The 115,343-nt window shown below is 31.3% G+C and carries 85 protein-coding genes and 6 tRNA genes (2 of these 91 running past the window's edge); 61 read left to right on the top strand and 30 right to left on the bottom strand.

Features of this window, described 5'->3' with window-relative positions:
• From CW731_RS06785 to CW731_RS06770, 4 genes are all read right to left on the bottom strand, one after another.
• Positions 1-167, bottom strand: partial view of a DUF4159 domain-containing protein gene (locus CW731_RS06785; protein WP_100946006.1) — the 5' end (the start) only. 475 nt of this gene lie to the left of the window's left edge; only the first 167 of its 642 coding nucleotides appear in the window; its start codon is at positions 165-167; its stop codon lies off the left edge, out of view.
• 96 nt (positions 168-263) lie between these two features.
• On the bottom strand, positions 264-971 hold the full coding sequence (locus CW731_RS06780; protein ID WP_100946005.1) for a 16S rRNA (uracil(1498)-N(3))-methyltransferase: 708 nt from the start codon (positions 969-971) through the stop codon (positions 264-266).
• Positions 972-1,028: 57 nt separating this feature from the next.
• Positions 1,029-2,150: a GTP cyclohydrolase gene (locus tag CW731_RS06775; protein ID WP_100946004.1), complete on the bottom strand. Its 1,122-nt coding sequence runs from the start codon at positions 2,148-2,150 to the stop codon at positions 1,029-1,031.
• A gap of 15 nt (positions 2,151-2,165) precedes the next feature.
• Positions 2,166-3,335, bottom strand: a complete 1,170-nt coding sequence (locus CW731_RS06770; RefSeq protein ID WP_100946003.1) for a transporter — start codon at positions 3,333-3,335, stop codon at positions 2,166-2,168.
• A gap of 178 nt (positions 3,336-3,513) precedes the next feature.
• Here CW731_RS06770 and CW731_RS06765 point away from each other — a divergent pair, with 178 nt between their 5' ends.
• From CW731_RS06765 to CW731_RS06745, 5 genes are read left to right on the top strand one after another with little or no spacing between them, the layout of a single operon-like run.
• Complete coding sequence (locus CW731_RS06765) at positions 3,514-3,783, top strand: DUF4834 family protein (RefSeq protein WP_100946002.1); 270 nt, start codon at positions 3,514-3,516, stop codon at positions 3,781-3,783.
• A 44-nt stretch (positions 3,784-3,827) separates the two neighbouring features.
• Positions 3,828-6,254, top strand: a complete 2,427-nt coding sequence (locus CW731_RS06760; RefSeq protein WP_232734741.1) for a YfhO family protein — start codon at positions 3,828-3,830, stop codon at positions 6,252-6,254.
• A complete protein-coding gene (locus tag CW731_RS06755; RefSeq protein WP_100946000.1) occupies positions 6,251-7,441 on the top strand; it encodes a glycosyltransferase family 4 protein in 1,191 nt (396 codons plus the stop codon). Before CW731_RS06760 ends, CW731_RS06755 begins: the two co-directional genes overlap by 4 nt.
• Positions 7,438-8,703, top strand: coding sequence for a glycosyltransferase family 4 protein (locus CW731_RS06750; protein WP_100945999.1), 1,266 nt, complete (start codon positions 7,438-7,440; stop codon positions 8,701-8,703). The genes CW731_RS06755 and CW731_RS06750 overlap by 4 nt, the downstream gene beginning before the upstream one ends.
• A 1-nt stretch (position 8,704) precedes the next feature.
• Positions 8,705-10,192: a lipopolysaccharide biosynthesis protein gene (locus CW731_RS06745; protein WP_100945998.1), complete on the top strand. Its 1,488-nt coding sequence runs from the start codon at positions 8,705-8,707 to the stop codon at positions 10,190-10,192.
• On the opposite strand, the gene CW731_RS15795 is transcribed toward CW731_RS06745, so the two are convergent.
• From CW731_RS15795 to CW731_RS06695, 10 genes are all read right to left on the bottom strand, one after another.
• On the bottom strand, positions 10,183-10,491 hold the full coding sequence (locus CW731_RS15795) for a DUF6122 family protein (protein WP_100945997.1): 309 nt from the start codon (positions 10,489-10,491) through the stop codon (positions 10,183-10,185). The two genes, CW731_RS06745 and CW731_RS15795, sit on opposite strands and share 10 nt — an antisense overlap.
• Before the next feature lie 74 nt (positions 10,492-10,565).
• Positions 10,566-11,141, bottom strand: a complete 576-nt coding sequence (locus CW731_RS06735) for a Crp/Fnr family transcriptional regulator (protein WP_100945996.1) — start codon at positions 11,139-11,141, stop codon at positions 10,566-10,568.
• A gap of 156 nt (positions 11,142-11,297) precedes the next feature.
• Positions 11,298-11,900, bottom strand: coding sequence for a WbqC family protein (locus CW731_RS06730; RefSeq protein WP_100945995.1), 603 nt, complete (start codon positions 11,898-11,900; stop codon positions 11,298-11,300).
• Positions 11,901-11,902: 2 nt separating this feature from the next.
• Positions 11,903-13,606, bottom strand: coding sequence for a signal peptidase I (gene lepB / locus CW731_RS06725; protein ID WP_100945994.1), 1,704 nt, complete (start codon positions 13,604-13,606; stop codon positions 11,903-11,905).
• A 131-nt stretch (positions 13,607-13,737) separates the two neighbouring features.
• Entirely contained in the window at positions 13,738-14,439 is a 702-nt protein-coding gene (gene dapB / locus CW731_RS06720; RefSeq protein WP_100945993.1) for a 4-hydroxy-tetrahydrodipicolinate reductase, read from the bottom strand.
• A gap of 1 nt (position 14,440) precedes the next feature.
• Positions 14,441-15,031: a DUF5683 domain-containing protein gene (locus tag CW731_RS06715; protein ID WP_100945992.1), complete on the bottom strand. Its 591-nt coding sequence runs from the start codon at positions 15,029-15,031 to the stop codon at positions 14,441-14,443.
• Positions 15,032-15,916 carry a ParB/RepB/Spo0J family partition protein gene (locus CW731_RS06710; RefSeq protein WP_100945991.1) on the bottom strand — a complete coding sequence of 295 codons (885 nt, stop codon included), beginning with the start codon at positions 15,914-15,916 and terminating at the stop codon, positions 15,032-15,034.
• Between the two features lie 2 nt (positions 15,917-15,918).
• The gene (locus CW731_RS06705; RefSeq protein WP_100945990.1) at positions 15,919-16,683 is read right to left on the bottom strand and encodes a ParA family protein; all 765 of its coding nucleotides are present in this window, start codon (positions 16,681-16,683) and stop codon (positions 15,919-15,921) included.
• A gap of 189 nt (positions 16,684-16,872) precedes the next feature.
• Positions 16,873-18,336: an aminoacyl-histidine dipeptidase gene (locus CW731_RS06700; RefSeq protein ID WP_100945989.1), complete on the bottom strand. Its 1,464-nt coding sequence runs from the start codon at positions 18,334-18,336 to the stop codon at positions 16,873-16,875.
• Between the two features lie 149 nt (positions 18,337-18,485).
• A complete protein-coding gene (locus tag CW731_RS06695; RefSeq protein ID WP_100945988.1) occupies positions 18,486-19,118 on the bottom strand; it encodes an NAD(P)H-dependent oxidoreductase in 633 nt (210 codons plus the stop codon).
• 111 nt (positions 19,119-19,229) lie between these two features.
• On the opposite strand from CW731_RS06695, the gene CW731_RS06690 reads away from it, so the two are divergent.
• Positions 19,230-20,501, top strand: a complete 1,272-nt coding sequence (locus CW731_RS06690) for a DUF2851 family protein (protein ID WP_100945987.1) — start codon at positions 19,230-19,232, stop codon at positions 20,499-20,501.
• Positions 20,502-20,538: 37 nt separating this feature from the next.
• On the opposite strand, the gene CW731_RS06685 is transcribed toward CW731_RS06690, so the two are convergent.
• The 8 genes from CW731_RS06685 to uvrA form a co-directional block, all read right to left on the bottom strand.
• Complete coding sequence (locus CW731_RS06685) at positions 20,539-22,977, bottom strand: zinc-dependent metalloprotease (RefSeq protein ID WP_100945986.1); 2,439 nt, start codon at positions 22,975-22,977, stop codon at positions 20,539-20,541.
• Between the two features lie 132 nt (positions 22,978-23,109).
• Positions 23,110-25,563, bottom strand: a complete 2,454-nt coding sequence (locus tag CW731_RS06680) for a thiamine pyrophosphate-dependent enzyme (RefSeq protein WP_100945985.1) — start codon at positions 25,561-25,563, stop codon at positions 23,110-23,112.
• A 323-nt stretch (positions 25,564-25,886) separates the two neighbouring features.
• On the bottom strand, positions 25,887-27,533 hold the full coding sequence (locus CW731_RS06675; RefSeq protein ID WP_100945984.1) for a hypothetical protein: 1,647 nt from the start codon (positions 27,531-27,533) through the stop codon (positions 25,887-25,889).
• 307 nt (positions 27,534-27,840) lie between these two features.
• On the bottom strand, positions 27,841-29,625 hold the full coding sequence (locus CW731_RS06670; protein WP_100945983.1) for a hypothetical protein: 1,785 nt from the start codon (positions 29,623-29,625) through the stop codon (positions 27,841-27,843).
• A gap of 11 nt (positions 29,626-29,636) precedes the next feature.
• Positions 29,637-30,377 carry a hypothetical protein gene (locus CW731_RS06665; protein WP_157812201.1) on the bottom strand — a complete coding sequence of 247 codons (741 nt, stop codon included), beginning with the start codon at positions 30,375-30,377 and terminating at the stop codon, positions 29,637-29,639.
• A 128-nt stretch (positions 30,378-30,505) separates the two neighbouring features.
• A complete protein-coding gene (locus CW731_RS06660; protein WP_100945981.1) occupies positions 30,506-33,316 on the bottom strand; it encodes an aminopeptidase in 2,811 nt (936 codons plus the stop codon).
• 63 nt (positions 33,317-33,379) lie between these two features.
• Positions 33,380-34,087, bottom strand: coding sequence for a TIGR00730 family Rossman fold protein (locus tag CW731_RS06655; protein ID WP_100945980.1), 708 nt, complete (start codon positions 34,085-34,087; stop codon positions 33,380-33,382).
• A 53-nt stretch (positions 34,088-34,140) separates the two neighbouring features.
• A complete protein-coding gene (uvrA, locus tag CW731_RS06650; RefSeq protein WP_100945979.1) occupies positions 34,141-36,963 on the bottom strand; it encodes an excinuclease ABC subunit UvrA in 2,823 nt (940 codons plus the stop codon).
• Positions 36,964-37,131: 168 nt separating this feature from the next.
• Between uvrA and CW731_RS06645 the strand changes: the two genes are divergently transcribed.
• The 27 genes from CW731_RS06645 to CW731_RS06515 all read left to right on the top strand — a co-directional run bounded on the left by CW731_RS06645 (position 37,132) and on the right by CW731_RS06515 (position 64,346).
• Positions 37,132-37,353: a PspC family transcriptional regulator gene (locus CW731_RS06645; RefSeq protein WP_100947646.1), complete on the top strand. Its 222-nt coding sequence runs from the start codon at positions 37,132-37,134 to the stop codon at positions 37,351-37,353.
• 3 nt (positions 37,354-37,356) lie between these two features.
• Complete coding sequence (locus tag CW731_RS06640; RefSeq protein ID WP_100945978.1) at positions 37,357-38,355, top strand: TrkA family potassium uptake protein; 999 nt, start codon at positions 37,357-37,359, stop codon at positions 38,353-38,355.
• A gap of 1 nt (position 38,356) precedes the next feature.
• Positions 38,357-39,256: an SDR family oxidoreductase gene (locus CW731_RS06635; protein ID WP_100945977.1), complete on the top strand. Its 900-nt coding sequence runs from the start codon at positions 38,357-38,359 to the stop codon at positions 39,254-39,256.
• A 120-nt stretch (positions 39,257-39,376) separates the two neighbouring features.
• The gene (locus CW731_RS06630) at positions 39,377-40,987 is read left to right on the top strand and encodes a sodium:alanine symporter family protein (protein ID WP_100945976.1); all 1,611 of its coding nucleotides are present in this window, start codon (positions 39,377-39,379) and stop codon (positions 40,985-40,987) included.
• 145 nt (positions 40,988-41,132) lie between these two features.
• Positions 41,133-42,725 (top strand): sodium:alanine symporter family protein, encoded by a 1,593-nt coding sequence (locus CW731_RS06625; protein ID WP_100945975.1) that lies wholly within the window; start codon positions 41,133-41,135, stop codon positions 42,723-42,725.
• A gap of 9 nt (positions 42,726-42,734) precedes the next feature.
• Positions 42,735-43,628 carry a helix-hairpin-helix domain-containing protein gene (locus CW731_RS06620; protein WP_100945974.1) on the top strand — a complete coding sequence of 298 codons (894 nt, stop codon included), beginning with the start codon at positions 42,735-42,737 and terminating at the stop codon, positions 43,626-43,628.
• A gap of 21 nt (positions 43,629-43,649) precedes the next feature.
• The gene (locus CW731_RS06615) at positions 43,650-44,816 is read left to right on the top strand and encodes an acyl-CoA dehydrogenase family protein (protein ID WP_100945973.1); all 1,167 of its coding nucleotides are present in this window, start codon (positions 43,650-43,652) and stop codon (positions 44,814-44,816) included.
• 290 nt (positions 44,817-45,106) lie between these two features.
• Positions 45,107-45,304: a 30S ribosomal protein S21 gene (rpsU, locus tag CW731_RS06610; protein ID WP_036822200.1), complete on the top strand. Its 198-nt coding sequence runs from the start codon at positions 45,107-45,109 to the stop codon at positions 45,302-45,304.
• 100 nt (positions 45,305-45,404) lie between these two features.
• Complete coding sequence (locus tag CW731_RS06605; RefSeq protein WP_100945972.1) at positions 45,405-46,313, top strand: tyrosine-type recombinase/integrase; 909 nt, start codon at positions 45,405-45,407, stop codon at positions 46,311-46,313.
• Positions 46,314-46,622: a ribosome-associated translation inhibitor RaiA gene (gene raiA / locus CW731_RS06600; RefSeq protein ID WP_100945971.1), complete on the top strand. Its 309-nt coding sequence runs from the start codon at positions 46,314-46,316 to the stop codon at positions 46,620-46,622.
• 105 nt (positions 46,623-46,727) lie between these two features.
• Positions 46,728-46,801: transfer RNA gene (locus CW731_RS06595), tRNA-Thr, on the top strand.
• Between the two features lie 54 nt (positions 46,802-46,855).
• Positions 46,856-46,937: transfer RNA gene (locus CW731_RS06590), tRNA-Tyr, on the top strand.
• A gap of 13 nt (positions 46,938-46,950) precedes the next feature.
• Positions 46,951-47,023, top strand: a tRNA-Gly gene (locus CW731_RS06585).
• Between the two features lie 14 nt (positions 47,024-47,037).
• Positions 47,038-47,110: transfer RNA gene (locus tag CW731_RS06580), tRNA-Thr, on the top strand.
• A gap of 57 nt (positions 47,111-47,167) precedes the next feature.
• Positions 47,168-48,355 carry an elongation factor Tu gene (gene tuf, locus CW731_RS06575; protein WP_100945970.1) on the top strand — a complete coding sequence of 396 codons (1,188 nt, stop codon included), beginning with the start codon at positions 47,168-47,170 and terminating at the stop codon, positions 48,353-48,355.
• A gap of 78 nt (positions 48,356-48,433) precedes the next feature.
• Positions 48,434-48,505, top strand: a tRNA-Trp gene (locus tag CW731_RS06570).
• Positions 48,506-48,523: 18 nt separating this feature from the next.
• Complete coding sequence (secE, locus tag CW731_RS06565; protein ID WP_100945969.1) at positions 48,524-48,721, top strand: preprotein translocase subunit SecE; 198 nt, start codon at positions 48,524-48,526, stop codon at positions 48,719-48,721.
• Positions 48,722-48,723: 2 nt separating this feature from the next.
• Entirely contained in the window at positions 48,724-49,275 is a 552-nt protein-coding gene (nusG, locus tag CW731_RS06560) for a transcription termination/antitermination protein NusG (RefSeq protein ID WP_100945968.1), read from the top strand.
• 75 nt (positions 49,276-49,350) lie between these two features.
• Positions 49,351-49,788, top strand: a complete 438-nt coding sequence (rplK, locus tag CW731_RS06555; protein ID WP_100945967.1) for a 50S ribosomal protein L11 — start codon at positions 49,351-49,353, stop codon at positions 49,786-49,788.
• 20 nt (positions 49,789-49,808) lie between these two features.
• A complete protein-coding gene (gene rplA, locus CW731_RS06550) occupies positions 49,809-50,498 on the top strand; it encodes a 50S ribosomal protein L1 (protein ID WP_100945966.1) in 690 nt (229 codons plus the stop codon).
• A gap of 19 nt (positions 50,499-50,517) precedes the next feature.
• Positions 50,518-51,036 (top strand): 50S ribosomal protein L10, encoded by a 519-nt coding sequence (gene rplJ / locus CW731_RS06545; protein WP_100945965.1) that lies wholly within the window; start codon positions 50,518-50,520, stop codon positions 51,034-51,036.
• A 49-nt stretch (positions 51,037-51,085) separates the two neighbouring features.
• Entirely contained in the window at positions 51,086-51,460 is a 375-nt protein-coding gene (gene rplL / locus CW731_RS06540; protein WP_100945964.1) for a 50S ribosomal protein L7/L12, read from the top strand.
• A gap of 143 nt (positions 51,461-51,603) precedes the next feature.
• On the top strand, positions 51,604-55,413 hold the full coding sequence (gene rpoB / locus CW731_RS06535) for a DNA-directed RNA polymerase subunit beta (RefSeq protein ID WP_100945963.1): 3,810 nt from the start codon (positions 51,604-51,606) through the stop codon (positions 55,411-55,413).
• A 79-nt stretch (positions 55,414-55,492) separates the two neighbouring features.
• Positions 55,493-59,767 (top strand): DNA-directed RNA polymerase subunit beta', encoded by a 4,275-nt coding sequence (gene rpoC / locus CW731_RS06530; protein WP_100945962.1) that lies wholly within the window; start codon positions 55,493-55,495, stop codon positions 59,765-59,767.
• A gap of 138 nt (positions 59,768-59,905) precedes the next feature.
• Positions 59,906-60,217, top strand: coding sequence for a DUF3467 domain-containing protein (locus CW731_RS06525; protein ID WP_100945961.1), 312 nt, complete (start codon positions 59,906-59,908; stop codon positions 60,215-60,217).
• 303 nt (positions 60,218-60,520) lie between these two features.
• The gene (locus tag CW731_RS06520) at positions 60,521-63,319 is read left to right on the top strand and encodes a TonB-dependent receptor (protein WP_232734740.1); all 2,799 of its coding nucleotides are present in this window, start codon (positions 60,521-60,523) and stop codon (positions 63,317-63,319) included.
• A gap of 7 nt (positions 63,320-63,326) precedes the next feature.
• Positions 63,327-64,346: a phytase gene (locus CW731_RS06515; RefSeq protein WP_232734739.1), complete on the top strand. Its 1,020-nt coding sequence runs from the start codon at positions 63,327-63,329 to the stop codon at positions 64,344-64,346.
• Between the two features lie 56 nt (positions 64,347-64,402).
• On the opposite strand, the gene aroC is transcribed toward CW731_RS06515, so the two are convergent.
• On the bottom strand, positions 64,403-65,467 hold the full coding sequence (aroC, locus tag CW731_RS06510) for a chorismate synthase (protein WP_100945958.1): 1,065 nt from the start codon (positions 65,465-65,467) through the stop codon (positions 64,403-64,405).
• A 242-nt stretch (positions 65,468-65,709) separates the two neighbouring features.
• Here aroC and CW731_RS06505 point away from each other — a divergent pair.
• The 15 genes from CW731_RS06505 (at position 65,710) to CW731_RS06435 (ending at position 88,801) form a co-directional block, all read left to right on the top strand.
• Positions 65,710-65,794: transfer RNA gene (locus CW731_RS06505), tRNA-Ser, on the top strand.
• Between the two features lie 348 nt (positions 65,795-66,142).
• Positions 66,143-66,913, top strand: a complete 771-nt coding sequence (locus tag CW731_RS06500) for a LytTR family DNA-binding domain-containing protein (protein WP_100945957.1) — start codon at positions 66,143-66,145, stop codon at positions 66,911-66,913.
• A gap of 61 nt (positions 66,914-66,974) precedes the next feature.
• Entirely contained in the window at positions 66,975-68,552 is a 1,578-nt protein-coding gene (locus tag CW731_RS06495) for a sensor histidine kinase (RefSeq protein ID WP_157812200.1), read from the top strand.
• A 96-nt stretch (positions 68,553-68,648) separates the two neighbouring features.
• Positions 68,649-71,204, top strand: a complete 2,556-nt coding sequence (locus CW731_RS06490) for a zinc-dependent metalloprotease (RefSeq protein WP_100945955.1) — start codon at positions 68,649-68,651, stop codon at positions 71,202-71,204.
• Between the two features lie 3 nt (positions 71,205-71,207).
• Positions 71,208-74,501, top strand: a complete 3,294-nt coding sequence (locus CW731_RS06485; protein ID WP_100945954.1) for a SusC/RagA family TonB-linked outer membrane protein — start codon at positions 71,208-71,210, stop codon at positions 74,499-74,501.
• Positions 74,502-74,512: 11 nt separating this feature from the next.
• The gene (locus CW731_RS06480) at positions 74,513-75,829 is read left to right on the top strand and encodes a RagB/SusD family nutrient uptake outer membrane protein (RefSeq protein WP_100945953.1); all 1,317 of its coding nucleotides are present in this window, start codon (positions 74,513-74,515) and stop codon (positions 75,827-75,829) included.
• A gap of 84 nt (positions 75,830-75,913) precedes the next feature.
• A complete protein-coding gene (locus CW731_RS06475) occupies positions 75,914-76,963 on the top strand; it encodes a hypothetical protein (protein ID WP_100945952.1) in 1,050 nt (349 codons plus the stop codon).
• 91 nt (positions 76,964-77,054) lie between these two features.
• Positions 77,055-77,696, top strand: coding sequence for a hypothetical protein (locus tag CW731_RS06470; protein ID WP_100945951.1), 642 nt, complete (start codon positions 77,055-77,057; stop codon positions 77,694-77,696).
• Positions 77,697-77,967: 271 nt separating this feature from the next.
• Entirely contained in the window at positions 77,968-78,381 is a 414-nt protein-coding gene (locus CW731_RS06465) for a hypothetical protein (protein WP_100945950.1), read from the top strand.
• 110 nt (positions 78,382-78,491) lie between these two features.
• A complete protein-coding gene (locus tag CW731_RS06460) occupies positions 78,492-82,229 on the top strand; it encodes an efflux RND transporter permease subunit (protein ID WP_100945949.1) in 3,738 nt (1,245 codons plus the stop codon).
• Positions 82,229-83,464, top strand: coding sequence for a TolC family protein (locus CW731_RS06455; RefSeq protein ID WP_100945948.1), 1,236 nt, complete (start codon positions 82,229-82,231; stop codon positions 83,462-83,464). Before CW731_RS06460 ends, CW731_RS06455 begins: the two co-directional genes overlap by 1 nt.
• A 1-nt stretch (position 83,465) precedes the next feature.
• Positions 83,466-84,023 (top strand): AraC family transcriptional regulator, encoded by a 558-nt coding sequence (locus CW731_RS06450; protein WP_100945947.1) that lies wholly within the window; start codon positions 83,466-83,468, stop codon positions 84,021-84,023.
• A 73-nt stretch (positions 84,024-84,096) separates the two neighbouring features.
• Positions 84,097-86,595, top strand: coding sequence for a heavy metal translocating P-type ATPase (locus CW731_RS06445; protein WP_100945946.1), 2,499 nt, complete (start codon positions 84,097-84,099; stop codon positions 86,593-86,595).
• Between the two features lie 4 nt (positions 86,596-86,599).
• Positions 86,600-88,366 carry an efflux RND transporter periplasmic adaptor subunit gene (locus tag CW731_RS06440; RefSeq protein WP_100945945.1) on the top strand — a complete coding sequence of 589 codons (1,767 nt, stop codon included), beginning with the start codon at positions 86,600-86,602 and terminating at the stop codon, positions 88,364-88,366.
• A 21-nt stretch (positions 88,367-88,387) separates the two neighbouring features.
• Positions 88,388-88,801: a heavy-metal-associated domain-containing protein gene (locus tag CW731_RS06435; RefSeq protein WP_100945944.1), complete on the top strand. Its 414-nt coding sequence runs from the start codon at positions 88,388-88,390 to the stop codon at positions 88,799-88,801.
• Between the two features lie 166 nt (positions 88,802-88,967).
• On the opposite strand, the gene CW731_RS06430 is transcribed toward CW731_RS06435, so the two are convergent.
• Positions 88,968-89,813: an AraC family transcriptional regulator gene (locus CW731_RS06430; protein ID WP_100945943.1), complete on the bottom strand. Its 846-nt coding sequence runs from the start codon at positions 89,811-89,813 to the stop codon at positions 88,968-88,970.
• A gap of 142 nt (positions 89,814-89,955) precedes the next feature.
• Between CW731_RS06430 and CW731_RS06425 the strand changes: the two genes are divergently transcribed.
• The 11 genes from CW731_RS06425 to CW731_RS06375 all read left to right on the top strand — a co-directional run bounded on the left by CW731_RS06425 (position 89,956) and on the right by CW731_RS06375 (position 102,194).
• Positions 89,956-90,873 carry a dihydrodipicolinate synthase family protein gene (locus CW731_RS06425; protein ID WP_100945942.1) on the top strand — a complete coding sequence of 306 codons (918 nt, stop codon included), beginning with the start codon at positions 89,956-89,958 and terminating at the stop codon, positions 90,871-90,873.
• A gap of 184 nt (positions 90,874-91,057) precedes the next feature.
• On the top strand, positions 91,058-92,644 hold the full coding sequence (locus CW731_RS06420; protein ID WP_100945941.1) for an aldehyde dehydrogenase (NADP(+)): 1,587 nt from the start codon (positions 91,058-91,060) through the stop codon (positions 92,642-92,644).
• A 37-nt stretch (positions 92,645-92,681) separates the two neighbouring features.
• On the top strand, positions 92,682-93,689 hold the full coding sequence (locus CW731_RS06415; protein ID WP_100945940.1) for a 4-hydroxyproline epimerase: 1,008 nt from the start codon (positions 92,682-92,684) through the stop codon (positions 93,687-93,689).
• Positions 93,690-93,756: 67 nt separating this feature from the next.
• The gene (locus tag CW731_RS06410; RefSeq protein ID WP_100945939.1) at positions 93,757-95,004 is read left to right on the top strand and encodes an FAD-binding oxidoreductase; all 1,248 of its coding nucleotides are present in this window, start codon (positions 93,757-93,759) and stop codon (positions 95,002-95,004) included.
• A gap of 4 nt (positions 95,005-95,008) precedes the next feature.
• Positions 95,009-96,223, top strand: a complete 1,215-nt coding sequence (locus CW731_RS06405) for a Xaa-Pro peptidase family protein (RefSeq protein ID WP_100945938.1) — start codon at positions 95,009-95,011, stop codon at positions 96,221-96,223.
• A 40-nt stretch (positions 96,224-96,263) separates the two neighbouring features.
• Positions 96,264-96,866, top strand: a complete 603-nt coding sequence (locus CW731_RS06400) for an alpha-ketoglutarate-dependent dioxygenase AlkB (RefSeq protein WP_100945937.1) — start codon at positions 96,264-96,266, stop codon at positions 96,864-96,866.
• 33 nt (positions 96,867-96,899) lie between these two features.
• A complete protein-coding gene (rluF, locus tag CW731_RS06395; protein ID WP_100945936.1) occupies positions 96,900-97,790 on the top strand; it encodes a 23S rRNA pseudouridine(2604) synthase RluF in 891 nt (296 codons plus the stop codon).
• A 185-nt stretch (positions 97,791-97,975) separates the two neighbouring features.
• Positions 97,976-99,106 carry a tRNA guanosine(34) transglycosylase Tgt gene (gene tgt, locus CW731_RS06390; RefSeq protein ID WP_100945935.1) on the top strand — a complete coding sequence of 377 codons (1,131 nt, stop codon included), beginning with the start codon at positions 97,976-97,978 and terminating at the stop codon, positions 99,104-99,106.
• A gap of 67 nt (positions 99,107-99,173) precedes the next feature.
• On the top strand, positions 99,174-100,265 hold the full coding sequence (locus tag CW731_RS06385; RefSeq protein WP_198519860.1) for an LptF/LptG family permease: 1,092 nt from the start codon (positions 99,174-99,176) through the stop codon (positions 100,263-100,265).
• Entirely contained in the window at positions 100,252-101,166 is a 915-nt protein-coding gene (locus CW731_RS06380; RefSeq protein ID WP_100945934.1) for a DMT family transporter, read from the top strand. The genes CW731_RS06385 and CW731_RS06380 overlap by 14 nt, the downstream gene beginning before the upstream one ends.
• Before the next feature lie 74 nt (positions 101,167-101,240).
• Complete coding sequence (locus CW731_RS06375) at positions 101,241-102,194, top strand: acetyl-CoA carboxylase carboxyltransferase subunit alpha (protein WP_100945933.1); 954 nt, start codon at positions 101,241-101,243, stop codon at positions 102,192-102,194.
• Positions 102,195-102,353: 159 nt separating this feature from the next.
• Here the strand turns inward: CW731_RS06375 and CW731_RS06370 are convergent, their stop codons facing one another.
• The 4 genes from CW731_RS06370 to CW731_RS06355 all read right to left on the bottom strand — a co-directional run bounded on the left by CW731_RS06370 (position 102,354) and on the right by CW731_RS06355 (position 109,693).
• Positions 102,354-103,382 (bottom strand): TlpA disulfide reductase family protein, encoded by a 1,029-nt coding sequence (locus CW731_RS06370; RefSeq protein ID WP_100945932.1) that lies wholly within the window; start codon positions 103,380-103,382, stop codon positions 102,354-102,356.
• A 185-nt stretch (positions 103,383-103,567) separates the two neighbouring features.
• Positions 103,568-104,728 (bottom strand): DUF3095 family protein, encoded by a 1,161-nt coding sequence (locus CW731_RS06365; protein ID WP_100945931.1) that lies wholly within the window; start codon positions 104,726-104,728, stop codon positions 103,568-103,570.
• Positions 104,729-104,786: 58 nt separating this feature from the next.
• Positions 104,787-106,955 carry a hypothetical protein gene (locus CW731_RS06360; protein ID WP_100945930.1) on the bottom strand — a complete coding sequence of 723 codons (2,169 nt, stop codon included), beginning with the start codon at positions 106,953-106,955 and terminating at the stop codon, positions 104,787-104,789.
• Positions 106,956-107,122: 167 nt separating this feature from the next.
• Positions 107,123-109,693: an ATP-dependent Clp protease ATP-binding subunit gene (locus CW731_RS06355; protein WP_100945929.1), complete on the bottom strand. Its 2,571-nt coding sequence runs from the start codon at positions 109,691-109,693 to the stop codon at positions 107,123-107,125.
• Between the two features lie 264 nt (positions 109,694-109,957).
• Here CW731_RS06355 and gyrA point away from each other — a divergent pair, with 264 nt between their 5' ends.
• A complete protein-coding gene (gene gyrA, locus CW731_RS06350) occupies positions 109,958-112,477 on the top strand; it encodes a DNA gyrase subunit A (RefSeq protein ID WP_100945928.1) in 2,520 nt (839 codons plus the stop codon).
• The gene (locus CW731_RS06345) at positions 112,461-113,744 is read left to right on the top strand and encodes a tetratricopeptide repeat protein (protein WP_232734738.1); all 1,284 of its coding nucleotides are present in this window, start codon (positions 112,461-112,463) and stop codon (positions 113,742-113,744) included. The genes gyrA and CW731_RS06345 overlap by 17 nt, the downstream gene beginning before the upstream one ends.
• 53 nt (positions 113,745-113,797) lie before the next feature.
• On the opposite strand, the gene CW731_RS06340 is transcribed toward CW731_RS06345, so the two are convergent.
• Both CW731_RS06340 and CW731_RS06335 read right to left on the bottom strand, forming a co-directional pair.
• Positions 113,798-114,568, bottom strand: coding sequence for a C40 family peptidase (locus CW731_RS06340; RefSeq protein ID WP_100945927.1), 771 nt, complete (start codon positions 114,566-114,568; stop codon positions 113,798-113,800).
• A 24-nt stretch (positions 114,569-114,592) separates the two neighbouring features.
• Positions 114,593-115,343 carry the 3' portion of an acetyl-CoA C-acyltransferase gene (locus CW731_RS06335; RefSeq protein ID WP_100945926.1) on the bottom strand. Its footprint extends 425 nt past the window's final position, so only the last 751 of its 1,176 coding nucleotides appear in the window; the start codon falls outside the window, past its right edge — the gene reads right to left on this strand; it ends in the stop codon at positions 114,593-114,595.

Raw genomic sequence — 115,343 nt, 5'->3', positions numbered from 1 at the left:
TTAGAAATATTTGTTTTGATATTTGTATTTGCAAAGTCCACCAGATTAGGAATTGCAGTTGGGTTCGAATACCAGTCTCCACCACCATTGTATTTTAAAATGGCAACATCTTGTGCGTTGGTTGTTATAGAAATAGAAATAAAAAGAAAAAAAAGAAGTTGCTTCATAAGTTAAATAATTCTCTTTAAAGAGTTCGAAAACAGTTGTTTTAAAAGTAGAAATTACTCGAACTGAAATGTTATAATAGAAAGCAAGATACTAAATTACTGATTGATAAAAGAAACAATATTCACTGCAACCAAAGCAGCAGTTTCTGTACGCAATCTGCTTTCGCCTAAAGAAATAGGAGCAAATTTTTTAGCCAATGCTTTTTTAATTTCTTCCACAGAAAAATCACCTTCAGGGCCAATTAAAATGGTTGTTTTTTCTGAAGGATTTACTACGGATTGTAATAATGTCTTTTCTTGTTCTTCACAATGTGCAATACAAATTTTTCCTTCAAAATCTTGATTTATAAAGTCATTCAACTTTACTGGTTCATTCAGTTTTGGCAATGTGAATTTTAAAGATTGTTTCATTGCAGATTGAATAATTTTCTCAAATCGTTCTAGTTTTACAATTCTACGTTCTGAATTAGAACAAATAATTGGCGTAATTTCATCGATACCAATTTCTGTTGCTTTTTCTAAAAACCATTCTATTCTGTCGTTATTCTTTGTGGGTGCAATTGCAATGTGCAAATAATAATTCCAAGGTTTTGGTTTTTCTTCAGCTTTAATAATTAATGCAGAACATCTTTTATCGTTTGCGAAATTAATTTCAGCATCAAATAAAAAACCTTTTCCGTTGGTGATTTTTAGAATATCACCTTCTTTTTTTCTTAAAACACGCACAATGTGTTTGCTTTCAATTTTATCGAAAGTTATTTGTTGTGTTTCTGTAGAAATTTCTGAATTATAGAATAGTTGCATTTTTTAGATTTTATCAGCGTTTTAAACTTGAGTAGTTTTTGTTTACTTCAAACTTAATTACAAGATACTTTTTTTATACGTTCTTCGCCTTTTGTGCGTTACAGGATTAAAGTTTTCCCATAATTTCTTAATAGCTTCATTGTCTTCTAACTCTGGTGTTCGTATGCAATTATCGATACCTAAAGGCGTAAACGTTTTTGTGTATTGATCGAAAATAATTGCATGTACACCTTTATTTTGATAATCTGGATGCACACCAATTAAATAGAACGTAACATCTTTAGAGTGTTTTCTGGCTTTTAATAAATGAAACAAGCCGAATGGAAATAATTTCCCTTTAGCCTTCTGTAAAGCTTCTGAAAAAGAAGGCATTACAATTGCAAAAGCAACTACTTTATTATGTTCATCAACCACAAATTTTATGTATTCAGGATTGATGAAACTTATATATTTCTTCTTAAAAAATGCAATCTGAGCGTCAGAAATAGGAACAAAAGTAGATAGTTTAGAGTACGATTTATCAAAAACTTCAAACATTTCATCTACATAAGGCATAATATCTTTTGTCTTTGTAAAATCTAATGCTTTTAGCTTAAAACGTCTTTTTATAATGCTACTAACTCGATCAAAATAAACAGCATCTACATTTTTAAATTTGAATTTATTTTCTAAATATTCTTTTTCTTTTACGAAACCTAATTCTTCTAAATGATCTTTGTAATAAGGGTGATTGTACCAAGTAATCATAGTTCCAATATGATCGAAACCCTCCACTAAAACTCCCGTTTTGTCCAAATTATTAAAACCAACAGGTCCTTCTAAGTATTCTAAATTGTTCTCTAGACCTATTTCTCTTACTTTGTCTAATAACGTTTTAGATACTTCAATGTCATCAATAAAATCGAACCAACCGAAACGCATTTTCTTAATCTGTTGTTTTTCAACCTCAAACCAATTGATAATTGCTACAATTCTACCAACAATTTCTCCGTTTCTAATGGCAACAAAAAATTGTGCATCTGCATTATCGAAAACAGGATTTTTCTTTGGATCAAAATTATCAACTTCATCCTTAATAATAGGAGGAACCCAATATTTATGGTCTTTATATAATGAAAAAGGGAATGTAACAAATTGCTTCATTTCCTTTTTATTCGTTATTTTTTTAAGTGTAATCATTTTAAAAAATCAGTGCTAATTATTACCGTTTTTTTTCTTTCCTTCTTTTTTCATATCCTCTTCCAGCTCCTTAATTTCTCTTTCTAGTTTTTCAATATCGGTTTCTTCCTTTTTTACTTTTGATTTTTTCTTTCCAAATAAACCTAGAAAACCACCGTTTTTCTTTTTAGATTCCGATTTTCTACTTCTTGTAGGTCTTGTTCTGCTGCTTTTATCTTTCTTTTTGAAAATACTAAAAAGTCGGTTAAAGAAATTATCTTGTTTTTTATTGTATTTAGAAATTGGAGTGTCTTTTAACTTTAAACCATTATCATCTAGTTCTATGTAGGAATCTGCATGTCTATTAATTCTGTAAGAAACTCCTAAACCTGCATAAAAACCTTGTGATTTTCCTTCAAAAAGTAATCTTCCAGAGGTGTTAAATTGCAAATCTCTACTATATAAATACGCCAACCCTAAACCTACATTTGTGTTGTTTTGATGTTCTTGAAAAATAGTTTGATTTTCCAAAAAAGCAGACCATTGGTCGCTAAAATTCTGTGTAGCAGTAATAATATAAGAATATTCAGCAAAATCTGAACCAATATTATCATAATAAAAATTGGTGATTACATTAAAATATTTGGTAAGATTGTGTTGTAACAAAATACCTGCTTTTGGGGTAATGCTTCCTGTTTTATGTATTTCATTTACAAAATCTGTATTCATCCCTAGATATACTGCAACAGAAGGAATTAATCGTTTTGTATCAAACGCACGACGCCTTTTCCAGCTTCTAATTTCTTTAGATTTGTCTTCGTATTCTTGTTGATAAACCAAATATTTAGCACCAATTGTCATTCTACTAAAACCAGAAGTAAAATAATGAGAGGTGAAAACATTTTTAAAAGCAACTTTATCTTGTTGATACGTTAATTGTGCATTTAATTCTAATTTTTCTAAGAAAAGGCTAGTTCTAAATAGTAAATCTAAACCTAAAGATTGTGGTATAGAAAAAGTAGGTTCTATACTCGTGTTCCTTAAAAAAATATTACTTTCAAATTGATAAACACCAGTACCAACGCTATACGGGCTTTCAGAAAAACCAGGTTTGTTCGAGTTAATTACGTCTGTATATTGCGCTAAAACAGTACTATAGCCAATAAAAAAGAATACAATAAAAAGGTTTAATCTACTCACATTCATAGGTAAAGAGAGGGTTTACATTTTAAGTCTAACATGCTTCACAAACATAGGATAAAAAAGCTATTTTATAAAGGCAAACGCTTCTTTTTTAGCTTTAAGAAACTTTTATAGATTCATAACGCTTCAATTGTACTCAAATTGTTATTTTTGGTATATTATTTAATAATTTTATTTACAAATGGGTTTACTTAAAACAATTTTTTTTCTCGTTTTATCTTATTATGCTTTTAAGTTTTTAGCAAGACTTTTTGCACCTTTTCTAATGAGAAAAGCTGCAGAAACAATTAAGAAAAAAGCAGCGCAGCAATATGGCGGACAACAAAGAGAACAGCAACAAAAAAAATCTTCTGTAAAAGAAGGGGAAACGATTATAGATAAAAAACCAGGAAGCCAACAAGAAAGTAAAAAATCTGTTGGTGAATATGTAGATTTTGAAGAAATAGATTAAATTTCTCTAATTGAATACATCAACAACAATAAAACAACATCAAATTGAAATTCACTAAAATATTTCCTTATCTAGTTGCTATTCTTATTTTTACATTGGCTTCTATAATTTATTTTCATCCTGTTTTAAAAGGGCAAAAATTAAATCAATCAGACATTACTCAGTTTAGAGGAATGGTGAAAGATATTAATGATTATAGAGCAGATAATAATGCAGAACCTTATTGGACAGGAGCTTCTTTTAGCGGAATGCCTGCATACCAAGTAAGTGCTTATTACCCTAATGATATTGTTCGAACCTTAGATAAATTACTTCGTTTTTTACCTAGACCTGCAGATTATACATTCTTATATTTTTTAAGTTTTTTTGTATTGATGATGGCTTTAAAAGTAAATTGGAGATTGGCTATTTTAGGTTCTTTAGCCTTTGGTTTTTCTACTTATTTAATTATTATTTTTGGTGCAGGCCACAATGCAAAAGCACATGCAATTGCATATATGCCTCTGGTTATTGCTGGAGTTTTATGGGTTTTTCAAAGAAAATTTGTACTTGGTTTTATCGTTACAGGTCTGGCAATGGCTTTAGAAATTTATACAAATCACATTCAAATGACCTATTATCTTGGTTTTTGTTTGCTTATTTTAGGAATTGTAGAATTTATAAACGCTTTTAAAGAAAATAAAATTCAAGTTTTTATAAAGCAAGCAGCAGTAATTATTGCCGCTGTTCTTTTAGGTATCGGAGCAAATGCGCCACGTTTAATGGCGATGAAAGAATATGCAGATCATAGTACAAGAGGGAAATCTGAGTTGACAATAAATTTAGATGGTTCTACTAAAGAGGTTACAAAAGGATTAGATAAAGCATATATTACACAATACAGTTACGCGAAATTAGAAACATTTAATTTATTCATTCCGCGTTTTATGGGCGGAGGAACAGTAGAGAAATTAGGAGAAAATTCTAATTTTTATGAATTCATAGAAGAAAAAGCAGGCAAAAAAGCAGCAGCAGATTACTCTGAACAAGTCTTAACCTATTGGGGAGATCAACCAATTGTAGAAGCGCCAGCATATATTGGTGCTGTAATTTTCTTTCTATTTTTCTTAGGAATGTTTTTAGTAAAAGGAAGATTAAAACAATGGTTGGTTGCAGCAACTGTTTTCTCAATTATTCTAAGTTGGGGAAGAAATTTTGATTTTGTTACCAACTTTTTTATCGATTTCGTTCCTTTATATAATAAATTTAGGGCAGTTTCATCCATACAAGTTATTGCAGAATTGTGTGTCCCAATTTTAGGCGTTTTAGGGTTGAAGCAATTCTTTTCTTCTAAAATTGAAGTAAAAGAAAAGCAAGAGGCTTTAAAAAAAGCGGTAATTGTTTTTGGCGGATTGATTATTGTTGGTTTTGGACTAGCACACATGTTTGGTACTTTTGAAGGTTTAAGAGATGCACAACAATACAGCGAAATACCTGGTTTTTTAGATGCCGTTATTGCAGATAGAAAGGCAATGTTACTTTCAGATACCATTCGTTCTTTAGTTTTAGTGTTACTTTCTGGAGGCGTTTTGTGGTTTTTCTTAAAAGACAAATTAAAATCAGTTTTTGCAATTGTTACATTAACCGTTTTTATACTTTTCGATTTAATTTCTGTAGACAAAAGATATGTAAATGCAGATGATTTTAAATCAGCAAGAAAGATAGAGAAACCTTTTACAGCTTCTGCAGCAGATCAAATGATTTTAGAAGATAAAACACATTATAGAGTTGCTAATTTTGTTGTAGACCCTATGAACGATGGAAGTACGTCTTATTTTCATAACTCAATTGGTGGTTATCACGCAGCTAAATTAGGACGATATCAAGAATTATTCGATTTTCAAATAGCGAAGAACAACATGCAAGTTCTAAACATGTTGAATACAAAATATTTTATTGTACCAGATGATAAAGGAAATCCGCAAGCACAACAAAACCCGGAAGCAAATGGAAATGTTTGGTTTGTAAATAAACTAATTTCTGCAAAAAATGCAAACGAAGAAATACTTGCTTTAGATTCTTTGAATACAAAAACAGCAGCAGTTATTTTAGAAAGTGATTATAAGAAATTAGCTGTAAAATTTCCAATGAAACAAGATTCAACTGCAATAATAACTTTGATAGATTACGATGTAACCTCATTAAGTTATGATTCTAAAACAGCAATAGATCAGTTTGCAGTATTTTCTGAAATATTTTATGAGGATGGTTGGAATGCATATGTAGATGATGAGTTAACTCCGCATTTTCGGGTGAATTATGTTTTACGTGGAATGGAAATTCCTGCAGGAGAACATAAAATTGAATTCAAGTTTGAGCCAGAAGTAATTCAAAAAGGAAAAATAGTTTCATTAACTTCTTATGCCTTATTATTGTTTGTTTCTATTGGTTGGTTTTTTTATGATGAGAAAAAGAAGAAGCGAAAATCATGAAAATAGGAATGATTTTAGACGCTTCGTTTCCACCAGATCCGAGAGTGGAAAATGAAGCAGTATCTTTAGTAAATAACGGACATGAAGTTTTTCTTTTTTGTCTGAAATATAACGATGAAAAAGCGTCTGAAACCATAAACGGAATTCAAGTTAAAAGATATACTTCTAATAAATTAGAGTACAAACTTTCTGCATTGGCGTATACAATTCCTTTGTATTCTTTTTTAATGCAACAAAAAATTGCTAAATTTATTGAAGAAACAAAAATAGAAGTATTACATATTCATGACATTCGAATAGCAGAAGCAGTCTACAATGCTAATAAAAAGCAAAACCTTCCTGTAGTTTTAGATTTGCATGATAATATGCCAGAAGTGATGAAACTCTATCCGCATTTGCAGAAATTCCCTGGAAAATATATTATTTCTCCACAAAAGTGGAAACAAAAAGAAGAGGAGTTTATACGAAAAGCAGATAAAGTAATTGCTGTTTCTCCAGAATTTTTAGAAACATTGGCAATAAGATTACCTTCAGAAAAAGACAAACTAGTTTTAGTACCAAATACCATTAGAAAATCATTTTTTGAAGAATATACCGTTGATAAAACAATTATAGAAAAGTATAAAAATAACTTTGTAATTCTCTATTTAGGTGACACGCATTTAAGAAGAGGCATTCAAACAGCTATTGCTGCATTAACTAAATTGAAAGACAAAATTCCTGAAGTAAAATTAGTAATTGTTGGAAAAAACACCACAGATACAATACTTAAACAACAAGTAAAAGAATTACAATTAGAAGCATTTGTAGATTTTGAAGGTTGGCAAAATGTTTCGCTTTTTCAGTCTTATATTTTAGCAAGTGAAGTTTGTATCTCTCCGTTACATCGAAATTTACAACACGATGTTGCGTATGCAAACAAGATTTTTCAATACATGAGTTTTGCAAAACCATTATTGGTAAGTGATGCAATTGCGCAGAAAAGACTTGTTGAAAAAGTGGATGCTGGTTTGGTACATAAAGAAAAAGATGTAGAAGATTTTTCGAACAAAGTTTTAGCTTTATATAAAAGTAAACCGCTAAGAACTGAATTAGGAAATAACGGAAAAGAATTTGTGCAGAATGAGTTTTGTTGGGAGGAAACTTCTAAAAAACTGATTAACTTATATAATAATCTACACGTTTGAAAGTCTTAATAATTACATATTATTGGCCGCCAGCCGGAGGTTCTGGTGTACAACGTTGGTTAAAGTTTGCAAAGTATTTACAAGGTTTTGGCATAGAACCTGTTGTGTATACGGTTGATGATGGTAGTTATCCTAAAGAAGATTTTTCATTATTAAAAGAGGTTCCTGAAAACATAGAAATTTTAAAACAACCCATTTGGGAACCTACAGCTGTTTTATTTTGGAAGAAAAAGAAGGAACAGAAAAAAGGAGTTTCTAATGTTGGTAAAAACGGACTGCTATCTTTTGTTCGTGGAAATTTTTTTATTCCAGATCCTAAAGTGTTTTGGGTAAAACCTTCTGTAAAATATCTTCAAAAATATTTAGATAAAAATAAAATTGATGTAATTATTTCTACAGGTCCGCCGCATAGTATGCATCTAATTGCGCAAAAATTACATCAAAAAAACAATATAAAATGGTTGGCAGATTTTAGAGATCCTTGGTCTAATTTATATTATAATAAAGAGTTTAATCAACTTTCGTTTGCCAAAAATAAGAATCTAAAATTAGAAGAAGCAGTTTTAGAGAATGCAGATTGTGTTTTAACAGTCAGTACTTCTTTAAAAGAAGAATTTGCTAAAAAAGCAAAAAGAGTAGAAGTAATTACAAATGGTTTTGATGATGAAGTTTTAGCGTCTAAAAATGTAATCTTAGATCTTAAATTTTCTATATCTTATATTGGCTTGTTGCCAAAACAGAGCAATCCGAAGCTTTTATTTAAAGTTTTAAAAGAACTTTGTATAGATAATTTAGAATTTAAAAAGAATCTGCAACTCAATTTTATTGGTGATATTTCAGATGAAGTAAAAGAAGTTATTAAATTTAATGGTTTAGAAGAAAACACAAAATTTATAGGGTATGTTTCACATAATAAAGCAATAGAATATCAGAAAAAAACGCAAGTATTATTATTGTTAATTCCTAATGTAGAAAATAACAAAGGTATCTTAACAGGAAAGTTATTTGAATATTTAACAGCAAAAAGACCCATTTTAGCAATTGGACCAGAAGAAGGAGATTTGGCTACAATTTTAGAAGAAACAAATGCTGGTGTTGTTGTAAATTTTGATAATGGAGAGAAGTTAAAATCTGAGATATTAGAGATATATCAAAAATATAAAAAAAATAAATTGACTGTAAATTCTAATAATATTCAAAAATACCATAGAAAAGAGCTTACAAAAAACTTAGCCTCTATATTAAAAAGTTTAAATTCGTAGCATGGGAATTGTATTAAAGCAGTCGTTAAAAAACACTTTTTTTATTTATTTAGGTTTTGCTTTTGGCGGAATAAACACCTTATTTTTATACACTCGTTTTTTACAGGATGAATATTATGGTTTGGTAACCTTCCTCTTATCAACCTCTAACTTACTAATGCCATTAATAGCATTAGGAATTCATCATACAATTGTAAAGTTTTTCTCTAGTTATTTTACAAAATTAGAAAAAGATCGTTTTCTTTCATCAGTGTTATTTTTACCATTGTTAATAGCGATTCCTATTGCTTATTTTGGAAACCTTTTCTATGAACAAATAGGAGATTACTTATCAGAAGAAAATCCTATTATTAAAAATTATACGTTTGTTATATACTTAATAGCTGTTGCTTGTGCTTATTTCGAGATTTTTTACTCTTGGGCAAAAGTGCATTTTCAAACTGTTTTTGGTAATGTTTTAAAAGAATTATGGAATAGAGTAGTAGTAATGATTTTACTATTCGCAGTTTATTTAGAGCTTATTACAAAGGTAGAATTTATCTATTACTTAACTGGTGCATACTTCTTAAGAATGTTTATAATGATGTTTTATGCACTTAAAATATACGTTCCTAAATTTACGTTTTCTAAACCCGAAAACTATAAAGAAGTTTTACGTTTTTCTGGCTATATTATTTTAGCAGGAAGTGCAGGCGCAATTATTTTAGATATCGATAAATTTATGATTCCTGGTAAAGAAACTCTAGCAACAGCAGCCTATTACTCGGTTGCCGTATTTATAGGTTCTTTTATTGAAGCACCAAGTAGGGCAATGCTAAATATTTTACAACCTTTAACCTCTAAAACCTTAAATGAAGAAAACCATAAAGAAGTAGCTTCTTTATATAAAAAGAGTTCTATAAATTTATTACTAATTAGTGGTCTTTTCTTTGTTTTGATAAATGCAAATGTTGGTCAGTTATTTAACATGTTGCCAAAACAATATGCTGGTGGTGCATTGGTTGTATTTATGATTTCATTATTAAAACTGTACAATGGCTTTATGGGGAATAATGGTGCGATTATAAACAACTCTAAATTCTATAAAATAACACTGCCTATAAGTCTTATTATGGCAATTTCTGTATACCTCTTAAATAAACTTTTTTATTATGAATTAGATATGGGAACAGATGGTTTGGCGTTAGCAACGCTTATTGTAATATTCTGTGCAAACACATTTAAATTATATTTTGTAAAAAGGAAGTTTTCTATTACCCCTTTTACTAATAAGTCATTTAAAATGATTGTTATTATTGCAATTTTATACCTAGCTTTTAATTTTTGGGACTTCCCAATTGACAATCTTTACCTCTGGAAATTTCCTATTCACCCTATTTTAAATATCGCTCTAAAAAGTATTTTAATAGTGGTTGCATATATCTTTTTAATATTTAAGTTGAATATTTCTGCAGAGTTAGACAACCTTCTTAAAAAGTATTACAAATAGCAGTCTATATAATCTGTTAGCATATGAAACAGTAATGCAAAACAAAGTATTCTTGTTTTTTTGAAAAATAAACCAATTACATAGATACCTATTGCTATATATGAATGTAGTGGATGAAAATTAATACTACATCTATTTTTCGCGAAAATTGGGTTTGCTAATAAATGATCTAGATCTACGAGCATCGAAAGTAGAAATAGTAGATATACAGTTTTCCATTTTTCTCTAAAAAAAAGAATTGAAATTAAAAAAGGAACAAAAAAATGTAGCCCGTAGTGAATAATAAATTTGAAGCTCATGTATACATAAAATAAAAAACAAAAGTAAACTATTTTATTGCTGTTAAAAAAGCTAAAGTAATAGTTAGTTTTACTTAATTAGAATAGATTTCTTTTCTTATTCTACTCAATTGTACTGGAGTTATGTTTAAGTAGGAAGCAATATGGTACTGAGGGATAAGATTTTCTATTTCTGGTATTTCTTTTTTCAACTTTAAATACCTTTCTGTAGCATTCAATACAGATAAATCATAAACTTTAGATTCAAACAATAAAACAATTTTAGTTAACATCGTATTATAAAACTTCGAAAAGCCATGATTGTTTTTAGCGATATCTTTAAATTTCTCAAAATTTATAACATAGATTTCACAATCTGTAAGACAATCATAATGTAACTTTGTACGGTTACCAGTTATTAAAGCACCTATATCTCCAGTGGTCTTCATTCTTGAAAAAAGATTTCTTATGTGTGTTTTTCCAGATTCATCTATATAATAAGATCTTACCATTCCAGACCTTATAATGTAGAAGTTAGTTGCTATTTCACCAACTTTACTTAGGAAATCATTTTTTTTGAAATTTTTTAAAGTTGCCAAAGAGATAAATTTATTCTCAGATTCTTCATCAATATCAATTTGAGTACTGATAAATTTTTTGAGAATGTCCATTTATTTTTAATTTTTAAGAATTGTAGATACTAAAGATAGCATAAAAAAAATAGACTTTTTTAAATTTTTTAGAAGAAAAAGAAAATCGCTGTTTATGGTTGCTAGAAGAATTGAAAAATATTTTATACTTTTTTAATTTTAAATAAAGTATTTTATTTATTCTTCTAAGAAACTAATTGCATTAGGGCCTTCCATAAAAAGAAGATCTAAAATGGATAAATTGGGGATGAAACCATGTTTGTCATCAAACATTTGAATGTATTTATCTACTAATTTTTTAGGTTGGCTTTTTACTTCTGCGAGGTGTCTAAAGTCGTTATTTTCTATTTCTGTAGAGTACGCAATTGTTTTATCGAAATGAGTGTTTATTTGTAAGGCTTCAGAAACAAATAAGAAAGTATCAATATTTACGTCTTGTAAATAACGATACTCTTTTTCGAAAATTGGGGCCATATCATCAACATAAAATTCAAAGAAAGGTGAATTTCTATAAGCTGTTTTTAAAGATTTAAAATGTTGGTCTTGCCAAGGTGTAGCATTTTCTACAAGTGTGTCTTTCGTTTTTTTTCTACCAGAAGAAATAGGATGTTTTACAGGAATATTTAATAACTGTTTTCCATTGGTATTAAAAATGTAACATCTATTTCTAAAGCTTTGTTTTTGAAAATTATCATCCATTTCAAAACTTAACTCTTCAGCATTTGTTATTTCTGAATATTGTGAAATAGGTGAGAAATAAGTAGGTATAAATAACGCCATTGTTATTTTTTAGTAGCCTTTTTCTTTCCCTTAAATACACTATAAGCTATATACATTGCTATTAAACCTAAAACAAAATATCTGTAAGAAACAGGTTTTCCACTTCCTCCAACGGTAGTAAAAATTCTGTCCCAACGAATCGATTTTAATTTTTCGCCAAAACTTGCCGCATTTGCATCCCAACTCCACCATACCATTACAGGTTTTCCTAAAACATGATCAAAAGGAGTGTACCCAAAGTAACGTGCATCTAAAGAATTGTGTCTATTATCTCCCATCATCCAATAATAATCTTGCTTAAAAGTATAAGACTCTACTTTTTCTCCGTTGATAAAAATAGCATCTCCTACAATTGCCAAATCATTGTTTTCATAATTTTTGATAATCTGTTCGTAGTAAGGTAATGACGTTGCATCTAACTTTACTGTTGCTCCAGCTTTAGGTATGTAAATAGGCCCAAAATTATCTTGACTCCATTGATTATTTTCTATATGTGGAAAAATAGCATTGTCTGCATTAAAATTTAATTTCTTAACAGAAACTGTTTGAGGCAGTTTTTTTAATTGAATAGCTTCGTCTTCCGTTAAATTAATATTAATTTTATTTGCAACAGACTCCATTTTTAAACGTCTAGCAAACTCAGGGTTTATACCTCCAGCAACTTCTGTATATAAAGAGTCTGAGCTAATTTTAGACAAGTTTCCGTTATGCTTTATAGCTTCCTGTACTTTAGAATTGTTCCAATATTCAGACAATATTCTGTAAACTCCTGTTCTTTCTTTTTTAATTAAAAATTTAGGATATGTATTGTTGTCTATTGCAGATTTTGCTTCATACGTATAATAAAACTGAATTTTAGCCCTATCTGGAAGCTCATTTTTCTTTCCATTAATGTATACATAACCATTCCTTAATTCTAAAGAATCTCCAGCAATACCAACGGCACGCTTAACGTAGTTTGTTTTTTTGTCTACGGGCTTGTAGGTGAATTTACCGGAAGTATCTCCCCACATTGTTGCTAGTGTATCTGCAGGCCAATTAAAACAAACAATATCATTATTTTTTATATTCTGTAAACCTGGTAACCTTGTGTAAGGTAATTGAGGCTTTTTTAAATAAGAAGGCGATTTTGTTAGTGGAATAGAATCATGCACCATTGGCAATGCAATTACTGTAGATGGAACTCTAGCACCATAATGAAACTTACTTACAAATAAATAATCTCCTACTAATAAAGATTTTTCTAAAGAAGATGTTGGTATTGTAAAAGGTTGCATAAAATACGTATGCACTAAAGTTGCAGCAATAATAGCAAAGGTTATAGAGCTTACCCATTCACCAAATTCAGAACGAGGTTTTAAACTTCTGTTTGTATTATATTTTACATCAGTTGCATAGTTAATATAGAAGATATACAAACCTAAAGTAACGATTACTAAAAGTGAATCTAATTTTTTATAAAAGCCAAAAGTTCTAATGGTTTCAATCCAAATTACAGGAAACATTAATAGATTTACAATCGGAATGAATAGTAAGATAATCCACCATTTTGGTCTATTAATTATTTGCATTAAAACAACGCCATTATAAATAGGAATTGCAGCTTCCCATGCTTTTCTACCAGCTTTTACATATAGTTTCCAAGTACCTAAAAAGTGAAGTATTTGAATTACAAGAAAAAAGATAAACCATTCAGTAAAATTCATAATTTTTATTTTGATGTCTGTTCGAGCGCAGTAGAGATCTTTATTTTGTAATTGAGACTAAAACCCTCTATTGCACTCGAGGAGATAAGTTATAACTTAGTTAGTAGTCTTTTTATTAAAATGTTACTGTTTTAACGGATGTTTAACACGTCTTTCATATTAAAAACTCCTGTTTTACCAAGAATCCATTCTGCAGCAACAACAGCACCTAAAGCAAACCCTTTTCTGCTGTGCGCTGTGTGTTTAATTTCTATAGAGTCAACTTCAGAATCATACCAAACCGTATGTGTACCTGGAACTTCAGGAATTCTTTTTGCAACAATAGCTATATTTTTTTCGGATGAATTTTCGCCTAACTCCCAGTTTTCTTTAGAAGAATTTTCTATAATTCCTTCAGCTAAAGTAATTGCTGTTCCGCTTGGCGCATCTAATTTTTTAGTATGATGAATTTCTTCCATAGAAATGTTATAATCTTCTAAAGTATTCATCATTTTAGCGAGTTGTTTGTTCAGTTCAAAAAAGATATTTACCCCTAAACTAAAGTTAGAAGCATAAATAAAAGCCCCTTTTTCTTTTTCACAAAGTTTTACTGCATCTTGGTATTTATCTAACCAACCAGTGGTTCCAGAAATTACAGGAACTTTATTTTTAATACAATTAGAAATATTATTAAAAGCAGAAGTTGGTACGCTAAAATCGATAGCAACATCAGCTAAATTAATGTCAATATTGGCATCAATATCTTTTTTTATAACGATTTCATGACCTCTAGAAATTGCAATTTTTTCAATTTCTTTTCCCATTCTACCATAACCTAACAATGCAATTTTCATTTTAAAATGTATATTTTAGTGTAAAACCAACTTTCGGAGCGTCAAAGAGTATCGGATCCTGAACAAATGTAGGACCAAAAGACAAATTATCATCTGTATTAAATTGTAATAAATGTGCGTTAACACTTGCTTCCACAATTTGTAAAACGTATAAAATTACACCCCACATTAAAGACAAATCTCTATTTTCTCTTAATTGTTCTTGTGCTCTTTCTAGGGTTTCTAATGAAACAGAAACAACACCTAAGTGGTCTGTAAACTCATCCTGAAACCCAGTTTTTCTTAGCTTATATGCTCTTCTATAACGCTTATAATCGCTGTTGTTTGTCAAATAAAAATAAGTTGGTGCAGCTAATGCTCCCCATACAATTGGTGCTTTCCAATATTTCTTATTGTAAATTTGCCCCATTCCAGGAAAAATAGCAGAGTAAAACGCAGCTTTAGAAGGTGCTAGAGGTTTGTAGACGCCTTCTTGCACAAATATTTTTTCTTTTGTTTTTACTTTTTTTACATTCGTAGAGTCTTTCTGACTAAAAATGCCAAGAGAGATAAATAAAATCGAAAACGTAAATATGATTCTTTTTAAAATCACTTATTTTAATAAGTTTTTAATACGGTTAAAATCTTCTTCCGAATCAAAAGGTATTGATATTTTTCCTTTTCCATTCGTACTTATAGAAACGTCTACTTTGTTACCAAAGTATGCACTTATATCTCTTAAGCTATTTTTAACAAAAGGTGGTATTGTTTTTTTCTTTGGTTTTGCAATTGCCCCTGTTTTTAAGCTTTTTACTAGATCTTCTGTTTGTCTAACAGAAAGTTTATCACGTAAAATTTTCTCATAAATAGCCAATTGGTCTTCTGTATTATCTACATTAATCATTGCGCGACCATGTCCCATAGAGATAAAACCGTCTCTCATTCCTGTTTGTAAAATAGGATCTAATTTTAACAAACGCAAATAGTTGGTTACTGTAGAACGTTTTTTTCCAACTCTTGTACTTAATTCTTCTTGTGTTAGCTGAATTTCATCAATTAAACGTTGGTAAGAAAGCGCCACTTCTATTGGGTCTAAATTTTTACGCTGAATGTTTTCTACCAAGGCCATTTCTAGCATTTCTTGGTCATTCGCTAATCTAATATATGCGGGTACTGTTTTATTTCCTATTAATTTTGAAGCTCTAAATCGACGTTCTCCAGAAACTAATTGAAATTTATTTCCTTCTAATTTACGAACTGTAATTGGTTGAATTACACCTAATTCTCTAATAGAGCTAGCCAATTCTCTTAATGCTTCTTCATCGAAGTAAGTTCTAGGTTGAAAAGGGTTTACATCAATTGAGTCTAATTCAAGTTCTATAATACTACCAACTAGTTTGTCTGCGTTTTTATCTGTTGCAGAGTTAATGTTTGGTGTATCTTGTAATAAAGCAGATAATCCCCTTCCTAAAGCTTGCTTTTTAGTTGCTTTTGCCATTTTTACGAATTCTTTTTTAATAATTCTTGGGCTAAATTTAAGTAATTTACAGCCCCTTTACTAGTTGCGTCATACGCAATAATACTTTCGCCATAACTTGGTGCTTCTCCTAAACGTGTGTTTCTTCTAATAATAGTATCAAAAACCATAGAAGAGAAATGTTTTCTAACTTCATCTACAACTTGGTTAGAAAGACGTAAACGAGAATCGAACATTGTTAATAAAAGCCCTTCAATATTTAATTCTGCATTATGAATATTTTGAATACTTTTAATAGTATTCAAAAGTTTTCCTAAACCTTCCAAAGCAAAATATTCACATTGAATAGGTATGATAACTGAATCTGCTGCAACTAAAGAATTTAAGGTGATTAAACCTAAAGAGGGTGCACAATCGATTAGAATATAATCATAATCGTCTTTAATATCTACCAATGCTTTTTTAAGCATGTATTCTCTATCCTGTTTATCTACCAGTTCTATCTCAATGGCTACTAAATCGATATGTGCCGGAATAATATCTACATTCGGAGAATCTGTTTTTATAACTGCTTCTTTTGCAGAAAGTGTATGTTCTAAAACATGATACGTTCCACCTTCAACCGTATCAACATCGATTCCTAAACCAGAAGACGCGTTTGCTTGTGGATCTGCATCTATTAACAATACCCTTTTTTCTAAAACACCTAAAGAAGCTGCTAAATTTATGCTTGTGGTTGTTTTACCAACTCCACCTTTTTGATTTGCTATTGCAATGATTTTGCCCATGAAAATAAGTCGATTTTTCTAAATGTAAAATTACATTTTTTTATGACTTTTAGAAGTGAAAGATGTTAACAAAAGGATAAAGTTTTAATAATTTGATTTACAGTACATTAAAAGAGATTGTTGTTTCTTTTTTCACAAAAGGAGCATAAAAAAACCGAAGAAAATCTTCGGTTTTAAATTTTTATTATTTTATTTTATTTTTGGAATATTCTTTAAAATTTCAATTAAAAATTTCCAGAATTTCTGTGTAGACACAATACCTGCTCGTTCATCAGGAGAATGCGCTCCTCTAATTGTTGGTCCAAAGGAAACCATGTCCATTTCTGGGTAATTTTGTCCTAAAATACCACATTCTAAACCTGCATGACAAGCAGCAACCTGTGCTTTTTCACCATGTAAGTTTTCATATAAGTTAGAAACTACATCTAAAATTTCTGAATTTACATTAGGTTGCCAACCAGGATATTCTCCAGATAACTCAACATCAAAACCAGACAATTCGAAAGCAGCTTTTAATGAATTTGCTAAATCTATTTTGTTAGTTTCAGAAGAAGAGCGTGTTAAGCATCCAATTTTAATTGCGCCATCTTTTACTATGATTCTGGCAATGTTATTAGAGGTTTCTACTAAGTCTTCAATATCCGGACTCATTCTATAAACACCATTTAATGCAGCGTAAACAGATTTTACAAGACCTTCTTGCACTCCTAATTCCATTACTTTTTCTGGAAGTGAAGTTTCTTTAATTTCAATAGTTAAATTATTTTCTATTGTAGCAAATTCTTCTTTAATAGTTTTAATAAGTAGGTTTGTTTCAAACAAAAAAGCTTCTTTAGAAACAGTATCTATAGAAACTAAAGCAAAACTTTCTCTTGGAATTGCGTTACGAAGACTACCACCGTTAATTTCAGAAATTCTTAAACCAAAATTTGTGAAACCATCAAATAACAAACGATTCATTATTTTATTGGCATTTCCTAGACCTTTAATAATGTCCATTCCAGAATGCCCACCATTTAAACCTTGTACAGAGATAGAATACCCAAGTGAGTTTTCTGAAACAGCTTCTTCTTTGTAGTTTCTTGTTGCAGTTACATCAACGCCACCAGCACAACCCATACCAATTTCGTCATCTTCTTCTGTGTCTAAATTAAGAAGAATATCACCTTTTAAAACGCCAGCTTCTAAACCCATTGCACCAGTCATACCTGTTTCTTCATCAATAGTAAACAGCGCTTCTAAGCTTGGGTGTTCAATTTCTGTAGAAGCTAAAATAGCCATAATTGCTGCCACTCCTAAGCCATTATCTGCACCTAAAGTAGTGCCATCTGCAGTTACCCAATCTCCATCAATCAACATTTTAATTCCTTCTGTATCAAAGTCAAAATCTGTCTCTGCATTTTTTTGATGAACCATGTCTAAATGACTCTGTAAAACCACTGTTTTTCTGTCTTCGAAACCTTTTGTAGCTTGTTTTTTTATGATAACATTGCCAACGCTGTCTACAAAAGTTTCTAAATTTAGGTTTTTACCAAAATTGACCATAAATTCAATAACGCGTTCTTCTTTTTTTGAAGGACGAGGAACTGCATTTAAATCTGCAAACATATTCCAAACTTCTTTCGGTGCTAAATTTCTTATTGCTGAACTCATTTTTATATCTTTTAATTTCACTTCAAAAATACAGCTTTCTATTTGTTTTGGAAAGATTATAGTATAGTTTTAAAAGTTTCGACTTCATTAAAAAAGAAGGTATTTATCTTTTTTAATGAAGTCGAGATATAAAATTTTAAAATTGAAGTTTAATTGATTTCAATAATACTTTCAGAAAGCTCTTTTCTAACTTTTATTAAAGCCTTCATATAATCGTCTTCTGCTCTAAAACCTACAGGCATAACTAAAACCGATTTTAAATTGTGCTTTTTTAAATCTAAAATTTCATCATATTTTTCTGGAATAAAACCTTCCATTGGGCACGCATCTATTTCTTGAGAAGCACAAACAGTCATTAGATTACCAAGTGCAATGTATGCTTGGTTTTTATTTGAAATAAATAATTCTTCTTGTGTCTTTTTTGCTATTTCTGCCGTTAAAAATTTTTTAAACGGATTGATGATTTCATCGGGTGTTTTTCTAACTTTTTGCACTAAATTAAAATAACTTGCTACTTCTTTAGTGGTATAATTATCTTGTATGCAGATAACCAATAGGTGAGAAGCTTGCAGAATTTGTGGCTGGTTCCAAGAAACCGAAACTAATTTTTCTTGAATTGCTTTGTTTTTAATAACTACTAATTTTAAAGGTTGTAAACCATAAGAAGTAGCCGTTAAATTAAAAGCTTCTTTTAAAACTTGAATTTGTGCTTCTGAAAGTTCTTTATTTGTGTCGAATTTTTTAACAGCATAGCGCCATTTTAAATTATCTATAATATTCATTTATGCTTTTTTAAAGTGCAAAAATAAGGCAATATTGTTGTTTTTTAATATGTTGTCAATTATATAAACTGATAGAAGTATCATTTTTTTTGTACTTTTAAAAGAAAAAGCATGAATGAGGATTTTCTACAATATGTATGGAAGTATAAAATGTTCTCTAAGGTTAATTTTAAAACTTCGGATAATGAGCGTTTAACAATTCTAAAACCAGGTTTGCATAATAAAAATGCTGGTCCAGATTTTCTAAGTGCTCACCTGAAAATTGAAGATCAAATTTGGATAGGCAATGTAGAAATTCATTTAAAAGCCTCCGATTGGTATGTGCATCATCACGAAGCTGACGTGAATTATGATGCAGTAATTTTACATGTTGTTTGGGAAAACGATGCAACTGTTTTTATGAAAAATAGCAAACCAATACCAACCTTGGTTTTAAAAGATTTAGTAGCTGAAAGTGTTTTAAATAATTATAGAAAATTATTTTTTACACCAACAAGTTGGATTCCTTGCAACAATGGTATTGCTACGATAGATATTTTTACGTTTTCGAATTGGAAAGAACGCTTGTTTTTTGAACGCTTAGAAAGAAAATCTGGCGAAATAGGTGTTTTGTTACAACAAGAAAATAATAATTTTGAAGCTATTCTGTTTCAATTATTAGCAAAGAATTTCGGTTTGAAAATAAATGGAGATCCTTTTTTAAGATTGGCACAATCCATAGATTTTTCTGTTGTTCAGAAAATGAGTTTTAATGAAAATGAGTTTGCTGCATTATTATTCGGGCAAGCAGGATTTTTAGAAGAGGAGGTTGAAAACGAATATCATCAACAATTAAAAAAAGAATACACTTATTTAAGACATAAACATAATTTGGAACCTATTGCAAAAGAACAGTTTTCATTTTTTAGAATGCGTCCCAATAATTTTCCCACAATTAGAATTGCTCAATTAGTTTCTTTGTTTCATAAACATCAAAATTTGTTTTCTAAACTAATAACACTACATCGCTTAAAAGATTTTTATGAATTATTTGCTGTTGAAGTTGATCCGTTTTGGAAAACACATTATAATTTTGAATCAGTATCAAAAACATCACCAAAAAAACTCACCAATTCGTTTGTAGACTTATTGATTATAAACACTATAATTCCGTTGAAATTTCTATATCAAAAAAGTAAGGGAGAAGTTGATGAGGAATCATTTTTAGAAATTCTAAAAAAGATGAAACCAGAAAAAAATAATATTATTTCTAAGTTTTCTGAAATTAAAATTAAAGCAAAAAATGCTTTTGATTCGCAAGCTTTGTTAGAGCTTAAAAACAACTATTGCGCACCAAAACGTTGTTTAGAATGCGCAATAGGAGTTCAGCTTTTAAGAAAATAATTACTAATTTTCTGCCTTTACAGCATTTGTTATGTAATTATTTCGGGTCTAAAATAGCATTAATCATTACAATTGCATCTTTATAGTGGTACTTTGTAATTTTATTTACAGCCCTTTTACTTGCTGAATTCAGTTGGTATTTTAGAGTTGTTAGTTCACCACGAACTATAGAAGAAATATCTGTGTTTTTTATAGAAGGATCTTTCATTAAACGGTTTAAAGTATTAATGAATGATTTTTGAAGGTTTCTTCTGTAAACAGCTACGTTTTTAGTGGTAGTAATTTCAGAAAAAAGACCTCTTCTTAAATCACTTATCATATCAACTGCAGCATAGTTATTTTCTTGAATAACTTCTGCGTCCATCATTCTCTTTAGAGTTCTAGTATTTAGTAATGTACTTAATAACCTGTTCTGATACTTCGCCATGTTTTCTGTGTAACCAGCTTCATCAATCTTATTTAAAATATTTTTATCTAGCAGCCAATCTTGTGTTTTAAAAACGTTTTTCTGTAACCAGTTTAAAGATTCTTTTTGTTTCGATTTTGTAACCGGAACATAAATATTTCCTGTTTGAGATGGTTTTTTATTGAACTCATAAACACCACCAATATTACCAGCAACATGACCAACATATCGGTTCCAAACGCTTAATAATTCACCATACAATTCACTTAAATCTTCATAATTATTGGTTTGATTCGAAGTCCAGTTTGGTAAGTTTTTAGCAACAATTTTTAAATTTTTAACGCCATAGCTACTCGCTTTTACTTGGTCGTTTCCAATTCCTTCAGTTTGTGCAGAAGGATCAAAGCGTTCGCCACCAAATCTATAAATAGGATTGTCTGCTTTCTCTTCAATCCATTTATCTAACGTTTTCACTTCGTCTTCTGGTGTGTTTATATTCGGAATTTTACGATACCCCCAATTAATCGAATAATGATCGTAAGGCCCTAATTGTCTAATAAAACGAATGTTTTTGTCTCCAGGTTGTGCTACATAATTATACCTCGCATAATCCATAATGGTTGCTGCAATTCCGTTTTTCTGAGTAAAATCTCCAGAACGTAAAGAATCTGTAGGGTATGCAAAACTTGCTGCCATATTATGAGGCAAACCTAAAGCGTGCCCAACTTCATGTGCAATTACCATTCGCATCATATCTCCAATTTCTTCATCGGAAGTATTTAGGGTTCTTGCAGAAGGATTTGCTGCACCAGTTTCTAGTAAATACCTGTTTCTGTAAGAGCGCAAATGGTTGTGATACCAAATAATATCGCTCTCTAAAATTTCACCAGATCTTGGATCAGAAACACTTGGCCCAACAGCATTTCTTGTGGTACTCGCTACATATCTAATAGAAGAATACCGAACATCTTCCATACTAAATTCTGGATCTTCTTTTTTAGTTGGTGGCATTTTTGCCATTATTGCATTTTTAAAACCAGCAGTTTCAAAAACTTTTTGCCAATCATCTACACCTTGTTTGATGTACTTTCTTAATTTTTCTGGTGTTGCAGGGTCTAAATAATAAACAATTGGTTTCTTTGGTTCTACCAATTCACCACGATTATAGGCCGCTTCATCTTTTGGTTCTAGTCTCCAACGTTTAATATATCTCTTGCTATCTGCTTTTAAAGCTTCTGAATTATAATCTACATTTCCTAAAGAAAAATACCCAACACGTTTGTCGTAAACTCTAGACATCATTGGTTCTTCTGGTAGCAAAATCATAGATTGATTGATGCGTATTGTAATGGTATTTGTACTTTGATTACTTGGTGGTGCATCTGCATCAAACGTAAAATCTTGTACAACTTCTATGTTTTCTGGGTAACTTTTAATGCTTTTAATAAAACTTCTTGCAGCATCTAACTTCCTTACCTTGTATGTTTTTCTGAAATAAGCAGGTAAACCTGTAATTGCTTTTACGTCTGTAGAAAAGAATTTTGTAACATCTACCAAAACTGCAGTAGAATCTATATTTTGAGACTTCACATCAAATGCATAAATAATAGGTTCTAAATTATTTGCTCTTACAGATTTGTAAATAGGTAAAGAATCATTAGCAATTGCGTTATAGGATTTTACCTTTAAAAGTACTTTGTTTTTATAGTGCTCCCAAACGATAACTTGTGTATTAATTTTAGAACCAGCATTTACATAACCACCACCTAAACCAGCAGGAATTTCTTTAATTCTTGTTACTAATAACATTTCCTTACCTAGGTAAGACTTCGGGATTTCATACAAAAAAGTGTCTTCGTTGTCATGGACTTTAAATAGGCCTTCATCTGTTTTTGTATCTTTTTTTACAAAATCAGAATATTTTGAAGTTTTACTTTTCTTTTGAGGGTCTTTTGCAGTAGTTTTTTCTGTCTTTCTATTTTTCTTCTTTTTTATTTTTCCACTCTGACTGTTAGTGTTTAAAGGATAAAGGAATGTAATTAATAATGAAAATAATAGTAGTTTTTTCATGCGGTAGTTTCTTGATAGTTTAATCTACTAATTTATCAAAAACCATCGAATGTAATTCTTACAATTATGTTAAAAAAAAAGCCCAAAAATCTAATATTTTTGGGCTTTTGAGTATTTATGTAAAATGAATTTTTAATATAAGCTCTTAAATTTATTTGGATTTGATTCATTCATAATATCATATATTTTTTCGAAAATATCTTCTGCAGAAGGTTTAGAGAAATAATCGCCATCTGTACCATAAGCAGTTCTGTGCGCTTTTGCTGTAAGTGTAGCAGGTTTACTGTCTAAATGTTGGTAACCATTTTGTTTTTCTAAAATTTCTTGTAAAAGATACGCAGAGGCTCCTCCAGGAACATCTTCATCAATAACTAATAATTTATTTGTTTTTGCTAAACTTTTTACACAATCACTATTCAAATCAAAAGGTAATAAACTTTGAGCGTCAATAATTTCTATATCAATACCAACTTGTTGTAACTCCTTCGCGGTTTCTTCAACAATTCTTAAAGTAGAGCCATAAGAAACAATAGTAATATCTGTACCTTCTCTAACAGTTTCTACAAAACCAATTGGTGTTTTAAATTCTGCTAAATTTGTAGGTAATTCTTCTTTTAAACGGTATCCATTTAAGCACTCTATAACTAAGGCTGGTTCATCACCATCTAATAAAGTGTTGTAAAAACCAGCAGCTTTAGTCATGTTTCTAGGTACTAAAACATGCATTCCACGAACATTATTTATAATTCCTCCCATCGGAGAACCTGCATGCCAAATTCCTTCTAGTCTGTGACCACGTGTTCTAATAATCAAAGGTGCTTTTTGTTTACCAAAACTTCTGTAATGAAGTGTTGCTAAATCATCACTCATAATTTGAAGTGCATATAGCAAATAATCTAAATATTGAATTTCTGCAATCGGTCTTAAACCACGCATTGCCAAACCAATACCTTGTCCAATAATTGTTGCTTCTCTAATTCCTGTATCAGAGATTCTAATATCACCGTATTTTTCTTGAAGCCCTTCTAAGCCTTGATTTACATCTCCAATAAAACCTGCATCCTCACCAAAAATAACTACTTCTGGATGCTTTTTTAAGATAGCATCAAAATTATCTCTCATTACAACTCTTGCGTCTACCAAGTTTTGATCTTGAGCGTATGTAGGTTTCTTTTCAGTAATATTTAAAGCGCTGTAATTGCTTTCACTTAATAAATAAGAAGAATATTTATTTGCCGAATCTTTTATCGTTGCTTTTATAAAGTTTTGTAATTCAGTTTTCTCTGCAAATTCCTCTTCTTTTAAGTGACGAAGCGATTTTCTTGCAGCAATTAAAATATCTTTTCTAATTGGTTCGGCTATTTTCTCTAAATCGTTATTGTATTTAGTTATAAATGCGCCATTGTTACTTTTTTCTGCAACTCTTTTTAAGAGTTTAGTCGCAATTACTGCTTCTTCAATTAGTTCGTTGTTATAAGCGTTCCAAGCATTTCTTCTTGCTGTGGTTACTAATTTTTTAGCTTCTTTTTCTAAAATAATTATTTCTTCTTCAGAATCTACAAAACGCAAAGTTTTACCAGAATTTGTTTCTAGTTCAAAATCTAAAATCCATTTTCGCATTTTTTCAAGACAATCATGGTCTTTTTCCCATTGAAGTCTATCTTTATCTTTATATCTTTCATGAGAGCCAGAAGTAGAGTGTCCTTGAGGTTGTGTTAATTCTTTTACATGAATTAAAACAGGTACATGTTCTTCTCTAGCTATTTTTGCAGCTTTGTTGTAAATGTCAATTAACTGTACATAATCCCAACCATTTACTACAAAAATTTCATAACCATTAGTACCTTTTTCTCTTTGGAACCCTTTTAATATTTCAGAGATACTTTCTTTTGTAGTTTGATGTTTTGCGTGTACAGAAATTCCATATTCATCATCCCAAACACTCATTACCATTGGTACTTGTAGAACACCAGCAGCGTTTATGGTTTCAAAAAACAATCCTTCACTTGTACTTGCATTTCCTATCGTTCCCCACGCAACTTCATTCCCTTTTTTAGAGAAGTTAGTTTTATGTTGAACACTTTTTTCGTTTCTATAAATTTTAGAAGCTTGAGCCAAACCTAGTAAACGTGGCATTTGCCCCGCTGTAGGAGAAATATCTGCACTAGAATTGTATTGTTCTGTAAGATTTTTCCAGCTACCGTCTTCATTTAAACTATGAGTTGCAAAATGCCCTCCCATTTGTCTACCGGCAGACATTGGTTCTATTTCTATATTTGTGTGTGCATACAAACCAGCAAAAAATTGCTGTGGTGTAAGCTCTCCAATGGCCATCATAAAAGTTTGGTCTCTGTAATAGCCAGATCTAAAATCTCCTTTTTTAAAGGCTTTTGCCAACGCTAATTGTGGTACTTCTTTACCATCTCCAAAAATACCAAATTTAGCTTTTCCTGTTAAAACTTCTCTTCTACCAAGTAAACTACATTCTCTACTAATCTTAGCAATTTTATAGTCATTTAAAACTTCTTCTTTAAAATCTATAAATGAAAGTTCTTTTTTATCTTGAATAAGCGTTTTTTGTGACATTTTCTCTGAATTTAAGCTTTTGCAAAGGTAGTTTTTTTAGTTGATATTTAAAAATGTTTTGTTTCATTGTTAATATCGTAATTTTGTATTGAATAATATTGTTTTTATTATGGATAATGTAAAATAGTTAATTATTAAAACTCATTATGCATTTTTGATGGGTTAACGACTTCAAATAACTGCTATAATTAAGCTAAAAAGAAATGCTTTAAGTACAGGTTTTTAGATTTTGTAACCAATTTTGATGGACTTCAATTACTTTAAAAATGTACGAATAGGAATTTATTTTAATTGTAGGCGTTTTTATTTGCGTGGTGAATTTGTTATTTATTTGTTCTAAAATTTTGAACAAACTTTCCTAAATCATCTTGACTTTGAAGGTTTAATTTTTTTCGAATTCGATGTTTCGTTACTCTTATTGTATTTGTTGAAACACCTAAAAGTAAGCCCATTTCATTATTGTTTAATGATAATTTTTCTAAACACAAACAACGTATTTCTGCTTGACTTAAATCTGAGTAATATGCTCTGAGGTACTTAATGTAGTTAGGGTACCCTTCTTTAAATAATTTTTGAAATCGCTCCCAATCACTTAAGGTTAAAATATTTTGAGACTTCAGGTTTAATAGAAATTCTGGGTTATTTGTAGCGTTTTTTTCTTTTTGAAACTCAGCAATAAGGTTGTTGTCTTGACGTACTTTTAGTGTTAGGCTTTTTAGCTGACTCTTCGCGCTTTCTAATGCCTTTTGAGTGTTTTCGAGTGCTAATTCTTTAACTTGTTTTTCTTTTAAGAGGTATTTATTTCGAAACCAAAAATAAACGAAACTTGTTGCGAGCAATACTGTAATTAGTAGAATAATAAAATTACGCTGTGTAAGTTTTTGTTTACTTTCTGCTTTTACTTTCTCTAATGCTAATGCTCTTTCTTTTGCTTCAACTTTTTGGCTAGCTCTTAATAGTTTTAAACTACTATATTTTTTACTGTAAGCATGAACAGCTATTAATGTAGAGTCTAAATAAGCAGCACTAAGAATTGCTTGTTTGTTAGCAGCATACCAATTACTCATTATTGGGTATAATTTTAAAAGCCGATCTGTTTGACCGGATTGTTGAATGTACAATCTCGCTTGGTCAATTTTTAATTTTGAATCCGCAAATTTGTTTTGCTTTAAATAAATATCAGCTAAAGGTATAATAGAGCCTGCAGCAAGACCAGGTTCATTTATTTTTAGTGCATTTTTAATATCAATTTTAAAAAAAGGAATGGCTTTTTCATACTTACTATCTAAATAATAATTATAGCCTAAATTTCCAGAAGCAATTCCTTTCCAAACAATGTTTTTATATTCAGAAGTGTCTTCAATTACTTTTAAAAAATAAGGTTTTGCAAGTTTTAATTCGCCTAATTTTTGATAACACAAGCCCACTGTATTTTGTGCTTCAAGCACGGCTTTAGAGTTAAACGCCGTTTTTTCTAAGCTACCAGATTTTTGATAATAAATAAGCGCAGTTGTGTAGTCTTGAAAATTGTAATAACACCGTCCTATAAAATTTAAATGAGCTGCCATATTAGGAAAATCTACAGAATTAACTTCTTCTAAAATTTTTGCCAATTGCAACAACCACTCAAAGGCACTTTCATAATTTTTAATAGACCAATAATGGGTAGCAATAACATTAACAGCGCGTGCTTCTATATGAAAAACTTTTTGTTTTTTTCCTTTATAGGCTAGATAAATTAAATCTTGAATTATTTCAAGGTTTTTACGTCCATAAATATACCAATTTGTATATCCTCTTAATAATTCTGCTTCTAAAGCAAGTTCATTATCATCATTTGCTAAAGCCCATTGTTCCATTTTTTTGGTATAGCTAGTAATGTATAAAGAGTCGTTAGTAGATATGTCAATTGTATTTCGATACAACACATCAATATCTTTAATTTTATCTTTGTATGCTTTTTTAAGCATCTGTTTGTACTGGGAAAATGACGTTGCACAACCCAATAAAAAGAAAAATACTATTAATTTTACCTTCATTTATTTATCTAAAGAAAACGAAGATAATTATTATTTAATAAAATTAGAATGGTGCATGCTGATAGAAGTAGCAGTTTAAATATTATTATGAGTAACTCTTTGTGTATTAAATTTTTTAAAAATTATTTTTTTTTAGAAAGAACATGCTTTTAAAGTAGTCTATATTTTTTACTTCATTAATTATTTTAGAAACAAAAAAAGCATCCTAGATATTAGAATGCTTTTAAAAAATTATTTATTATAAACTAATTTGATCACAAACGCCATCTGGTAGTTTAAACTCAAAGTCGAAAAAAGTAGTACTATTAAAAGTCCATTTATGAAAATAACTTTTGCCTTGGTAAAATATTTTAAAATTATATTCTTTACCAAGCTCAAAACCTTTTAAAAAGACAAAACCTTTATTAAAAGTACCTTCGTAACTAAAAGCACCATTAGATCTTTCTACATATATATGAAAACCATCTGGAATAAAGTTTTTATCGCCACAATTAGCAGCAACACCAACGGCAATCGTTTTTTGACTTGGTAAACTTGATCCTTTAGTTAAATTAATAGCTAAATTACAATCTGTAAAAGTTGAAATAGAAGATATATTATTTCTAATAATTTCTCCATTTAACTTTACAGCAACTTTGTATTCTATTCCCCCAGAAAGTGGACCTTCACTTTCTCCAAAAGTATATATCTCTTTATCCTTGCCAGAATTTATTATTTCCTTTAAAGCTTCTAAAATCGCAGAGTTAACGGCGTTGTTAAGAGCATTTGCGAAACTTTGTAATCCTGCGAAACCATAAATTGAGCCTTGCAGATTAGTGTCTAGTCTTTCAAGTTTCTTTATGATTGAGGTTATTTTACCATTTTCTATTTCAACTTCAAACAAATTAATAGCACCTTCCTTGGAGTCTTGCTTATTTCCTATGTTTATCAAAACATCAATTGTCAATGACCCAGAAAAATCTTCTGGTAAATTTTCTGCAGTTATATCATAATTATAATCTATTATACTATCACAACCAAGGTCTACAAATTCTATAACTGAATAGCTAGATAAATGAGTAGTTTGAAATGAAATGCTAAAAGATTCTGTATTTGCACCAGCAACCAAAGTACCTAAACCATGGTACGTCCATTCTGTTGAGTCTTCTTCTATGGTATATACAGGTAAAGTGTCTCCAAGTTTAACAGTCTTATTAGTGAATGGGTTATTTGCAGTAGCAGATATCTGTATAGTTACATCAATAGGTTTTGTAAATTCTTTTACATCAGCACCATCAATATCCATTGTTATTTCTGTGTTTCCTGTGTAAAACTTTGCACCACTGTTTTTAGTAACTCCATTGGCATCCTTAAAAGTATAATCAGATAAATATTGAGTAATTCCATTGGCATCGGTATTTTCTAAATAAACATTTAAATTGTTACCGTTTAGTGTGTTTCCAGCCGCATTTTTAAAAATTGTACCTGTTTTTATGTTTACAGTACTTTTACTTAAAGAATTGGTATTAGAGGTTTCTATATCTAATTCTGCAACTGTAGCATTATTTGTTAAAACTGCGGATTTACTTGCTGTATCTATACCGTTTAATTTTATTCTATTATTATTTAATAATATTAGCGGTACATAATTTGTAGTGTCTGTTAATTTTACAGGATACGTATGTGTTACGTAATTGCCACCACTTACAGTAATATCAAAATTTAATTCCTTTACACCTGTACTTTTGTTTGGATTTGCATTTAATTGAATAAAACCATCTGTTTCTGTAAGTGTAAACTCACCAGCTTCGTTTACTAATTTATCTGCGTCTGCACCAGTAAAGGTAACTGTAAAATCCGTTGCTACTATATTTGCTTGGTCTCCAAAATAATCTTTTAATTCAATTACGGCAGATTGCTCAAAAATAGCGTTAGTAACACCTACGTTAAAGTTGTTTATTTTTTCTGTAAACTCACTACAACTTACTAAAAAAGCAAGTGATATTGTAATGGTAAAAGCTAAATATTTTATTGTGTTTTTCATGGTTTTCTTTATTAAAAATTATAAGTTACTCTAAATTGTATTCTAGGTATAAAAGTTAAAGATTCAAAAGCAGCTTGTAAATTTTCTTGTTCGTCTTGCGTAGGTGCTAGTAATTTATCTGCTTCTAAACTTACTTTTGGCGATTTTGCAAAATAAGTACCTATATCTATTCCAAAACCAAATCTATTTTTTGGGATTGCCCTACCAAAACCGAAGCCTATAAAAGGAGCTGCACCAGACCATTTAGAGTTTATAATTATTTTACCAACATCTTGTTTGGCAATAATAACATCTCCATACTGTATGCCTTCTTTGTAGGTAATCAATCCATCAATTTGTACATTATTTAAAAAACCAAGTCCAAAAGCTAGTTTAAATGAAGAGTTTTTAAAGGGCACATATTCTGCACCTACATCTAAAATAGTGCTACTTGCACCACCTAAAAAATCTACATCATCATTGTCTAAAAATTTAGAAACATCAACTTCTTTGTCTTTAATGTTAATGCTACTATAAGCAATCATAGCATTAAACTTCTGGCTCAATTTTCTCGCATACCCAAAACCGAAACCTGAAGTTCCGAAAGAGAGATTTAGTCCGTTTTTTCTAATTTTTGCAGTCTCATTTAGATCTTTGTTAGAAGAACCTAAAGAAGTACTGTTTTTTTCTTTTAAAGTGTTTGGTAATTGCTGTGCAAAACTTTGCATGCCGTAGCAAAACACAATTGATGCGAGTAATAGGTTGATTTTCATGTAGTTTTTAATTTGTTATAGTTTTAGTTATAAGCTGCAAATAAACTGAATAATGAGAAAAAACGACTATAGAAAGCGTTACAAAAGCGTTACAAAAGTGATAAAGTGGAGAAAAAAGTGTTAAATTACTAAAAGAAGCCTCTTCTAAAAAAGTTGTAAATAGAACCAAGATCTCCTGTAAAGGTAAATCTAATTTTTTGAGGATATGCCTCTTGTGAAACTTCCCAACCATTATTGGAGTATAATGGAAAATATAATTCAAAAATATTATGAATAAAGTTAAAACGAATTCCGTTTTCGAAACCAAAGAAAATGCGTTCATCTTTGTTCTTTAAAAAAGCAACACCATTGTAGAATTCCATCCAACGCCATAAACCAATACTCGAATTTAAAGACAACATATATTGGTTGGCAAATCTTGTGGGTAAAACAGATTTAAAACCACCTTCTGTAATAATGTATTGTTGACTAAAAATACCAGAATCTTCTGATCGACCATAATAATTAAGTTGAAATAAATAATCATTTGCTCTATCTAAACCGAAACTAAAATAATCTCCTTTAGAATTATTGTGAATAAACGCTCCTGCAAAAACTCTAAAATCTAACTGTGTGTCTGTAGAGGTTAGTTTTCTATATCTAAAATCTGCAGAAACCTTAGAGAACTTTTTAGCAAATTCGGTATTAAAGGTATAGCGAGTCTCTTCTATAATATCAGGATTAATGTAATTATAACTCAAGCTAAAAACGCTGTAATTATCTTGTGGCGTTTTTATTTCTAGTGGTGAAATTTCTTTGTCTATATGAACAATTTTAGCTTTAATAAATTTACTAGTAGCATCTCTTAGAGATTTTCTCTTAAATTGAATGTCTACATAAGGTATTAAGGAACTATAAGATAACTCTGGTGCATATTGTGATGTATTTCCTGTGATACCGTAAGCGATTTTGTAGATACTTGTGTCTTCAAAAAAATGATTATACAAGACTGAAAAAGAACCATTTATCATATTACTCTTAGTTGCGTAGCCCGGAGATATTCTAAACTCTAAATTTCTTTTAATTAAGGGTTTGTTATGAAGTTTAACTCCTAAAGTTAAACCGTCATAATAATTATAACTAAAACTAGGTTGATAAAATAATTGATTATAATTAGGTGCTTTTACGTCTTTAATTAACGTAAATTTAAAAGGTTTATTAAAGATTTTTTTGTCTGTATGGTAATAATTATCTAGAGTATTGTATTCAGGGTATATGTTTTCATAATTTAAAACCAACTGATCAAATTTTCCTTTAGGAACACTCGTTGTTAAGGTGTCACTTATATTAGAAAACCATTTTTTGTATTCAATTTTATTGTTCTTTATTCCGTAGAAAGCAATTGGCGCAGTAATATTTCGTTTATTTTTTATTGTAACTTTTAAACTATCTTTTGTTTCTTTTACTTTACCAATGGTGTAATCTATTTTTTTATTTGTCTTAATAAAATCATTAAAAAACCATTCAATATCTTTCGTTGTATTTAGTAATAAAACATTTTTAAAATCGGAACTTTTTGTAACAAGAAGTTTATTTTTTTGATAAAATTCTTTGATACTTTTGTTTAAAACGGCTTCACCTAAATATCCTTTTAAATAATTAAAACCTAAGCCCGCTTTATATTTGCTAACAATTTTTCTATTGAAGTTAGAAAGAGAGTCCGCAGACGTATTTAAGGGTTGATCTAAATACTTTCTTGCTGTAAATTGATATACAAATGGGTATTTTTGATTGAATTTTAACTTAGAAATATTAAACCTTTTTAAAAACCAACTGTCTGAAGCTTTTCCTAATAATTTAATTTCTGGATAAAATTTATTCACATATTCTATCATTAAATAGTTCTGTAATCCATCTATTAACCAGTAATCTTCTCTTTCGTTTACTAATAATGTTTGCTTTAAATATTTTTTTGATAGCGCTTTAAATAAAGTTAAATCATATTTAAAAACATCTGAGAAAGGTCTTATAAAACTTGGTAACTGGTTCAGACCATAAACAGGGTTTTTCTTACGCATTACTTCATCTATAAGAATTTTATCTGTTGGTAAAACACCTAAGTAATCTGTTAAAAACTGTAGTTCTCTATTTAAAATATCTTTTGTTAAGCTGGCGTTTAATTCTTTGTCTAAAATATCTGTTTGTATTTCATGAGCATCTGTACTAAAATTCTGAAAGGTATTTTTTTTCTGAATATCTATAATTACATCTTTCTCATTTTTTCCGTATAATTTATAAGAATTAAAGACTTTATCACTTTTAACGGTTTGTTTTAAACTACTTACTAAAGAAAGTTCTTTTGGTATTTTAAGGTTAATATTAAAAGTGGTGTAATCTTCAAATAAGTCATCTAAATTTAAGTTACTCATTATTTGCCAACCATCTTTGTAAATAGCAGGCGTTATATACCAATACCTTAAACGATAGCCATTATCATAGGCACCATAACCAGTAAACTTAGCGTTGGGTATTTTTATGAAATAGGTAATACTTATCGTGGTACTTTCTTTAGGTTCTATAGGTGTCTCTAAAAAAAGTTGAATTATGTCTTGTTTGTTTTCTAGTTCTTTATAAACAATACTATTATAATCTATAGAAATGTTTTTAATGTCTGAAAAACCAATGTCATCTTTACTGGAAAAGTATAAATCTTTTCTAAAATCTTCAATAAACCTTTTCGAAAGTGGCGTTTTTCGATCTTTAAAACTATTTGCCCAATTGTGAAGGAAAATGTGATTTAATGCATCGTCTGAATTGTTGTAGTACACAATTTCTTGCTGAATCATTAACTTATCTTCATCAGAATTTAAAGTAGCTTTTATGTTTATTGCATTTTGTTGTGCAAAAATAAAACTACTAAACAGCAGTACTATAACAAATGTGTAATAACGATTTTTCAATAAAAATAAATAAATTATAAATAGCTGTTTTGTAGTTTTTTTTTAGAAAATTTACGGATGAAATTAAAAATTAGGCTTTAATTGATGTTTCGCGTAGAAGTTATTTAAGTGTTCAATAGCTTCATCTGCAGTATCTACAACTCTAAATAATTTTAAATCCTTCTCACTAATATTACCTTCTTCTAAAAGCGTGTTCTTTATCCAGTCTAATAGACCTCCCCAGAATTTTGTACCTACTAAAACAATAGGAAAACGACCAATTTTATTTGTTTGAATTAAAGTAATTGCTTCAAAAAGTTCATCCATTGTACCAAAACCACCAGGCATAACAATAAAACCCTGAGAATATTTTACGAACATTACTTTTCTAACAAAAAAGTAATCGAAGTCTAAACTTTTCCCTTGATCAATCCACGGATTGTCATGTTGTTCAAAAGGCAATTCTATATTTAAACCTACAGAAGTTCCTTTTCCTCTGTGTGCTCCTTTATTACCAGCTTCCATAATTCCTGGTCCACCACCAGTAATTACACCATAACCGTTTTGAGTTAATTTAAAAGCAACTTCTTCTGCTAATTTATAATAAGGATGGTCTGGTTTTGTTCTCGCAGAACCAAAAATAGAAACACAAGGGCCTATTTTACTTAATTTTTCGTACCCATCTACAAACTCTGCCATTATTTTAAAAATAGCCCAAGAATCGTTTGTTTTAATCTCGTTCCAAGTTTTCGTTTGTAGTTTTTCTTTTATTTTTCTATCATCATTCGTCATAATCTATAATTTTAAAATTTCTTAATACTTTACTTTAAAAAAAGAAAAGCTTGCTAAAATAGTAATTTTTTCAAAAACTTAGCAGTATAACTTTTTTTATGTTTCGCAACTTCTTCTGGGGTTCCTGTAACTAATATTTTTCCACCTTTTTTTCCGCCTTCCATACCAACATCAATTACATAATCGGCCAATTTTACAACATCTAAATTGTGTTCTATAATAAGAACTGTATTTCCTTTGTCTGCTAATTTATTTAAAACGTCCATTAAAACTCGTATATCTTCAAAATGCAAACCAGTAGTAGGCTCATCTAAAATATAAAAAGTATTACCTGTATCTCTTTTAGATAATTCGGCAGCTAATTTAATTCTTTGTGCTTCACCACCAGAAAGAGTAGTCGATTGTTGCCCTAGCGTAATATAGCCTAAACCAACATCTTTAATAGTCTTTAATTTTCGATGTATTTTAGGAATCTTTATAAAGAAATCTGTAGCATCTTCAATGGTCATATTCAAAACATCAGAAATCGACTTTCCTTTATACCGAATCTCTAAGGTTTCTCTGTTGAAACGTTTTCCCTGGCAAGTTTCACACTCTACTTGCACATCTGGTAAAAAGTTCATTTCTATTACTCTAACGCCACCGCCTTGACAAGTTTCACAGCGTCCTCCTTTTACATTAAAAGAAAAACGTCCTGGTTTATAGCCGCGAATTGCAGCTTCTGCAGTTTTTGCAAACAAGCTTCTAATTTCATCAAACGTTTTGGTGTACGTTGCAGGGTTAGAGCGAGGTGTTCTTCCAATTGGCGATTGATCGATATCTATTACTTTATCTACATGTTCTAGGCCTTCAATTTTCTTGTAAGGCATCGGCTTTTTAACACCTCTATAAATGTGTGCGTTTAAAATAGGATATAAAGTTTCATTAATTAAAGTAGATTTTCCACTTCCAGAAACTCCTGTAACACAAATCATTTTTCCTAAAGGAAATTCTACGGTAACATTTTTTAAATTATTTCCGCTAGCACCAAAAAGTTTAATGGTTTTTCCATTTCCTTCACGCCTTTTTTCTGGGACTTCAATTTTTTTTCTGCCAGTAATGTAATCTGCAGTTAATGTATTTTGCTTTTTAAGTTCTGCAAAAGTTCCTGCAGAAACAATTTCTCCACCATGTTTTCCGGCACCCGGACCAATATCAAAAACAAAATCTGCTTTTTCAATCATGTCTTGGTCATGTTCTACAACCAAAACAGAATTACCAATATCTCTTAGTTTTACTAAAGAATCTATTAGTTTCTCATTGTCTCGTTGGTGCAACCCAATACTTGGTTCATCTAAAATATATAAAACACCTACTAGCTGAGAACCAATTTGTGTTGCCAAACGAATTCTTTGTGCTTCACCACCAGAAAGGGATTTAGAGGTTCTGTCTAATGTTAAATAATCTAAGCCAACATCTACTAAAAACTGTATTCTAGTGCGTATTTCTTTTAATATTTCTGAAGCAATGATTAGCTGTTTTTTTGATAAATCTTTCTCAACGTTTTTAAACCATTTTGCCAATTCAGTTACATCCATTTGTACCAAATCGCTGATGCTTTTATCTGTAATTTTAAAATGAAGTGCTTCTTTTTTTAATCTTTTTCCGTGGCAAGATGAGCAAGTAACTTCATCCATAAAACCTTTTGCCCAACGTTTTATAGTTGTGCTTTCTGCATTGTTGTATTGGCTATTAATAAAAGCAACAATTCCTTCGAAGTCTATTTTGTAATTTCTAGTAACACCAACAGTTTTCGATTCGATTTCAAAAGACTCATTTCCACCATGTAAAATGATTTCTAATGCTTCTTTTGGAATGTCTTTAATGGCATCTGTTAATTTGAATTTATAACGTTCTGCAATATTCTGAATTTGTTTAAAAATCCAACTGCTTTTTTGTTCACCTAAAGGAATAATTCCACCATTTTTAATAGAAATACTATCATCTGGAATTACTTTTTTTAAGTTAATTTCATTCGTAATTCCTAATCCGTTACAAGAATCACAAGCTCCTTTTGGTGAGTTGAAAGAAAACGTATTTGGCTCAGGGTTCGGATATGCAATACCTGTTGTTGGACACATTAATTCTCTACTAAAATATCTAGGATTGTTGTCATCAATAGCAATCACCATTAAAATATTATTTCCAGAATATAGTGCTGTTTTTATCGTTTCTTCTAAACGTTTTTCGACTGTTTTATTTACAGCCAATCGATCGATTACAACCTCAATATCATGGTTTTTGTAACGATCTAGTTTCATGCCTTTTTCAATCTCTTGAATCTTGCCATCCACTCGAACCCTTAAAAACCCTTGTTTAGAAATTTGTTCAAAAAGCTCTCTGTAATGTCCTTTTCTAGATTTAATTAAAGGTGCTAAAACGGCTATCTTCTTACCATCAAAATCCTTTAGAATCAAATCTTTAATTTGTTCATCAGAATAACTCACCATTTTTTGATCGGTGTTGTAAGAGTATGCGTCTGCAGCTCTTGCAAAAAGTAATCTTAAAAAATCGTAAATTTCTGTGATGGTTCCTACAGTAGAACGCGGACTTTTATTTGTTGTTTTTTGTTCAATGGAGATTACTGGAGAAAGCCCATCAATTTTATCTACATCTGGTCTTTCTAACCCTCCTAAAAACTGTCTTGCATAGGCCGAAAATGTTTCTATATAACGTCTTTGTCCTTCTGCATAAATGGTATCAAAAGCTAAGGAAGATTTTCCGCTTCCGCTTAAACCTGTTATTACAACTAGCTTTTCGCGAGGAATTTTAACATCAATGTTTTTTAAATTATGAGCTCTTGCCCCGTAAACTTCTATATATTCTTGGTCTTTCAAACGTGCCTATTTTATCGGAAAATGCAAAGTTAATCATTACTAATTTAATGTAAGTAGGTTTTTAAGAGCCTTTAATATTAGTTTTAAACTACCTTTCCTTTAAAAACGAAGCTTAGATTTTGTATAAAAAACAGATAAAATAGTATCTTGCAGTATATTTTAGTAAAAATGATAGATAATATACGCCATTTTTTTGAAAGAAATGGTTTTGGGGTTTTCTCTAGGTTTGCAGATAGGTTAGGAATGAGAGCAGTAAATGTGCGCTTATTCTTTATTTATGTAACTTTTTTTACCGTTGGCTTGTCATTTGGTTTGTATTTAACCATGGCTTTTTTATTAAAATTAAAAGATATGATTTACACCAAAAGAAGTTCGGTTTTCGATTTATAAAATATGATTATTATAAAATCGAAAATAGAGAAAATTGCTTTTTTGGTAATTTCCATTTTAGCTATTGGAATTATTGGTTACATGTGGCTTTCTAACTACAATTTTGTAGATGCGCTTTATATGACTGTAATTACAGTTACAACCGTTGGTTTTGGAGAGCTTCAGCCTTTTTCTCCAGAAGAAAAAGTATTTACAATATTTCTAATTCTAACAAGTATAACAATATTTGGGTACGCAGTTTCGGCGTTTTCAGAATACTTGGTAAGTGGTAAGTTATTTGAACATTTTAAACACAGAAAAGTGGAGAAACAAATAAGACATTTAAAAGGACATACCATTGTTTGTGGTTATGGTAGAAATGGTAAACAAGCAATTTTAAAACTTGGTAACTACAATAAAAAGTTTGTAGTAGTTGAACAAAAAAAAGAAATGACTGATGTTTTAGATACTCAGGGAATTTTAAATATTTATGGAGATGCAACATTAGATGAAACGTTGCAAAAAGCAGGAATTGAAAAGGCAGCATTCTTAATTACAGCTTTACCTTCAGATGCAGATAATCTTTTTGTGGTTTTAACAGCAAGTCAATTAAATAAAGATTGTGTTATAATAAGTAGAGCGGCAAATGAATCTTCTTATAAAAAATTAAAGTTTGCAGGCGCAAGCAATGTCATTATGCCAGATAAATTAGGGGGAGATCATATGGCGTCTTTAGTAACAACGCCAGATGTTATCGAATTTGTAGATCGATTAACAATAGAAGGTGAAACTACAGCAAATTTAGAGGAAGTATCGGTAAATGATTTACCTAAAAAATATATTAATAAAACTATCTTAGATTTAGATTTAAGAAGACAGACAGGTTGTACAGTCATTGGTTTTCGAAATCCAGATAAAGATTATATTATTAACCCAGAAGCAGATATAAAATTGGTTGCAGATTCTCAATTAATTATTTTAGGAAGACCGGAACAAATTATAAAGCTAAGAGAAATATTTTAGTATGAGCAAAATAATTATTACAGGAAGTAACGGTTTGTTAGGGCAGTCTTTATTAAACTTATTACTTCAAGAAAAAGAAAAGTATAAGGTTTATGGTTTTTCTAGAGGAATTAATAGAAGCGGAAGAGAAGATTTTGAGTACACTTCTATTGATGTTACGGATGAAGTTTTGTTGAAAGAAGAAATTTTAAAGATTAAACCAGACTTTATTGTAAATACAGCAGCAATGACAAATGTTGATGCTTGTGAGAATAATAAACAAGAATGTGACTCTTTAAATGTAGATGTTGTAAAAACACTGGTAACAATTTCCGAAGAGATTAATTCACACATAATTCATCTTTCTACAGATTTTATTTTTGATGGAGAAAAAGGCTATTATAAAGAAACAGATACACCAAACCCTTTAAGCTATTATGGCTTGTCAAAATTGAAATCTGAAACTATTTTAACAAGCTCGAAAATTGATTTTACAATTCTAAGAACAATTTTAGTTTTTGGTAAAGTTTTTGACAAGAGTAGAAGTAATATTGTTTTTTGGGTGAAGCAAATGCTAGAGCAAAATAAAGAGATTACAATTGTAGATGACCAATTTAGAATGCCAACGTATGTTGAAGATTTGGCGCTTTCTTGTAAAATTTCTATAGACAAAAAAGCAACAGGAACCTTTAATATCTCCTCTAATAAACTACTAAGTATTTATGAAATTGCAGTACAAATTGCAGAGGTTTTTCAGTTAGATAAAAGCCATATAAAACCAATTTCGACAGCAACTTTAAATCAAACTGCACCAAGACCAGCAAAAACTGGTTTCGACTTAACAAAAACGAATAAAGAGTTAGAATTTTATCCAAAATCATTTAAAGAAGATTTACTAAGGTTTAAAGAAACGTTACCTTAATATTACTTTAGAGTTATGTTTAAGGGTGTAAATTGGATATTTAACGCTAAAAATTTGCTAAAAGAGCCTTTTTACATCATCTTGCATTTTACTTAATAGCAACTAACTCAAAAATTTATTATGTATAAAAAAATTATTACAGTGCTTTTGTTAGCATTTCCAATGCTATCTTTTGCACAAGAATTAACAATAGATCAAGAAATAGAAGAGAAATTTAAGCCTTTTGCCGATGCTGTAAGTGAAGTCGTTTTTTATCCAATTTCTATTGCTGGTATAGACGTTCCAATTGTAGTTATTCTTCTGTTATCTGGGGCTTTCTTTTTCACATTATATTTCAAGTTTTCTAATATAACTTTATTAGGTGTTGCGATTAGAGCTACAAATGGTAAATATGACGCTATTGATCATCATTCAGTTGATGAAGCTGCAGGAGATCCTACACCAGGAGGAGATGTTTTTGAAAGCCCTCAAGCTGAAGGGGTTGTAGGAGAAGTTACGCATTTTCAAGCTTTAACTGCTGCACTATCAGCAACAGTAGGGTTAGGAAACATTGCAGGGGTTGCAGTTGCAATTGCAATTGGAGGTCCAGGAGCTACTGTATGGATGATTTTAGCTGGGTTTTTAGGGATGTCTACAAAATTAGTAGAAGCTACTTTAGGTGTTAAGTATAGAGAAGTTGGTGAGGATGGTAAGATATACGGAGGCCCAATGTATTACTTGAAAAAAGGATTAAAAGAAAAGAATTTAGCAGGACTAGGGAAAGTTTTAGCTGGTTTATATGCGGTCTTTGTAATTGGAGGTTCTTTTGGAGGGGGAAACATGTTCCAGGCAAACCAAGCTGCTGCACAATTTAAACAACTATTTGAAATTGAATCTGGGTTTATATTCGGAATTGTAATGGCTGTACTAGTTGGGATAGTAATTATTGGAGGAATTAAAAGAATTGGGCAAGTAACGGAAAAGATAGTACCATTTATGGCAATTATGTTTGTAGGTGCTTCTTTAATTATACTTGCCATGAATTTTTCAATAATCCCTGAAGCTATGGGACAGATATGGGATGGCGCCTTTAACGAAACCTCAATAGTAGGAGGTTTAATAGGAGTGATGATTGTTGGTTTTCAAAGAGCCGCTTTTTCAAATGAGGCAGGTGTTGGGTCAGCATCTATTGCACATGCAGCTGTTAAAACGAAGTTTCCAGCAAGTGAAGGAATTGTAGCTTCAATAGGGCCGTTTGTAGATACTGTAATCATTTGCTCAATGACTGCTTTGGTAATTGTAGTAACCAATTTAAAGAGTAATTTATTTACCTATGGTAATTTAGATTCAAAGAGTAATGTACTACTAAACGCAACGAACCAACCTATAAATGGTGTAGACCTAACGTCAGTTGCTTTTGATTCTGCAATTCCAAATTTTTCTATTTTACTAACCATAGCAGTAATTTTATTTGCTTTTTCATCAATGCTTTCTTGGTCTTATTATGGAATACAGGGTTGGACTTATTTATTTGGAAAAGGTAGAATAGCAGACATTACTTATAAAGTATTATTTTTAATTTTTGTTGTAATTGGAGCATCTTCTACTTTAGGTTCTGTAATCGAGTTTTCCGATGCTATGATATTCGCTATGGTGTTTCCTAATATTATAGGTTTACTCCTATTAGCTCCAAAGGTTAAAGTTGAACTGGCGCGCTATCTAAAAGCAATTGATCATAAAATAAAAAAGTAGATTTAATAAAAAATAATTTTCAAAAAACCTATTTTTAGCCAACTAAAAGGCAAAAAAAATAGGTTTTTTTTTGACGTAATTTGTAATTTTTAATTTTTTTTTATGATATTGCGCATTACTAATTTTAAATTAATCAAAATATATTATGAATAAAAAACTTCTTTCGTTGTTATTTTTAGCAATGCCCTTTTTTACATTTGCACAAGAAAAAGGTCTAGATAAGCAAATTGACGAAGCATTTGGAAATGCAACAGGTTGGTTTGTAGATATCATTTTTTATCAGATTCCTTTCTCAGATACAGTTAGTATTTATTGGGTTTTATTCCCTTTAATTTTAGGTGCATTGTACTTTACGTTTTATTTTAATTTTATAAACTTTAGGGGGTTTTTTACTTCAATAAATATTGTTAGAGGTAAGTATGATGAGTTAGAAAATAGGGTAGATCATAATGTCGTAATAGAAAAATCTAAATTTACAGATGAAGAAGATAATCCAGACACAATAAGAATAGAGGGGCATGATGGGGAAGTTACACATTTTCAGGCTCTAACAGCAGCTTTGTCTGCAACAGTAGGTTTGGGTAATATTGCAGGTGTTGCAATTGCTGTTTCAATTGGTGGTGCGGGTGCTACTTTCTGGATGATTGTTGCTGGTTTCTTAGGAATGGCATCAAAATTTGTAGAATGTACATTAGGAGTAAAGTATAGAGATATTGAATCTGACGGAACGGTTTATGGAGGTCCGATGTATTATCTTACAAAAGGGTTAAAAAATAAGAAACTAGGAAAAATATTAGCAGCATTATTTGCAATTTTTGTAATTGGAGGTTCTTTTGGTGGTGGAAACATGTTTCAAGTAAACCAAGCATTTCAGTTAGTAGAAAATATTACGACACCAGTAGGTGGAGTTTCTGTTTTACATGGTAAAGGATGGTTATTTGGTTTGATAATGGCTGTTTTAGTTGGTATTGTAATTATCGGTGGAATTAAAAAAATAGCAAAAGTAACTGATAAAATTGTTCCATTTATGGTAGCTATCTATGTAGCAGCTTCTTTATTTGTTATTTTTTCAAACTATGCTATGATTGGTGATGCATTCATGCAAATATTTAATGGTGCATTTAGCCCAGAAGGAGTAGCCGGTGGAGCAGTAGGAGTTTTAGTACAAGGATTTAGAAGGGCAGCTTTTTCAAATGAAGCAGGTATTGGTTCTGCATCTATTGCGCACTCTGCAGTAAAAACAAAATATGCAGCAAGTGAAGGTATGGTTGCTTTATTAGAACCATTTATAGATACAGTTGTGGTTTGTACAATGACCGCTTTGGTCTTAATTATTACTGGAAATGTTGCCGCAGAAAATGGGTCTTTAAATGAAGCTCAAGCTATCTTATTAACCTCAGGTGCATTTGAATCTGCAATTTCTTGGTTTCCTTACGTCTTAACTGTTGCTGTTGTTTTATTTGCCTTTAGTTCTATGATATCTTGGTCTTACTACGGTTTTCAAGGTTGGGCTTATTTATTTGGTAGATCTAAAAAAATGGAGTATGTATACAAAGTAATTTTCTGTGTATTTGTAGTCATTGGTGCAGCAGCAAGTTTAGGTTCTGTTATTGGCTTCTCAGATGCCATGGTTTTTGCAATGATGGTTCCGAACATGATTGGTCTTATATTGTTAGCGCCAAAAGTGAAAGAAGAATTAAAAAAATATATGAGTGCTATTAAGGCAGACAAAGCTTAAAACTTCTATATGAACATATTTAAACCCCATTTCTGGTACAATAAAAGCCAAAGAAATGGGGTTTTTCTTTTAGCAATAAGCATTACTATATTTCAAGTTGTTATAGTGTTTGTAAATTTCTCTCCTGAAGAAAATGTAAATTTAGAATCCCCAAGAAATTTAGCGTTTCACAAACAAATCGATTGTTTAAAAGTTCTAAGTATAAAAAATAAGAGGTCTAAAATTTACCCTTTCAATCCTAATTACATTACAGATTATAAAGGAGCGCAATTAGGTATGTCTTTAGATGAAATAGATAGACTTTTAATATTTAGAAAAGCAGGGAAGTTTGTCAATTCAAAAAAAGAATTTCAGAAAGTGACTACTATTTCAGATTCACTTTTAAACAAAATTTCTCCCTATTTTAAATTTCCAGATTGGATTACAAAAAGAAATCAGAACACCAATTCACCAACATCTATTAATAATAGCTTTTATTCTAAAAAACCAAAGCATAAATTATCAACTACAGATATTAATAAAGCAACTTTAGAAGATTTAAAGACAATATCTGGAATTGGAGAAAAACTTTCTGAAAGAATTATTAAGTATCGTTCTAAATTACAAGGTTTTTCCATTGAAAATCAACTGTATGAAGTTTGGGGTTTAGAGAAGGAAATAGCAGACAGAGTGGGCGCTATTTTTAAGATAACTAAATTGCCAAATATTCAAAAAAAGAATGTAAATACGGTTACTTTCAGAGAATTACTTAAAAACCCTTACATAGATTACGAATTATGTAAAATGATTTTTGAATATAGAGATGAAGTGGCTGAACTACAAGAAATTTCAGAATTAAAAAAGATCAGTGGTTTTCCTTTGAATTTGTATGATAGAATAGTCTTATATTTGGTCGCTGAATAAATAACTCAAATTCCGTACCAGATGAACAGTATGTACTTTACTGAAGAGCACGAGGCTTTTCGTGCTAGTTTCAAAGATTTTTTACAAAAAGAAGTAGTTCCTTATATAGATAAATGGGAAAAAACAGGAACCATTGAAAGATTTATTTGGAGTAAATTTGGCGAAATGGGTTATTTCGGACTTTGTACACCAGAAGAGTACGGAGGTTTAGATTTAGATTTATTTTACACGGTAATCTTTTTAGAAGAATTACAGAAAATAAATTCTGGCGGATTTGCGGCAGCAATGTGGGCGCACGAATTTCTAGCTATGACGCATTTAAATAAAGAAGGGACAGAGTTTATCAAACAAAAATACTTGGTGCCAAGTGTAGCAGGAGAAAAAATAGGGTGTCTTTGTATTACAGAACCTTTCGGGGGAAGTGATGTTGCAGGAATGCGTTCTACAGCAATAAAAGATGGAGATAAATACATTTTAAATGGCTCTAAAACGTTTATTACAAATGGGGTTTATTCAGATTATTTAATCGTTGCAGCAAAAACAGATCCTTCAGACAAGTATAAAGGAATCAGTATTTTTGTTGTAGACAGAGAGACTCCAGGAATCTCAGCAACCAAATTAGATAAATTAGGTTGGCGTGCTTCAGATACTGCAGAATTAGCTTTCGATAATGTAGAAATTCCATTAGAAAGTTTAATGGGAGAAGAAGGAAAAGGTTTTCCTTATATTATGCAGCACTTTGCCTTAGAGCGCTTAATTATGGGTGTTAATGCACACGCAAGAGCAGAATTTGCAGTAGAGTATGCTATAGGTTACATGCAAGAAAGAGTTGCTTTTGGTAAATCTTTAGACAAGTTTCAAGTTTTAAGACATAAAATTGCAGAAATGGCTAGTAAAGTAGATATGTGTAAAGAGTATAATTACTCAATCACGAAGAGGTTAGACCAAGGTTCTTATGTAGTTAAAGAAGCAAGTATGTCTAAGTTATTATCTACAAAAATGGCAGACGAAGTTATTTATGACGCACTTCAACTATTAGGCGGTTATGGTTATATGGAAGAGTATCCGATGGCGCGTTTATTAAGAGATAGTAGATTAGGACCAATTGGTGGTGGAACTTCAGAGATTTTAAAGGAAATTATTGCAAAAATGATAATTGATAATAAAGAATACAAGCCAGCAACGTAGTTTTAGGTTAGAAAAGTTTTAAAGTAGTAGCGTTTATTTATTTTTGAGAATTAAATATTTTTAGAGCGTTACCTAAAGGTCGTGCTTTCACTACTCGCTTTTTGTTTTTATCAAAACAAAAGAGCTTAAACAAACCGTTCAATCACTAACGCAAACCTATATCTGAAAAATAATTCAATTTAGGTAATTGTCATTTCAGAATTTGTAATTACATTTGCAGTCCAAAAAATAAACCAATAGTTTAGTTACTATTCAAAATATAAAGATACTATGAAGGGAGGTGCCAACTTATGTTAATTATACCAATTAAAGAAGGAGAGAATATCGATAGAGCTTTAAAGCGTTACAAGAGAAAATTCGATCGTACAAAAACGATGAAGAACTTGCGTGCTAGAAAGAACTTTACAAAACCTTCTGTAGCTAATAGAGCTCAGAGAATTAAAGCTTCTTACGTTCAGAGATTAAGAACACAAGAAGAAGTAGGTTAGAAATAACTTATTTTTTAGAGTATAAATCTCGTAACACAATTTTGTGTTACGAGATTTTTTTTGCATTTAATTTTAGTAACTTTGATACAAAGAAGACGAATTGTTAAAAGAGAACAGCTACATAACATCATTTTTAGAATATCTTTTTTTAGAGAAAAGTTATTCTAAACATACAATTACAGCGTATAAAACAGATTTAGTTGCTTTTAAAGATTTTTGTGAGGTTACATATGATCAAGAGAATTTAATTGAAGTAAATTATGCACAAGTAAGAAGTTGGGTTGTTAGCTTGGTTGACACTCATATTTCAAACAATAGCATCAATAGAAAAGTTAGTTCATTAAAATCGTTTTACAAATATCTTCAGAAGTCAGAACAGATAGAGAACAATCCGCTTTCTAAGCATAAAGCATTAAAAGTAGCTAAGAAAGTGCAAGTCCCTTTTACTTCTAGAGAAATTAATACTGTAATACAAAACATAGATGAAGAAGAAAATTTTGATGCTATTAGAAATAAGTTAATAGTAGAACTTTTGTATTCAACTGGCATCCGAAGAACAGAATTAATAAATATAAAAGAAGCGGAGGTAAATATTTCGGAAAAGACCATTAAAGTTTTAGGGAAAAGAAATAAGGAGCGCTTTGTACCAATACTTACTTCTGTATTAGAAACTTTAAATAAGTATGTAGAGTTAAAATCGAAAAATAGATTTAATTCAGAATTTCTTTTAATTACTTCAAAAGGAAATAAACTATATGAAACACTTGTGTACAGAATTATAAATTCTTACTTTAGTCAGGTCTCTTCAAAGGTAAAAAAGAGTCCTCATATTTTAAGGCACTCTTTTGCAACACACCTTTTAAATGAAGGAGCAGATTTAAATTCAGTTAAAGAGTTGCTAGGGCATTCTTCTTTAGCTTCCACACAAGTCTATACGCATAATAGTCTTGATGCAATAAAAAAAGTGTATAATCAGGCTCACCCTAGAAGCAATAAAAAAAACGACTAAATGAAAGTATTCACGCAATCAGTAAATTTTAACGCAGATAACGAATTAATTGAATTTGTAGAAACTAAAGTTTCGACATTAACAAAGTTCCATGATAAGATCGTAAATGCAGAGATTTTTTTAAAAGTTCAAAATACAAGTGATAAAGAAAATAAAATCACAGAAATAAAAATAAATATCCCTGGAAGTGAATTGATCGTAAAAAGAGAAACAAAAACCTTCGAAGAAGGCGTAAACGCTGCTGTTGATAATTTAAAAAGACAATTAAAGAGATCTAAAGAGAAGCAAAGAGATGCTCAAATTTCATAAAACAAGAAAAAAACAAAAAAATATTATAAATAAGTTTTGAAATACGAGAAAACTTTATATATTTGCAATCCGTTAGAAATAGCGGGTTGTTTTTTAACATCAAAAGCCGATGTAGCTCAGCTGGCTAGAGCAGCTGATTTGTAATCAGCAGGTCGTGGGTTCGAGTCCCTCCATCGGCTCAAAAAAAATAAGTTACGAAGGTAGCTTTAAGTTCATTAAAATAGTAAATTAAAGGGGAGATACTCAAGCGGCCAACGAGGACGGACTGTAACTCCGTTGACTACGTCTTCGCAGGTTCGAATCCTGCTCTCCCCACAATTTACATAACGCGAAAGTAGCTCAGTTGGTAGAGCGTCAGCCTTCCAAGCTGAATGTCGCCGGTTCGAACCCGGTCTTTCGCTCAAAATATCAACAAGCCGGTGTAGCTCAGTTGGTAGAGCGCATCCTTGGTAGGGATGAGGTCGTGGGTTCAAGTCCCATCGCTGGCTCATTTATGTATTATTACACATTAAATATATTTAAACTAAGAATTAAAATTAATAATCATGGCAAAAGCAAATTTTGACCGTTCGAAACCACACTTAAACATTGGTACAATCGGACACGTAGATCACGGTAAGACTACATTAACTGCGGCTATTACTAAAGTATTAGCTGATGCTGGTTTTTCTGAAGCAAGATCATTTGATCAGATTGATAATGCACCAGAAGAAAAAGAAAGAGGTATTACAATTAATACTTCACATGTAGAATATCAAACAGCAAATCGTCACTATGCTCACGTTGATTGTCCAGGTCACGCGGATTACGTGAAAAATATGGTAACAGGTGCTGCTCAAATGGATGGTGCTATATTAGTAGTTGCTGCTACAGATGGTCCAATGCCTCAAACTAGAGAGCATATTTTATTAGGTCGTCAGGTAGGTATTCCTCGTATGGTTGTTTTCTTGAATAAAGTTGACATGGTAGATGATGAGGAGTTACTTGAGTTAGTTGATATGGAAGTAAGAGAATTGTTGTCTTTCTATGATTATGATGGAGATAATGGTCCTGTTGTTTCAGGTTCTGCTTTAGGAGCGTTAAATGGTGAACAAAAATGGGTTGATACTGTGTTGGAATTGATGGCACAAGTTGATGTTTGGATTGAAGAGCCTTTAAGAGAAGTTGATAAAGATTTCTTAATGCCTGTTGAAGATGTGTTTTCAATTACCGGTCGTGGAACTGTTGCTACAGGTCGTATCGAAACTGGTATTGCAAATACAGGTGATGTTGTTGATATTATTGGTATGGGAGCTGTGAAAATGACTTCTACTGTTACTGGTATTGAAATGTTCCGTCAAATCTTAGATAGAGGTGAAGCAGGAGATAATGCAGGTATCTTGTTAAGAGGTATTGCTAAAGAAGATATAAAAAGAGGTATGGTAATCTGTAAGCCAGGTTCTGTAACACCACACGCTAAATTTAAAGCAGAAGTATATGTTTTAAAGAAAGAAGAAGGTGGTCGTCATACTCCATTTCATAACAACTATCGTCCACAGTTCTATGTTAGAACTACAGATGTAACAGGTACAATTAACTTGCCTGATGGTGTAGAAATGGTAATGCCAGGAGATAACTTAACAATTACTGTAGACTTAATTCAACCAATTGCATTAAATATTGGTTTACGTTTCGCAATCCGTGAGGGTGGTAGAACAGTTGGAGCTGGTCAGGTAACTGAATTATTAGATTAATATTATTATTAATTTATTAGTAAATAAATTTTAAGGGTGTTCCGTTTTTAACGGAACGCCTTTATCAATGAATAAGAAACGGGCGTAGTTCAGCGGTAGAGCACTGGTCTCCAAAACCAGCTGTCGGGAGTTCGAATCTCTCCGCCCGTGCAAAAACATACAAGTAGAATGAAGTTTATACAATATATTAAAGATTCTTTTGATGAGTTAAGTAATCATATGACTTGGATCTCAAAAGAAGATGCTCAAAAAACAACAGTAACTGTAGCTGTATTTACTATCTTGTTCGCATTAGCAGTAGCTGGTATAGACTATGTTTTTCAAACAGGTTTAGATAATTTTTTCTCAATGTTTAAATCTAACTAATAATGGCAGCTGATTCAGTAATGAAATGGTATGTAGTTAGAGCCATTGGTGGACAAGAAAATAAAGTTAAAGCTTATATAGAAACTGAAATATCACGTGTTGGTTTATCAGATTATGTAAGTCAAGTTATTGTACCTACAGAAAAAGTTATTCAGATAAGAAACGGAAAGAAGGTAAACAGAGAAAGAGTTTATTTTCCTGGTTATATTATGGTGGAAGCTAATCTTTCAGGAGAAGTACCTCACGTAATTAAAGGGATTACGGGAGTTATTGGCTTTTTAGGTGAAGTCAAAGGTGGTGAGCCTGTTCCTATGCGTAAATCGGAAGTGAATAGAATGTTAGGTAAGGTTGATGAACTTTCTGTTCAAGATGAAAATATTGCAATTCCTTTTAATATTGGGGAAACTGTAAAAGTTGTTGATGGTCCTTTTAATGGATTTGACGGAACAATAGAAAAAGTAAATGAAGAAAAGCGTAAACTTGAAGTAATGGTGAAGATATTCGGAAGAAAGACACCTTTAGAATTAAGTTATATGCAAGTAGAAAAGATATAATTGTTACACAAATATATATAGATATCGATTTGTTTTTAGCTTCCAAATTAAAACAAATCATTAAACATTTTTAAAATGGCAAAAGAAGTTAGTAAAGTAGTTAAGTTACAAGTAAGGGGAGGCGCAGCGAATCCATCGCCGCCGGTTGGACCCGCTTTAGGAGCTGCTGGTGTTAACATTATGGAGTTCTGTAAACAGTTTAATGCAAGAACGCAAGATAAACAAGGTAAAGTTTTGCCTGTTGCGATTACTGTTTATAAAGACAAATCGTTTGATTTTGTTGTAAAAACTCCTCCTGCAGCAGTTCAGTTACTAGAAGCGGCCAAAATTAAAAAAGGTTCTGGAGAACCAAACAGAAAGAAAGTAGCATCAGTTACTTGGGATCAAATTAAAGCGATTGCAGAAGATAAAATGGTAGATTTAAATGCCTTTGAAATTTCTTCAGCAATGCGTATGATTGCAGGTACAGCACGTTCTATGGGATTAACAGTAAAAGGTGATGCACCAGCATAAACTTTATAAAAAGTAGTAAAATGGCAAAATTAACAAAAAAGCAAAAAGAAGCTTACGCAAAGGTAGATAGCTCTAAATCTTATGATTTAGCAGCAGCTTCAGCGCTAGTCAAAGACATTACTAATGTAAAGTTTGATGCATCAGTAGATTTAGCAATACGTTTAGGAGTAGATCCTCGTAAAGCAAATCAAATGGTTCGTGGAGTTGTAACATTACCTCACGGAACTGGAAAAGATGTAAAAGTATTAGCATTAGTAACTCCAGATAAAGAAGCAGAAGCTACAGCAGCAGGTGCAGATTATGTTGGATTAGATGAATACCTTCAAAAGATTAAAGGAGGATGGACAGATGTAGATGTTATTATTACAATGCCGAGTGTAATGGGTAAGTTAGGACCATTAGGAAGAATTTTAGGTCCTAGAGGTTTAATGCCAAATCCAAAAACTGGTACTGTAACAATGGATGTTGCAAAAGCTGTACAAGATGTAAAAGCTGGTAAAATTGACTTTAAAGTTGACAAAACTGGTATCGTTCATGCTGCAATTGGTAAAGTATCTTTTGATGCTAAGAAAATTGAAGAAAATGCAAACGAGTTAATACAAACAATTATTAAATTGAAACCAACAACTGCAAAAGGAACGTATGTGAAAAGCGTTTTTATGTCTAGTACTATGAGTCCTAGTATTGAGGTTGAGGTGAAAGCTGTTTAATACGTTAAAACTTATAATCATGACTAGAGAAGAGAAATCACAAGTAATACAAGATTTAACAGCAGTATTAGCAGACACAAATACGTTATATTTAGCAGATATTTCTGGATTAAACGCACAAACGACCTCTAATTTACGTAGAGCTTGTTTTAAGGCTAATGTTCAGTTATCAGTTGTTAAGAATACATTACTTGCAAAAGCAATGGAAGCTTCAGATAAAGATTTTGGAGACTTACCAACAGTATTAAAAGGAAATACTTCAATGATGATTTCTGAGGCTGCGAATGCACCTGCGAAATTAATCAAAGAATTTAGAAAGAAATCTAAGAATAAGCCTTTATTAAAAGGTGCATTTGCAGAAGAATCTATCTATATCGGTGATGATCAATTAGATGCTTTAGTAGATATTAAATCTAGAGAAGAACTTATTGGAGAAATCATTGGATTATTACAGTCTCCTGCTAAGAATGTTATTTCAGCATTACAATCAGGTGGACAAATACTTTCAGGTATCGTTAAAACATTATCTGAGAAATAATTACGCGCACAAATAAACTATAATAAACAACATTTTAAAAACAATTACAATGGCAGAATTAAAAGATTTCGCAGAGCAATTAGTTAACTTAACAGTAAAAGAAGTTAATGAATTAGCTACTATATTAAAAGATGAGTATGGTATTGAGCCAGCAGCAGCAGCAGTAGCGGTAGCAGGACCAGCAGCAGGAGGAGAAGATGAAGCAGAAGAGCAAACTGAATTTGACGTAATTTTAACTGCAGCAGGTGGTTCTAAACTTGCAGTTGTAAAATTAGTTAAAGAATTAACTGGTTTAGGTTTGAAAGAAGCTAAAGGTATCGTTGATAGCGCACCAGCAGCAGTTAAAGAAGGTGTAACTAAGGATGAAGCAGCAGCGCTTAAAGCATCATTAGAAGAAGCTGGAGCTGAGGTAGAGCTTAAATAAGCTATTACTCCCAGCGTTAAGGCGTATTGGGAAAACAAATTTAGGTTTAGGTACTAGAAACTTTCGTTTCTAGACCTAAACCATTTTGTGTATATATTCGTTTTTTATTTTATTTCAGATTTTAATCAAAAAAATATTCTCTTTTGGCAACGAAAAACACTACTGAAAGAATCAACTTCGCTACTTCTCAAATGATTAAAGAGTATCCAGACTTTTTGGATATTCAGGTAAAATCTTTTCAAGATTTTTTCCAACTTCAGACTAAGGCAGAAGAAAGAGGTGAAGAAGGTTTATACAAAACCTTCATGGATAACTTTCCAATTACTGATACAAGAAATCAATTTGTATTAGAGTTTTTAGATTACTTTGTAGACCCACCAAGATATTCAATTCAAGAATGTATTGAAAGAGGTTTAACACATAGTGTGCCTTTAAAAGCACGTCTAAAATTATATTGTACAGACCCAGAACACGAAGATTTCGAAACTATTGTTCAAGATGTATATCTTGGTACAATTCCTTATATGACAAACTCAGGTACCTTTGTAATTAATGGTGCAGAGCGTGTTGTAGTTTCTCAATTACACAGGTCTCCTGGTGTATTCTTTGGGCAATCTTTCCATGCAAACGGAACAAAATTATATTCTGCTAGGGTAATTCCTTTTAAAGGTTCTTGGATAGAGTTTGCTACCGATATCAATCAAGTAATGTATGCTTATATTGATAGAAAGAAAAAATTACCAGTAACAACATTATTCAGAGCTATAGGTTTTGAAAGAGATAAAGATATTTTAGAAATTTTTGATCTTGCTGAAGAAGTAAAAGTTTCTAAAGCTGGGTTAAAAAAAGTATTAGGTCGCAAATTGGCTGCTAGAGTTTTAAAAACTTGGCATGAAGATTTCGTAGATGAAGATACTGGAGAAGTTGTATCTATTGAAAGAAATGAAATTATTTTCGATCGTGATACAATTTTAGATAAAGAACATATTGATGAGATAATTGATGCAGGTGCTAAAACCGTTTTACTTCATAAAGAAGATAACGATATGGCAGACTATGCAATTATTCATAATACATTACAAAAGGATCCTACAAATTCTGAAAAAGAAGCTGTAGAACATATTTATAGACAATTACGTAATGCAGAACCGCCAGATGAGGAGACTGCAAGAGGTATTATAGATAAGTTATTCTTTTCAGAACAACGTTATAATTTAGGAGAAGTTGGTCGTTTTAGAATGAACACTAAACTTCAGTTGAATGAACCTATTGATCAGAAAGTATTAACGAAGTTAGATATTATAACTATAATTAAATATCTTATTGAATTAATTAACTCTAAAGCAGAGGTAGATGATATTGATCACTTATCTAACAGACGTGTAAGAACTGTTGGTGAGCAATTAGCAGGTCAATTCGGTGTTGGTTTAGCACGTATGGCTAGAACAATTCGTGAACGTATGAATGTACGTGATAACGAGGTGTTTACACCTATCGATTTGATTAACGCTAAAACATTATCGTCAGTAATTAACTCATTTTTTGGTACCAACCAATTATCTCAGTTTATGGATCAAACGAATCCATTAGCAGAGATTACTCACAAGCGTAGATTATCTGCTCTTGGACCGGGTGGTTTATCAAGAGAAAGAGCAGGTTTCGAAGTTCGTGATGTTCACTATACCCACTATGGTCGTTTGTGTCCAATTGAAACTCCTGAGGGACCAAATATTGGTTTAATTTCATCACTTGCTGTTTTCGCAAAAGTGAATAATTTAGGGTTTATTGAAACTCCTTACAGAAAAGTGGATAATGGTATCGTATCAACAGATGAACCTATTTATTTAAGTGCAGAGGAAGAAGAAGGTATGAAAACTGCCCAATCTAACTTAGAATTGAATGAGGATGGATCTATTGTTTTAGATAAAGTTATTGCTAGAGAAGAAGGTGATTTTCCTGTTGTTACTCGAAATGAAATTAATTTGATGGACGTTGCTCCAAATCAAATTGCTTCTATATCTGCATCTTTAATTCCTTTCTTGGAACATGATGATGCCAATCGAGCATTAATGGGATCTAACATGATGCGTCAAGCAGTTCCATTATTAAGACCAGAGTCTCCAATTGTAGGTACAGGTTTAGAACGCAGAGTTGCAAAAGATTCTCGTATTTTAATCAATGCAGAAGGACCTGGAGAAGTTATTTATGTAGATGCTCGTAAAATTACGATTAAGTATGATAGAACAGACGAGGAGAAACTTGTAAGTTTTGAATCTGATGAAATTTCTTATAACTTAATTAAATTCAGAAAAACCAACCAAGGAACTAATATTAACTTAAAACCGATTGTTGAAAAAGGAGATAGAGTTGAAGAAGGTCAAGTTCTTTGTGAAGGTTATGCAACACAAAAAGGAGAATTAGCTTTAGGAAGAAATATGAAAGTAGCCTTTATGCCTTGGAAAGGGTATAACTTTGAGGATGCAATTGTAATTTCAGAAAAAGTTGTTCGTGAAGATATATTTACATCTATTCACATTGATGAGTACTCTTTAGATGTTAGAGATACAAAATTAGGAACTGAAGAGTTGACTAATGATATTCCTAACGTTTCTGAAGAAGCTACAAAAGATTTAGATGAAAATGGAATGATAAGAATTGGGGCAGAAGTAAATCCTGGTGATATCTTAATTGGTAAAATTACACCAAAAGGAGAATCTGACCCAACTCCAGAAGAAAAATTATTACGAGCTATTTTTGGTGATAAAGCAGGTGATGTAAAAGACGCATCATTAAAAGCTTCTCCATCATTAAGAGGTGTAGTAATTGATAAAAAATTATTTAGAAGAGCTGTTAAAGATAAGAACAAGAGATTAAGAGACAAAGAAGCAGTTGCAACTTTAGAATCTTCTTTTGTATCTAAGTTTGAAGGATTAAAAGATGAATTAATTGAAAAATTATTCACTTTAATCAGTGGAAAAACATCTCAAGGGGTTTTTAATGATTTAGGAGAAGAAGTTTTACCAAAAGGTAAAAAATATACGCTTAAAATGTTAAATTCTGTTGATGATTATGTGCATTTAACAGGTTCTTGGACAACTGATAAAGAGTTAAATGATTTAGTAGGTGAATTAGTTCACAACTATAAAATCAAAGTAAATGATTTACAAGGTTCTTTACGTCGTCAAAAATTTACAATCTCTGTTGGAGATGAATTACCTGCAGGAATTTTAAAACTAGCTAAGGTTTACATTGCTAAGAAGCGTAAATTAAAGGTAGGAGATAAAATGGCGGGACGTCACGGAAATAAAGGTATTGTTGCTCGTATTGTAAGAGCAGAAGACATGCCTTTCTTAGAGGATGGAACACCAGTAGATATCGTGTTAAATCCATTAGGTGTACCGTCTCGTATGAACATTGGTCAAATTTATGAAACTGTTCTTGGTTGGGCAGGTCAAAAATTAGGGACTAAATATGCAACGCCAATTTTTGATGGAGCATCTTTAGATCAGATCAACGAAATTACAGATGAGGCTGGTGTACCAAGATTTGGACATACTTATTTATATGATGGGGGAACAGGAAAACGTTTCGATCAACCAGCAACAGTTGGTATCATTTATATGATTAAGTTAGGACATATGATTGAAGATAAAATGCATGCACGTTCTATTGGACCGTATTCATTAATTACACAACAACCATTAGGAGGTAAAGCTCAGTTTGGTGGTCAGCGTTTTGGAGAGATGGAAGTTTGGGCACTAGAAGCATACGGTGCGTCTAGTATCTTAAGAGAAATCTTAACTGTAAAGTCTGATGATGTTATGGGTAGAGCTAAAACATACGAAAGTATTGTGAAAGGTGAAACTATGCCAGAGCCAGGTTTACCAGAGTCATTTAATGTATTAATGCACGAACTGAAAGGTTTAGGTTTAGACGTTAGATTAGAAGAATAAATTTTTTCAGTAACCAATTTCCAATAACAATTTCGTTATTGGAAATTGAATACTGCCAACTGAATACTTATTAAAAGACATGGCAAGAAAACAAGAGAAATACACTGTAAAAAAGTTTAACAAAATCTCAATTGGTTTATCATCACCAGAAGCTATTTTAGAAATCTCTAAAGGTGAAGTTTTAAAACCAGAAACTATAAATTACCGTACGCACAAACCAGAAAGAGATGGTTTATTTTGTGAGCGTATTTTCGGTCCTGTAAAGGATTATGAATGTGCTTGTGGAAAGTACAAAAGAATACGTTACAAAGGAATTGTTTGTGATAGATGTGGGGTAGAAGTTACAGAAAAGAAAGTACGTAGAGATAGAGTAGGACATATCAATTTGGTAGTTCCTGTAGCTCATATTTGGTACTTTAGATCATTACCTAACAAAATGGGATACCTTTTAGGTTTGCCATCTAAAAAGTTAGACATGATTATTTACTACGAGAGATACGTAGTAATACAACCTGGTATTGCTAAGAATGTTGAAGGAGAACCATTGCAAAAAATGGATTTCTTAACAGAGGAGGAGTACTTAGATATTGTAGATGAATTACCACAAGAGAATCAATATTTAGATGACGAAGACCCAAACAAGTTTATAGCTAAAATGGGTGCTGAATGTTTAATTGATTTATTGGCTAGAATAGATTTAGAGCAATTATCATTTGATTTAAGACATAAAGCGAATACTGAAACTTCTAAACAACGTAAAACAGAAGCATTAAAACGTTTAAATGTTGTTGAAGCATTTAGAGATTCTCAAAAGAATAGAGAGAACAATCCAGAATGGATGATCTTGAAAGCAGTTCCGGTAATTCCACCAGAATTAAGACCACTAGTGCCATTAGATGGAGGTCGTTTTGCTACTTCAGATTTAAATGATTTATACAGAAGAGTAATTATCAGAAACAATCGTTTAAAAAGATTGGTAGAGATAAAAGCTCCTGAAGTTATTTTACGTAATGAAAAACGTATGTTACAGGAATCTGTTGATTCTTTATTAGATAACACACGTAAATCATCTGCAGTAAAAACTGAATCTAATAGACCTTTAAAATCTTTATCAGATTCATTAAAAGGTAAACAAGGACGTTTCCGTCAGAATTTATTAGGAAAGCGTGTTGATTATTCTGCACGTTCTGTAATTGTTGTTGGACCAGAATTAAGACTTTCAGAATGTGGTATCCCTAAAGATATGGCAGCTGAACTTTACAAGCCTTTTGTAATTAGAAAATTAATTGAAAGAGGAATTGTAAAAACAGTTAAATCTGCAAAGAAAATAATAGACAGAAAAGAACCAGTTGTTTGGGATATTTTAGAAAATGTAATTAAAGGTCATCCAGTTTTATTAAACAGGGCTCCTACATTGCACAGACTTGGTATACAGGCTTTTCAACCAAAATTAATTGAAGGAAAAGCAATTCAATTACATCCACTAGCATGTTCAGCATTTAATGCCGATTTCGATGGGGATCAAATGGCGGTTCACTTACCATTAGGGCCAGAAGCTATTTTAGAAGCACAATTATTAATGTTGGCTTCTCATAATATCTTAAATCCTGCAAATGGTGCTCCAGTTACTGTACCTTCTCAGGATATGGTACTTGGTTTATACTATATGACAAAGGAGAGAGTCTCTACTCCAGAAGTTAAAATTAAAGGAGAAGGATTAACTTTTTATTCACCAGAAGAAGTAACGATTGCTTTTAACGAAGAAATGGTAGACTTAAATGCTGGAATTAAAGTAAGAACTTACGATGTTGATGAAAACGGAGAGCAAGTTCGAAAAATTATAAAAACTACTGTTGGTAGAGTTTTATTTAACGAAAAAGTTCCTGCTAAAGCTGGTTACATTAACGAAGTATTAACTAAGAAAAACTTACGTGGAATTATTGGTGGTATTTTAAAAGCTACAGATATTCCAACAACAGGAGATTTCTTAGATGAAATAAAAAACATGGGATATAAATTTGCCTTCCAAGGTGGTTTATCATTCTCATTAGGTGATATTATTATTCCTAAAGAAAAACAAGGAATGATTGATGCTGCTAATAAAGAAGTTGAAGTTATTGTAGGAAACTATAATATGGGGATGTTAACGCAAAAAGAGCGTTATAATCAGGTAATTGATATTTGGGGTAGAACCAATAACGATTTAACTGAATTATCTATGAAGCGTCTGCGTGAAGACCAACAAGGTTTTAACTCGGTATATATGATGCTTGATTCTGGTGCAAGGGGTTCTAAAGAACAAATTCGTCAGTTAACAGGTATGCGTGGATTAATGGCAAAACCTAAAAAATCTACTGCAGGTGGTGGAGAAATTATTGAGAATCCGATTCTTTCTAACTTTAAGGAAGGTTTATCTATTCTTGAATACTTTATCTCTACACACGGTGCACGTAAAGGATTAGCAGATACCGCGTTAAAAACGGCAGATGCTGGTTACTTAACACGTAGATTAGTAGATGTTTCTCAAGATGTTATTATTAATGAAGAAGATTGTGGCACATTAAGAGGTTTAGAAGTTGCTCCATTAAAGAAAAATGATGAGATTGTAGAATCTTTATCAGATAGAATTGAAGGACGTATTTCTTTAAACGATGTATATCATCCATTAACAGAAGAACTAATTTTAGAAGCAAATGAACCAATTACTTTTAAATTAGCGCAAGCTGTTGAAAAGTCTGGTATCGATAGCGTTGAAGTTAGATCTGCATTATCATGTGAATCTACAAAAGGTATTTGTGCAAAATGTTATGGTCAGAGTTTATCGACTCTTAACAAAGTTCAAATTGGTGAGGCAGTTGGTGTAATTGCAGCACAATCTATTGGAGAGCCAGGTACACAGTTAACGTTACGTACATTCCACGTTGGTGGGGTTGCTGGTAACATTTCTCAAGAGAATAAGTTAATTGCTAAGTTTGATGGTAATGTAACTATAGATGATTTAAGAACTGTAGTTGGTAAAGACAATGATGGAAAAGAAATAGATATTATTATTTCTAGAACAGCAGAGATTAAAATTATAGATAAGAAAACGGGTATTACACAGAGTACAAACATTCTTCCTTACGGTTCTATTATTTTTGATAAAGAAAGAAAAACAATCAAAAAAGGAGATGCAATTGTACAGTGGGATCCATTTAACGGTGTAATTGTTTCTGAATTCGAAGGAAAAGTGAAGTTTGACAACTTGCAACAAGGTATTAACTACTCTGTTGAAATTGATGAGCAAACTGGTTTCCAGGAGAAAGTAATGATTGACTCTAAGAACAAGAAAATTATTGCTTCTTTAATTATTGAAGACAAAGACGGTAACGCTTTACGTTCTTACAGTTTACCTGTAGGTGCACACTTAATGATTGATGATGGGCAGATGGTAGAATCTGGACATACGTTAGTTAAAATACCAAGAAAATCTGGTAAAGCAGGAGATATTACTGGAGGTTTACCACGTGTAACAGAATTATTCGAAGCACGTAACCCTTCTAACCCTTCTGTAGTTTCTGAGATTGATGGTGTTGTTTCTTTCGGGAAAATCAAACGTGGAAATAGAGAGATTATCGTTGAGTCTAAAACTGGAGATATTAGTAAGTATCTAGTGAAGCTTTCTAATCAGATTTTAGTTCAAGAGAATGACTTTATTAAAGCAGGTATGCCTTTATCAGACGGAGCAACAACTCCTTCAGATATTTTAAGAATAAAAGGACCTTCTGCAGTACAAGAATACTTAGTAAATGAAATACAAGAAGTATATCGTTTACAGGGTGTGAAAATTAATGACAAGCATTTCGAAGTTGTTGTTCGTCAAATGATGCGTAAAGTTAAAATTATAGATTCTGGAGATACATTATTCTTAGAGAATCAATTAATTCATAAGATTGACTTTATCAAAGACAATGATGCAATTTATGGAATGAAAGTTGTTGAAGAGGCTGGAGATTCTGAGAACTTAAAACCTGGTCAGATTATTTCTGCACGTCAATTAAGAGATGAAAATTCTTTATTAAGAAGAAATGATCAAAACTTAGTGGAGGCAAGAGATGCTAAACCGGCAACGGCTGAACAAGTTTTACAAGGTATTACAAGAGCATCACTTCAAACAAAATCGTTTATTTCTGCAGCTTCTTTCCAAGAAACTACAAAAGTATTAAACGAGGCTGCTGTAAGTGGTAAAATAGATACATTAGAAGGCTTAAAAGAAAATGTAATTGTTGGTAAGAGAATACCAGCAGGAACAGGAATGAGAGCTTATGAAAAAATTCTAGTTGGTCCTAAAGACGAAATAGAAAAGAGTTTCTAAATAACGTTTACTCGTTAAATGTTTAAAATTATAAAAGTTGAATTGTTTATTGTAATTTATTTACACTATTCAGTTCAACTTTTTTATTTTTTGTACCTTTAAAAAGTTTATCAATTATACAATTCAATAAAACAGATTATGGAAGAAAATCAAAATAAAGACGGACAACTAAATATAGAATTAGACCAAGAAATTGCAGAAGGAACATATTCTAACTTGGCAATTATCAATCATTCTGTATCAGAATTTATTGTAGATTTTATTAATATTATGCCTGGTGTACCAAAGGCTAAAGTAAAATCTAGAATTATATTAACACCGCAGCACGCAAAGAGATTAACTAAAGCATTAGCAGATAATGTTCGAAAATTTGAGGAAGCTAATGGTGAAATTAAAGATTATGAACAACCTCCAGTACCAATGAATTTCGGCCCTACAGGGCAAGCATAAAAATTAGTAAAGAGACTGTCTTATAAAGACAGTCTCTTTTTTATAGGAGTCTTTTCTTAGAAGCTTCTTTTCTATCTATATGAAGACTAACTTCCTAATTAGTCCATAGGATTTTAATTATTAAGTTTATTGTAAATATTATTTTAACTAAACGTTAAGACGTCCATTTTGTGTGTGGAAATTATCTTTATGTTTTCGTTTAGGTAACCATTCTTATGTGTTTTATAAATAGTTTTGAGGTCTTAAAACAAACCAATATAACTAATAATGAAACAATTTAATTTTTTAAAATTTTTATTTGTAATGATATGCATATCATTTACAAGTAAAGAATTATCTGCACAGACAGGAAATATAAAAGGTTTAATAATAGATGAAAATGGTATCTCTGTTCCGGGAGCTAATATTGTAATAGAAAACCTTAAAAAAGGAGATATTTCAGACTTCGATGGTAGGTTTACTATTTTATCCGTTTCAGCAAAAAAACATATTATTAAAGTTTCTTATTTAGGATATAATGATATAACAAAAGAAGTTTTAGTTAAAGAAAATGAAACAGTAACAGTAGAATTTGAGTTAAATTCAGAAAGTATACAGCTTGATAATATTGTAATTAAATCATACAGATTAAACGGGCAAGCAAGAGCTTTAAATTCACAAAAAAATAAACAAAATATTACAAATATTGTATCTACAGATCAAATAGGGAAATTTCCTGATGCTAATATAGGTGATGCTGTAAAACGTATTCCCGGAATTACTATGCAAGTAGATCAAGGAGAAGCACGTAATGTAATTATTAGAGGTTTAGCACCGCAATTAAATTCAGTTACCTTAAATGGAAGTCGTATTCCTTCAGCCGAAGGCGATAATAGAAATGTTCAAATGGATTTAATTCCATCTGATATGATTCAATTGATTGAGGTAAACAAAGCGGTAACACCAGATATGGATGCTGATGCTTTAGGTGGTTCTGTAAACTTGGTTACGAAAACATCTCCTAACGGATTTAGAGCTTCTGCTACACTTGGTGGTGGTCTAAACTTTATAACGAACAAAGAAAAGTTAAATGGCTCTTTTTTAGTTGGTGGTAAATCTAAAAATAAAAAATTTGGATGGATGTTCTCTGCTTCCCTAAATAATAACGATTTTGGATCTGATAATGTAGAAGCAGAATGGACCAGTAAAGCTGAAAATACAAATGGAGATGACGTAGAAGTGAAACCCTACATTGCTGAATCTGACGTTAGAACGTATATAGTAGAACGTATTCGTCGTAGTTTTTCTGCAAATTTTGATTATGCTTTAGATGCCAATAATACTATTTATTTTAAAAGTATGTATAACTGGAGAGATGATAGAGAAAATCGTTTCAGATTACGTTACAAAAAAATTAAAGCAGAATTAGATGCTTCAAATAATATTATTGGTTACGAAGGTGAAATAGATAGACAAACAAAAGGAGGGATTGATAATGATAGAAACAAAAATACACGTCTCGAAGACCAACGGATGCAAAATTACAGTTTAGGTGGTAATCATATATTTGGTAACTTAGAAATGGATTGGATGTCTTCTTATGCAAAAGCATCTGAAGAGCGTTTAAATGAGCGCTATATTTCTTATAGAGTAAAAGATGTTGCCTTAAATGAAGCCTTAAATGACTCAGAGTTTCCTTTAATTACAGCAGTTAATGCAAGCGATGTAGCTATTAGTAAGTTTAAACTAAAAGAAATTACAGCAGAGAATAAATACACAGATGAAAAAGATTTTAACACATTTGTAAATTTTAAACTACCGGCTAACTTTTTTGATACGAATAATGGGTTTATAAAATTTGGAATCCGTTCTAAGATAAAAGAAAAAGGAAGAAGTAATAACTTTTATGAATATGAGCCTTTAAATTCAGATTTAGACAAACTATCTGCTGTACCTTTAGTAGATCAAACTGATGCAAATTACTTAGCAGGTAGCAAATATGTTGCAGGACAATTTGCAGATAATAAATTTTTAGGGAGTTTAGATTTAAAAAATGCAACTTTATTTGAGGAAAAAGATGAACCTAGCGAATATCTTAGGAAAAATTATAATGTTAAAGAAGAAGTGTATGCTGGTTACCTTATGGTAAATCAAAAAATATCTGACAAGTTTACCGTACTAGCAGGTGTAAGAGTAGAGGCTACAAGAACAGAAGCAACAGGAAAAAATATTAAAGATGAAGAAGATGTTTTAGGTGATATTACTAAAGAAAAAAAATATATAAATATTTTACCAGGAGTGCATCTAAAATACAATTTAAGTAACGAAACAGTTTTCCGTTTTGCATGGACAAACACGCTGGCAAGACCAAACTATAAAGATATTGTGCCTAGTATAGATGTGGTGAATGACGATGAAGAAATAGTTGTAGGAAATCCAAATTTAAAAGCAACAACCTCTATGAATTTTGATATAATGGCAGAGCATTATTTTGAAAGTATTGGTATTGTTTCTGGAGGAGTATTCCAAAAAAATATTGAAGATTTTATTTATACGTATCAGACAAAAACTACGAATGATATTTATGGATCAAATACGACAGGTTTTGATGTATTTCAACCACAAAACGGAGATGATGCTAGTATTTTGGGAGCTGAAATAAGTTTTCAACGTCAGTTAGATTTTTTACCAGGATTTGCCAAAAACTTCAGCATTATGTTAAATTATACATATTTAACATCAAGTACAAATGGTATTAGAAATGAAGACGGTGAAGAAAGAACCGATTTAGATTTACCAGGTACAACACCAAACATGTTTAATGCATCTTTAGCCTACGCTAGTAAGAAACTAAGCTTACGTTTGTCTGCAAACTATTCAGATTCTTATATTGATGAAATTGGAGGAAGTGCTTTTCAAGATAGATATTATGGCGAGCAGTTTTTAGTAGATTTTAATGGATCTTACAGAATAGGAAATGGGTTTAGTACTTATTTTTCTGTGAATAATATTACAGATCAACCATTGCGTTATTTTCAGGGTGTTAAAGCGAGAACAATGCAAATGGAGTATTATGGAAGAAGTGTAACTATAGGATTGAAATATGATTTATTTAAAAAATAAGATGAGTATGAATTTATACCTAAAATATAGTTTTATTGTTGGTCTTTTAAGTGTCTTTTCTTGTACTAAAGGAAGTAAGCTGCCAGCAATTTTACCAGATGTAATTACAGAAAAAGCTTTAAATGATACTGATGATCCTGCCATTTGGGTTCATCCAACAGATCCATCAAAAAGTATTGTTTTTGGTACTGATAAAAAAACCAATGGTGCCATTTATGCATACAATTTAGAAGGTGAAATTATAGAGGAGAAAACCATTAGAAATATTAAAAGACCCAATAACGTAGATGTAGCTTATGGTTTTCATATTAATGATTCTACAAAGGTTGATCTTTTAGTATTTACGGAAAGAGAAACACAACAAATAAGAATTTTTTCTATTCCAGAGATGAAAGCATTGGATGAAGGAGGTTTTATTGTTTTTGAAGATGAGGAAAATATTGAAAACAGACTTCCTATGGGAATAGCTACCTATAAATCACCTATTGATAGTAGCTTTTATGCAATAGTAGGAAGAAAATCAGGGCCAACTAAAGGATATTTATATCAGTATAAACTAAGTTTAGAAGATGCTCAAATAAAGACGACTTTGGTACGTAAGTTTGGTGAATTTAGTGGTAAGAAAGAAATTGAAGCTATTGCTATTGATGCAGAAATGGGCTTTGTTTACTATTCAGATGAAGGGCATTGCATTCGTAAATATTATGCAGAACCTTCAAAAGGAAATCAGGAGATCGCTTGTTTTGGTGGTGCATATTTTGAAAGAGATATTGAAGGAATAGCCATCGCTAAACAGGAAAATGAAACAGGATATATTATTGTTTCAGATCAACAAAAAGGGCAATTTAATTTGTTTGACAGAAAAACAAATGAGTTTGTGAAAGCAGTAAATTTAACGACATTAGAAACAGATGGTTGTGACGTTGTGACCACGCCTTTAAATAAAACATTTAAAAGTGGTTTGTTTGTTGCAATGAATAACGATAGGAATTTTTATTTTTATGATTTAGAGAAGTTATTAAAATAAAAGGTATGGCATTTAGCATAAAAAAAAGCGAAACTTAAAAGTTTCGCTTTTTTTTATTAAATTTTTCTAGTTCTATTAAGTAACCAAAAATCGGCTAGTACCAAAGCAGTCATCGCTTCTACAATTGGTACAGCTCTTGGTACAACACAAGGGTCATGTCTTCCTTTTCCTGTGATTTCTGTAATTTTATTTTCAGAATTAATGGTTTGTTGAGAACTCATTATTGTTGCAACAGGTTTAAAGGCAACTCTAAAGTAAATATCCATTCCGTTACTAATTCCTCCTTGAATTCCTCCGGAAAGATTAGACTGCGTAGAGCCATCAGCATTAAAAATATCATTATGCTCAGAACCTTTCATTTTAGCACCACAAAATCCGCTACCAAATTCAAAACCTTTTACAGCATTAATAGAAAGCATCGCTTTACCTAATTCTGCATGTAATTTATTAAAAATAGGCTCACCTAAACCAACAGGTACATTTTTTGCAACACAAGTAATAGTACCACCAATAGTATCTCCGGCTTTTCTAATTTCTTGTATTCTATTTATCATTTTTTCTGCGGAAGCTTCATCAGGACAACGAACAATGTTACTTTCAGTTTTAGAAAAATCTAAATCTTGATAAGGTTTATCTATAAAAATTTCACCAACAGAAGAAGTAAAAGCATTAATATTTATAGACGAAATTAACTGTTTAGCTAAAGCACCAGCTACAACCCAATTTGCTGTTTCACGAGCAGAACTTCTTCCACCACCTCTAAAATCTCTAAAACCGTATTTTTGATCATAGGTAAAATCTGCATGAGATGGTCTATACACATTGGTATTATGATTATAGTCTTTAGATTTCTGATTGGTATTCCTAATTATAAAACCAATTGAAGTTCCTGTTGTTTTTCCTTCAAAAATACCTGACAGAAACTCTACTGTATCCGGTTCTTTACGTTGTGTAACAATTTTTGATTGCCCAGGCTTGCGTCTGTTTAATTCATTTTGAATCGCTTCAAAATCAATTTCTAAACCAGCAGGAAAACCATCTATAACACCACCAATAGCAGTTCCATGAGATTCACCATAGGTTGTAACTCTTAATAAATTTCCAAAAGAATTAAATGACATCGTTTCTTATATTAAAATAAGCAACAAATATACTAAAGTCAGTAAAAGGAAATTCTAATTTTTACATTTATAATGATTTCTATAAATTTTTATATTGTAATAAGTATTGATAACTAGTAAGATAGAATCAATAATTTATTATTTTCAAAAAAGATAAAAAATAATAGTCTTTTTATTTTTTAGAATTAAAAAAGCTTTCTATATTTGCAGCCGCATTCAGGGTATACCTGATGAGACACACTGGAGAAATGGCAGAGCGGTCGAATGCGGTAGTCTTGAAAACTATTGACTGTAACAGGTCCGGGGGTTCGAATCCCTCTTTCTCCGCAAAACCCTTGTTAATCTAACGATTTTCAAGGGTTTATTTTTTATTTGAAAATTGAGTTGAAAATTACGACTCAAAAAACCTGCTTCAATTCATTTCATACTACTTTTAGTAATATTTTTTGTTAATTTTAAGGTAGTATAATAGGCGGTTCTATTTAATGTAAGAATAAAAACTTCGGATAATCTTGTTTTATTTAAGGTTGTACTCAAGCGGTAATAAGCGCTTTCGCTGCCTCTATTATTAATTTTTTCTATGACTTCTAACTTATTACTAAAGAATACGTAAAAAATGTATAATATTGAGTAAGTTGCCTCTATTTTTAAAATCACCCGAAAAAACAGTTTAGAATGGACATTGTTATTATTGAAGATGAAGATTTAGCAGCTGAATCGTTAGAAAAATTATTGAGAAAAAGTGATTATCCAATACATATAAAAAAACGACTAGAAAGTGTAGCGCAGTCTATAGAGTGGTTTAAAGAGAATAGTTGCGATTTAATTCTAAGTGATATTCATTTAGGTGATGGAGAGAGTTTTGAAATATTCGAAGACTTAAAAGTTAATATTCCTATAATTTTTACAACAGCATTTGACCAATATGCAATACAGTCCTTTCAGTTTTTTGCTATCGATTATTTATTAAAACCTTATGATAAAAATAAATTAAATAAGGCTCTTCAAAAATACACAAATTACACAGCAACTCCAGTTAATGATTATAGTGATTTAGAAAATTTATTATCTCATTTAAAGAGTTCTGGTGATAGTAAAGTAGAACAAGAGCGGTTTTTAGTTTCTAGAGGAGAAAAATTAATTTCTATAAGAGCTAGTGAGATTGCGTATTTTATGGCAGAAAATAAGTCGCTTTTTTTATTTACCACCAAAGGGGATAGTTATTTGTATGACGATACTATATTGAATTTAGATTTAAAATTATCAAAAAAAGATTTTTTTAAAATAAATAGAAAATTCATTGTAAGGCATAGTGCCATAAAAACAATTGTAAAATACAGTCAGAATAGATTAAAGATAGCATTAGAACCATCTTCTAAAGTCAACGACTTTATTTTAATTAGTTCTAAAAATGTTCGTAATTTTAAAGAATGGTTAAATAATTAATATGCAGTCATCCAAATTTTGGACTCGATTAAGAAAACATAAACAGTACTTATATATAAGTATGCTATTGATAGCTGCTTTTTTTATAGGTAATTCTTTAATTACTCCTAAAATCACATCAGTTACAGAAGATTTGATACAAGACCTTATTCAAGGAAATTTAAAGGCTAAAGAAAATATTGTAGCGTATGAGTTTAATCAATTGAATAACTCCTTCAAAAATTCACAAAAAATCCTTCAAAATTCAGAAAATAATTCTTTTAAATTTTTAAAGGAAAAACTACTCTTTACAGCAGATTTAGCTACAGAAGACCAAAGTATTCATCATAGTTTTGTGTCTATAATTCCATCTAATAATATTGAGGAAATATATTTTTTTAATAAAAAAGATTCTTTGTACCGTAGAGATATTAAAACGTTTATGAAAGAGATTTCTTTTGTAAAAGACGAGGTTTTAATAGATACTATTATTACAAGCAATCGAAAGGTAATTAATCGAAAGGTTTATGCGAAAAAACTACCAAATAACACAACTGTTTATACAGGTTATGATGTTGATTTAATAGCATTTTGGAGTTACTTTTCTGAAGCCTATAAAGGTGGTGGTGGCTATACGGTAGTTGCGAATAAAGAAGGTATTTGCATGTTACATCCTGACACAAAACATATAGGGAAAAAAATAACAACATATTTTAGTACAATTACTCTCGAACAGATTTTGAAAAGTTCCCTTAAAGTTAACGGATATTATGTGCCTGATAAGGTGAACTCTTTAAAAGATAAAGCAACGTCAGAGTTTTTAGGATTAGAAGTCTTACGTTATTTCGATACTATTAAAATAGGAAATACACCTTTAATTGTTATTGTAAATTTCCCTTTAGATATCCACTTGAAAGAAACAACAAAGAATGTACAACGGTATTTTTCATGGATTAGTTTTTTAGCTTTTGCTATATTTACCTTACTCTTGTTGGCTTCTAGAATGCAGTTGAAAAAAGAATACGTAGAAAACTTAAAAGTTGTTGAAGAAAAGGAACACCTAAAAAACAGCAACGAAAAGTATCAAAAGGAAAATGCTATTCTTCAATTAAATCAATTAAAGAAAAAAATTAATCCACATTTTTTATTTAATAGCCTAAATTCATTACATGTCTTAATAGATTTAAACCCAGATTTGTCACAGCAATTTGTATTGAAGCTTGCAGATGTTTATAGATATCTTTTAAACAATAGAGAAGGGAATTTAATTTCCGTAAAAAAAGAAATTACCTTTTTAGAACAGTATGTTTTTTTACAAGAAATTAGATTTAACAAAAGCCTAAATGTAACAATAGTTAATAATTGTGATGATACAATTTTAATTAAAAAAATTCCATTTTTATCTTTAGAGACATTGGTTGAAAATGCAATTAAGCATAACGAAATAACTAAAAAGAATCCTTTAGTTATTGAAATTTCTATCAATAAAGATTCTATTATAGTTAAAAATAATTTTACACCTAGAAAGAATAAATCTAAAGATAGCCATCATATAGGACTGAATTATTTAGGAAATACATACCAATATTATCAAATATCGACCTTTAAAACAGCAGTTATAGGTGGGGAATTTGTATGTGTATTGCCATACATCACCTGAAAATGATATTTCACTCCTTTTTTTAGTGAGTTCCCTCTATTTTGTTTTTTTGAATTATAAATTTCATGCAAATTTGATGTTTTAATAATATCATTTATGAAAAATTCATCATTGAAAGATAATTTATTTTCTCAATTCTTAATCGTTCTTGTTTTTATGATTACCAGTTTTTCTGGTTTTTCTCAAGGGAAAAAAGAAACATCAAAAAAAGAAAATAAGGTAGAAAAAGATTCTATAAAACCTAAAGACGATAAAAAACTTACGTATCAGAAGTTTTTAAAAGAAGGAAATGTTAAAAAAGGATTATTCAACGTATATTCTCTAAAGGAAGATTATTATTTTGAAGTTCCAGATTCATTATTATCCAGAGATTTATTAATTGTTAATAAAGTGTCTAGTGTTCCTTACGCCTTAAATGGTCATGGTTTGAATAAAGGGATGACATTTGAAACAAAGCTTATTCGGTTTTATAAAGACACTATCTTAAATAAAGTTTGGGTTAAAACAGTGAACCCAAGAGTTCAATCTCCAGAAAACGATGCCATTACATTATCTGTAAAAGATAATTTTGGGGAATCTATTATTGAAGAATTTAAAATTGAAACAAAAAATACAGATTCTACGTCGGTATTTATAAAAGTGAATAAAATATTTAACGGTAAAGAGCAGAGCTTTAGTGACCTATTAAACAATATCGGTTTAGGCGGAAGTGTAAAAGCAAATTTATCTATTTTAGAATCTATTAAATCTTTTCCTAAAAACGTTGTTGTTAAATCTTTGTTAACCACTTCTGTTAGAGAGGGGGCAGGACCTGCTTTACCTTTAACTATTGGTGTTACCACAAACATTGTTTTATTACCAACAGATGTAATGAAACCTCGTTTTTCAGACAAACGTATCGGGTACTTTACAAAACCGATGGATTATTTTTCGGATGCACAACAAGAAGTGGAATCTAGAGAAATGATTACAAGGTGGAGATTAGAACCCAAAGAAGAAGATATAGAAAAATACAAACAAGGACAATTGGTAGAACCCAAAGAACAAATAGTTTATTATTTAGATCCTGCTACTCCTAAACAATGGCGTTCTTATATAGAACAAGGTGTTTATGATTGGAATGTGGCTTTCGAAGCTGCGGGGTTTAAAAATGCATTAATAGTTAAGTTTCCTTCTGAAGAAGATAAGAATTTCGATGCAGATGATGTTCGATATTCTGTGATTACCTATGCTGCATCAGAAAAGCAAAATGCGATGGGACCTTCTATTGTAGATCCTAGAAGTGGACAAATATTGGAGTCTGATATTATTTGGTGGCATAATTTAATGAAAGGTTTACATTCTTGGATTCGTGTACAAACAGGACCAATCGACGTGAATGCAAGAGCCAATACCTTTTCTAACCAACATATGGGAGAAGCGATTCGTTTTGTTTCTTCACATGAAGTAGGTCATACTTTTGGTTTAAAACATAACATGGGCGCATCATTTAGTTACCCTGTAGATTCTTTAAGATCTCAAACGTTTACATCAGAAATGGGAGGAACAGCACCTTCTATTATGGATTATGCACGTTTTAATTACGTAGCGCAACCAGAAGATGCTATTACAGACATTACTCCCAAAATAGGTGTGTATGATAAATATGCAATTGATTGGGGGTATAGATGGCTAGAGAATACATCTGCTCGTGAAGAGATTCTAGTATTAAATGAATGGATTCGTAAACACGAAAATGATCCGTTATATTTTTATGGAGCGCAACAAGGTACTGTGATAGATCCAAGATCACAAAGTGAAGATTTGGGAGACAATGCTGTAAAAGCTAGTAATTACGGACTTAAAAACTTAAAAAGAATACTTCCTAATATTTTAGATTGGACAAAGGAAGAGGGGCAGGATTATTACAAAGCATCAAAATTATACAAAGCAGTCATCGATCAATGGGGAACTTATAATGGTCATGTGATGGCAAATATTGGTGGGGTTTATGTGAACAACACCGTTTATGGTGATGGAAAAAATACTTTTGAACCTGTGCCAGTAAAAATGCAAAAAGAAGCATTAGATTATATCATACAGAATGCTGTTTTGCCACAAAAATGGTTATTTATGCCAGAAATTATTAATAAAGTTTTTGCTGTTAGAGATGCTCCAGATGGTGAACGTTATTATTCACCAGTTTCTATGTTGCGTATTCATCAAACGAACGCTATTTATGCTTTGGTAAAAACAGATAGATTGATGAGAATTACAGAGAATAAAGTATTGGTAAAAGATGGAAACGATACTTTTTCAGAAGAATATTTATTCGATAGGTTGTTTGATGCGATCTTTAAAAAGACTAAAAAAGGAAAGTCTTTAGATATGTTCGATCGTATTACCCAAAAAAACTATGTAGATGTACTAACGGTAGATAGAAATAAGTTGTTAGAGAAGACAAAGGCGAAATCTATTTCAGAAGACGCTAATAATTTTAAGAATATACATTTTTCATACTTACCAAGAGTTGCAGATATAGGAACGAATAAAAGAGCTGCATTAGAAAAAATATTAGTGCTTTTAAAGAGAAAAGAAAATAGAGGAGATAGGGCTACCGAAGTACATTATAGTGACTTAATAGCTAGAATTGAATATAACTTGAAAAACTAAATCATGAGAAAATTAATATACCTGTTAATTTTTATTCCGAGTTTACTTATTGCACAGCAAGAAAAAGTAATAGAAGGAATAGTAATTGATGCTGAATTGCAAATGCCAATAGTAGGGGCATCGGTTTATGTGTCATCAGCAATTATAGGAAACGAAACCAATACAGAAGGAATTCTCCAAGGAGCAATGTTAGGAACTACCACCAATTTCGATGGAAATTTTTCGTTAAAAATAGGGGCAGACATTAAATTTATTCTAGTTTCTTATATGGGATATGAAACTGAAAAAATTGATGTTTCTAAAGTGACTGGTACTATATCAGTAGCTTTAAGAGAAAGTTCAGAAAGCTTAGGAGAGATTATTATAACTGGGTATCAAAAAATTGAAAAACGTAAAATGACCTCTGCCTATGCGAAGATAGAAATGGAGGATATTAATCAGGCAGGAGTTGCTAGTGTAGATCAAATGTTAGTTGGTCAATTATCGGGTGTCGTTATTCAACCAACAAGTGGTGCTCCAGGTGCACCTTCAAAAATTTCGATAAGAGGAGCTGCAACTTTAAATGGTTCTTCAGACCCTTTATGGGTATTAGATGGTATTCCGTTAGACGGAAATGATATTCCTCAAGATTTTAGAGACAAAGACAATATAGATAACTTACAATCGTATCCTATAGCAGGTTTAAATCCTGATGATATCGAAAGCATCACTGTTTTAAAAGATGCCTCTGCAACTTCAATTTATGGAGCAAGAGCAGCAAATGGAGTGATTGTTATCACTAGTAAAAATGGTAAAAAGGGTGCAATGCGTATCAATGTAAACGCGAATGTATTTGTAACTCAAAAACCAGATTTTAGTAAGTTAAATTTAATGAATTCTTCTCAAAAAGTAGATTTCGAATTACTTTTGGCAAGTAGATCAGATTTAAAATATCAACAAGATAGAGGAGGAGTTGCTAGAATTTTAAATAATTATGGCGAGTATAACAATTTTAGAGATAATGGTTTTGCTAGTTTGTCTAGTGCAGCACAAAACGAAATCAATAATTTAAAAAACACCAATACCAATTGGGGAGACGAGCTGTATCAAATGGCAGTAAACCAACAATACGGTGTAAGTATTTCTGGAGGATCAGAGAATAATGATTACTATTTTTCTACAGGAATTTTTGATGAAACAGGAGCTACTAAAGGTACAGGTCAGAAACGATTTAATATTACGTTAAAAGATAATTTTAATGTAAACGATAAATTAAAATTAGGTGTGGCGTTATTTGGTAGTCAAACGATAACATCATCTTATATTACTGGTGCAGATGCGTATACAAATCCGTCTAACTATTCAAGAAATGCCAATCCATATTTAAAAGTAAAAGATGCAAATGGTAATTATGTATATGATCCAGATTTGGTAGAAAGAGAGGATTTAAATCTAAATTACAATGTTTTAGAAGAAAGAGAAAACACCAATTATGAGTTAGTATCAAGTTCATTAAAAGCCATTTTTGATGCAGGTTATAAATTAAATGGAGACATTCATTTTAATACGCAATTAGGGTTACAATTAGATTTTGATAAGACAGAAAAATATAGTGGAGAAGAAAGTTACTATACCCGTAAATACGAACAAAGATCTCAATATGCATCATCTACAGGTACTTCGTATTATATGCCTAAAGGCGGAATTATTCAGAATTGGAATTCAGATGTTTTTCAATACAACTGGAAAACGACAGCGAATTACAACACTTCATTTAACGATGTGCATGAATTAGATGTTATGTTGGGTACAGAATTTAGAAGAAATAAGAGAACCCAAATTCATGCCAAAGGTTTTGGTTATAATAGCAATACTTTAACTTCTATCGCTATTACAGATGAACGTTCATTAACAAATTCATTGTTTGATCCTTATCAAAAAACATATAGTGAAAATGCGTATGCTTCTTTTTTCGGAACAGCTTCTTACACGTATGATAAAAAATATACAGCTTTTACAAGTTTAAGATATGATGGCTCTAACTTATTTGGAGTGAATCCTAAATATAGATACTTACCTATTTGGTCTTTTGCAGGTTCTTGGAATGTATATAAAGAAGACTTTATGTATAATTTAGACTTTGTAAGCGATTTAAAACTAAGAGCATCATACGGAGTACAAGGAAATATAGACAAAACAACATCACCTTTTGTAGTTGGAGAATATTATACCTCTTCTATTTTACCAGGTGTTAGTGAAGAAACAATTAGAGCTTTAAATGCGCCTAATGCAGACTTAAGATGGGAAAAAACAGTATCATCAAACATTGGTTTAGACATAGGGTTGTTAAATAATAAAATCTATATATCCGGAGATTATTATGCAAGAAAAAGTACCGATTTAATTGGTTTAAGATCTGTGCCTTTAGAAAGTGGTTATAATTTTATTAATACCAATTGGGCAACTGTAAGTAATAAAGGATTTGAACTTTCTATTAATACTACAAATATCGATACACCCAATTTTAAATGGACAAGTGGATTCAATATTTCTCATAATAAAAGTATTGTTGATAATATTGAAATTAGAGAAGAAGATTTTAAACCTTCTTTAAAAGGATATAGTGTAAATGCCATTTTTGCAATTAAAACTGCTGGATTAGATAGCAACGGATTGCCATTGTTTTGGAAAGAAGGTAAAAAAGTTTCTGCTGTAGATTTTTATAATTTAGAAGAAGGCACAAATGGAAACCAATTAACAAGAGAAGAACATAGAAACTTATATTCTTATGTGGGCGATGGAACTCCGAAATTTAGCGGAGGTTTTAGAAATAGTTTTAAATACAAACAGTTCGATTTACGTGTGTTAACTAATTTTAATATTAAACAAACCGTAAAAGGAGCACCAAGTTACAACCTTGCTTTGGCACAACCAGGAAATAATTACAATACAGATATTTTAAAAGCAGGTACAGGTAGTTATCCAGCTTTAATTGGCTTAACATCACCTGGTTTCGATACCGATTTAGTGTACACTTGGTTTAACTCTTCAGATGATGGGAAAACGTATAACGACTTAGATATTTGGGTGAAAGATATTTCTTACATCCGTGTAAGCAGTGTAAAACTTAGTTATGCCATTCCTAAAAGCAAATTAGAAAAGTTAAATATATCTAGTTTAAACTTTAATATAGAAGGACGTAATTTATTTGTTTTCGGAACTGATTATGACGGTTTTTTCGATCCGGAAACGTATGGTAGTCTATACGCACAACCAATTCCTAAAATAATTTCAGTCGGATTTAATCTTTCTTTCTAAAATAATAATTTATGAAAAAAATAATATATAGCATCTTTATCGTTTTAAGTTTTATCTCTTGTGATGATTACTTAGATATAGAACCCGTAGGGCAAGTAATTCCTAAATCTGTAGAAGAATATAGAAGTTTTTTAACTTCTGCATATTCAATAGCTAAAGAGCATAAGGTTTTAACAACCTACAGAACAGATGAGTTGTCTTTAAGTGAAGATGCATTGGGAGTAGAACATTACGAGGATCTTTTTATTTGGAATGATGTAAACCCAAGTCCATTAGCCAGTGTTTTTCCGTATGCAAGTTTATACAATACTATTTTTTATGCCAATCACGTAATAAATAATGAAGCAACTATTGAAGGAAATCAATTAGATAAAGAACAATTAGTAGGAGAAGCGTATGCTTTAAGAGCAATGCAGTATTTTGAGTTGATAAATTTATATGCAAAACCTTATCATAAAACAACTGCAAATACAGACGCTGGTGTGCCAATTACTTTAAAATATGATTCAGAAAAGGAATATCCCGTAAAAACAGTTGAAGAGGTATATGCTTTAATTTTAAGTGATTTAGCACAAGCAGAATCTTTAATAAAAATTGAAAAACAAGAGGTAGGTTATAACTATAGATTTTCAATGATAGCCGTAAAAGCTTTTAAATCTAGGGTTTATTTATACCAACAAGAATGGCAAAAAGCGATGGATATAGCAAATGAAGCTTTGGCAATGAATGCTAAAATTCAAAATTTAAATGTAGACAGTTCTATAATGCCATCAGAATACAACTCTGTAGAATCTATTTTGGCGTTAGAAACGGTTGCTTCTTTTGATATGGTGAACAATACAACTATTTCAAACACTTTAATTGATGCTTACAATCAATCGGAAGATTTACGTTTTTCACTCTACTTCAAGCAAAAGACAGACGGAAGTTTTCGTTCTAAAAAAAATGCAGAAAATAAGTTTAAAGTTTCTTACAGAACAGCCGAATTACATTTAACCATTGCAGAATGTTTAGCAGCGTTAAATGAAGACGTTTTGGCAAAAGAGAAGTTAATCTCATTTGCAGAAAATAGATACACAACCGATGGTTTTACTGCTTATAAAGCAAGTGTAAATACATTAAACAATAATGACTTAAAAACAGAAATCTTAGAAGAACGTAGAAGAGAGTTTGCTATAGAAGGTCATAGATGGAATGATTTAAGAAGAACAACGCAACCTAAATTAGTAAAAACTTTTAACGGCGTAACCTATACTTTAGATAAAAATGATGACAGATATGTTATTCCTTTTCCTAATGATGCAACTATTAATAACCCCAATCTATAAATAACAAACTGTTGTACCCTGTTGTTATCTTATGGGTTGCAAATTCAAAAAAAAGATAAAATAACCCAATTAAATATTTAAATTATGAAGAAATTTTTTTCTACCCTTAGTGTTTTTTTAGTCTTAGTTATTACCACTGTTTCATGTTCAAGTGAAGATGATGCACCTATGCTATCTTCTTTAGCAACTATAACAGATTTTACAGTAGCTATTGATGGTGTTAACGCCGAAGATATTACCTACGATTTAGGAACCGATATTATTGTAACTGTCCCTTTTGGAACAAATTTAACAGCAGTTGTTCCTACAATTGAAGTATCTGAAAAAGCGACTGTTTCTCCAGTTTCTAATGCAGAAATTACATTTGTAGATGGAGAATCTAAAACCTTTACGGTAACTGCACAAGATGAAGAAACAACTAAAGTATACACGATTACTATAAATACTCGTGGTGAAATTGGTAGTGGGTCTAAGTTAGAGACATATGCAGTAAATCAACTTTGGTTTGGTTTATCTACAACTACGTATTCTTATAACGATGCAAATTTTATTAATACAGTTTCTACAGAAGCAGATGAATGGGGAACTACAATTACTACAGTAGTTGATTTGGTTTATAACGATAAAAATCAAGTGATAGAGAAAAAACAAACAGCCACTAATGCTAGTACAACTTATACTTATGAATCTGGAAAAATTGTAAAAGCAGAAAAGAAAGAAGAAGATGTGTTAGTTTATACTTATATCTATACATATAATGCTTCTGGAAACTTAATTAAAGAAGAAAGAACAAATCATGAAGAAACAGATGCTGTTGTAGATGATATTAAAACCTTTGAGTATGATACTAATGGAAATGTAATAAAAACGAACACAGGAACAGCTCAAACAAATCCGTCTGAAGCTACTTACGATACTAAAAATAACCCTTTTAAAGGAATGTACCCTGCTGCCTTTGCTGCTATTAATGTTGGTATTGAATCAGTAAATGCAAATAACCCTATTTCTGGTACTTTGGCAGATGATACTGTTACTTATGTGTACAACACAGATAATTATCCTTTAAGTGCTTCTTACACTTCTTATGAAGGTGGTAACACAGTAGATAAAACATATACTTATTTGGCTAATTAATTTAATACCCCTTCTTAATTATTATTATTATTATTATTGAACAGACATCCTTAATTATAAGGGTGTTTGTTTTTATATAACATATTTAAAAATGAAGAAATCTATTATACTACTATTTTCTATTTTGATATTAGGTTGCAATTCTAATTCTACAAACGAAGTAATACATTCTGAAAATGAAGATATTCTATTAACAAAAGAAGAAGAAATAGTAAAAATATACAATAAATCTGTTTTACCTTTATTTAAAGAATATTCAGATGCAGAAATACCTACACAGTTTAAAATTGATAAAAACGATTTAGGTATCAATGCAGGTGCAGCTTTTGGTTATGTAGAAGTGAGTCAGGGTTTGGTAAATTTATCAAAAGAAGAAATTCAATTATTTGCTTTAGCGCATGAAGTTGCACATATCGTAACTATTTCACAAGCAAGGCTTTTTGATTTACAAGGAAGTATCCCTAAAGGTACTGTGACAAACGATTATAAAAAAGCCGAATATTTAGCAGATTTAATTGCTATTCATTTAATTAAAATTAAACTTAATAAAGAATTTATTTTACTAACCTCTAATTTCTCTTTTTTGCAAAACTTGCTAGGTTCTGCTACTTTTACACATCCTTCCGGAATTGATAGAATTAGTTACATTAATACTTATATAGAAAATAGTATAACTAAAAGCAATGATGATGCTTTTAAAATAAGTTTCCTAAGAATATGGCAAATGGAATAAAGCAAATTGGAATAGTCTAACTTTAAACTCTGGTAAACATCATCTTCAGAAATGATTAACAAAATAAGAACATGTATCTTTTCTTGAAGTTGGAAATAAATGAGTTCTATTTTTGGTTATAGTGATTGATTTCTGTAGAGGTTTTACTAGTTTATTTAAAAGAGATTAAAGAGAACTCAAATCCGCCAAAACTAATATTGAATTTTAGTTGGTTAAACTTCTGTTAAGTAGAATGAGCAGTTGTTAAAATTTTTATACCTTTGTAGTTAGTATGAAACAAACTTCACATAAAATAATATCAATTGTATTGGCCTTTGTAGTCTTATTTTCTACAATGTCATTTACATTTAGTATGCATTTTTGTGGAGACATTTTGGTAGAAACGGCAATGTTTCATAAAGCAGAAGGCTGCGGGATGGAAATGGAAAAACCTTCAAAAGAAGGATGTGCTATTACCAATGATAATTGCTGTAATGAAGAACAATTAGTCGTTGATGGTCAAGACGAATTACAACTTCAAGTAGCTAAAATTTCTTTTGAACAACAAATATTTATTGCAGCGTTTGTATATTCTTATAGCAATCTTTTTGAAGATTTAGATAGCGATTTACCTTCTTACGCAACTTACAAATCACCACTCGTCACAAGTCAAATCTTCAAGCTTGACGAGACGTATTTAATTTGATTTTTAAACAATAGTTTATTTTATCCTATGGCTTTAGTGTCATAAGGATATATCGCTGTATTCGGTGTTTTTTTTAACACTAATGTTTAACTGTTTAATAATCAAAACCAATGCTCAATAAAAGCATCAAATTTTTAATAGAAAATAAACTAGTAGCAGTTTTATTACTCCTTCTTTTTGTGGGATGGGGAACTGTAAACGCACCTTTTAATTGGGATACAGGCTTCTTACCTAGCGACCCTGTAGCAGTAGATGCCATTCCAGATATTGGTGAAAACCAACAAATTGTCTTTACAAAATGGGACGGTCGTTCGCCACAAGATATAGAAGACCAGATTACTTATCCATTAACAACTTCGTTACTAGGAATTCCTGGTGTTAAAACAATTAGAAGTTCCTCTATGTTTGGTTTTTCAAGCATTTATATCATTTTTGAAGAAGATATTGAGTTTTATTGGAGTCGTAGTCGAATTTTAGAAAAACTAAATTCTTTACCAAGTGGTTTACTTCCTGAAGATGTTAATCCTGCTTTAGGACCAGACGCTACAGGATTAGGACAAATATTTTGGTATACATTAGAAGGTCGTGATACAGACGGAAATGTAACTGGAGGTTGGGACTTACAAGAGTTACGCAGCATTCAAGATTACTACGTAAAATATGCGTTGTCTTCTGCAAGTGGTGTTTCTGAAGTTGCTTCTATTGGCGGGTATGTAAAAGAATATCAGGTAGATGTAAATCCAGAATTGATGCGACAATACAACATCAGTTTAAGTCAGGTTGTAAAAGCAGTTAAAGAGAGCAATAAAGACATTGGTGCACAAACATTAGAAATTAACCAAGCTGAATATCTAGTCCGTGGTTTAGGATATGTAAAGTCCGTTTCTGACATTGAAAATGCCGTAGTTACTTCCGAAGATTTTACAGCAATAAAAATAAAAGACATCGGACAAGTTTCTTTAGGACCTGCAACACGAAGAGGCATCCTAGACAAAGAGGGAGCAGAGGTTGTTGGTGGCGTTGTGGTAGCAAGATATGGAGCAAACCCAATGGAAGTTATCAATAATGTGAAAGAAAAAATTAGTGAATTAAGTGCAGGCTTACCATCAAAGGTTTTAGCAGATGGGCGAACTTCTCAAGTTACAATTGTACCTTTTTATGATAGATCAGAATTAATTCAAGAAACATTAGGAACGCTAAATGAAGCCTTAACCTTAGAGATTTTAATCACTATTTTAGTGATTATCATCATGATATTTAATCTTCGTGCTTCTATTTTAATATCAGGATTGTTACCAGTTGCTGTGTTAATGGTGTTTATTGCCATGAAATTTTTTAATGTTGATGCAAATATTGTTGCCCTTTCGGGAATAGCAATTGCTATTGGAACCATGGTAGATGTTGGCGTCATACTTTCAGAAAATATTATAAGACACTTAGATGAAAATGAAGATAGATTACCAATAAATACAGTTGTTTATAATGCAACCGCAGAAGTTTCTGGTGCTATTGTAACCGCAGTTATGACAACGATTATCAGTTTTATTCCGGTATTTACGATGATTGGTGCAGAGGGAAAATTATTTAGACCCTTGGCTTTTACAAAAACCTTTGCTTTAACAGCTTCTATTATTGTAGCTTTATTTTTAATACCACCATTTGCAGCGTTCTTATTCAGAAAGAAAACAATAAAAAAGAATTTTAATTATGCTATAAATGCAGTTTTGCTTGTATTGGGAATTGTTACCATTATTTATGGTTATTGGTTAGGAATCATTCTAATTGCATTTGGTATTTCTGGTGTCTTAAAACTTCAAGGGAAAATTACTGAAAAGCGTGCAAACTTACTTAATATTATAATTTCTTCGTTAGCGATTGTATTTCTTTTAGCAGAATATTGGCGACCATTAGGAGTCGATAAAAATATCTTTTGGAATCTTATTTTTGTAAGCATTATTTGTTTCGGATTGTTAGGCGTTTTTACTGTTTTTAGAAATTATTACACACGTATTTTAAGATGGTGTTTAGATCATAAGATTTTGTTTTTATCAATACCGACTGCTATTGTTATTGCGGGTGTTTTCATCATGAAAAATACAGGAAAAGAGTTTATGCCTTCTTTAAATGAAGGATCATTTTTATTAATGCCAACCTCGATGCCACATGCTGGTGTAGCCGAAAATAAACGGGTGTTACAGCAATTAGATATGGCGGTAGCAAGTATTCCTGAAATTAAAACAGTTGTTGGTAAAGCTGGTAGAACAGAGTCTGCTTTAGATCCTGCTCCTTTGTCTATGTACGAGAATATTATTCAGTATAAACCAGAATATATGTTGAATGAATACGGAGAGCGCCAACGTTATAAAGTAAATGATAATGGCCTGTTTGAATTGAAAGACGGAAGGTTAATTCACAATGAAAATTTAGTGATCAATTCGAATATTGTAGAGAACAAAACTGCAACTATTTCGACAGTTCTTAATGTGTCTAACCAACAGTTAATTGAAGATGAAGATGGCGAATTCTATAGAAATTGGCGACCAGAAATTAATTCTCCAGATGATATTTGGAATGAGATTGTAAGAGTTACCAAATTACCCGGTGTTACTTCTGCGCCTAAATTGCAACCTATAGAAACGCGATTGGTGATGTTGCAAACAGGAATGCGCGCACCTATGGGAATTAAAGTAAAAGGACAAGATTTAAAGCAAATTGAGGCTTTTGGAGTTCAGTTAGAAACTATTTTAAAAGGAGCAGAAGGGGTTAAGAAAGAAGCTGTTTTTGCAGATCGAATTGTAGGAAAACCGTATTTATTAATTGATATCAATAGAGAAAAAATTGCCCGTTATGGTATTTCAATAGAAGATGTACAAGAGGTTTTAAAAGTTGCAGTTGGTGGTATGATTTTAACTCAGACTGTTGAAGGAAGAGAGCGTTATGGTGTTCGCGTTCGTTATCCTAGAGAATTACGAGCAAACCCAACTGACTTAGAACAAATATACATTCCTGTTTCTAGCGGTAGTCCTGTTCCTTTAAGTGAATTGGCAACGATTCGTTATGAGAAAGGTCCGCAAGTAATTAAAAGTGAAGACACTTTTTTAGTGGGGTATGTTTTGTTTGATAAATTAGATGGCTTTGCAGAAGTAGGTGTTGTAGAAAATGCACAAGCTTTAATCCAACAAAAAATAGACTCAGGGGAATTGATAGTTCCCAAAGGAATCAATTATAAATTTACAGGAACCTATGAGAACCAATTACGTGCAGAAAAGACATTGTCTGTTGTGGTGCCTTTAGCATTGGCAATTATCTTTTTGATTTTGTATTTCCAATTCCGTTCAGTTACCACATCATTAATGGTATTTACAGGAATTGCTGTGGCATTTTCAGGTGGATTTATAATGATTTGGCTTTATGGACAAGATTGGTTTTTAAACTTTAATTTCTTTGGAGAAAATCTTCGGGCTTTATTCCAAATGCATCCTATTAATTTAAGTGTTGCTGTCTGGGTTGGTTTTATAGCACTTTTTGGTATTGCAACAGATGATGGTGTTGTAATGGCAACGTATTTAACGCAAACTTTTGATAAAAATACACCAGAAAACAGAAAGGAAATAAGAGCATCTATTGTGGAAGCAGGAGAAAAACGAATTCGTCCTTGTTTAATGACAACTGCCACAACAATTTTGGCATTATTACCTGTTTTAACATCTACAGGTCGAGGAAGTGATATCATGATTCCTATGGCAATACCAAGTTTTGGCGGCATGTTAATCGCATTAATAACTTTATTTATTGTGCCTGTATTGTATAGTTGGAAAAAAGAATATCAACTTAAAAAAGCATCTTAATGAAAACGATAAAATTAAATATTAAAGCAGTCTTAATTCTTTGTTGTTTGTTTTTTTACCTAGAAGGAAATGCGCAACAATTAGAAACACTTATTTCTGAAGCATTGACAAATAGTCCGGAAATTCAAAAAATTGAATTGCAATATCGTATTGCTTCAGAAAAAGTGAATGAAGTAAATACCATACCAAATACAGAATTTGGTGTTGGTTATTTTGTGAGTGAACCAGAAACAAGAACAGGAGCGCAACGGGCTCGGTTTTCGGTAAAACAAATGTTGCCTTGGTTTGGTACCATTACTGCAAGAGAAAATTACGCGGCTTCTATGGCAGAAGCGGATTATGTAGAAATTACGATTGCAAAACGAAAATTGATACTTTCGGTTTCACAATTTTACTATCAGCTCTATGAAATAAGAGCAAAACAACTTGTACTTGATGAGAATATCAAATTATTAAAAACCTATGAACGCCTTGCTCTTACTTCCGTAGAGGTTGGTAAAGCATCTGCGGTTGATGTATTAAGATTACAGATTAGACAGAATGAATTGCAGCAGGAAAAAGAAGTACTTAGGCAACAATCTAAAGGATTTGAAGCCGCTATAAATAGTTTGTTAAATCGTAATTATGATAAGAGTGTAACGGTTATTGATGATTTGGAGATACCTATTAAAGATATTCAGTTTTCGTTTGATGCACTTACCCTAAATCCAGAATTGTTAAAATACGATAAACTCTATGAATCTGTAACACAATCGGAAGCACTTAATTTACGTGAAGCTAAACCAACACTAGGTTTTGGATTAGATTATATTTCTGTTTCAGAAAGAACAGATATGAATGTTGTAGATAATGGTAAGGATATTATTATGCCTATGGTTTCAGTTACAATTCCCCTTTTTAACAATCGCTACAAGTCTATTTCGAAGCAAAATAAAATGCGTCAACAAGAAATTCAGTTGCAAAAAAATGTACGTTTGAATGTTTTAAAGTCAGAGTTGGCTAAAACGATATCACAAAGAAATCAAGCACGTATAAAATTTAAGACGCAGCATAAAAACCTAAAACAGGCAAAAAATGCAGAAGAGATTTTAATAAGAAGCTACGAAACAGGTAGTATTGATTTTAATGACGTTTTAGATATTCAAGAGTTGCAATTAAAGTTTCAAATGAATTTAATTGAGTCAGTGAAATCTTATTATCTGCAAGCGACAATTATTAATTATTTAACTCAATAAAATGAAGCAAACATTGTTAATAAAAAATATGGTTTGTGATCGATGCAAAACAACTATTGCAAAGCTTTTGAATGATGAAGGTATGGAAATCGAATCTTTAGAATTGGGGAAAGTAGTTATAAAAAATTACGAAGGTATAGATGAGGCAAAACTGGAAAAGATCTTAAATGAAAAAGGATTTGAACTTATAAAAGATACTTCTGGTATTCTGATTGAAAAAATTAAGATTAGTATGATTAAGCGAATAACTAAAAATGATACAGACAAAATTCTTTCAGAAGTAGCGCAGGAATTAGGAAAAACATATTCTTTGATAAGCAAGGTTTTTAGCAAATCTGAGGGAATTACACTTGAGAAATATTTAATCAATTTAAAAATTGAAAAAGTAAAAGAGCAAATACAATTGAATCAATTAAACTTTTCTGAAATAGCCTATAGTTTTAATTATAACAATAGCAGTCACTTAGCGAAGCAGTTTAAGTCTGTAACAGGAATGTCAATGTCAGAATATAGAAAATTACAAAATTGGGATAGAAAAGGTTTAGACCAAATTGTATAAAAATAAATTAGAATTAGAAAAATGTTTCTTATCAAAACATTATAAATTAGTTCTTTAATTCAAAATAGAAATAATGAAACATACATACCACATACACGGAATGACTTGCAACGGTTGTCGGAGTCACGTTGAAGAAACACTTTCAAAAGTAGCAGGAGTTTTAAAAGCTACCGTTAATTTAGAGAAAGCAGCGGCAACTATAGAGATGGAAGCAGATATTAAGATAGAAGCCTTTCAAGAAGCTTTAAAAAATGATGGTGGCCGATATAGTATTCATAAACCAGGAGAACATCATCATACTAAAGAAGTAAAAGAAGAACTTCCTAAAGGAAAAGGAACGGGTACATTTTATTGCCCGATGCATTGTGAAGGCGAAAAAACCTATGACAAAGCAGGTGATTGTCCTGTTTGCGGAATGGATTTAGTGGAAGAACAAAACTTATCTGTTACTAATTCAGAACAATGGACCTGTCCGATGCATTCAGAAATTATTAAAGATGAAGCTGGTGATTGTCCGATTTGCGGAATGGATTTAGTGCCATTACAACCAGACCTTTCGTCCGAAGAAAAAACGTATAAAAAATTAGTAAAAAAGTTTAAGATTGCAGTTGTATTTACATTACCAATTTTCTTGATTGCAATGAGTGAAATGCTTTCTAACAATCCGTTATATGATGTTATGGAACAAAAACTGTGGAATTGGATTCAATTTGGATTGTCCATTCCAGTTGTGTTCTTTGCTACGTGGATGTTTTTTGAACGCGCCTATAAAAGTATAAAAACATGGAATCTAAATATGTTTACACTTGTTGGTATTGGAGCTGGTGTTGCTTGGTTATTTAGTGTATTTGGCATGTTTTTCCCAGACATTTTTCCTAATCAATTTAAAACAGCATCTGGTGCAGTACATGTATATTTTGAAGCAACAACGGTTATACTAACATTAGTACTTTTAGGGCAGCTTTTAGAGTCTCGTGCACATAGCAAAACCAATTCAGCAGTAAAAGAGTTGTTGAAGTTAGCACCTAATAAAGCTATAAAAATTGTAGCTGGAGAGGAAGTGGAAGTATCTATCGACAAAATAGTCTTGCATGATATTTTAAGAGTTAAACCAGGTGATAAAATTCCTGTAGACGGTGTAATTACAGAAGGAGCTACTACTATTGATGAATCTATGATCACAGGAGAACCGATTCCTGTAAATAAAGCTAAAGACGATAAAGTAAATGGCGGTACAATTAATGGCAACCAATCTTTTTTAATGAAAGCAGAGAAGGTAGGTTCAGATACGTTACTTTCTCAAATTATTAAAATGGTGAACGATGCAAGTCGAAGTCGTGCTCCAATTCAAAAATTAGCAGATAAGGTTTCTGGTTATTTTGTGCCAATAGTTGTTTTAATAGCATTGATAACCTTTGCTATTTGGGTGTTTTGGGGACCAGAACCCGTATATGTGTATGCATTTGTAAATGCAATTGCGGTGTTAATAATTGCGTGTCCATGTGCTTTAGGGCTAGCAACACCAATGTCTGTAATGGTTGGTGTTGGTAAAGGTGCTCAAAATGGTGTGTTAATTAAAAATGCAGAAGCACTTGAAAAAATGGACGAGGTAGATACACTTATAATTGATAAAACAGGAACGATTACCGAAGGAAAACCGACGGTTGAAAAAATAGGTTCTTTTAATGATGATTTTAGTGAAAGCAAAGTATTGCAATATATTGTTTCATTAAATAGCAATAGTGAACATCCGTTAGCAGAAGCAACCGTTAAATATGGGAAAGAACAAAATGTAGCAGTATTAAAATCAGACGGATTTAGTGCAGTTACAGGAAAAGGTGTTGAAGCTGCTATTAATGATAAAAAAGTAGCCTTGGGAAATCCTAAAATGATGGAATATGCAAATGCAGAAATTACTTCGAAAATGCAAGAGGAAGCCAAAACTTATCAAAAACAAGGAAAAACAGTTTCTTATATATCGGTTGAAAAAATAGTTGTTGGTTATGTAGTTATTAGTGATAAAATAAAAGAAACCAGTGCAAAAGCTATTAAAGAACTTCAAGACAGAGGTATTGCAGTAATCATGCTTACAGGAGATAATCATGATACAGCAAAAGCGGTGGCTTTAGAATTAAATCTTGCCGATTTTAAAGCAAGTATGTTGCCAGAAGATAAAATGAAAGAAGTAGAAAGACTGCAAAAAGAGGGCAAAGTGGTTGCTATGGCTGGAGACGGAATTAATGATGCACCTGCACTAGCTAAAAGTGATGTTGGTATTGCAATGGGAACAGGAACAGATGTGGCTATTGAAAGTGCGATGATCACCTTGGTAAAAGGCGATTTACATGGCATTGTGAAAGCAAAAAACTTGAGTCATGCAGTCATGAAAAACATCAAGCAGAATCTATTTTTTGCACTTATTTATAACACCTTAGGTATTCCAGTAGCAGCAGGTTTGTTATTTCCTTTTTTCGGAATTTTATTATCTCCAATGATTGCTGCATTGGCAATGAGTTTCAGTTCTGTTTCTGTTATTGTAAATGCATTGAGGTTAAGAAATATTAAAATATAGTAAAATGAAAAAATATATAATTTATATCGGAATATTATTAGCTGGTCTACTTTTAGGTTGGCTACTTTTTGGAGGCGCATCAACAACTGAAACAACGCACAATCATATAGAAACAGCTGAAAAAAGCCAAATGTGGACCTGCTCTATGCACCCACAGATTATGCAGCCAGAAGCTGGCGATTGTCCTATTTGCGGAATGGATTTAATTCCTGCAGAAATTAGTGCAGAAGGCTTAATGGCAGATCAATTTAAGTTAACTAAAAATGCAATGGCATTGGCTAACATTTTAACATCTACTGTTGGAGAAGCTCAAATGGCAAATAATGCCACTAAACTATCTGGTAAAATTGTAGAAAATGAAGAAGCAAATACTGTTCAGGTAAGTTATTTTTCGGGAAGAATAGAAAGATTGAATATTAGTTTTACAGGTGAAAAAATAAGAAAAGGTCAATTATTGGCAAGTATTTATTCACCAGAATTATATGCTGCACAACAAGAGTTAATTACTGCCAGATCTTTAAAAGAAACGCAATCAGAATTATACAATGCGGTACGTAATAAATTAAAAATATGGAAACTCTCTGAAAAGCAAATTAATCAGATAGAAACTTCAGGTAAGGTGAAGGAAAATATTCCTGTGTATGCAACCGTTTCTGGTACCGTTTCAGAAAAATTAGTTGCAGAAGGAGATTATATTAAACAAGGGCAACCTTTACTTAAAATAACAAATCTTTCAACTGTTTGGGCTAATTTTGATGTGTATGAAAATCAAATCAATCAATTCAAAAAAGGGCAAGCTATTTTAATAACCACAAATTCTAACAAAGAATTGAAGGCTATTGTAGATTTTATTGATCCTGTCTTAGACACTAAAACGAGAACGGTACAGTTAAGAGCAGTCTTAAATAATAAAGATAATTTTTTTAAACCAGGAATGTTTGTTGAAGGAAAAATAAAAGGCATTACTTCAAGTAAGGAAGCGGTAGTAACAATCCCTTCAACGGCTGTTTTATGGACAGGAAAACGTTCTGTTGTCTATTTGAAAGCAAATAAAAATGAACCTATTTTTGAGATGCGTAAAATTATACTAGGAAATAGGGTTGGTGCTAATTATCAGGTTTTAGAAGGACTAAATAATGGAGATGAAATAGTAACAAACGGTACCTTTACGGTAGATGCTGCAGCGCAATTACAAGGTAAAAAATCGATGATGAATGCATCTGGAGGTAAAACAAAAACAGGTCACGAAGAGCATCTTGGTATTGAAAACATAAATTCAACAAAAAATAAAATTCATTCGAATATAAATGAAAGAGTGAAAGCATCTAAAGATTTTCAAAGTCAATTAAAATTAGTTTTTAATGAGTATCTTAAATTGAAAGATGCTTTGGTAAAAGAGGATTCAAAAAACGTAAAGATAACAGTAGAAAAGGTCTTAGATAATTTGTCTAAAGTAGATATGAAGTTATTTAAAGACAAAGAAGTTCATAACCATTGGATGTCTTTAGAAAAAGAATTAAAAGTAGCGGCGAATTCAATTTTAAATACCTCTAAAATTACAGAACAAAGAAGAGATTTTAAAAATCTTTCTGCATATCTAGCCAACGCGATTGAAGTATTTGGAATCAATGAAAAGGTGTATCATCAATTTTGTCCAATGGCAGATAATAATAAAGGTGCATATTGGTTAAGTAGAGAAGAAAAAGTAATCAATCCGTATTTTGGGGAAGCAATGCTAACCTGCGGAGAAGTAAAGCAAGTAATAGAATAATAACAATTAAACTTTAAAAGAATGAAAAAAGTAATTTTAAGTGTTGCTGTAATAGCAGCTATGGTGTTTACAAGTTGTAAAAACGATGCGAAAAAAGAAACAAAAAAAGAAACAATAGAAGTTTCTAAAGCAATGGCAACAACAGATGTTTCTTTTGGAGTAAGAGGAAATTGTGGTATGTGTAAAAGCACGATTGAAAAAGCAGTAAACAACTTAGAAGGTGTAACAAGTGCAACTTGGGACGTAGATAAAAAGAAAATTGATGTTTCTTTTGATGATACCAAAACGGCTGAAATGAATATACATAAAGCAATAGCAGCGTCTGGTTATGATACAGATAAAGTATCTGGAAACGAAGAAGCTTACAAAGGGTTACCAGGTTGTTGTAAATACGACCATGAAATGGCAATGAATTTATCTGATGAAATGGAATAGGGATTTGCTCTTAAACCTTATTTTAGTATATTATAAGAGTCCTTTTTTAAGGGCTCTTTTAAATTTTATAGAAATCAAAAAAAAAGTTATTTATACTTTTAAACTCTTCATTTTCGAAAATATTATCATAATTAACTAAGAGGTTTTTATAATAATTGAACGCTTATTATTCTTTTAATTTTCTATAATTAGACGGACTCATATTTTTTACTACTTTAAATTGTCTATTAAAATTAGATATGTTTTTAAAGCCAGATTTAAAAGCAATTTCAGCAAGTGTTAAATCCGTTTTAGAAGAAATTAATTTGCAAGAATGCTCTATTTTTAATTCGTTTAAAAATCTAAAATAACTCTTGTTTGTTCTTTTTTTAAAGTATTTACAAAAAGCATTTTTAGTTAAAGCAGCAACTTCAGAAATGTCATCTAAAGTAATGCCTTTTGTATAATTCTTCATGGTATATTCAAAAACATCTCGCATTCTCTTTCCTTCTATTGCCGTATATTTTTTCTCATAAATAAAAGAAGATAAACTCTCGAAATTAGATTTAGAAATGTGTTTTATCAGTTTTAAAAGAATGATAAACCGATCTAATTTAGAGCTGTTTTTCAGTTTTAAAAACTGTTTTTTTATTTTCTTATGATTAGAAGTTGTTCTAAAACCATGTTTAGCTTGCGTAAAAAAATCATTAAAAATGTTAAGTTCTTTCAGATTAAAAAAATCATTACCAAAAGAATCTTTTGTGAAAAATAATGTAATCATATGAGATTTTTCATCTATTTTAGAATCGCTTCTAAAAACATGAGGCACATTGCTACCAATAATTAGTGCGTCATTTTCTTTAAAATCGTTAATTGTGTCACCAACAATTAAAGTGCCTGTCCCTTTTTTTATAAAACAGATTTGTATCTCTTCATGCTGATGCAACTTGTCATAAAAAGAAAATACAAGGTCTTCTTGAAAAATAAGCGCATCATCTTTTTGCTTCGGTATTTGAAAAGGTAAAACTTTCATTTCATAAAAATAGGTAAAAAATATCCTTAATAAATAATTATAATGTAAATACGGATAATAAAGTATTAGTATTGGATAAAACAAGATTAATAAAAATGTTCCCTTTCGTCTTAATTTTGAAAAAAAATAAATAATTACGATTATGAGTATAGAATGGAAGGGTGTAATGCCAGCAGTAACTACACAATTTACAGCAAATGATGAACTAGATTTAGACATGTTTAAAGTAAATCTTAAAGCACAATTAGATGCTGGTGTTCATGGAATTGTTTTAGGTGGAACTTTAGGGGAAGCAAGTACATTATCTGAAGAAGAAGGGCGTAAATTAACAAGAGAAACAGTTGCTTTTGTAGATGGCAAAGTACCTGTTTTAATGAATATTGCAGAACAAACCACACAAGCAGCTATAAATTTAGCAAAAACAGCAGCAGAAGATGGTGCAAAAGGCTTAATGATTTTGCCTCCAATGCGCTATCAAGCAAGTGATGCAGAAGTTGTAACCTATTTTAAAGCGGTTGCACAAAGTACATCTTTACCAATTATGATTTACAACAACCCAATTGACTATAAATTGGTAGTAACTTTAGATATGTTTGCAGAACTATTAGAAGCATGTCCTAATATTCAAGCAGTAAAAGAATCAACTAGAGACACCACAAATATTACAAGAATTAAAAACAGGTTTGGCAATAGATTAGCAATCATGACAGGTGTAGACACCTTAGCTTTAGAAAGTTTAGTCTTAGGTGCAGATGGTTGGGTGGCAGGTTTGGTAGATGCTTTTCCGGCAGAAACAGTTGCAATTTATACCTTGGTAAAAGCAGACAGAATTAAAGAAGCTATAGCAATTTACAGATGGTTCATGCCTTTATTAGAATTAGATATCAACCCTAGGTTAGTTCAGTACATTAAACTTGCATCTGTACATACCAAAATTGGAAGTGAGTTTGTAAGAGCGCCAAGATTGGTTTTAGAAGGCGAAGAAAGAGTAAGAGTTATTAAAGTAATTACAGATGCTTTGGCGGTAAGACCAACACTACCAGATTATAAAAGCATATAAATAATTTGGGTGTTCCCGCTTAAAAAAGCGGTCGCGCTTTCAGTAGTCGCTTTGTGCAAAAAAGCACAAGAGCTTCAATAAATGCGGCAATCCCTAACACAAAAGCGGTTTGATGCACTATAAAAAGAAAATCTAACTTATAAACAACAATCTTGCTTTTGTGTAAGATATAGAGAATACAGCTATGGTAACAGGAAAAAATTATATTGGAAATCAACTATCGGCAAAAGGGAATAAAACATTTCAAACATTTAATCCAGAATTAAATAAAGAAAATAGCCCTATTTTTACAGAAGCAACTTCAGAAGAAATAGAGGAAGCAGTGCACTTAGCATCCGAAGCCTTTAAGGAGTTTAGTCAGGTTTCTGGAGATAAAAAAGCAGTCTTCTTAAATGCAATTGCAGATGAGATTTTAGCTTTAGATGATTTGTTGGTTCAGACTTATTGCTCAGAAACAGGTTTGCCAGAAGGACGTGCAAAAGGAGAAAGAGGAAGAACAATTGGGCAATTAAGAAGTTTTGCTAATTTAGTAGCAGAAGGTTCTTGGGTAGATGCAACAATAGATACCGCAGACGCTAATAGAGAACCACAACCAAAACCAGATCTTAGAAAATTCAATTTTCCATTAGGACCAATAGTTGTTTTTGGCGCAAGTAATTTTCCGCTGGCATATTCTACAGCTGGAGGAGATACAGCTGCTGCTTTTGCAGCAGGTTGTCCTGTAATAGTGAAATCGCATCCAATGCACGCAGGTACAGGGGAATTAGTTGCATCGGCAATTCAGAAAGCAGCTATAAAAACAAATATGCCAAATGGTGTTTTTTCAAACTTAAATTCCAGTGGAATCGAAGTCGGACAAAAATTGGTTTCAAATGCGGGTGTAAAAGCAGTTGGTTTTACAGGAAGTATAAAAGGCGGAAGAGCGTTGTATGATTTGGCAGCAAAAAGAGAAGAACCTATTCCTGTTTTTGCAGAAATGGGAAGTATTAATCCTGTAGTTTTATTACCAAAAGCATTAGAAAACCGAGCACAAGATATAGCAAAAACCTATGCAGGTTCTATCACTTTAGCAACAGGACAGTTTTGTACAAATCCAGGTTTAATTTTAGGTGTAAAATCAGAGGGTTTAACGTCTTTTATAGATACATTGTCAAATGAGATTGTTAAAATAAATCCTTCTGTAATGTTGCACCCAAATATAAAAGAAGGCTATTTAAAAAATAAAGAAAAAGTAGTTTCTCAAGATGGCGTTTCTGTTACAGCAAACTATTCAGAAGTTGTTCAAGATAATTACGCACAACAAGCAGTTGTAACTGTTAAAGGAGAAGATTTCTTACAAAATACAACATTACATTTAGAGGTTTTCGGACCATTTTCTATGGTAATTCAATGTGAAGATGAAAAACAATTAGAACACATTATTTCTAATTTAGAAGGACAACTGACAGGGACAATTATAGCAGATAATAACGAGCTTGAAACATACAGAAACATTGTACATGCATTACAAGATAGAGTAGGACGAATTATCTTTAACGGAGTGCCTACAGGAGTAGAAGTTTGTGAATCTATGGTTCATGGTGGTCCATATCCTGCTTCAACAGATAGCCGATTTACCGCCGTTGGTGTTGGTTCTATAAAACGTTGGGTAAGACCATTTAGCTATCAAGATTGGCCAAATAACTTATTACCAGATGCCCTTAAAAACGAAAATCCTTTAGGAATTTTAAGAAGTGTAAATGGAATAAAATCAACAGGAAAAATAGATTAATATTTTAGTTGTACTAATTCAATCAATCATAAATTAAATGAGTAAAAAAACTTTTTTCTGTGTTGATGCGCACACCTGTGGAAATCCTGTAAGAGTTGTTGCTGGTGGCGGCCCAAATCTTATTGGCACCAATATGAGTGAAAAACGTCAGCATTTTTTAAAAGAATTTGATTGGATTCGAAAAGGTTTAATGTTTGAACCTCGTGGACATGATATGATGAGTGGTTCAATTTTGTTTCCGCCACACGACCCAGAAAACGATTTTGCTATTTTATTTATAGAAACTTCTGGCTGTTTGCCAATGTGCGGACACGGTACAATTGGTACCATAACGATTGCGATAGAAGAGGGTTTAATTTCGCCAAAAAAAGCGGGTGAAATTAAAATGGAAACGCCTGCTGGTTTAGTTCATATAACCTATAAACAAACTGCCCAAAAAGTAGATTGGGTGAAAATAGTGAATGTAAAAAGTTATTTAGCAGCAGAGAATTTAACTATAGATTGCCCTGAATTAGGAGAACTTACATTCGATGTTTCTTACGGAGGAAATTTTTATGCGATTGTAGATCCTCAAGAAAATTTTTCTGGAATCCAAGATTTTACTGCAGGTAAAATTATACAATATTCGCAAGCGATACGAGAAAAAATCAATCTTAAATATCCAGATTTATTTATTCATCCAGAGAATGAAACTATTAGAGATGTAACGCATGTATTATGGACAGGCAGTCCGCTTGATAAAAATTCTGATGGAAGAAATGCTGTTTTTTATGGAAATAAAGCAATTGATAGAAGTCCTTGTGGTACAGGAACTTCCGCAAGATTAGCGCAGCTATATGCTAAAGGAAAATTAAAAGTAGGACAAGATTATGTGCATGAAAGTTTTATTGGATCTAAGTTTACTGGTAAAGTAGAAGGGGAAACTACCCTAGATGGCAAACTTGCAATTGTACCAAGCATTAAAGGTTGGGCAAAAGTGTATGGTTACAATACAATTGTTATCGATGATGAAGATCCTTACGCACATGGCTTTCAAGTTATTTAATTCATCTATATAAAACGATTAAACCTAGAAACTTATTTTTTTGTATAAAATTTAGAACAACAATTCAATGTCAAAAGAAGTAGTAATTATTGGTGGTGGAATTATAGGTTTATGCACAGCGTATTACCTTCAAAAAGAAGGTTGTAAAGTAACCGTTATAGATCAATCTAATATGAGTTCTGGTGCTTCGTATGTAAATGCAGGTTATATTACGCCTAGTCATTTTATTTCTTTAGCAGCTCCAGGTATTATTACAAAAGGCATCAAATGGATGTTTGATGCAACAAGTCCGTTTTATGTAAAACCAAGATTTGATTTAGAGTTTTTGAAATGGAGTTTGGCTTTTAAGAAATCTGCTACAAAAGCAAAAGTAGCAAAAGCAATTCCCGCTATTTTAAATATTAATTTATTGGGAAGAGATTTGTATGAAGATTTAAAAAAGTCGAATGATTTTAACTTCCATTTTGAAAGAAAAGGATTGTTAATGTGCTATAAATCGGATAAAGTAGGTGAGGAAGAATGGGAAATTGGTAAAGTAGGAATTCAACAAGGCTTAAAAGTTGAAAATTTAACAGCCGAAGAGGTTGCAAAAATAGAAAGCAAAGCAAGTTTAAATGTAAAAGGAGCTATCTATTATCATTCAGATGCACACATGACGCCTACTATTTTTATGAAAGAAATGATTGGTTATTTAGAGCAAAATGGTGTTGCTTTTTATAAAAACGAAACTGTAAAAGACTTCAATTTATCTTCAGGGAAAATTACAGAAATTATTTCTGATAAAAGAATAATAAAAGCAGATGAGGTTGTCTTAACAGCTGGAAGTTGGAGTCCTTTAATCGTAAAGAAACTGGGAATTAAAATACCTATTCAGGCAGGAAAGGGCTACAGTATTAATGTAGAAAGAGAAACAAAGATTACAATTCCGGCAATTTTATGCGAAGCAAAAGTTGCGGTAACCCCTATGAGTGGTTTTACACGTTTTGCAGGAACTATGGAAATTGCAGGTATTAATCATGATATTAATCCTAAAAGAGTAGAAACTATTGCCAATGCGGCAAAAGAATATTACAATAACTTAGAAATTACTTCCAAAGAAAAAAAAGCTGCAGTTTGTGGCTTAAGACCTTGTTCACCAGACGGATTGCCGTATATTGGTAAATCTTCTAAATGTGAAAACTTAACAATTGCCACAGGTCATGCAATGATGGGGTGGAGTTTAGGATCAGCAACAGGGAAAATAGTTTCAGAAATAATTGCAAAGAAGAAAATATCTTTAGATATTTCTCCTTTTAACCCAGACAGAAAATTTTAAAAATATGAATACATTTGGAATTGGTGGCGCTAGCGCAGAAAACGAATTGAAGGCATTGAAACCTTTAGAAACGAATATAAAACCAATACAGAAAGAAGAATACAAACAGCGAATTCATAAAGTTTGCGAGTTAATGAAAGCAAATAATGTAAAAGCATTGTATGTAAATGCAGGTACAAATTTGTTATATTTTACAGGAACACATTGGCATGCAAGTGAGCGTCTTGTGGGTGCAATTATTTTACCAAATGAAGAGGTTCATTATATTGTGCCAAACTTTGAGATAGGAACCATTCAAGATTTCTTAGAAATAGAAGGCACAATTCATGGTTGGGAAGAACATGAAAGTCCGTATGCATTGTTTTTTGAGGTTTTAAAAAATAACAATATAACACAAGGAGAAGTTCAGTTAGATGAAAGTGCACCATTTTCTATTATAAACGGACTGAATAAAGAAGTTCACTCTTTTTCAATTGAAATTGCAACGCCTATTATTTCTGAATGTAGAATGGTGAAATCAAAAGCAGAAATTGCCATTATTCAGCATGTAATGAATATGACAATGGTCGTTCAAAAAGCAACGGCAAGAATTTTAAGAGTTGGTATTTCTACAAAAGAAGTAGAAAACTTTATTCATGAAGCGCATAAAAAAATGGGCGCTCCTGCTGGATCTTATTTTTGTATCGTTTTGTTTGGCGTAGATTCTTCTTTTCCACACGGAGTAAAAAGTCCGAAGAACCTAGCATTGAACGAGATTGTTTTGGTAGATACGGGGTGTCAATTGTATGACTATATTTCAGACATTACAAGAACTTACATCTTTGGGGAAGCTAATGAATTGCAACGAAAAATATGGAATATTGAAAAAGAAACCCAATTAGCGGCTTTTAATGCTTCGATTTTAAATAATGAATGTAGTACTATAGATGACGCTTCTAGAGTAGTTTTAGAAGCTCATAATTTAGGGCCAGATTATAAATTACCTGGTTTACCACATAGAACAGGGCACGGAATCGGACTAGAGATTCATGAATATCCTTACATTATTAGAGGCAACAAAACAAAGCTAGCAGTAGGAATGACTTTTAGTAATGAGCCAATGATTTGTGTGCCAAATGAGTTTGGTATCCGTTTAGAAGATCATATTTATATGACAACAGAAGGCGCAAAATGGTTTACAGAAATTGCACATTCTATAGAAAATCCTTTTAATATTTAATATTTTTTTTCATATAGTGTAATATTCGTATTTTTATGAAATGGATTTATTTTCTTCAGAAAAAATAAAAAATGTACTTCCTTTTGATGGCGTTACAAATTATCACGGACTCGTTTTAAATAAAAAACAATGTAATTTTTATTATCAAAAATTAATGGAAACCATTCAATTTAAAAACGATGAAGCTATTATTTTTGGTAAGAAAATAATCACTAAAAGAAAAGTTGCCTGGTATGGCGAATCGGAATATTCTTATACCTACTCTAAAATAACAAAAACGGCAAATATCTTCACTAAAGAATTATTGGAGTTAAAAGAAATAGTAGAAAAAGAAAGTAGAGAAACCTATAATTCTTGTCTCCTGAATTTATATCATTCAGGAGAAGAAGGAATGGCTTATCATTCCGACGGAGAAAAAATGTTAAAAAAAAATGGTGCTATTGCTTCCTTGTCTTTAGGTGCAGAGCGTAAATTTTCTTTTAAGCATAAAGAGAATAAACAAAGAATAGATGTTGTTTTAGAAAATGGTAGCTTATTGGTGATGAAAGAAGGAACGCAAAAGAATTGGTTACACAGGTTACCACCAACTAAAAAAGTAAACTCACCAAGAATTAATCTAACTTTTAGAAGTATAGAGTTGTAATATTATACTTACTTTTGCGGAAAATACTTTTCATTGGAAACTAACAATCAACAGTCTATAAATCTTAATAAATATATAAGTTCTTCAGGTGTTTGCTCTCGTAGAGAAGCCGAAAAATTTATAAAAGAAGGCAGAATTACTATTAACGGTAAACCAACTCAATTAGGTAATAGAGTTGGTAAAAAAGATGTAGTGAAGTTTGATGGAAGATTGGTAGAGCCTAAGAATATTACCTTGTACATTGCTTTAAATAAACCAGTTGGTATTGTTTCTACAACAGATGATAGAGAACCAAATAACATTGTAAAGCATGTGAACTACCCAGAAAGATTGTTTCCAATTGGGCGTTTAGATAAACCTTCTGAAGGTTTAATTTTCTTAACAAATGATGGTGATATTGTAAACAAAATATTGCGTGCCGGAAACAACCACGAAAAAGAATACTTTGTTTCTGTAGATAAATCGATTACAGAAGATTTTATATTAAGTATGGGGAATGGAATTCCTATTTTAGGAACCGTTACTAAAAAATGTAAAGTCGAAAAGGTAAGTGATAAAATCTTTAGAATTGTTTTAACACAAGGCTTAAATCGTCAAATTCGTAGAATGTGCGAATACTTAGATTATGAAGTAACTAAGTTAAAGCGCACAAGAATTATGAATGTAGATCTTGGTTATTTGCAAGCAGGAGATTGGCGAGAATTAACAGATGAAGAGATGAAGGGAATTAATAAAATGATTTCTACATCTTCTAAAACGGAGGAAGCTTCACCAATAGAAGAAAAACCAAAACAAGCCAAACCAAAGAGAAATAAAGCACCCACAAAAAACGATTTTAATAAAAAAAGTGCCTCTTTTAGAAAATCGTCACCAAAAACGAAAAGAAACAGTGCAATAGCATCTTCTAAAAAGAAACGTTGGTAATATTTGGGCGTTCCCTTTCAGGTCAGGCTTTACATTGCAATCTTTTTTATTTAAACAAATAAAAAAGGATTTCCATTTCAATCCTTAACGCACCTATTAGGTAACAAAAAGTAACCAATATTTTTCGTTTTTTATAACACTTCATTTTATTTATCAATTCTTAAATAATAGTATCTTTGTCAACAATGAAATTTGATCTAAAAATTACCGACCCAAAAAGTAAGGCAAGAGCAGGAGTTATAACTACTGATCATGGAGAGATTGAAACACCAATCTTTATGCCCGTGGGAACTGTTGGAACTGTAAAAGGAGTTCATCAAACAGAATTAAAAAATGAAATAAAACCAGATATTATTTTAGCAAATACCTATCACTTATTCTTACGTCCAGGAATGGAAATTTTAGAAAAAGCTGGTGGTTTGCATAAATTTATGAACTGGGATAGTAATATTTTAACAGATTCTGGTGGTTACCAAGTATATTCACTTTCTGGAAGAAGAAAAATTAACGAAGAAGGCGTAAAGTTTAAAAGCCATATAGATGGTTCTATGCACTTTTTTACACCAGAAAATGTTATGGAAACTCAGCGTACAATTGGAGCAGATATTATAATGGCTTTCGATGAATGTACACCGTATCCTTGTGATTATAATTATGCAAAAAGATCTATGCATATGACACATAGATGGTTGGATAGGTGCATAAAACATTTAGAAAAAACACCATTTAAATATGGCTTTGAGCAAACTTTTATGCCAATTGTACAAGGAAGTACATATAAAGATTTACGAAGACAATCTGCGGAATATATAGCCAATTCTGGTCAGCAAGCAAATGCAATTGGTGGTCTTTCTGTAGGTGAGCCAGCAGAAGAAATGTATGCAATGACAGAAGTTGTTACAGAAATTTTACCAGAAGACAAACCACGTTATTTAATGGGAGTTGGTACGCCAATTAATATTTTAGAGAATATTGCTTTGGGTATTGACATGTTCGATTGTGTAATGCCAACAAGAAACGCAAGAAACGGAATGTTGTTTACCGCACACGGGTCTATTAATATTAAAAATAAAAAGTGGGAAGATGATTTTTCTCCAATAGATGATATGGATATTACCTGGGTAGATACCATGTATTCAAAAGCCTATTTACGTCATTTATTTGCTGCCAAAGAAATGCTAGGAAAGCAAATTGCTTCTATACATAATTTAGGTTTTTATGTTTGGTTAACCAGAGAAGCAAGAAAGCACATTTTAGCAGGAGATTTTAGAGAGTGGAAAGATAAAATGGTAAAACAAATGGACAAAAGGTTATAAATATTTTGTCATTCTTTATTCCATGTTTTTGGAACGAGGAATTTTTAATAATTAGAAAGATGTTCTTTTGAAAATAATAGATTGGTACATATTAAAGAGATTCTTGGTAACATTTTTATTTACCTTGTTAATCTTAATTCCAATAGCAATTGCTATCGATGTTTCTGAAAAAGTAGATAACTTTTTAGAACACCCAAACTTGGAGTTAGATGAAATTTTAAATGATTATTATATAAATTTCATTATCTATTATGCGAATACGTTTATGCCTTTGGCATTATTTATTGCTGTAATTTTATTTACTTCTAAGCTTTCTAACAATACAGAGATTATTGCGATTACAAATGCAAAAGTTTCATTTACGCGTTTCTTGTACCCTTATTTTGTAGGTGCAACTTTAATTACCCTACTTTCTTTGGCAATGAATCATTATGTGGTGCCAAATAGTAGTAAGGTTAGGAAAAAGTTTGAAAGTACATACATAAATAACAATAGACAAAAAAACGAATTAAAGTACGTTTCTGACTTTAGTTTGCAACTTACAGATAGTACCTATATTTTTATTAGAAGTTTTAATACACAAACAAATGTAGGGTATGATTTTAATTCAGAAACTTATGATGGCTTAGAATTAAAATCGAAACTTTCTGCAGATAACTTAAGATTCAATGATAAAGACTCTATATTTACTTTAACTCGCTGGAGAAAACGTTTAGTGTATAAAGATAGAGATAGTATTTTCTCTGGTAATAAAATAGACACTGTATTTAATTTTACACCAAGAGATTTAATCTACAAATCTGCTTTTGCACAAGAAATGCCATCAGATGAATTGCTGAAATTTATAAATATTTCAAAAAAAAGAGGGGTAAAAAATTTAAATGCCTATTTGGTAGAACTGTATAAAAGAACAAGCTTGCCAATAGCGTCTTATATTCTTACTATTATTGCAGTTGCTCTGGCTTTTAGAAAAAGAAGAGGTGGTACAGGTGTTAACTTAGCAGTGGGCGTTGGTATTATGTTTTTGTATGTTTTCTTTATGAAAGTGGGCGAAGTTTTGGGTTCTGTTGCAGGTGTTAATGCGATAGCTTACGTTTGGCTACCTAATATTATGTTTGGTCTTATCGCTATTTATCTTTACTTCCATGCAAGAAAGTAAACTAAAAAATTATCTATTACTTCATCTGATTGTTTTTATTTGGGGTTTTACTGCAATTTTAGGCGCTTTAATAACCATTGATGCAATTCCGTTAGTTTGGTATAGAATGTTATTGGCAGTAGTGTTTATTGCTATTTACTTTCTATGGAAGAAAAAATCATTTAAAGTTGATAAAAAAGGACTTATAAAATTTTTCTTTACAGGAGTAATTATTGCGACACATTGGGTTTTCTTTTTTAAAGCAATAAAAGTTTCTAATGTATCGGTAGCTTTGGTAACCATGAGTACAGGTGCTTTTTTTGCATCATTAATAGAGCCTGTCTTTTTTAAAAGAAAAATTAATACATTAGAAATATTTTTAGGGTTGCTTGTAATTGGTGGTTTGTATATTATTTTTAATTTCGAAAGTCAGTATAAATTAGGTATTATTTATGCATTAATAGCTTCTTTTTTAGGAGCCTTATTTGCTGTTTTAAATGGTTTATTTATCAAAAAATATACAGCAGATACTATTTCCTTTTATCAATTATTTTTTGGTGTTGTGTTTATAACAATGTATTTGTTGATTACAAATGGTTTTACTATAAGTTTCTTTCAGGTGCCAACAACAGATTGGTTATATCTTATATTATTAAGTAGTATTTGTACGGCGTATGCATTTATTGCTTCTGTACAAGTAATGAAGTATCTTTCTCCATACACCGTAATGCTTACCATTAATTTAGAACCTATTTATGCAATAATTTTAGCTTTGCTTATTTTTGGTGATGAAGAACAAATGAGCAATACCTTTTATTTAGGTGCTTTTATTGTATTGTTTGTAGTTTTATTAAACGGACTTATTAAAAATAGAAGTACTTTAAAAGAGAAATTTCAACAAAAGCTAAAGCGAAAAAAGTAAGTTAAATTTACCTGAAAAAGCAAATTTTATAGTATGTTTGTCCTTACAAACAACTAAAATCAAATCACTACAATATGGAGTATTTAGAATTTGAAATGCCAATAAAAGAGCTTCAAGATCAACTGCAAAAATGCCAGATTATTGGTGAAGAAAGTGAAGTAGATGTTACTGCTACTTGTAAGAAAATAGCAAAAAAACTAGAAACTGCTAGAAAAGATATATACAAAAATTTAACGCCTTGGCAACGTGTACAATTATCTAGACACCCAAATAGACCTTATACTTTAGACTATATTAAAGCCATTTGTGGAGATACTTTTATGGAGCTTCATGGGGATAGAAATGTTGGTGATGATAAAGCAATGATTGGTGGTTTAGGTAAAATTGGCGATCAATCTTATATGTTTATTGGTCAACAAAAGGGGTACAATACCAAAACACGCCAGTATAGAAATTTTGGAATGGCAAATCCTGAAGGATATAGAAAAGCATTGCGTTTAATGAAAATGGCAGAGAAATTCGGAATTCCTGTGGTTACTTTATTAGACACACCTGGAGCTTACCCTGGTTTAGAAGCGGAAGAACGCGGACAAGGAGAGGCAATTGCTAGAAATATTTTTGAAATGACCATTTTAAAAACACCAATTATAACAGTAGTTATTGGTGAAGGAGCATCTGGTGGAGCTTTAGGAATTGGAGTGGGAGATAGAGTGTACATGATGGAAAATACTTGGTATACTGTTATTTCTCCTGAATCTTGTTCATCTATTTTATGGAGAAGTTGGGAGTTTAAAGAACAAGCTGCGGCGGCTTTAAAACTAACTGGAACAGACATGAAGAAAATGAAACTGATAGACGGTATTATTAAAGAACCAGTTGGTGGAGCACATTCTGATAGACAAGGTGCTTTTGAAGCTGTTCAAAACCAAATAGTTCTTGCTTTTAACGAATTAAAAGATTTATCTGAAGAAGATTTAGTAGCGAAAAGAATGGATAAATATGCAAATATGGGTGTTTACAAAGAATAATATCTTTTGACACTTATTACTAAAAAAGGCGAAATTCTAAATGAAATTTCGCCTTTTTTGTTCCATTTTCATCCAGGTCTTAAGTTAAATATTTTAATAAAAAAAAGCGAAATTCAAATTAATGAATTTCGCTTTTTTTTAGCCTTATATTTAAATATCCTAAATACCTAAAGAAGTAAATAGTTCTTTCAATCTTGGCTCTGAAGGTCTAGGTGCATTTGCACTTACTATATTCCCTTGAGGGTCTATTAAGATAAATCTAGGAATCGCGTTTATTTGATATGCTTGTTGAAAAGAAAAATCTTTTCCAGCCCATAATTGAGTTCCTGTTAATTGTTTAGCTTTTACAAAATCTCTCCATTTTTTTTCTGCAGCTTCCCAAGAACCACCACTTCTTCCAGATTCATCCGTAGAAAGGCTAATAAATTCGATGTTCTTTCCGTGATATTCTTTTTCTAAAGTCTTTAAAAAAGGAATTTGTTGAATACAAGGTCCGCACCAAGTTGCCCAAACATCTATATATACAAACTTACCTTTAAAAGAGTCTAAAGATTTTTTTCCACCTTTAAAATCTGTGTAATCTTCAAATTTAGGAGAAGGAGTTCCTTTAGCCGTTGCTTTGTTTTTGTTGTAAGCTTGGTTAAAGTAATTCATCATTTGAGTAGTTTGTTGGTTCACTTTAGAAACTAAAGAACTGTCGATGTCTTCGTAAGAATTTAAGATACTATCATATCTTTTTTTAATACTTTCTAACTTGGCTTTAAATTCATTTTCTTCAAGCTCTAAAATTAAAGCAGGATTTCCAATTTTTTGACTTTCCTCAATTTGTGCAATCATAAAATTACTATTGTTAGCACCTTTGCCAGAAAACACAAAACTTTCCATAAATTTATCTGAATCACCATTCATCTTAATGTCGAAACCATTTTTTAAATAGATGGGAGATCTTTTAGATTGACTTGTGCTAAAGACATAAACATCTGCTTTTTCAACTTTTAAAGTATCTTTAAAAGTACCATCTGCATTTATAGTAATCGTCTTAAGAGGGCCTTTTTGTCCGGATATAGTAATAATAGAATCTTTATTATTTTCTAATTTTCCTGATACTGAGAGATAATCTTTTGTTTGTTCTTTCGTACAAGAAACGATTGCTATCACAGCAAAAAATACAATGCTTATTTTTTTCATTTTTTAATATTATAATTTAAAACAAATATAAAATTTAATTAGAATAGAATGTGTTAATCTCTTGTTAGTTTTAACATTGATTTAGTCTTGAATACAGCTATTAAAACTTTCTGACTCTAGAATTATTTATGTTTCATGGGTTTTCTTGACTGCAACCAGGATTTGGGAAGGAAAGAATTTGAGGATTAATGCAATGCTTTTAATTTTGTTTTGAACATTTTTGCGGCAGAAGTATACCCACCTTCTGTTCCATCTACAAAGTGCGCGTGTTTTGTTTTTCTGTCTAAAACGTAGCAAGACATTATAGATGCATGTGTTACATGAATACCATAAACAATTTTATTTTCTTTTTCTAGTTGATTTAAGTAGGTTTCAAAAAGGTTTATTTTGCTTTGTTCTGCTGTGAAAATTGTATTGATCATGCCATCTAGCATAAAAGTGTGAGATAACTGCCCTATTTGATTTAAGTATTGTTTTCCGTTTTTAGACATGTTAAAATACCATTTTCCTATAAGTGTAGCTATCCAATTTTTAAGTAAGTAAAGGAAGCTTTTATTGGCAAGACTAATTTTCATTTCTTCCCAAATTTTAGAAATACTAAAATTTAATTTTAGATTGTTAGACTTTATAGGTTGCCTGTTGTTAAATGTGCCGAAAATAGCATCCATTTTAGTAAGAATAGCTCTATAAACATCTTTCTGATCTGTTTCTTTTACAGCGTCTAGTAACAAACAAATAACTTTCTTTTTATTCTGAGTAGGATTGATTTCTTTCCACCTACATTCCATTCCTTCTAAGTTTAAAAGATCTTCTTTAAAACCAACGGAATCTATTTCTATAAAAGTACTTTTAATAATTTCTTCTGCTTTCTTTAAGCCATTTCCTAGTACAATAGGAATTGCCAATTGCTCTGTAAGTTGATGTTTAACTATTTTTAAATTTGCTTTTTGATCAACTAAATCCTGAATCGAAACATAACCAACTCTAAGTGTTAGGTTTACATTTCTTTTAATGTGAAGGCTATAGTTTTCTAAAACGAGTGTAACTTTTTTGAGAAGTAATGTTGGAATAATAAACGTAGCTCCATCACCACCAAAGAAATAAGGAATTTCAATATTCTTTTTTTCTTTTCTAATGGTATTTAAAACGGATATAATTGCACCGGTTGCTGTTAAGTTTACTTGATGGTGCTTGCCTTCATTAACTGCTTTTGTAGAGTTTTTAATATCTACAACTACTACATGCCAAGTATTCGGAATCTCAGAGAAACCAGATTCATCCGCTAATAAATCGACCAGCGTTTTATTAGATTTTTTTAATTGCGTGTAATATTTTATATTCTCCATTGTTACAACTACAAATTACTTCTTTTAATCTGTAATTAGCGAAATTAGTTTTTTTGTTTTAAAGTTTTGTTACATCTTTGTAGAGCTTTCTTAAGTGATCTTCCGATAAATCCATTAGTGGTTCATACATAAATGAATTAAGATGTAGGTTTTCTGCTGTCATTAAGTTTACTCTATCAAAAATTTCGATTTCTTTTTTATTAGTAGGAAGTTCTTTTTTATATTGATCAATAATTTTACCTGTTATTTTTTTTTGAATATTACTATGGAATGCTTGGTCTGTAACTTTATTAATTATAAAGTCTTCAGTTTTATACCTTATTGCTATAGATAAGCATAATTTAGCTTTTAAATCTAATACAGCTTCATTTTTCTGAATAATATCTTCCGCGATTAAAATAGCTAAATCAAAAACCTTTATACTTGTATCAGGTAAAGTTTCGTTTAAATCAAAAACTTTATTAAATATACTTAAGACATCTCCTAAAGTATGTTCTTTAGTGTTTTTGATGTTACCAAGTATGTATTTGGGTTTTACGTGAAGCAATGAAGTAAGAATTAAATAGTTTTTGTTTTCTTTTCCAACAGTATATTCTATTAGATTTCGAACAAATGGTATGCAAGAAATAAAAGATTTTTGGCAGGTTGCAAAATCTCTTCTTAATTGAGGAAATACATCTTTTTTCTCTCCTACGACTAATGAAACACCATCTATATTCTTTATAGATTTCCAGTTTCCTTGATAATTTGTTTTTCCTCCAAATCTGCTTTTTATTGTTTTATAAAAATCAAAATTATGGGTTAATATAATTAATTTAAACCTATCTTCATCTGCAATGTCTTTTAAATACTCAATAATGGCATATTTGTTTTTATAGTCAAAAGAATCAGCAATATCATCAATGATAATAAGTTGGTTGATTGTTGTTTTCTTTTTTGTTTCTATTTGAAAAATAATATTTAAAAGATAAAAGACTCTTTGTTCTCCTGTACTTAAACTTTCCTTAATTTCTGTTCCTCCAAGATCCTTCGAAGAAGCACCGTCTTTGTATGTGAAAATTAATGAAGCTGGTTCATTCTTAAGAATTACATCTGCTTGGTTATTAATTTTTATTTCAAATGGAACTGTAAATCTGTTTTTAAAAATATCGAGAACATTAATCCAATCTGATTGTTCCTTTTTAGCCTCTATAGAGATTTCATTTCGTCTAATCTTTGTCTGTTCAATTTGTTTTAAGAATACATTAAATTCGCTTTTATTGTTTGCTATATAGTTTAGTATTAGTTTCTTTTTGAAGTTGTCTAAATTGATAAATTCTTTTATAATTTCTTGATTGTTTTCAATGTAACCTCTAAATTTTCTAAGGTCATTATTAGCATTAAGTGCTTTATCTATTTCATTAAATTTAGAGGTTAATTCTGGGTTGTTTAGTACCTTTTCCTTTTCTTCCTTAACTACAGTTTCTAACTCCGTAATATCTGCAATTTCTTTACCCTTAATTTTTACTTTATGTTCTGCTTTGAAAAAACCATTATCTTTTAGGGACTTAGTAATGTTATCGGCATTATTATGGTTAAAATCTCCTTTTTTAAAAAAAGTAGTATTTTCATTTACCAGCTTGTCATAAACGGTTATATACTCTTTTATTTTTGTATTGAATGATTTGGATTGCAAAAAATTATTTGCCTTGTCATTGAATATTTCATTGTAAATTATATTAGAATAAATTGGAGATTCAATCGCTTCAATTTCTTCTTTTCGAGTTTCAATTATATTTAGAAAATCTGTTTTAAAAATCGCTTCAATTGTTTGTTCTATAATAGTTTCTTTTAGTCCGATATATGGTTGAATTGTTTTAATGACTTCTCTCTTAGTGTCCTTAAGTTTTGTGTTTATTTTATCGTATTCTTTTTTTAAAACCTCATTTGCTAATATGGTCGATGCTTCCTTAAAGTCAACTTCTTGCATTCTATTTATAACAAAAATTTCATCTTTTGAAATTTCTTTACCATCAACAAGCACGGACCTATGATTAACTCTTTCTGTGAAAATTCTGTCCTTAGAAAACTGTTCTAGGGAAATATCTTCAAGTGTTTTTGCAAAAGAAGATTTCATAGCTCCGTTTGGGGCATACACAATTTGAACTTTCGATTTTTGAAAATCAAAAGTATGCTGGAGTTTTTTTATACCATAACAATTTTCAAAATGTATCTCAAGTTTCTTCATTAGGTTTTTAGTTTTTTTTAATACAAAAGATTGGTGTGGTGCCCCTTTTAATGAAAATGGATAGTAGTGAGCTAACTTATAAATTTATAGAATCAAAAGCAATAAGTAGAAACACCCGTTTTTTAAACAAAAAAAAGTCCCAAACTCTCGTTTGGGACTTTACTATTTTAAGACTCTGTTTCCGTCTCTGTTCTTACTTCAGGTTTCTTTTCGCCTTTTTCAATTTTAATGGTGAGTTTGTTTTCTTTCTCATCCAAATCCATCGAAATCGTGTCGCCTTCAGAAAGTTTAGAATTTACAATTTCTTCTGCCAAGGCATCTTCAATGTATTTCTGTATGGCTCTTTTAAGAGGTCTTGCTCCGTACTTCTTATCGAAACCTTTGTCTGCTATGTAATCTTTTGCTTTTTCGCTTAATTGTAGCGTGTAACCTAAATCAGAAATTCTGTTCAATAATTTATCTAACTCGATATCTATAATTTTATGAATATCTTCTCTTTCTAAAGCATTAAAAACAATTACATCATCTATTCTATTTAAAAATTCAGGAGCAAAAGATTTCTTTAAAGCACCTTCGATTACAGATTTAGCATACTCGTCTGCCTGTGCTGTTTTAGTAGCAGTACCAAAACCAACGCCGCCACCAAAATCCTTTAATTGACGCGCACCAATGTTAGAAGTCATAATAATTATGGTGTTTCTAAAATCGATTTTTCTACCTAAACTGTCGGTAATATGTCCGTCATCTAAAATTTGTAACAACATGTTAAACACATCTGGATGCGCTTTTTCAATCTCATCCAACAAAATAACCGAATATGGCTTTCTTCTCACTTTTTCTGTTAATTGACCACCTTCTTCATAACCAACATATCCTGGAGGCGCTCCAATTAAACGAGAAATAGCAAATTTCTCCATGTATTCACTCATGTCAATTCTAATTAAAGAATCGTCTGAATCGAATAATTCACGCGCTAAAACTTTTGCCAACTGCGTTTTACCAACACCTGTCTGACCTAAGAAAATAAACGAACCAATTGGTTTGTTCGGGTCTTTTAAACCTACTCTATTTCTCTGAATTGCTTTTACAACTTTGGTAACCGCAACATCTTGTCCCACAACTTTACCTTTAATTAGTTGTGGTAATTCGTGTAATTTATGTGTTTCTGCTTCGGCAACTCTATTTACAGGAATCCCTGTCATCATAGAAACTACTTCTGCAACATTATCTTCTGTAACTACTTCACGGTTTAATTTAGAATCATCTTCCCATTGTTTCTGAGCAGAGTCTAGCGCAGCTTCCATGTTTTTTTCATCATCACGTAACTTAGCAGCTTCTTCATATTTCTGTCCGTTTACAGCTTTTGTTTTCTTTTCGCGAATGATCTCTAACTGTGTTTCTAGTTCTAAAACTTGTTCTGGCACCACAATATTTGTAATATGAATTCTAGATCCTGCCTCATCTAAAGCGTCAATTGCTTTGTCTGGCAAATATCTGTCTGTCATATATCTATTCGTTAATTTTACACAAGCTTCTATGGCATCATCTGTATAATTTACATGGTGATGTTCTTCATATTTACTCTTTATGTTTTGTAAAATTTGAATGGTTTCTTCAACAGAAGTTGGGTCTACAATTACCTTTTGAAAACGACGTTCTAAAGCGCCATCTTTTTCGATATTTGTTCTAAACTCATCTAATGTAGTTGCACCAATACATTGTATTTCTCCTCTTGCTAAAGCAGGTTTTAACATGTTAGACGCATCTAAAGAACCTGTTGCACCACCCGCACCAACAATGGTGTGAATTTCATCAATAAAAAGAATAATATCTTCATTCTTTTCTAATTCATTCATTAGAGCTTTCATACGTTCTTCGAACTGACCACGGTATTTTGTGCCTGCAACTAAGCTTGCTAAATCTAAAGAAACCAAACGTTTGTCAAATAAGATTCTAGATACCTTACGTTCTACAATTCTTAAAGCCAAACCTTCTGCGATGGCAGATTTACCAACACCAGGTTCTCCAATTAACATTGGATTGTTCTTTTTTCTTCTACTTAAAATTTGCGAAACACGCTCAATTTCTTTCTGTCTACCAACAACTGGGTCTAACTTCCCTTGTTCTGCCATGGCAGTTAAATCTCTACCAAAATTATCTAAAACAGGTGTTTTCGATTTCTTTACGTTTTTTCCTTTAGGAGCTTGTTCAAAAGGATTCGATTTTTCTGATGCAAATTCATCATCATCAGAAGGTGTTTCTGCAATTGGGTTATTTGGTAAATCGATTGCATCGTCTGCATGTAATTGTTTGTACAAAGCTTTGGCTTCGTCGTAATTTACATGGTATTTCTGAATCAATTTTGTAGTAGGATCATTTTCGTTCCTTAAAATACATAGTAATAAATGAGCAGTGTCAATTGACTCACTTTGGTATAGTTTAGCCTCTAGAAACGTAGTTTTAAGTGCTTTTTCTGCCTGTCTTGTTAAGTGCAGGCTTTTCTTTTCTGAAGTTTCTGCAAACGTTGGGTTTACAGGGTTTAATTGTTCTAGTTTTTTACGCAAAAGAATCGTGTCTACATCAAATGCAGTTAAGATTTCCATTGCTTTTCCTTCTCCTTCTCTAATTAAACCTAATAATAAATGTTCTGTCCCAATAAATTCATGCCCTAATCTTAGTGCTTCTTCTTTACTGAAAGCGATTACATCTCTTACTTTTGGTGAAAAATTATCGTCCATATTTTATTATCTATTGATGTAAATTTAGTCCTTTTTTATTTGAATAATTACAAAAAAGGTGCCAAGGCTGAAAAACTGACAGTTTGACTTCGAAACTAAGTTAGAAAACTATTGAAAATCAGCCAAATAAAAATAGGATAAAAATTATTAATAAATGTTGATAACTCTCTTTAAATTCAGATGTAGTAAATCTTTGTAAATAACAATAGAAATAGTATCTTGCCTTGTTTTAAAAAAATGAATAAATATTAATAGAAAATATATATGGCAGACGGAGAAAAGTTAATTCCGATTAACATTGAAGAGCAGATGAAAGCTGCGTACATCGATTACTCGATGTCAGTTATTGTTTCAAGAGCATTACCAGATGTTAGAGATGGTTTAAAACCCGTTCATAGAAGAGTTTTATTTGGTATGCATGAGTTGGGAATTAAAGCAACTGGGTCTTACAAGAAATCAGCAAGAATTGTAGGGGAAGTGTTAGGTAAGTTTCATCCACATGGAGATACTTCTGTATACGATTCTATGGTAAGAATGGCACAGCATTGGAGTGTACGTTACATGATGGTAGATGGGCAAGGGAATTTTGGTTCTGTAGATGGAGATTCTCCGGCAGCAATGCGTTATACTGAGGTTAGAATGCAGAAAATATCAGAAGACATGTTGGCTGATATTGAAAAAGACACCGTAGATCATCGTTTAAATTTTGATGACACTTTGCAAGAACCAACAGTTTTACCAACTCGTATTCCTAACTTATTGGTAAACGGAGCCTCTGGTATTGCAGTAGGTATGGCAACAAATATGGCGCCACACAACCTAACAGAAGTTATAAATGGTACACTTGCATATATAGATAATAGAGATATTGAGATAGATGAGTTAATGCAACACATTACTGCACCAGATTTTCCTACAGGAGGAATTATTTATGGGTATGATGGTGTAAGAGATGCTTTTCATACAGGTAGAGGACGTATTGTAATGCGTGCTAAAGCTATTATTGAAGAGGTAAAGGGACGTGAGTGTATAATTGTTACTGAAATTCCTTATCAAGTGAATAAAGCAGAAATGATTAAAAAAACTGCGGAGCTTGTTAATGATAAGAAAATTGAAGGTATTTCTAATATTAGAGATGAGTCTGATCGAAACGGAATGCGTATTGTGTACATTTTAAAACGTGATGCAATTCCTAATATCATATTAAATAAATTATTTAAATACACACAATTACAAACTTCTTTTAGTGTAAACAATATTGCCTTGGTAAAAGGAAGACCAGAGCAATTAAATTTAAAACAACTAATTCATTATTTTGTTGAGCACAGGCATGAGGTTGTTGTTCGTAGAACAGAATTTGATCTTAAAAAGGCAGAAGCAAGAGCACATATTTTAGAAGGATTAATTATTGCTTCAGATAATATTGATGAGGTAATTAAGATTATTAGAGCTTCTAATAATGCAGATGAAGCAAGAGAAAGTTTAATTGAACGTTTTGCATTAACAGAGATTCAGGCGAAAGCAATTGTAGAAATGCGTTTGCGTCAATTAACAGGCTTAGAGCAAGATAAATTGCGTGCAGAATTTGATGCAATTATGTTAACAATTATCGATCTAAAAGATATTTTAGCAAACGAACCTAGAAGATATGAAATCATTAAAGGTGAGTTAGCTCACATTAAAGATAAATATGGTGATGACCGCAGATCTGTTATAGAATATGCTGGTGGAGATATGAGAATTGAAGACATGATACCTGATACAAAGGTTGTTGTTACTATTTCGAATGCTGGTTATTTAAAACGTACAAACCTAGAAGAATATAAAGTTCAGAATAGAGGAGGTAGAGGTCAAAAAGGAGCAACTACAAGAAATGAAGATTTCTTAGAGCATTTATTTGTAGGTACAAACCATCAATATATGATGTTCTTTACGCAAAAAGGAAAAGTGTTCTGGATGCGTGTTTATGAAATTCCTGAAGGTGGAAAAAACACCAAAGGTAGAGCGATGCAAAACTTAATCAATATCGAGCCAGATGATAAAGTAAAAGCATTCTTAGTAACAGAAGACTTAAAAGACGAAGACTATATTAATAGCCATTATGTAATTATGGCAACTAAGAAAGGGCAAGTTAAAAAGACTTCTTTAGAACAATATTCTAGACCAAGAACTAATGGTATTAATGCAATAACTATTAAAGAAGGAGATGAGTTGTTAGAGGCGAAGTTAACAACTGGAGATAGTCAAGTAATGTTAGCGTTAGCGTCTGGGAAATCTATTCGTTTCGAAGAGGCAAAAACGCGCCCAATGGGTAGAACTGCTTCTGGTGTAAGAGGAATTACCTTGCAACATGAAAATGATGAGGTAATTGGTATGGTTGCTGTTAACGATATGGAAAGTAATATTCTTGTAGTTTCTGAAAAAGGATACGGTAAACGTTCTAAGTTAGAAGATTATAGAATTACTAATAGAGGTGGTAAAGGTGTTAAAACTTTAAATATCTCTGAGAAAACAGGTAATTTAGTTGCTATTAAAAATGTAGATGATTCTAATGATTTGATGATTATAAACAAATCTGGATTGACTATTAGAATGGCAGTAGAAGATTTAAGAGTTATGGGGCGTGCAACACAAGGTGTTCGTTTAATTAATATTAAAGATTCTGACAGTATTGCAGCGGTTGCTAAAGTGGCTCATGAAGAGGATGTTGAAGAAGAGAACATTGAAGGCGAAACAGAAAATGGCACGGAAATTGAAAATGATTCAAATGAAAATCAAGAATAACAATAAATTAATTAAGAATAAAATGAAAAAACAAATATTAGCAATTTCACTAGGCTTAATGTCTGTAGTGGCTTTTGGTCAAAAAAAAGAATTAAGGTCTGCAGAGAAAGCAATTAAAAAAGGAGATCTTAAAGAAGCTAAAGTTATCATAGAATCTTTAGAAAGTATGGAGCCAACTATGGAGTCTAAGTATAAAGCAAAGTATTACTTTTTAAGAGGTGCTGCTTATGGTAAAACAGATGTTCAAAAAGCAGCAGATGCATATACTAAGTTGTTTGAATATGAGAAAGAAATAGGTAAGCAGAAATATACAAAAGAAGCAGAACCTAAGTTAAATGATTTAGTGCAGTTTGTTTCTAATAAAGCAATAGAACAATACAATGCTAAAGATTATGAAAATGCTAAAGATAATTTCTATTTAACATATAAGTTAAGCCCTAAAGATACTAGTTTTCTTTATAATGCAGCAATTAGTTCTTCTCTATCAGAAAATTATGATCTTTCTTTAAGTCATTATAAAGAGTTGAAAGAAATTGGTTATACTGGTATTTCTACACAATATTTGGGAACAAATAAAGAAACTGGAGAAGAAGAGAATTTAGGATCTAAAACGAATAGAGATTTAATGGTGAAAACAGGTCAGTATATAAAACCTACTCAAAAAACATTAGAATCTAAATATGCAGAAATTGTAAAAAATATCAGTTATATTTTAGTGAATCAAGGGAAAACGGAAGAAGCTATTGTTGCTTTGCAAGAAGCTAGACAAGCAAATCCTAAAGATGTTAACTTAATTTTGAATGAAGCTCAACTATACATCAAACTTGAGAAGATGGATAAGTTTGGTGAATTAATGCAGGAAGCTGTAAAATTAGATCCAACAAACCCTACTTTATTTTTTAATTTAGGTGTAATAAACGCAAACCAGGACAAAACTGAAGAAGCAGTTAAATACTATAAGAAAGCTATAGAATTAGATCCAGAATATGGAGATGCTTATATGAACTTAGCGGTTACAATGCTTTCAAAAGAGAAAGAAATTGTAGAAGAAATGAATAAAAACTTATCTAATTTCAAAAAATATGATGCGTTACAAGCTAAGCAGAAAGAATTGTATAAAAAAGCATTGCCTTTCTTAGTAAAAGCTGATAACATTAGTAGAAATGAAGGTACAGTTAGGTCTTTATTAAATATTTATGATACATTAGGTATGGAAAAAGAAGCGGACGCTTTAAGACCAATATATAAAGAATTTAGAGGTCAGTAAATTTCTTAAATTGAAAGCATAAAAAATCCGAAACTTAAAAGTTTCGGATTTTTTTATATAATTTTTTTGATGACTCTTAACTTGTGCGTATGTTTCTGTAAATCTTTATTGAAGATACCACTGTGGTCTAAAGTGTCTACTCTTACTTTTCCATGTGCATGAATAATGTTGTAATCATTTAAAATAATACCAACATGAATTATTTCTCCATCTTCATTGTCAAAAAAAGCCAAATCACCAGGTTCACTTTCTTCTATAAAACTTAATACTTCACCTTGTGTTGCTTGGTCTTTAGCATTCCTTAATAGTTTATAACCACAAAGTTTATAAACTATTTGAGTAAAACCAGAACAATCGATACCAAAAGGTGTTTTTCCTCCCCATAAAAAAGGAGCGTTCAAATACGTAAAAGCAGTCTTTAAAAGATCATTTTTAGGTAGTTGGTTACAGAAAATCGAATTGTCATAAGAATACTTGTGATTTCCTATTTGCAATTTTCCTTCTTTAAAAAAAGGCAATTGAGAGCCGATAGCAATTGTTGTTAATTCATTGTTTTGGTTGATTACAAAATCTAAAATTTCACCAGAATATACAGGAGTTTCGCTAGAAATTAACGTGTAAAAATCTTGGGTAACTTCAATATATTGTTTGTTGTCTATAAAACCTTCAAAATGATCGTAAGCCAAACGGATTTTACTCCAGTTTTTTTGCTTTTCAATAATTTCAAAATGCTCACCAAACAAAACCTGACTAATCATTTCAGATTTGTCAGATTCTTCTGCTCTTAAAGGAACAATACTTAAATTACAAATGCCAAAAAGCATAATTAGATAAAGATTTTTATGAATTTAAATTCTTTCTATAACCATTGCACTAGCACCACCACCACCATTACAAATTGCTGCAGCGCCAATTTTTGCGTTATTTTGTTTTAATATAGATGTTAAAGCAATAATTATTCTTGCTCCAGAGACACCTAAAGGGTGACCTAAAGAAACAGCACCACCATTTACGTTTACTTTATCATCGGTAATATTTAAAAGCTTCATATTGGCTAAACCAACAATAGAAAAAGCTTCGTTTAATTCAAAATAATCTACGTCATCAATAGAAATATTTGCTTTTGCTAATGCTTTAGGTAATGCTTTTGCGGGTGCAGTTGTAAACCATTTTGGTTCGTGTGCAGCATCTGCATATCCTTTTATTCTAGCAAGAGGAGTAATGTTTAATTCTTTTGCTTTTTCCGCAGACATTAAAACCAATGCAGCACCACCATCATTAATTGTAGAAGCGTTTGCAGCAGTAACAGTTCCGTCTTTTGTAAACGCAGCTCTTAAGGTTGATATTCTATCCATCTTTACGTTTTTGTACTCCTCATCTTCAGAAAAAATAATAGGATCTCCACGTCTTTGAGGAATTTCTACAGGCACAATTTCATCCGCATATTTTCCTTCACTCCAGGCTTTTGCAGAACGGTTATAAGATTGTACAGCAAATGCATCTTGGTCTTCTCTAGAGAAGTTATATTCGGTAGCACAATCATCTGCACAAACTCCCATTGGATTTTTATCATAGGCATCAACTAAGCCATCTTTTTGC

Origin of the sequence: Polaribacter sp. ALD11 (assembly GCF_002831685.1) — a bacterium.
Taxonomy (GTDB): domain Bacteria; phylum Bacteroidota; class Bacteroidia; order Flavobacteriales; family Flavobacteriaceae; genus Polaribacter.
Note: the sequence above shows the minus strand (reverse complement) of the source record. Positions and strands in the feature narration are given on the sequence as shown.

Coding starts and splice junctions, on each gene's coding strand:
- CW731_RS06780 (WP_100946005.1), bottom strand. CDS start 971: ATGCAACTATTCTATAATTCAGAAATTTCTACAGAAACACAACAAATA.
- CW731_RS06775 (WP_100946004.1), bottom strand. CDS start 2,150: ATGATTACACTTAAAAAAATAACGAATAAAAAGGAAATGAAGCAATTT.
- CW731_RS06770 (WP_100946003.1), bottom strand. CDS start 3,335: ATGAATGTGAGTAGATTAAACCTTTTTATTGTATTCTTTTTTATTGGC.
- CW731_RS06765 (WP_100946002.1), top strand. CDS start 3,514: ATGGGTTTACTTAAAACAATTTTTTTTCTCGTTTTATCTTATTATGCT.
- CW731_RS06755 (WP_100946000.1), top strand. CDS start 6,251: ATGAAAATAGGAATGATTTTAGACGCTTCGTTTCCACCAGATCCGAGA.
- CW731_RS06745 (WP_100945998.1), top strand. CDS start 8,705: ATGGGAATTGTATTAAAGCAGTCGTTAAAAAACACTTTTTTTATTTAT.
- CW731_RS15795 (WP_100945997.1), bottom strand. CDS start 10,491: ATGAGCTTCAAATTTATTATTCACTACGGGCTACATTTTTTTGTTCCT.
- CW731_RS06735 (WP_100945996.1), bottom strand. CDS start 11,141: ATGGACATTCTCAAAAAATTTATCAGTACTCAAATTGATATTGATGAA.
- CW731_RS06730 (WP_100945995.1), bottom strand. CDS start 11,900: ATGGCGTTATTTATACCTACTTATTTCTCACCTATTTCACAATATTCA.
- lepB (WP_100945994.1), bottom strand. CDS start 13,606: ATGAATTTTACTGAATGGTTTATCTTTTTTCTTGTAATTCAAATACTT.
- dapB (WP_100945993.1), bottom strand. CDS start 14,439: ATGAAAATTGCATTGTTAGGTTATGGTAGAATGGGAAAAGAAATTGAA.
- CW731_RS06710 (WP_100945991.1), bottom strand. CDS start 15,916: ATGGCAAAAGCAACTAAAAAGCAAGCTTTAGGAAGGGGATTATCTGCT.
- CW731_RS06705 (WP_100945990.1), bottom strand. CDS start 16,683: ATGGGCAAAATCATTGCAATAGCAAATCAAAAAGGTGGAGTTGGTAAA.
- CW731_RS06700 (WP_100945989.1), bottom strand. CDS start 18,336: ATGAGTTCAGCAATAAGAAATTTAGCACCGAAAGAAGTTTGGAATATG.
- CW731_RS06695 (WP_100945988.1), bottom strand. CDS start 19,118: ATGAATATTATAGATAATTTAAAATGGCGCTATGCTGTTAAAAAATTC.
- CW731_RS06690 (WP_100945987.1), top strand. CDS start 19,230: ATGAATGAGGATTTTCTACAATATGTATGGAAGTATAAAATGTTCTCT.
- CW731_RS06685 (WP_100945986.1), bottom strand. CDS start 22,977: ATGAAAAAACTACTATTATTTTCATTATTAATTACATTCCTTTATCCT.
- CW731_RS06680 (WP_100945985.1), bottom strand. CDS start 25,563: ATGTCACAAAAAACGCTTATTCAAGATAAAAAAGAACTTTCATTTATA.
- CW731_RS06675 (WP_100945984.1), bottom strand. CDS start 27,533: ATGCTTAAAAAAGCATACAAAGATAAAATTAAAGATATTGATGTGTTG.
- CW731_RS06670 (WP_100945983.1), bottom strand. CDS start 29,625: ATGAAAAACACAATAAAATATTTAGCTTTTACCATTACAATATCACTT.
- CW731_RS06665 (WP_157812201.1), bottom strand. CDS start 30,377: ATGAAAATCAACCTATTACTCGCATCAATTGTGTTTTGCTACGGCATG.
- CW731_RS06655 (WP_100945980.1), bottom strand. CDS start 34,087: ATGACGAATGATGATAGAAAAATAAAAGAAAAACTACAAACGAAAACT.
- CW731_RS06645 (WP_100947646.1), top strand. CDS start 37,132: ATGATAGATAATATACGCCATTTTTTTGAAAGAAATGGTTTTGGGGTT.
- CW731_RS06640 (WP_100945978.1), top strand. CDS start 37,357: ATGATTATTATAAAATCGAAAATAGAGAAAATTGCTTTTTTGGTAATT.
- CW731_RS06635 (WP_100945977.1), top strand. CDS start 38,357: ATGAGCAAAATAATTATTACAGGAAGTAACGGTTTGTTAGGGCAGTCT.
- CW731_RS06630 (WP_100945976.1), top strand. CDS start 39,377: ATGTATAAAAAAATTATTACAGTGCTTTTGTTAGCATTTCCAATGCTA.
- CW731_RS06625 (WP_100945975.1), top strand. CDS start 41,133: ATGAATAAAAAACTTCTTTCGTTGTTATTTTTAGCAATGCCCTTTTTT.
- CW731_RS06620 (WP_100945974.1), top strand. CDS start 42,735: ATGAACATATTTAAACCCCATTTCTGGTACAATAAAAGCCAAAGAAAT.
- CW731_RS06615 (WP_100945973.1), top strand. CDS start 43,650: ATGAACAGTATGTACTTTACTGAAGAGCACGAGGCTTTTCGTGCTAGT.
- rpsU (WP_036822200.1), top strand. CDS start 45,107: ATGTTAATTATACCAATTAAAGAAGGAGAGAATATCGATAGAGCTTTA.
- raiA (WP_100945971.1), top strand. CDS start 46,314: ATGAAAGTATTCACGCAATCAGTAAATTTTAACGCAGATAACGAATTA.
- tuf (WP_100945970.1), top strand. CDS start 47,168: ATGGCAAAAGCAAATTTTGACCGTTCGAAACCACACTTAAACATTGGT.
- secE (WP_100945969.1), top strand. CDS start 48,524: ATGAAGTTTATACAATATATTAAAGATTCTTTTGATGAGTTAAGTAAT.
- nusG (WP_100945968.1), top strand. CDS start 48,724: ATGGCAGCTGATTCAGTAATGAAATGGTATGTAGTTAGAGCCATTGGT.
- rplK (WP_100945967.1), top strand. CDS start 49,351: ATGGCAAAAGAAGTTAGTAAAGTAGTTAAGTTACAAGTAAGGGGAGGC.
- rplA (WP_100945966.1), top strand. CDS start 49,809: ATGGCAAAATTAACAAAAAAGCAAAAAGAAGCTTACGCAAAGGTAGAT.
- rplJ (WP_100945965.1), top strand. CDS start 50,518: ATGACTAGAGAAGAGAAATCACAAGTAATACAAGATTTAACAGCAGTA.
- rplL (WP_100945964.1), top strand. CDS start 51,086: ATGGCAGAATTAAAAGATTTCGCAGAGCAATTAGTTAACTTAACAGTA.
- rpoC (WP_100945962.1), top strand. CDS start 55,493: ATGGCAAGAAAACAAGAGAAATACACTGTAAAAAAGTTTAACAAAATC.
- CW731_RS06525 (WP_100945961.1), top strand. CDS start 59,906: ATGGAAGAAAATCAAAATAAAGACGGACAACTAAATATAGAATTAGAC.
- CW731_RS06520 (WP_232734740.1), top strand. CDS start 60,521: ATGATATGCATATCATTTACAAGTAAAGAATTATCTGCACAGACAGGA.
- CW731_RS06515 (WP_232734739.1), top strand. CDS start 63,327: ATGAATTTATACCTAAAATATAGTTTTATTGTTGGTCTTTTAAGTGTC.
- aroC (WP_100945958.1), bottom strand. CDS start 65,467: ATGTCATTTAATTCTTTTGGAAATTTATTAAGAGTTACAACCTATGGT.
- CW731_RS06500 (WP_100945957.1), top strand. CDS start 66,143: ATGGACATTGTTATTATTGAAGATGAAGATTTAGCAGCTGAATCGTTA.
- CW731_RS06495 (WP_157812200.1), top strand. CDS start 66,975: ATGCTATTGATAGCTGCTTTTTTTATAGGTAATTCTTTAATTACTCCT.
- CW731_RS06490 (WP_100945955.1), top strand. CDS start 68,649: ATGAAAAATTCATCATTGAAAGATAATTTATTTTCTCAATTCTTAATC.
- CW731_RS06485 (WP_100945954.1), top strand. CDS start 71,208: ATGAGAAAATTAATATACCTGTTAATTTTTATTCCGAGTTTACTTATT.
- CW731_RS06480 (WP_100945953.1), top strand. CDS start 74,513: ATGAAAAAAATAATATATAGCATCTTTATCGTTTTAAGTTTTATCTCT.
- CW731_RS06475 (WP_100945952.1), top strand. CDS start 75,914: ATGAAGAAATTTTTTTCTACCCTTAGTGTTTTTTTAGTCTTAGTTATT.
- CW731_RS06470 (WP_100945951.1), top strand. CDS start 77,055: ATGAAGAAATCTATTATACTACTATTTTCTATTTTGATATTAGGTTGC.
- CW731_RS06465 (WP_100945950.1), top strand. CDS start 77,968: ATGAAACAAACTTCACATAAAATAATATCAATTGTATTGGCCTTTGTA.
- CW731_RS06460 (WP_100945949.1), top strand. CDS start 78,492: ATGCTCAATAAAAGCATCAAATTTTTAATAGAAAATAAACTAGTAGCA.
- CW731_RS06455 (WP_100945948.1), top strand. CDS start 82,229: ATGAAAACGATAAAATTAAATATTAAAGCAGTCTTAATTCTTTGTTGT.
- CW731_RS06450 (WP_100945947.1), top strand. CDS start 83,466: ATGAAGCAAACATTGTTAATAAAAAATATGGTTTGTGATCGATGCAAA.
- CW731_RS06445 (WP_100945946.1), top strand. CDS start 84,097: ATGAAACATACATACCACATACACGGAATGACTTGCAACGGTTGTCGG.
- CW731_RS06440 (WP_100945945.1), top strand. CDS start 86,600: ATGAAAAAATATATAATTTATATCGGAATATTATTAGCTGGTCTACTT.
- CW731_RS06435 (WP_100945944.1), top strand. CDS start 88,388: ATGAAAAAAGTAATTTTAAGTGTTGCTGTAATAGCAGCTATGGTGTTT.
- CW731_RS06430 (WP_100945943.1), bottom strand. CDS start 89,813: ATGAAAGTTTTACCTTTTCAAATACCGAAGCAAAAAGATGATGCGCTT.
- CW731_RS06425 (WP_100945942.1), top strand. CDS start 89,956: ATGAGTATAGAATGGAAGGGTGTAATGCCAGCAGTAACTACACAATTT.
- CW731_RS06420 (WP_100945941.1), top strand. CDS start 91,058: ATGGTAACAGGAAAAAATTATATTGGAAATCAACTATCGGCAAAAGGG.
- CW731_RS06415 (WP_100945940.1), top strand. CDS start 92,682: ATGAGTAAAAAAACTTTTTTCTGTGTTGATGCGCACACCTGTGGAAAT.
- CW731_RS06410 (WP_100945939.1), top strand. CDS start 93,757: ATGTCAAAAGAAGTAGTAATTATTGGTGGTGGAATTATAGGTTTATGC.
- CW731_RS06405 (WP_100945938.1), top strand. CDS start 95,009: ATGAATACATTTGGAATTGGTGGCGCTAGCGCAGAAAACGAATTGAAG.
- CW731_RS06400 (WP_100945937.1), top strand. CDS start 96,264: ATGGATTTATTTTCTTCAGAAAAAATAAAAAATGTACTTCCTTTTGAT.
- tgt (WP_100945935.1), top strand. CDS start 97,976: ATGAAATTTGATCTAAAAATTACCGACCCAAAAAGTAAGGCAAGAGCA.
- CW731_RS06380 (WP_100945934.1), top strand. CDS start 100,252: ATGCAAGAAAGTAAACTAAAAAATTATCTATTACTTCATCTGATTGTT.
- CW731_RS06375 (WP_100945933.1), top strand. CDS start 101,241: ATGGAGTATTTAGAATTTGAAATGCCAATAAAAGAGCTTCAAGATCAA.
- CW731_RS06370 (WP_100945932.1), bottom strand. CDS start 103,382: ATGAAAAAAATAAGCATTGTATTTTTTGCTGTGATAGCAATCGTTTCT.
- CW731_RS06365 (WP_100945931.1), bottom strand. CDS start 104,728: ATGGAGAATATAAAATATTACACGCAATTAAAAAAATCTAATAAAACG.
- CW731_RS06360 (WP_100945930.1), bottom strand. CDS start 106,955: ATGAAGAAACTTGAGATACATTTTGAAAATTGTTATGGTATAAAAAAA.
- CW731_RS06355 (WP_100945929.1), bottom strand. CDS start 109,693: ATGGACGATAATTTTTCACCAAAAGTAAGAGATGTAATCGCTTTCAGT.
- gyrA (WP_100945928.1), top strand. CDS start 109,958: ATGGCAGACGGAGAAAAGTTAATTCCGATTAACATTGAAGAGCAGATG.
- CW731_RS06345 (WP_232734738.1), top strand. CDS start 112,461: ATGAAAATCAAGAATAACAATAAATTAATTAAGAATAAAATGAAAAAA.
- CW731_RS06340 (WP_100945927.1), bottom strand. CDS start 114,568: ATGCTTTTTGGCATTTGTAATTTAAGTATTGTTCCTTTAAGAGCAGAA.